Raw genomic sequence first — 110,213 nt, 5'->3', positions numbered from 1 at the left:
TTCGGCGGTGCCCTCGAGCAGCGCGCCGATCTCGGCGGTGACGAACCGGCGGTGGCCCACCTGCTGCTCCGCCTTGTGCAGCGAGGTCTGCTCGCGGATCGCGTGGTCCGCGTCGTCGGTGACGTTGACCGCGCCCAGCACCGAGGCGACCGACAGGTCGCGCAGCGACAGGTGCAGGATGACCTGCCCGTCGGGGCGGTTCGGGTGGTCGGCCAGGTCCAGCCAGTACGAGGAGTCGGTGGTGGCGATCGAGACCGTGTCGGCGGTCAGCACCTGACCGAGCGTCGCCGCCCTGAACTCGACGTCCGGGTACTCGGCGGCGAGCTCCGCGGCGAACACCTTGGCCCGCTCCGGGAAGGCGTCCTGCAGCAGGACGGTCTCCAGCCCGTCGTGCACCTGGGTGAGGAAGTGCACCACCTGGTTGTTGATGGTGCCGCAGCCGACCAGGCCGACCGTGCGGACCTCGCGGTCCGCGTTCAGCAGCCCGGAGGCGAGCGCCGCACCGGCCGCGGTGCGGACCGCGGAGATCTGGCTGCCCTCCATCAGAGCGAGCGGGTAGCCGGACTCCAGGTCGTTCAGGATGCACAGCGAACTGGCGCGCTGCATACCCCGCTTGACGTTCTCCGGGAAGGACGAGATCCACTTCAGGCCCATCACCGGGGCCGGTCCTCCGAGGTAGGCGGGCAGCGCGATGATCCGCGAGTCGGAGCGGTGCAGCGGGCGCAGGAAGGTGGAGAACGGGAGGTCGGACTTGCCCTGGCTGTGCAGCACGTAGGCGTTGCGCACCAGGTCGATGACGGTGGAGTCGAGGTCCGCGAGCGCGGCCCGGACGTCCTCCCGGCCGAGGATCCTCATGCCTGGCCCCTTTCTTGGTCGGTCGGCGGCAGGTACTGCCGGAGGTAGGACTCCACCCACTGGTCGTCGTAGATGGTGTCGAGGTAGCGGTCGCCGCCGTCCGGGAGCACGGCGACGCAGGTGCTGCCGGGTTCGATCCAGGACTCGGCCTGCATCAGGGCGGCGATCACCGCGCCGGACGAGCCGCCGGCCAGGATCGACTCCTCGGCGAGCAGGCGGCGGCAGCCGCGGATGCACTCGGAGTCGGTCACCTTGACCACCCGGTCGGCGAGGCCGGGGCGGAGCAGCTGGGGGACGACCGCCGCGCCGTGGCCGGGGATGGTGCGCCTGTGCGAGGACTCCCAGGGCTCCGGCGGGCCGAAGATCACACTGCCCACGGCGTCCACCGCGACCACCCGGGTGGGCAGTCCCTGGTCCTGGATGAACTCGGCGCAGCCGCGCAGCGTGCCGGTGGTGCCGGCCGCCAGGAACAGGTAGTCGGGGGCCTCGGGGAGGGCCTCGAAGATCTCCCGCATGGTGGTGCGGTGAGCGCGCGAGTTGTCCTCGTTGGCGTACTGGTTGGGCCACCAGGAGTCGGGGACGGTGTCCAGCAGGTGCTTGACCCGGGCGATCCGGGCGGGCAGGAACTCGCCGGTGGCGGGGTCGCGGTGCTCGACCACCTCCACCCGGGCGCCGTAGGCCCGCATGATGGCGAGGTTCTGCGGGGTGGTGCGCGGGTCGACCACGATGATCAGGCCGAGCCGGTAGAAGTTGCAGAGCTGGGCGAGCGCGATGCCCAGGTTCCCGGAGGAGGACTCCACCACGGTGGAGACCCCGGGCACGATCCGGCCGGTGGCGATGGCCTGTTCGACCATCGACTTGGCGGCGCGGTCCTTGATGGAGCCGCCGGGGTTGAACCGCTCGCACTTGGCGTACACCTGGAAGCGGTCGGTGGCGAAGAGTCGGTCCAGCGCCACCAGCGGCGTGCCGCCGATCGTGGAGACGATGTCGGGGTCCGACGGACGGTGCGGGCGGACCCGCAGTTCGGCGCCGTCGGGGACGAGCACGGTCATTCCGGCACCTTTCGGCTGATCTGGAGCCGAAGCTCACTGACGTACTGCTCACCGTCGGCGTCGGGCAGCCAGGACTCCTCGGGGGCCGGCAGCGGTTCGCTGACGGTCACCCTGGCGTCGGGGTCCGACTGCACCGCCCGGCGGACGAGGTTGGCGAAGGAGAGCACCAGCGTCGGGCTGGTGAAGTCGACCAGGGAGGGCTTCGTCTCCTCGGGAAACTTGACGAAGGCCCGGTCGGGCAGCGCGTTGTCGGCGACCCAGCGGCGCACCGTCAGGTAGTCGCGCATCCGGTCGGCCTTGGGCGCGAGGGCCACGCCGGTGGCGGGCAGCCGCCAGGTCTCCCGGAACAGCACCAGGTCGTCGAGGGTGACCCGGGGGGCGTGCGGGCGGTCCAGGCCGATCTTGAACGCGTCGCAGGCGATGATCGAGATCAGTACCGCGAGCAGTTCGGAGAGCGTCCGGGTGCGGCCGTCGGTGGTGGTCGCGGTGATCGTGCCGTCGTGCTCGGTGAGGGTGATGGCCACGGCGGGTTCGATCCGCTCGCGCTGGTCGAAGGGGGCGCGGGTGAAGCCGATCAGCCGGTCGCCCGCGCCGATCGGGGCGGGCACCATGCGGCCGCTGTTGCGCTTCCAGCCGACCGGCAGCAGCGGCACCAGCCGCTCGCCGCCGATCGCCCGGTTGACCTTGTCGCGCAGCGAGCCGGTGTCGGCCGTCCAGTCCAGGAACGGCAGGTCGAGGGTGGCCAGGCAGGCGTGCAACTCGCCGAGCACCACCAGGTGTTGGCCGCCGTTGACGGCGTCCACCGAGCGGGCGACGACCTGCAGGTCGGGGCTGTGCACGGCGAGGTGCGGGGAGCGGACCTCGCCGGTGGCGAACACCTTTTTCGCCGAGTCGATGATCTGGTCGACACTCAGGTCGACCCGGGTGGCGCCGTCCGGCACCTCGCCGATGACCTCGCGCCACTTCAGCGCCAGCTCCCGGACGGCCTGCTGGACGGGGTGGTTGTGCTCGCCCCAGAACAGCGCCAGGGTCTGCGGCCAGACGTCGGCCAGCGTGACGGCGGTGCCGGGGCGCTGCCGTGCGGCGGCCTTGCGGACCAGCGCGACCACCTCGGTCTCGACCAGTTCGGCGAGCCGGTTGCCGAACCAGTCGGCGGCGTCGGCGACCAGGGCGAGCGGGCGGGCGATGCCGTCCAGGAAGTCCCGGCCGAGCTCCATCCGGCAGTCCCGCAGGGTGTCCTGGTAGACCAGGGTGCGGCCGGCGTACGCCTTGCCCTCCTCGCGGGAGGCGGCCTGGCCGGTGGTCTCCACGAAGTACGCGTCCAGCGCGTCCAGTGCCTCGACCAGCTGCTCGGCGCTCCCGGCCCGGTCGATCTCGCCCTTGTGGCGGGCGAGTTCGGCGAGCACCGCGTCGTAGCGGACGAACATCTCGGGGTCGCCGATCGCCGAGACGCGGCGGCGCAGCACCTCCTCGGCGCGGACGTCGACCGGGATGTTGGCGTCCCAGCCGAGCACCCGCTGCCGCAGCAGCCGGTTCAGCACCTTGTCGACGGCTCCGCGGGCGCCCGCGGCGTCCCAGCCGTGGTCGGCGATCAGCAGGTCGGTGATCTGCTCGGCGTTGCGGTCGCCGTCGGCGAGCCGCAGCACCTGCGCGTCCTCGGGGCGCAGCCGGACGGTCTTGCGGTTGGCGAGCACCAGCTGCTCGCCGTCGAGGTGGACGTCGGGGCGCAGCATCGGCGGGAACCACCAGCGGGCGCCGGGCTGTTCGGCCATCCAGTCGGCGATCGCGGCGACCGTCCAGCGTTCCAGCGAGGTGCGGGCGGCGGCGACCAGGGCGGGGCCGTGGTCGATGCCGATGGCTTCCTGGGTGCGGCCGACGCCGATCCAGGCGCCGGGGCCGAAGAAGCCGATGGTCTCGGCCTTGGCGCAGTAGCGCAGCCAGTACATGGCGAGGGTGCGTTCGCGCTGGCGGCGCTTGGTCTCCTTGCCGCCGGGGGCGGCGAGCGAGTCGAGGATGCGGAAGACGGTGCGGTTCTGCCAGGCGATGGCCAGGCGGAGCTTGGGGTCGGTGGCGAGGGCGGCGAGGCGGGCGGCCTCGGCGTCCACGTCGGCGCGGTAGGCGGTGTCGAACTCCTCGGCGGTGCCCTCGCCGGCGGCGAGCCGGGCGGCGGCGGCCGGGGCGGAGGTGCCGCCGATCAGGTCGAGGCCGGAGACCGGGAAGCCGGCGTTGCGGAGCAGTCCGACGCCCCAGACCTGCCAGTCGGAGCCGGCCAGCGGGTGGAGCGGGGCGAAGTCCGCCCAGTCCACGGCGCGGGCGGCCTCGACGGCGGGGGCGGTCATCCCGACACCTCCGCCAGCTCGCTTGCTGCGGCGGGGGTTTCGGTGAGCGCGGCGGCGAGCCGGGCGATGCCTTCGGCGATCTTCTTGCGCGGCACGTTGCTGAAGCACAGCCGGATGCCGTCGTTGTGCTCGCCGTCGATGGAGAAGTGGCCGCCGGGGACGAAGGAGATGCCGTGCGCGGCGGCGGCCTGCGCGTAGCGGGTGGCGTCGGCGCCGTCGCGGTGGCGCAGCCAGAGGTAGAAGCCGCCGCCGGGGCGCTGCCAGGTCCACGGGCTGTCGGTGCCGAGTTCGGCGTCGAGCGCGTCGGCCATCTGGGTGCAGCGTTCGCGGTAGCTGTCCCGGTAGCGGTCGATCAGCTCGGTCCAGCCGTTGCGGGAGTAATAGGCGGCCAGCGTGCCCTGGGCGAGCGCGGACGGGGAGAGCGAGATGATCTCGGCGACCCGGGCGAGGTCGTGGCGCAGGTGCTCGGGGGCGGCGATCCAGCCGGAGCGCAGGCCGGGGGCGAAGATCTTGGAGAAGGTGCCGAGGTAGACCACCTGCTGCGGGTCGAGGGCCTGGAACAGCGTGGTGGTGGTGCCGTCGAAGCCGAGCAGGCCGTACGGATTGTCCTCGATCAGCAGCAGGTCGAGTTCGCGGCAGGCGGTGAGGATGGCGGCGCGGCGCGGGACGGAGAGGGTGGCGCCGGTCGGGTTCTGGAAGGTCGGGTTGACGTACAGCAGCCGGACGGTGCGGCCGGCCTCGCGCAACTCCCTGACGGTGCTGCGCAGTTGCTGCGGGCAGAGGCCTTCGGAGTCCTCGCCTGCGGCGTGCAGTTCGAGGCCGGCGGTGCGGAAGGCGGCGGTGGCGCCGGGGTAGGCGGGGGTCTGCACCAGGATGGTCTCGCCGGGGGCGCCGAGGGCGAGGGCGACGGCGGTGAGGCCCATCTGGGAGCCGCTGGTCGGGATCAGGTTCTCGGCGCCGGCGTGGCCGTCCTCACGGGCCATCAGGTCGGAGACGGCGGGCACGAGGGCCTTGGCGACGTGCGGGGTGGTGTACTGCAGGGCGAGCTTGCCGCCGAGCCGGACGAGCCGGGCGAGCTGCTGGGAGATGTCCCCCAGCGGGAGCACGTCCAGGTCGGGCAGTCCGCCGGCCAGGGAGATGACGTCCCCGCCCCGTTCGAACAGCCGGGGCATTTCTGCCGCGGGTCTGGTGTCGGTCCACATGGCTGTCGGTCCTCAGACTCGGGCCGGGGCGGCGTCGGCGGCCCAGGCCTGCACGTAGCGGAACAGTCCGGCCGGGGAGGCCAGCGCCGGGTCGGCGAGGGCGTCGGGGTCGACCTCGATGCCGAACTCCTCCTCGACGGCCATCACCAGGGCGATGGTGTGCAGCGAGTCCACGCCCAGGTCGACGAGCGGGGTCTCGGAGTCGGTGACCTGCACGGAGCAGATCCGCTCGACGAGCTGGTCAAACTGCGACTGGTTCATGGCTGCCCCTCGGGGATGCGGTGACGGACTGGTGGATTCGGTACTGCTCTGCCTCGGCCGCTTCGGCGGCAGCCGCGTCGACCAGGCGCTTGGCGGCGGCCCGGTCCGGCTTGCCGTTGGCGGTCAGCGGGACGGTGTCCAGCGCGACGACCCGGTCGGGCATCCGGCTGGGGTCGAGCCGGCCGACCAGCGCGGCCCGGACCTGCTCCGGCGGGAGGGTGCCGTGCACGGCCAGCAGCAGCGGCCCGCCCTCGGTCTCGGGGCGCAGCGCGACGGCGGCGGTGACGCCGGGGAGGCGTTCGGCGGCGTCCTCGATCTCGGTGAGGGCGATCCGCATGCCGCGGCGCTTGATGACGTCGTCGTCGCGGCCGACGAAGTACAGCCGTCCGTCCTCGTCGAGCCGGCCGCGGTCGCCGGTGTGCAGCTCCAGCGTGCCGTCCGGGCGGCGGATGAAACGGTTCTGCGCTTCCAGCGGGATCCGCCAGTAGCCGGCCATCACGGTCGGTCCCCAGACCACGATCTCGCCGGTCTCGCCGGGGCCGAGCACGCTGCCGTCGGCGGCGACGATCCGGACCTTGTCGCCGGGGATCGGCGGGCCGACCGAGTCGGGGTGCTCGGCGTACTCGGCCGGGTCGAGGATGGAGATCCGCTTGCACTCGGTCATGCCGTACATCGAGGCGAACTCGGAGCCGGGGAAGACCTCCAGCAGGTCCGCCATCACGGCCCGGCCGGGGCGGGCGCCGGTGTTGGTGAACAGCCGCACCCTGGTGGGCCGGTGCAGCTTGCTCTGCAGCAGGTGGAGCATCTGGGCCAGCGAGGGCACCAGCGGGACGACGGTGACGCCGGTGCGCTCGATCAGCCGGAGCAGTCCGACGTCCTCGCTGCGGCGGGCCAGCACCAGGGTGCCGCCGACCAGCGCGGACAGCAGGGCCTGGTAGAGGCCGTAGTCGAAGGAGAGCGGCAGCCGGCACAGCACCACGTCGTCCTGCCGGTAGCCCAGGCAGGCGTTGATGGCGTCGAGGGCGGCGAGCATCTGGCGGTGCGGGCAGACCACGCCCTTCGGGCGGCCGGTGGTGCCGGAGGTGTAGATCAGCATCGCCACCTGGTCGTCGTCGAAGTCGGCGCGGAAGCCGTCCTCGGCGGTGGCGAGGACCTGCTGCCAGGCCTCCTCGACCTCGACGGTGCGGGCGGCGCGGGCGCCGGCCGCCGGGCGGCAGATGGCCAGCGCGGCCTCGGAGTCGGCCACGATGTGGTCGATCTGCTGGTCCGTCAGCTCCGGGTGGACCGGGACGAAGATCGCCCCGATCCGCAGGGTGGCCCAGAACAGGGCCAGGAACGAGCGGTCGTTGCCGCCGGTGTACACCACCCGGTCGCCGGCGGTGACGCCCTGGCCGCGCAGCCAGCCGACCGCGCGGTCCACGGCGGTGCCGAGCTGACGGTAGTTCAGGGTGCCGTCGGCGTCGGTGACGGCGGGGTGGTCGGCCCGCTCCGCGAGCGGGTAGTCGAGCAGGTCAGACACCGGCATGGACGGCCACTCCCTCGCTGATCCCGGCGGCGGTGAGCCGCTCCTGCACCCGGGTGACGTCCCGGGCGGTGTTCACGGAGACCACCTCCAGCTGCGGGTGGTGGCGCTTGAGCAGGTTGGCGAGCGTCTTGGCGGGCGGCAGCGAGAACGTCGCCTCCGGGGCCAGTTCGCCCAGCCGGTCCAGGCAGAGGTCCCAGCGGACCGGGCTGACCACCTGCTGGACCAGCCGGCGGCGGATCTCCGCAGGGTCCTCGACGGCCGCGCCGTCCGCGTTCGACAGCAGCAGCTGCGTCGGCGCGGCGAACGGCACCGCCTCGGCGGCGGCCTCGAAGGTCTGCCGGGCCGACTCCATGAACGGGGTGTGGAAGGCGCCGGCCACGCTGAGCCGCTTGACGGTGGCCCCGGCGGGCGGGGCGGCGGCCAGCTGTCCCAGCGCCTCTTCGAGACCGGCCGCGACGATCTGGCCGGGTCCGTTGAAGGTCGCCGGAGTCAGGCCCAACTCCGCTGTCCGTGCCAGGACTTCGTCCTGCTCGCCGCCGATCACGGCGGCCATCGAGGTGGGTGCCTCGGCGCAGGCCGCGGCCATCGCCCGGCCGCGGATCGCGGCCAGCCGCACCGCGTCGGCGGGCTCCAGCACCCCGGCGTACACCGCGGCGGTGAGTTCGCCGACCGAGTGGCCGGCCGCCACCGCCCCGCCCGGCCGGACGGCGCCGGCCAGTACGTGGTGGGCGAGCAGTCCGGCGGCGACCAGCAGCGGCTGGGTGTTCTCGGTGCGGGCGATCTCGGCGGCCGGGGCCTTGGTGCCGAGCTGGACCAGGTCCAGGTCGGCGGCCTCCGACCAGGCCCGCACCCGCTCGGCGGTGGCCGGGTCGCGCAGCCAGGCGGCCAGCATGCCCGGGGTCTGGGAGCCCTGACCCGGCGCAATGAATGCGAACATTTGTTCGAACCTCCTTTCGAGTGGGGCCTGCGCCCGGCGCATGAGCGCCCGGCAGGGTGCCGCGTGCTTACGGGCGGCCGGTGGACTTGCGGAAGCGGCGGATCGCCAGGAACGAGAAGCCGGCGAACCAGGCCAGCAGGTTGAACACCGCGCCGGCCACGCTGGAGTGCTCCCCGTGGAACGAGAAGCCGTCGTTCAGCGGGTACCGGGCCAGCGTCGCCACCCCGTACATCGGGGTGTAGCGGGAGATCTCCAGCATCACGCCGCTGAGCGGGATGAACAGGTTGCCCAGGAAGGCCAGGGCGGTCATGGTCAGGCCCGGCATGTGCATCACCACGTCGGGCTTCAGCGCCAGACCCATGCCGATGCCGAGCGCGGCGAACACCGCGGCCCCGACCCAGGCCACCAGCAGCGAGACCACCCACACGTTGGCGTCGGCCTCGGCCCCCGTCAGCGCCCCCAGCACTCCCACGATGGCGACCGGCACACCGGCCATCAGCACCGAGCAGAGCACCTTGACCAGCAGATAGCCGGGCGGGGTGAGCGGACTCATCGCGATCGTCCGCATCCAGCCGACCGACTTCTCCACCGAGATGGTGGCGGCCGAACTGACCGCGGCGGTGGCCGCGCCGTACACCGCCTGACCGATCATCATCCAGGCGGCGAAGTTGCCGTGCGGCAGGGTGGCGCCACCGGACGGGCCGGTGCGGAACAGGGCCAGGTACAGCACCGCGGGCAGCAGCACCGTGAAGATCGTGGTCTGCCGGTTGAACCGGCGGCGCAGCTCGTAGCGGACGAAGGTCGGGTTGACCCCGTTGAACACCGAGGTGCGGGCGGCGGCGGGCGCCGTGACGGCGGCCATCAGACGTTCTCCTTCTGGGCGTTGGCGGCGCGGTCCGCGTTCGCGGCACTGTCGGCGCGGCCGGCGTTCTCGGTGATGGCCATGAAGGCCTCCTCCAGGCTGCGCGGCGCCACCTCGATGTCCCGCGCCTGCGTCTCACCGACCAGAACCCGCAGCAGCGCGTCCGAGTCGGTGCAGGTGAAGTAGGTGCGCTCGCCGCGGACGGCACTGGAACGCACGCCCGGCGTCCGGGACACCACGCCGGCCTCGTACGGGCTGAGCACCGCCGAGACGGTGCGGCCGCTGGTCGCGGCGCGGATCGAGGAGGCCGAGCCGTCGGCCACCACCGCACCCTTGTTGATCATGACCACCCGGTCGGCGAACTGGTCCGCCTCCTCCATGTAGTGGGTGGCGAACATGACCGTCATGCCGCGCGCCGCGTCCTCCCGGACAGCCGCCCAGAAGTCCCGCCGCGCCACCACGTCCATGCCGGCCGTCGGCTCGTCCAGCACCAGGAAGTCCGGCTTGGACAGCAGCGCCAGCGCGAAACGCAGCCGCTGCTGCTCACCCCCCGAACAGGCCGCCACCCGGCGGGCCCGCAGCTCGGTGATGTTCGCCCGCGCCATGCACCGCTCCGGGTCGGCCCCCGGGTGCAGCGACGCCAGCATGTGCACGGTCGCCTCGACCGTCAGGTCCGGCAGCAGACCGCCGGACTGCAGCACCGCCGCCACCCGCCCCGCCCGCACCGCCTGCTCGGGACTCACCCCGAACAGCCGCACCTCGCCCTCGTCCGGCCGGGTCAGCCCCAGCAGCATGTCGATCGAAGTGGTCTTGCCCGCGCCGTTCGGCCCGAGGAACGCCACCACCTCGCCCCGCCGAATCCGCAGATCCAGCCCGTTGACGGCGGTGAACACCTCGCCCTTGGCGTTGGTGAACCGCTTGACCACACTGGACAGTTCAGCCGCCAGGGGGGACGCCGTCCCCCTCGACGCCGTACGGTTCTGGTAATCGATCATCATCCGAGTCCTCACGATTCGGCGGAGGTTCGCCTCTTGTGAGCACTACTCTCCCGGCCACCCCTATCGCCCCGAACCGACCCGGCTATCGGACCCCTATCCCGGGACCCGCAGCACTCCACACAGCCTCTTGCCACCACCGGTAAGATCGGGAGCATGAGCGGTAGCAAGAAGTATTCGGTCAGCCTGCCCGAGGACCTTGCGGAGAGCATCCGCAGCCAGGTAGGCCCGGGCGGCTTCTCGGCCTACGTCGCCGAGGCACTGGAGCACCGCGTGGCGATGGACAAGCTCCGCGAGATCGTCGCCGGCTTCGAGGCGGACAACGAACCACTCACCCCCGAGGAGATCGACGCCGCCCGCGCGCTGCTGCGCCACGACCGGCCCGCTGCGACCGGCGACGCCGCCGCCTGATGCCCGGCACCCTCCTCCTGGACAGCGAGGGCCTGTCCCGCCTCTACCTGAACGACCGACAGGTCGCCGCCTTCCTCCAAGCCGCCGCCGCGGAGGGTGTGCGGGTCGGCACCACCGCGATGACCGTGATCGAGGCGGACCACGCCCGCGCCCATCCGGCCCGGATCCGCTGGGCCCTCTCCCGCATCGACGTCCACGACGTCACCCGCGAGATCGGCAGCCAGGCGGCGGCGCTGCTTCGCGAACACCGGCTGCACGGCCACAAGTACGCGATCGACGCCGCATTCGCTGTGATCGCGCGCTCGGCACCCGGCCCGGTCACCGTCCTCACCTCGGACCCGGAGGACCTCACCCTGCTCTGCGGCCCCCGCGTCCTGGTCGTCGGGCTCTGAACCTGCGCCCGAAACGGCAGCCGGCCCGGCACGCCGAACGCGGTGCCACGGAGAGCCCGTGACACCGCGTCCGGTCAGGGGCGTCAGACCGGGATGATCTCCACTCCGGTCTCCAGCCCCCGGAAGTCGTCCGCGTTGCGGGTGTAGAGCGGCAGCCCGTGGGCGGCGGCGGTGGCCGCGATCATCAGGTCCATCCGGCGCGGCCGCGGGTTGCGGTTCGCCTTGACAGTGAGCGCGACCAGCGTGCCGAACCGGCGGGCCGCCTCCCGGTCGAACGGCAGTGCCGCGAACTCCGCCTCGGCATCCGCCAACCGCTGCGCGCGGGCCATCATCTCGACCGGATCGCCCGCTACGGCCACCCCTTGGGCGAGCTCCGCGAGCACCACGGTGGAGACGGCGGCCTCCAGCGGCAGCGAACCAGGGTCGATCGAGGGGAGGTCGATCACCACGCAGGTGTCCAGCATCCCCCGCAGTCGGCGGCCGCTCATTCCCGCCCCTGCGGCTCGTCACCGATCCGGTCCTCGTCGCCGAAGAACTCGTCCGCTTCCGCACGCATCCGTTCCGCGTCGATCACCGAGGCACCACGCCACTTGCGCTGAAGCTCGTCGACCGGCACGAAACGGCGACGCGTCCCCAGCGGACGTACCTCGGCGATCTCCGTGCCGTTCCGGGTGATGTGGTAGGTCTCGCCGGCTTCCACATCGTCCAGCACGGCCTTGGACCGGGCGGCGAGTTCTCGCTGCGTGATGGTCTTCATTCCACCAGCGTATTGCACTGCAATACGGCGCGCCACAGGCGCCGCGCCCGGTCAGGACGGCAGCTGCCCCACCGCGTCGACCAACGCGATCTTCCGCACCGCGCTGTTGAACTCGACCGTGCCGTCGTAGCCCTCTCCGGGGCGGCCGAGGACGCGTTCGCCGAGGAAAGCGTGGGTTTTCCGGTCCAGGATGAGCTGGACGATGCCCACCTTGGGGTCGAGCAGGGACACCGCCTCGCCGGTCCGGCCGAGGGCGTCGGTGGCCTCCTCGTGGTAGGAGATGTTCGGGATCTTCGCGGCGGCCCGGAACAGCGCGGCCTTTTGCGGGGCGGGGCAGGGGCCCCCCATGAGAGAGCGCAGGATCGTCCAGACCGCGACCTCGCGGGTCATGTTCTTGGCGTCCGTCACTGTGCGCACGAACGGGTCCGCGTAGAGGATCTCCAGCAACGCGTCGGGGTCGGTCGGCAGTTTGGCCAGCTTGTCGTAGGGAGGGTCCGCGTAGAGGCTGGGGCTTGCCTGCTGGGGTTCCACGACGAAGTCGTGGGAGAGCCCGCCGGACGGGGGTGCCCCGACGGAGCCGTCGGTGAGCCCGCCGGACGGGGGTTTCACGCGGTCGGCTTCGATGACCCCGCCGGACGACCGGACCAGGCCGGGCTTCGATCCGTCGACGGAGAGCCAGCGCTGGACGGTGGTGATGGCGTTCGGGTCGCTGGTGGTGTGGATGGAATCCAGGTACACGAACTGGTCCGGCCGCGGTGCCGGGGTCTTGTCGGCGGCGAGCGCGTCGGCCGCGAGGTTCAGCACCGAGACCGCATGGGCGCTGGATTCGGTCGCACCCGGTCCGGCGATCTGGGTGCTGACCAAGCCCGCGGTGAGCGCCGTCGTCAGGGCCACGGCGACCAGCACTCGGCGCGTGGTCAGCCGTCGGCCCCGTCGTGCCGCGGGCGTTCCGGCGATGGCGTCCTCCAGCTGCCGACGGCCGCGGAGGCGGGCGTGGGTGGTCATCGGTGCGGTGTCGGCTCGGAATTCGGCGAGCCCGGTGATCTCGTCCACAAGAACTCCTCTGTCAGTGGGTGGGTCGGTCGAGTGCGGTGTGCAGCCGTCGGCGGGCGCGGTTGAGCCGGGAGCGGACGGTGCCGTCCGGGATCCGCAGGGCCTCGGCGATCTCCTGGTAGCTCAGTTCGGCCCAGGCGAACAGCAGCAGGACGTCGCGTTCCTTCGCCGTCAGCCGGGCCAGTACGCCGGCGATCTCCTGGGCCTGGGCGCCGGCCGTCACTCTGGCGGCCACCGTGTCGGCGTGGTCGCCGGTGTCGAGCGCGTCGACGCCGCTGCGGGCCAGCGCGCGGTAGCCGGAGCGTTCGGTGCGCTGGTGGCGGTGCAGCAGGTTGGTGGCGATTCCGTACAGCCAGGGCCTGGCGTCGGACCGGTCCCGGTCGTAGCGGCCGCGGATCCGGAACGCCGACAGGAAGGTCTCGGAGGTGAGGTCGTCGGCCACCGAGGCCCCGATCCGCCGGGCCAGGTAGTGGTGCACCGCGACGGCGTGCCGGTCGTATATCTCGCCGAACCGGTCGGGTTCGGCGAGCGACGCCCCGATGACCGCCGCGTCGTCGTCCACTCCTTCCCGCAGGGGCGTGTCCGTGCCGAGTACCGCCGTCACCGGCCCGCCCCCCGCCGGCCGGTCACCATTACCTGGTCGGTGCTGCGCATGGGTTCTCCTTCGCACCGGCTCCTCCGGCGCTTCCACCCTCTATTGCCATCTCGCCGGGGTCCGGTTCGGCGGTTTCGGTGAAAACTTTTCGGACACCGAACACCCTTGGCCGGAGCGGGAGTTCTGCGAGACTGCCGGGCAGCGGCGAGGAACGGGGGCGGGATGACGGAGGGTCGGCTGGTCGGCGGCCGGTACCGGCTGGTGCGGGCGCTCGGCGCGGGCGGGTTCGGCAGCGTGTGGCTGGCGCACGACGAGACGCTGCGGGTGGACGTCGCCGTCAAGGAGGTGCGGCTGCCCCCGACCGGGACGGCCGCCGAGCACGCCGAACTGCTGGAGCGGGCGCAGCGCGAGGCCCGCCACGCGGCCCGGCTGCGCGACCATCCGCACGTGATCGGGGTGCACGACGTGGTGCTGGACTGCGGCGCGCCGTGGACGGTGATGCAGCTGATCGTCGGACGGTCGCTGCACAAGCGGATCGCGGAGGGCGGCCCGCTGCCCGTCCCGGAGGCGGCCCGGGTGGCGTCCGCCGTGCTGGCCGCGCTGGACGCCGCGCACCGCGCCGGGATCGTCCACCGGGACGTCAAACCGGCCAACATCCTGCTGGCGGACGACGGCCGGGTGCTGCTCGCCGACTTCGGGATCGCCGTCCAGCAGGAGCAGACCGCGCTGACCGCCTCCGGCATGTTCGTCGGGTCGGTGGACTACATCGCGCCGGAGCGCGCCCAGGGCGGGCCCGCCGACCCGGCCGGCGACCTGTTCTCGCTGGGCGCGACGCTCTACCAGGCCGTCGAGGGGCGGCTGCCGTTCCGCCGCGACACCCCGGTGGGCACCCTCACCGCCGTCCTGTTCGAGCCGCCCGCACCCTGCGTGCTGGCCGGTCCGCTGGCGCCGCTGATCGACGGGCTGCTGGCGAAGGACCCGGCCGCCCGCCTCACCGGCGCCCGCGCGGCGGCGATGCTCGCCCCGCACTTGGGCGCGCACCCGCCGGCGGCCGCCGCCGCGCCGACCGCCGCCGCCACCGTCCCGAACGCGCTGCCGCCCGCTGCGCCCCGGGCCGCCCGCCGTTCGGTGGCGTCGGTGCTGCCGCCGCTGCTGGTGCTCGCCGCACTCGGTGCGGCGCTGCTGCTGAACGCGTTCTCGTTCCACCCGGACAGTCAACTGCCGCCGTCCGGCGCCGCCTTGATGAAGCTGGCGCACACCCCCCTGTTCGAGGCGCTCAGCCTGAACTCCGACAGCAGCGCCGTGGGGCTGTCCTGGCTGTGGCTGCTGCCGACGGCGATCGCCCTTCTGGCCACCGCCTGGTACCCACCCCGGGTTCCGGCCGCAGTCCGGACCGCCGGGTTCCTGCTGACGCTGGTGCTGCCCGTTCGCCTGGGTGTCGCCGGCCTGTGGGATGCGGACACGCACCTCGAACGCCTCGTGCACGCCCTGCCGCCGGAGGTCGCGTCCCACCTGCACGTCGGCTACGGCCCGGGCTGGTGGCTGCTGCACGTGGCGGCGTTCGCCGCCCCGGTGGTGCTGCTGGCGGGCCAGTTGCTCCACCGGAGGCGGCGCTGACGCGGCGTCAGGGCGCGGAGAGCGGGATGTTCGGGCTCTTGTCGAACGCCTTGATCGGGGTCATGCCGCCGAGGCCGGGAAGGTAGGCGGTGTTCAGGTGGCTGACTTTGACGCAGCTGTCCTCGTTGTCGGCGGTGCTGGCCTCGGCGCCCTTGAGCGCGGCGGACGGGTCCACGGGGGCGGTCGAGCCGCCCTGCCCGCCGCCGGGGTAGCTGGTGCCCGACTTCCAGTCGGTGCCGATCACCAGCTCGATCGAACTGCCGCTGCCGGCCTGGACGGCGCTCTCGGGCATGCCGAGCGCGGCGGCCACCTGCTTGGCCTCGGCCTCCTTCCCGGCCGGGTAGCGGACGGTGCTCTGCTCGGCGGTCAGGTTCGTGCCCGCGGCGGTGTCCTTGGAGAACCCGGCCGCTTGCAGCGCCTGGGCCAGCTCGGTGGCCCGGCGCTGGGCACCGCTGCCGTTCCGCACCGTCACGGCGATGTTCTTGCGGGACGTGCTGTTCGCGGGCGGGGCGGTGGTGGCCTCGGCGGGCGGCGCCGAGGAGGGCGGCGCGCTGCTGGCGCCGTTCGGGTCGGCGCTCAGCGGCTGGTCGTTCTTGATCGACGCGAACAGCTTCTTCGCGTCGGGGTTGACCACCAGCCGGGCGTCGTCCTTGGGGTCCGGATCGGTCTGCATGGTGGTGAAGGTGACCCGGTTCGGCGGCACCTTGTTCAGGTCGTTGGCCAGGCCGACCAGCTTGGTGATCCCGTCGAGTTCCGGGTCGACGGTGAGCGCCTTGGTCGCGGCATCGGCCAGCGACAGCACCTTGCCCGGGTCGGTGAGCGTCCCGGCGTTCTTCAGCTCACGGATCATCGATCCGAGGAAGGCGTGCTGGGCGGCCGCCCGCCCGAGGTCGCCGCCGTCCCCGAACCCGTGCCGGGTGCGGACGAACTGGAGCGCCGCCATGCCCTTCAGGGTGTGCTTGCCCTGGGTCAGTTTGAGGTGCGAGTACGGGTCGTAGACGTTGTCGCTGACGCACACCGGGACACCGCCCACCGCGTCCGACATCTTGATCACACCGACGAAGTCGACCTTGACGAAGTGGTCGATGGGTATGTCGGTGAGCTGGTGCACGGCGGCCACCGTGCAGCCGGGGCCGTACGCCAGCGTCGAGTTGATCCGCTCGCGGTGGGCCTTGGACTTGGTGTTGTTCTTGCTGTCTATGCAGCCCGGCAGGTCGGTCACCAGGTCGCGCGGGATGCTCATCACGGTGGCGTTGGAACGGTCCGCCGAGACGTGCAGCAGCAGTTGGACGTCGGCGTTGGCGCCGGCGCCGCACTCGCTGCCGCCGATGTCGCAGTCCTCCTGGGTGTCGCGCCCGTCGGAGCCGATCACCAGCACGTTGATCGGGGTCCGCCCGAACTCGTCCGGCACCTCGTGCCCGGCGTCCCCGCTCTCACCGGCGTACAGCGGCGCGGACTTGATGTTGCCGTTGTAGCGCATGTACAGGTAGCCGCCCGTGCCGACGGTCAGCACCACCAGCCCGGCGACGCTCCAGGCGACGATCTTCAGCCCGCGCCGCCCGCGCCCCTGCTTGGACGCCCGCCGGCCCCCGGCCCGTCCCCCGTTCCCCGACCGTTGCCGGGGAACCTGTCCCTCTTCCCCCTCCGACACCGGCTCGACGGTTCCGGACTGTCCGCTTACCACATCGCACCCCCGCCGCCCGGCCCCTCCGAGCTTTTCTCCCCCTAATAGATGCACAAGGGGGCGCAGATGTTGCACGCGGGGGTGCAATCTTCCGAACGAGGTGACGAACGTCCCACTCCCGCACGGCCGTTGAACGCCCGTCGGTCAGCCGACACCCACCGGCTCCCGGGCCTCACCGCGGAAAACCTGCCGGGTGTGCCACGCGCGATGCTGCGCCGCAACGGACGCGGTACCTGCCTGCGGGCCGATGACCGGACGGCCCGCCAGGGCGAGGACGTGCTGCCGGCTGGCCTCGCTGCGGCCGACGAAGCGCCGGGAGACCAGGATCCGGTGGTCGTCCCCGAGGCCGAGGACGCCCTTGTCCAGGAGCTTGTGGTGCAGCGAGCACAGGCACAGGCCGTTGTCGACCTCGTCCGGCCCGTCGTGCGACCACCAGCGCACGTGCGCGGCCTCCAGGCCGACCGAGGTGCCGCCGAGCATCCCGTCGTAGCCGCAGAACGCGCACTGGAACTCGTAGGCGGTGAGTATCAGTTCACGCATCCGCCGGTCCCGCTGCCGCCGAGCCGCGGCCTCGGCGCCGGCCACCGCCCCGCTCTCCGCGAGCTCCAGATCGAGCCCGACGGCTTCGCACAGCTCCAGGTGCAGCGACGGCGCGAAGTGGGTGTCCAGCAGCACCCGCACCAGCCGCCCGAGCAGCGACGGCTCCCGGCGCAGCGCGGCCCGCAGCTCCGGCGCGAGCCGGCCGGCGGCCCCGCTGGAGCGGAGCACCCCGATGCCGCTGCCCGGACTCCCCGTTCCCCCGTCGGTCCGCACCTCCCACACCCCGTCGTTGACCAGGTGGTGGAACGGGTAGGCGGGGGTCGTCGGATTCGACGGTCCGTACTCGGCGAGCAGCCTCTTCAGCTCCTCCTCGACCTCGCTGTACCGGAGTTCGCGGTCGGCGTCCCGCTGGTGGCTCCCGAGCGCGTACAGCAGCAGCAACGGCTTGTGCGGAGCCCGCGCGCCGTTGCTCGTCCACCGTCTCAGCTTCGCCACCCGCTCGAGCCAATCCATGCCCGCCAGGGTAGTTCGGAGCGCTGAAGGCCCGTCACCGGGCCGGAATGCCGACGGGCCGGTGCGTGCGGCACCGGCCCGTCAGGTGGTTCGAGGCGTCAGTGGCGCCTGGCGTGACGCTTCCGGCTCAGCAGGACGAGCGCCGCGCCCGCACCCACCAGCAAGGCGCCGAGGAGCACGATCCGGCCCGTGCCGGAGCTGCCGGTGAAGGCGAGCGATCCCTTCGGAGTGCTGGTCGCGGCGGGGCCTGCGGGCGTCGTTCCGGCCGGCGGCACGGACGCCGTCGGGCTCGGGCTCTCGCTTGGGCTCGCGCTCGGGCTGGGGCTCGAACTCGGGCTCTGCGACCCGGATCCCGACGGCTCGGGACTCGGCGAGGCGGAGTCCGACGGGCTGGGACTCGGCGACGCGGAGCTCGACGGGTTGGGACTCGGCGACGCGGAGCTCGACGGCGTGGCCTCCGGGACGTACACACCGGCGTCGATGGTGTGGTCGACGCCGCCGGGCTCGGACGGTGCGGTGACCTGCGCGTGGCCGAGGCCGGGCCGGCCCTCGGTCGGTGGGATCACGTTGGAGTCGTGGGCCCGGTCGTCGCCGGCCGTCGGGAGGGTGTACCGGAGGTCGGCGGCGGCCGGTTTGCCCGGCACCCCGCTGGTGTCCGCCGTCGAAACGTCGAACTCCACGGTGTAGTCCGCGCCCGGCGTCAGCTGGTAGGCGGCGCCCACCCCGCCGAAGTAGTACTCGCCGTTGGCGTCGGTCTTGGTCGTCGCGACCACCTTGCCCTCGGCGTCGAGCAGGTTGACGGTCACGCCCGGCAGCGATGCCTCCCCGGCGTCCTGGATGCCGTTGTGGTCGCCGTCGAACCAGACCCGGTTGCCGATCTGGACCGGTGCGTTCGCCGCGGTGTACGCGATGTCGCCGAGGCCGCCGGCCTTGCCGAAGCCGTTCTTCTGGACGAACTCGTAGCCGTTTGCGTCCGGCTTGTTGCCGGGGCCGGCGCCGGTGTCGATGTCGTAGTAACCCGTGCCGCTGGTGAAGTAGTTGACGGTCGGGTCCATCTGGGTGCTGATCACCCACTGCTGCTGCGGGATGTAGGCGACGCCGCCGAGCGAGGTCTCCTGGTGGTAGAAGACGGCGAAGTCACCCGCGAAGTACGAGACGACGCCGCTGGGCCGGGGCAGCGGGGGCGTGTTGGTGGCGGCGTGGTTGGGGCAGTTTCCGGTGCCCTCCCACGCGTACCCGCCGGTGGGGACGGCGCAGGCCATGTTGATGTCGCCGCCGGCGTACCCGGATTCGGTCTTGTTGTTGCCGGGCCGCGGGTCGAGCCCGACGGAGGCGACGTCCATGAACCGGTCGCGGAAGCCGAGGATCATCGAGCCGTCGCGGGCGAAGGCCATGCTGGCCAACTCCGGCTCCGGGTAGACCATCCAGCCGCTCAGCAGGTAGCTGTCCCAGTTGTCCAGCCCGGCGTGCCACGGGTTCCAGTAGTGGTCCTGGTCGTACTCGGCCACGCCAGTGCCGACGTAGCTGCGCTCGAAGTCCAGCGCCTGGCTCAGCACCTTGGTGAACCGCTGGCCGTCGTAGCCGTAGACGACGGCCTTCAGGTCGGCGCGCTTCTGGGTGCTCTCGGCGGAACACACGCCGCCGACGTACAGGGTGTTGTCGTGGACGGCGAGGCCGGCCGGGCGCCAGTCGCCGGACGCCGCGCAGCCGGGGTCGGGGATCGCCACCGTGTTCTCGGGCCCGGTGGCCTCCGACCCGGTCGCGTCGAAGCTGACCAGGCTGCGGGTGAGCATGTTCACCGCGTACAGCGTCGAGCCGTCCTCGGACAGGGCCAGGCCGCCGATGCTCTCCTTGCCCGGCGCGTCGACGAACTCGGCGTCCTTGATCATGTTGGTGCCGTGCGCGGTCTCGGTGGAGCCCGGCACCTTCGCGAACAGCGTCGGCGCGCTCCCGCCGTCGGCCGGCACGGCGTAGATCGCGTCGCCGCCCTCCGGCCCGTACGCGGTGAACCGCCGGGCGAACGCCGCCTGGAACAGTCGGCCGCGGTACTTGTCGTACGCCAGCCCCGAGGTCGTCCCCACCTGCTGCTGGGTGTCGAGCACGGTCGGACAGGCCGGTCCGGTCGGGCAGGTACCGCGAACGTCCTTGCCGAACGACACCAGCGCCCGGGTGTCGCTCCCCATCACCCTGTCGGTCTGGACCGGCACGAAGTAGCGGGCGTCCGGCTCCGTGTAGTCCGCCGCGTCCCAGACCCCGGTGATCACCGAGGCGTCCTTGCCGGCCGAGACGTCCACGAACGAGGTGAAGCTGTCGAAGTGGTTCGGCGCGGTCGAGGCGGGCGCCGGCCGCAGGTAGCCGTCGAACGGCGCCGGGACGCTCACATCCACCCGGTACCGCCCACCGCTCAACGCGGCCGACGGGGCCACCACGACCTTCCCGGTGACGTCCGTGGTGCCGGTCACCCGCCGGCCGGCCGGGTCGGTGACGCTGATCTTCATGCCGCGCTGCGGCACGTCCATGGCCGTGTTGATCACGCCGGTACCGAAGAAGTCGCGCAGCACCTGCACCGTCAGCGTCCCGTCGGTGGCCGTCGCACCGGCCTGCCCGGCGCCCGCCACGACCGCACCGGTGGTTCCGCCCACCAGTAACAGGCCGCACAGCCCCACCCGCGCCAGTTTGGTAGTTGGCATCGCGCTCCTCCGCCTCGCCCCACACCGGGCCTTGACCCGGTAACTTGCGCCAGTTTCCCACAAGTTGACGAAAACTCACACAATCGGAACCATTGATTTCGGATAGCCTGACGGAGGTCTGTCGGCCTCCCGCCGCGTGGGGAGCATCGTGGGGAACATCAGGATCGTTCGGGGCCGTACGCGCTGGGTGCTGGTCGCCCTGCTCGCCGTCGCGGTCGCCGCGATCAGCACCTTCGCCCTGCTCGGCACCGGCGACGACCCCACCGGCCCGCGCCCGCCGACCACGGACGAGGCGAACCGGCTGGCGCTCACCCGGTTCCGCAACTACGAGGCCGGCGGCCGCGCGCTGACCATCACCGTGCCCGGCACCGCCGGCCGGCTGACCGTCACCGGATCCGTCGACTTCCGCACCAGGACCGGCTACGGAGTGCTGCACGGAACGGGCCGCGACAGCTCCACCACCGGCCTGATCCAGTGGACGCCCACCACCGTCCGCGTCCTCCCCATGCCCGACGCCCCGGCCACCGCCCCCGCCACACCCCCCACCTTCGGCTGGTCCACCCGCCCGCTCCAGACCTCCGGCAGCTCCCTCGACACCTCACTCGCCATCGCCCTGAACCTGGCCGCCGACCGCCCCGACAACCCCCAGCTCCTCCCCCAGAACGGCGCCACCTGGCTCTCCCGAACCACCCTGAACGGCCACCCCACCGACGTCATCACCGGCCCCAACGCCCGTGGCACCAACACCACTTCGGACACCGTCCGGTACTGGATCGACCCCGACGGCACCATGTACCGCGTCCAGGCCGCCCTCGCCTCCGACCCCCAACCGGTGATCGTCGACTTCGACACCCAGCCCTACGCGCCCGTCCCCGGACTCACCCCCACCCCGTAGCCGCACACGGAACAGAAATCAGATCTGGACCACGTGGACGCCCTGGGCGTCCAGCACCGTCAAGCACCGTCAAGCACCGTCAAGCAGGCCGTGATACCAGCCGGATCACTGGTGAACACCACAGCACTGCCGTGTCGGGTCGCAGTGCGCTGCCGATCCGCTGCCACTTCACCGGATCCGACCTGGTCGCACACTGGTGCAGACTGTCTGGCCCGCGGTGGTGGGGCGCATCGCCAGGACGGCCTGCTCGATGCGGGTGATACCCAGCTGCGCTGCGGCGGGGCGCCCCAGGACGCAGACATTCTCGGCTCGGGTTTCGTGGACTTTGTCGCAAAGGACCCCGCCTTGCAGGGTCACCCCTGTGGCGGACAGAGCGCCGGGGGACGCGGCGTAGAGGTTCACCGAGAGCGAGGCGTCCGGGGCCCGGTCCCGCTGTCGGGTAACTGCCGGGATTCCCGGACGGTCACGGTCGTCACCTGCAGAGTGGAGAACGAGCCGCCGATCGGCTGGCGCCGTGGACCTCAGGCCGAGTACAGCGACAAACGCGCCCGCCCCAGCACGGTGCCGGAAATGGTGAGCAGCGACCGCCCTGACCGCTGCACGACTCCGGTCAGAGTTTCATCGACAGGTCTTGCCAGGAAAGCGAAATGGACCGGTCGTCAGACAACTGGCTACGCGGGAGACACCTCATAGGGCCATCAGGAGTCCCACGGCAAATCGGTCCGATTTCCATCTCGCAGGCCCAGTACGCGGCCGGCTCGCTCGGCAACAGTCATGCCGCGAGTGGTGATCAGGACAGCCCGCCCCGCCGCGGCGACAAGAACCTCGGAAAGTCGCTGGCGGTATGGCGGACTGTGGCGGTGATCCGGTAGCGCCAACCGGCTCGCCTGCCGAAAACGGTCAGTTCATTCGCATTCGCTGCGGACACCCCGGCGAATAGCGGTGCAACAATAGTAAGTCGAGGACAGACTACCCGAATGAGACAATTAGCATCATTTGATTGCCAATCCAGGCAAAAAATCCAATGCTCCGTCATATCGCCTTGGCAAAGCACAATTTGATGCTTCGTCAAACCTTGACGCCGGGCCGTTCGGGCCTCGATACTCTGTGTGACCTTCGCGATCACGGCCCGGTGCCTTCAAGGGAAGGAATGCTGCCAGCGCGCCAGCCACGGGGCCACCGACGACGAAGACTCTTTCCATCTCGACCGCAAAGGGATTCTCCGTGAAGATCCGCAGCAAGATTGCCGCCGGCGCCATCTCCATAGCTGCGCTCGGCCTCGGTCTCATCTCCGCATCGCCCGCATCTGCGTACGCATCCCCCGGCGATTGCTCCAACGCGGGTGCATGCCTCTTCTACAGCCCTGGTTTCTCCGGAGCCTACTTCGGCGACACCAGCGGCACCAGCAAGGGTTACGAGGACTACCCGTACAACTCGACCTACACTTTTGGCGGCGGTGGCTCCGGAAGTGGTCAGTACGTCCGGAACAACGCAGCTTCGGTCTACAACTACAACAGCAGCGACAGCGTGTGGATTTACTACAGCCCCGGCGGCTACGGCGTCAGCCAGCGCTTCTACCCCAAGAGCGGCGGCGATCTGATTTCGGCGCTTCGAAACAACAATGCCTCACAGTGCTTCGACACCTACGGCATCTGCCGCTAACCGCCTTTTAGTCACCTTGTAGCCTGCGGCACCGTACGACAAATAGTACGGTGCCGCAACCTATTGCGAAATAAGGCCTCAGACCATGCTGCATGTAAGACCGACTCAACCGCTCGGTATATCAGTGATAGCCGCAGCAGTGATACTGGTCGGCTCGGCCGCAGGATGCTCAGCGCCCAAGCCCACGGCGGCTCCTACCATGCCGTCGTCGATCAGCGCGACGCCCACAGCGGCCGGCCCCGATGGCCACATCCTTCCGATTGCCAAGTATCTCATCAGTCCCGATGAAGACCGGCGAATCCAGGCTGCTCGTACGGCACTGGTCGGGTCCTGCATGAAGCGATTCGGGTTTGACTATTCACCGCCGCAGATCTCAGAAAAGCCGGATTTGATGACTCGCCGGTACGACCTCACGGACGCTCAGAGCGCGGCCGTTCGGGGCTACCACAGAGAGATGTCCCCGGGTTCAGGCGGGGAGGTACCGTCACCTCAGGGACTCTCGCCAGAAATGCAGTTGGTTCTGGGGAACGGAAAAATGGCTCCGAAAACTTCATCGGCCACCCCGATGCCATCGACCACTGCGGTCAATGGCATGACCGTCCCCGAGGGCGGGTGCTTCGGCGAGGCGGACGATAAGCTCATGGCAGGCGGTGGACTGGTTCAGGACCAGCCGCTTGCGGACGAGATCAACGGGCGTAATTACGAGAAGTCCCTGTCCGACAGTCGAGTCCGGGACGTTTTCCATCGCTGGTCTCAATGCATGGAGAAAAAGGGTTACACCTACGGGACTCCGGTTGACGCGGTGAGCGACAATCGGTGGCGTACGGCATCGGCGAGCGAGGTCGAGATTGCTACCGCCAAAGCCGATGTCGAGTGCAAGCAGCAGACCAACGTGGTCGACGTCTGGTTCACGGTTGAAGCGGAATACCAAACCGCAGATGTTCAGTCAAATTCTCGGCCTCTTCAGCAAGTGAGGAACGCAATCGACGTCGCTGTCGCCAATGCGGCCAAGGTCCCCCTCGTGAAGTAGTGCGATTCTTTCGAGGGCTGACGGCAAGGTCGTGAGCGGCCGGCTGCCCGATAGGTCCCATGACCTGTCGGGGCTGGCCGTCGCATGACGCTGCGGGGGTGCCGGGTTCCACGAGCTCAAGGGTAGTGCGGCGCTCCTCTCCCCGGCGTAGTCGCGGTGGCGGCCGGCGGAAGTAGGTTGGCCCCTGCCGGGCGGTGCTGAACGCCGCTGCCAGGGGGAGCATCCGCGTCTTCTCGAACACCTCGCTGCGGTGCCCAATCCGCGCCGCGCCAACGCCGCAGCCACCCCCTCGCCTACGTCCTCACGCGCGCCGTGTGCGCGGTGCTGGCCGGCGCGAAGTCCCTGCCCGCGATAGCGGAGTGGGCCGCTGATGCCCTGGCCGCCGCGCTCACCGCGCACGGCGGCCCGAGTCGTGAACTCTCCGGCCGAGGCCACCGTGCGGCGGGTCCTCCTGCGCATCGCCGGCGACGCGGCGGTCGGCTCCTGTCTCGCCGCTGCCCGCAATCCCCACCGTCCCGGCATCAGCCCCGGCGGAAGACCCCGCCACCCGCTCGCCATCGACGGCAAGACCGTCCGCGGCGCCTGCCGAACCGACGGAACCCAGGTCCACCTCCGCGAAACCTGAACCGGCCTGACCGCCGCTCAGCGCGAAGTCGCCTCCAAGGCCAACGAGATCACCGTCTTCCGGCCGATGCTTGCCCCACTCGGCCTCCCCCACGCGGTCCAGGCCGTGCAGACCGTGCGCCGCCGCCTCCTCGTCACCATCGGCAGGGTCACCCTGGAACGCGTCTACGCCGTCACCGACCTGACCACCGCAGGCCGGCGCCGCCCAGACCGCACACTGCGTCCGCGAACACTGAGGCATCGAGAACAGGATTCACCACGTCCTCGACACCACTTGCGCCGAGGACACCTCACAGGGTCCGGACCGAAATCGCATCCCGGGCCATGGCAGTACCACGCAATCTCGTCATCGGCGACCTCCGCCTCACCGACTGCGACAACATCGCCACCGGCCGGCGCAAACACTCCCGAGACGCCACCCGACCCGTGACCACCCTCGGCATCACTGCGCGGCTATCACTGATATACCGAGCGGTTGAGTCGGTCTCACTTACGGCATGGCCTGAGGCCATATTCCACAATGGGTCGCGGCACCGTACTATTTGTCGCACGGTGCCGCAGGCCGCAAGATGACTAAATGACGGTCAGCGGCAGGTGCCCGTCCATTCGATGCACTGCGAGGCATTGTTGTTTCGAAGTGCCGAGATCAGATCGCCACCAGTCCTGGGCTTGAAGCGCTGGCTGACGCCGTAGCCGCCGGGGCTGTAGTAGATCGTCAGGATGTCGTCGGCGTAGTTGTAGACCGAAGCTGCGTTGTTCCGGACGTACTGACCATTCCCGGCGCCACCGCCGCCAAAAGTGTGATTCGAATCGTACGTGTAGTCCTCGTAGCCCATGCCGCTGCCGTAGCCGTCGCCGAAGAAGGCTCCGGAGTAACCAGGGCTGTAGTAGAGACATGCGTCGACGGTGGGGTTGCAGTAACCGGCGGACGCAGATGCGGGCGATGCGGAGATGAGACCGAGGCCGAGCGCCGCCATGGAGAGGACACCAGCGGCAATCTTGCGGCGAATCTTCACGAAGAATCCCTTTGTGATCGAGGTGGAAAGAGCCTTCATCGTTGGGTGGCCCTGCGGCTGGCGCGTTGGCCGTATGCCTTCCCTTGACGTCACCGGACCGTGATCGCGAAGGCCACACAGAGTATCGAGCCCGAACAGCCCGGCGTCAAGAACTGCTTGACCGTCAAGGAGTGCTTTACCAGGACGATATGACGGGGCGTTTGATTCTTTAGGCGGATCGGCAATCAATTGATGCCAATTGTCTCGTTCGGGCAGTCTGTCCCCGATCCGCTACACTGCGCCACCACTCGCCGTGGCACCCTTCGGCTGATATCGGCACGTATGCCCCGGCCCGGCGCCAATGGTGCGATCTTCACGGGGTTCCGGAAATCCGCCAATTCCTCCAATCACTGTCCCGCCCGCGGGCATGCGCAATATGCTGCGAGCGCAGCGCAGGCGATGCCCCGGGCGAGCTCGGCACGCACCCACGGGGGGCTGGGCAGCCAAGCGGCAGGACGGCACCCGGGGACTTGTAGCCACCGGCAGTGACTGTCCGGCGCCGCCATCGCGCGTGACATAAAAGCCCCCCCGGCGCAGCCTGGTTCTTGCTCGCAGCCAGGAGCTGGGAGTCAGATTCCACCCAGGCCTTCATCACTCCGATCTCGGTGGCGCGGCAACCTTATTGACGGCCCGTTAGTGCGTCACCTAGCCTTCACCGCGTTAGGCACCAGGCACCAGGCACCCTTGAACCCGTACACGCCGCTCGAATGGGGAAGAACGTGGCTCTGCGTAAGAAGTTGTCGGCCCTGGCGATAGCCGCAGGTATTTCCGCCACAGGTATTGCTACCGTGGTGCCGGCGAATGCCGCATCGATTCCGGGCGGAAGTCAGGGGTTCTGCGGCGCACAGATCTGCCTCTATTACCACTCGAACATTGGCGGCGCCATGTGGGCCGCCAACGATGCGGAGTGGAAGGACCTTTCGGGTCAGACCTTCAACCGCCAGGGCCCTCTCGGCAATGGAGGGGACGGCTACGGTCTGTCCATCCGCAACAATGCCGCTTCGGTCGCGAACGGTGGCTACCAGACCGTCTACGTCTATGTCTACCGGGCAGTTGACGGCTGGGGCCCGTACGACAGCGTTGGCGCCGGCGGCTACGGCAACCTGGTCGCCACCGCGAACAACGAGGCCTCCTACTCGATCTACAACCACTGACCGCTCGCAGTTGGCGATGCCAGATCCACCCCGGTCCGCTCGAAACGAGAGGCGGGCCGGGGATTCCGATGTCGTGCGCCCCTGCCGGAGAAGAACTTGACCTCCACCACTGTTCGTAAGGTCTTGCTGGCAGCAGCGTGCTGCAGTGCTCTTGTTTCGTGCTCCGGTCCGAGCAGCGCCGTACGCAGTGTTCCCGGTCCGCCGGACCCAGTGCCGTCGGCATCCGCGACGGCTCTTCCCGCAGACCTCTCGCAGGTGTACCTGCCTGTCGAGCAATATCTGCTCACCCCCGCGCAGTTGGCCCAGCTGGACTATGCGATCGGCCTCCTGACACAGGACTGCATGAAGCGGTTTCAATTCAGCCTCGACATACCGGCGGAACTCACCCATCAGCGAACTGGAAGCCAGATTCCCAGGCGGTACGGCCCGTCGGATCTGTCGGAGGCCCAGCAGTACGGCTACCACAGCAGGCCCGACGAGGATCGGGATCTGGCCAAGGTTCCCCCGCCGGAAGATCTTCCTGCTGCCGAGCAGTTCGTTCTGACCGGCAACACGAACACTGCCGCCAACAGTGCGCCCACATTGTCCGGCGGTCTCGATATTCCGCCGGGCGGGTGCCGCGGCGCGGCAGTACGAGAGATCGGCGGCGGTGCCGGATCCTATGCGGGCTCCGAACTCGCTCAGCAGATAGGCGACACGAGCTTCATGCGAGCGAAATCGGACGATCGAGTCACCGCGGTGAACTCTGCCTGGTCGGCCTGCATGAAGACGCATGGCTACGCCTATCAAACCCCGATGGATGCCTTCAGCGATTCCCAATGGAAGGGGTCGCAGATGGCGAGTCAGCTGGAATTGTCCGTGGCCACAGCCGATGTCACATGCAAGCAGCAGACCAACCTCATCGGCGTCTGGTACAGCGTTGAGAGCGCATTCCAACAGCAGCAGATCCAGAAGCACGCCGAACAGCTCGCCCAGGACCAGTCCCGCATGCAACAGGAACTCGGGCGGACGGCTGATGTCCTACGGACCGCGAACAAGCCCGGCACAACAGGCTGACGACGTGCCGCACACTCCGGATCGCGCATTCTCCCGATGTTCGGCGAATACGCGACCTACTGCCCCGACGTCCGGGTGGGCTGCCGCAAGCACTCCAGGAGCCCACCCGGACGGCGAACGTCGTCGGGACAGGTCAGCAGGCCACCGACGTACTCATGACCACCCGGATTTACGCGAGCGGGCTACCGTTCCACTGAGGAGTTTCGTCGTCATTCGCGCAGGCCACTGGGCCTGGCATGGCGAGTCGTTAGGGTGGTATCGCAGCTCATTGCCTTGACCACGGCCGATTGTCGTTCGTCGCTCGATCGCGGGTCGCCTTCCTGGATCCCCTGCACGTTGCGTGCTCGCGCCCCTATCCCGCGAGCAGAGTCATCGCGTCGGCGGGCTCGTGAAGAGAGGGCATGGTCCAGAACCTGATGGTGTGACTACTGGAGCGCCGAGGCGGGTTGAACGAGCGTGCCGAGCGGCCGCGCGAGAACCGCCCCACCACGGTCTCCGCCCCGTAGCCGCCTCAGGCGTTCTGCTCCGCCTCCGGGCCGATCGGCCTGGTCAGGTAGTACTCCCGCACCCGCTCGGTGAGCACCAGACGCAGGGTCGGCTGCAGCACCGGGGCCTCGGGAATCGCGTCCCACTTCATGTAGGGCCACCACCGTCCATGGGCGGCAAGGAGCAGCCGCTCGCCCCGGGCGGTCTCGCCGCGCACCGCGTACCAGCCGGCCATCCAGAGGCACGCGGCGAAGCGGTCCGGCGTCTCACCGGTGCTCTCGACCAGTGCGTGGGCGCGGTCGAAGGCATTCGCACTGAACAGGTCCTGCCAGAGCAATTGCCGCTCCGCCACCGCCAGTTCGGCAAATCCCTTCGCCAGCATGCGCTCCGTCGCCCCGTCCAGCGGCCTGGCCGGACCGCCCCACTCGCAGTGGCAGGGCAGCAGCTCCTCGACCGGGCGCCCGGGCAACTCCTCGGCCACCCACGCCAGATCCTCGGTCAGATTCCGACCGGCCGGGAGCCTCTCCACCAGCGCCGCCAGCCGCGGCCCGGCCGGCCGCCCGGCGTACAGCTGGGCCGCCAGCAAGGCCTCGCGGAACGGCATGTCCTGATCGTACAACTCCCCTCCGAGCGGCCCGTCCCGGACGATCAGCTGCTCGGCCAACTCCGCTGCCTCGGCGAACCGGTCGCGCCAGCAGAGAATCTGAACCGCGGCGGCAGCGGACTCCCACCCCTCGTCCCGCGGACCGTCCACTCGCCGCGCCATCTCCAGCAGTTCGGGCAACACCGCCTCGAACCGGCCCCGACGGGCCAGCGAGATCAACTCCTCGGCGGCGTTCATCCGTCCCCTCCCCTCCCCGCCCCTGAGCCACCTCGGAAACGCTCGAGGCCAGGTGGGAGAGTATTCGACCTGGCCTCGAATCCGGAGGGCCGCCAGGGGATCGAACCCTGAACCTACGGATTAAAAGATCAAGCCCGATCGTGCCCCGCACAGCTGTCATCGCTCATTACGTGCTACTTCTGCAGGCTGGCAGGTTGTGGCGTGCCGCTTGATCCGCCGGTGAAGTAGCTCTGACGCGCGGTCCGCTCACGCATAGCTCACGCACTCGCAGCGGGCCCAGACTCCTGAAGCCACCGATGCCGCGGCCGGGCGAAGGGTCTGACGCGTTCCCTCCACTGTTCCGGTCCGAGCTCGGGATCAGACCTGGACCACATGGACGTCCTGGGCGTCCAACGCCTTCAGGTAAGCCGTGAGGTCGGTCGGGTCACTGGTGAAAACAACAGCGCTGCCATGTCGGGCCGCAGTCAGCGCGACCAAGGCATCCACGGCGTCCGGACGCTTCTTCGGAGGCAGCTCGGCCACAGCAAGCGCGCTACCGATGCGCTGCCACTCCGCCAGATCCGGCCCGGTCGCACACATGATGCAGACCGTCTGTCCAGCAGTAGTGGGACGCATCGCCAGGGCCGAGCTCCGCGCCTGCGGCACCGTACAGTCCTTGAGGGCCGCGGCCATGGCGTGCACAGTGGCAGGACTGGGCCGCCATACCTGGGCCAGTACCGGCCCGAGCACGACCGCGCGATGCGGCGTCTCCTTGAGGCCGGCGTGCAGCCGTACCGCCTTGGGCTTTCGATCAGCGAGCGCGATCAGCATGCCGGTGTCATAGACCGGCACCCGCGTGGTCACGCGGCGTTGCCCGGACGGGCCACAGGAGCATCCGCACCATAGATAAGTTCCATGGCCTCCGCGACCTCCCGGCGCTCCTCCTCCGTAAGGTCTTCATCAGCGACGTCAGGCAGCGGAGGCAGTTCGGCGGCCTCTGCCTCCGCTGCGGCAATCACCGCGTCGATCCGCGCGAACTGCGCCTCAGCGGCTTCCGCCTCGGCCATTTGCCGGGTAGCGGCGTTGACGAGATAAGCCGAAACATCCAGACCCGCGCGCTCGGCATGCTCCCGAATGCGCTCGGCATGATCGCTGTCGAGACTGATGCTGATCCTGGTCTTGGCCATGTCGTTAGTTTATTACGCGTATTACGACGCGCCAAGCGCTTTCCGCTCAACGATCGCCACCGGGGCCCACCCCCTCCGGTCCAGGCTCCGGGACGAGGGGCCCGCTCGTCGCCGGCACCCACCCCGGCGATGTCAGTCGCCGGCCAGACCGTGGGCGCGCCGGTAGTCCTTGATCAGCCCGCTGGCCAGCCGCCCGCGCTGGAGGCTGGCCAGGACGAGATCCGGCACGAGCTCCACCCCAACTCTGGTGGCAGTCTCCGGGATGCCGTCAACCGGATCGAGGATGCCGTCGCCCCGCCTTCAGATCCGGACAGCCGGTTAGCACCCGCTTGACCACCACCGCCCCGCTCGGCTCCGGCCGGCGGGGCGGTTCGTCGTGTCCGGCGTCAGCCCTTCAGGGCGTCGGCAAGCGCCTTCGCCTGATCCGGCGACAGCCGTTGCGAAACCCGCAGCACTGCCGTCTCCCGCACCACGAAGTCGTACTCGACGAGGGCGGGCATGGACTTCGTGACCTTCTCCAGGTAGGCGGCGCGAGCGGTCGCGTCGGCCGCCGACGCGAACACTTCGATGCTGCCGCCGTGGATCACCGCGTCCTCGTCCTGGCCCTCGACGTCCTCGGCCTTGATGCGCGAGTCGTTGAACGCGACCTTCGACGTGTACTGGCCGGGCCTTCCGAGCAGGTGGTTCGGGTCGGTGTCGGCGGTGTATGCCTTCACCTGCTTGATGGTGGGCGCGTGGGCGGTGAGCGCCGCCAGGGCGGCCGCCGCGTCGAGCTGCTGCTTTGCCGGTGCCGGTGCCGACGCAACAGGAGTGGATGCGGCTGGCGCCGCGGTGTTGCTGGAGTCGGTGCTGCTGCTGCAGCCGGTCACGATGAGGGCGATGCCGGCGGTGGCGGCGGTGGCGGCGGCGAGGACGGTGCGGCGCATGGTCTCCCCTGGGGTGGTGGCGTACGGAGGGACGGTACCGGCCGGGGAGGAAGCGTGTACTTGATGTGCTCATCTCGTGACACTGCCCTGCCCATTCCGCAGGGGCCCCACTACGCTGCCCGCATGACGATCGAGGCAGTGGTGTTCGACATCGGCGAGACCCTGACCAGCGACACCCGGTACTGGGCTGACTGGGCCCGCTGGCTGGACGTTCCAACGCACACCATGTCCGCGCTCGTCGGCCACGTCCTCGCGCGGGGCCTCGACAACGCCGAGGCGATCCGAATCCTGAGGCCGGGCTGCGACGTTGGCGCCGAGTGGCGGGCCCGCCAGATCGCCGGGCAGGGCGACCACCTCGAGGAGAACGACCTCTATCCCGACGTCCGGCCGGCGCTCCAGCAGTTGCGCGACGCCGGGGTTTGGGTGGGAATCGCTGGCAACCAGAACGCCCAGGTGACCGACCTGCTGCGAGGGCTCGGCCTTCCGGCCGATGCGATCGCCACCAGCGGCGAGTGGGGCGTCGCGAAGCCGAGCAGCGCGTTCTTCGACCGGGTCGCCGGGTGGGCCCCGGCCCCGCGACACGAGATCGTCTACGTCGGCGACCACCCTGCGAACGATGTCACCGCCGCCCGCGCTGCCAGCCTGCGGGCCGCACACCTGCGACGCGGCCCGATCGGCCTGACCACGCCAGCGCCGGATGCCGACTGGACCGTGGATTCGCTGACCGAGCTCGCCGACCTGATCATCCGTCAACGCCACTGAACCGCCCCAACAGTGGCGTTGGGGAGGTTCGCACCCGAGATCGTGACAGCGCGGGTACCGTGCCCAGAATGCCCGCCGCCACCGCCACCCACCTCGGGTACCGCGTAGCCGCTGCCCGCGCCGCCATCGGCCTGACCCGCCGCGAGACCTACGAGGCCTCCGGTGTCTCGGTCAGCATGATCCGCGCAGTCGAGGGCGGTACCCGCACACCGAGCGACACCGTGCTCGAAGCCCTGGCCCGGGCCCTGCACACCACCCCGGAGTATCTGGCCGACGGTCCAGGCCGTACGGACTCCCGAGTACACCAGGCCATCCCCGCACTCCAGGCCGCGATCACCACCTATGACCTGCCGGAGGACGGCCCGGTGCGGCCGCTGCGCGACCTCGCCGCCGCCGTAGAGGAGATGACCACGGCCCGGGTCAACTCCCAGTACAGCCACGTTGCCGAGCGGGTCCCAACCCTGCTGGAGGAGCTGTTCCGTGCCGTCGACCAGGCCGACGGCGCCGCTCGCCGCCGAGCCGCCCACCTGCTCGCGCTGGCCATCCGGTCCGCCGACGCCGCGGCCTACAAGTACGGATACCGCGACCTGTCCGGCAGACTCATCGAGCTGATGCGCTGGGCTGTCGCCATCGCCGAGGACCCGGCGCTCACAGCCGTCGTGGCCTACGTCCGTACCGAGGTCTTCTTCGCCGCCAACCGGCTGGCTTCAGGCCTACGCGCACTCCAGCGGGCCGCAGACCGAATGCCGCCACCCACCACGGTGCCACTGGCTGCCGCGGCCGCCGCCCTCCACATGCGGGCCGCCGTCGTGGCAGGCCGGGCTGGCAGCGCCGACGATGCGCGCGTGCACCTGGCAGAAGCCGAGCGGCTCGCTCGTGGCGTCCCGGAGCGACTGTACGACGGGACTGCGGTAGGCCCGGATTCCGTGCGCATCCACCAGCTGGCAGTCGCCGTCGAACTCGCCGACCCTGCCGATCTCGGCCTGGCGGTGGCGGAGGCCGGCCGTTGGGCGCCGTCTCGGGACCTGCCGGCGGAGCGTCGGTCGCACTACTACATCGACCTTGGACGCGCTCAGATAGCGCTGGGTCGCCCCCAGCACGCCCGCGAGTCCCTCCTGGTGGCCCGTCGGATCGCCCCGCAGCATGTCCGTGAACATGGCCAGGTGCGTACGGAGCTGGCCACTTTGGTCCGGCTCAGTCGAGGCCGTGACGATGAGCTGCTGGCTATGGCCAGGTGGGCAAGGGCCGTCTGACGAGTGACACAGGTTGTGTCACTTCGGGCCCATCCGGCCGGGGATCGTAGAGGACGTGACAGCAACCCCCCTGCCCAACCAGGGCATTAGCCCTGCCCGCCTCCATGGCGAGGCCTGCATCGTCTGCGGCTCGGCTGAGCCCCCACTCCACCCCAACGGCATCCTCACCCTGCCAGGAGAATGCGAGGGTGTCGTCCACGACCACGAGACGGTCGTATGTACCTCGCATCTGGAAGAGGCGCACCGTGAGTAGCCTGCAACGGGACATCACCGAGTGCCCGCCTGCTACCCATGACGACTGACGCGACATTCGCGGATCGCATCCGCCGGGCCGTCGCGCACCCGGTAGTCGTACGCATCCACCTCGACACGGACGACTACTGCTCGGCCGAGTGCAGCTTCGGAGCGCACCACGCGTGCCCGGGCGGACTGCGGGTCGGCCTGGTCAGTGGCGAGATCGTGCGGCTGCACTGCCAGTGCATCGCGCAGGAGTGCGCATGCTGGCTGCGCCGGTCATCCGTAGAACAGGCGCCAGGTTTGGATCTGGAGCGCTCGGGCAAGGGCTGACAGGTCATCCACCGTGGGCGGCGTAACAGCGCGCTCCCACAGACCGACCGTCTGCCGATCCCTGCCGATCACCTCGGCCAGCCGCTCCTGGCTGAGCCCACGCTGGTGTCGGAAGTGGCGGATCCGCTCGGCGACTTCACGACGTTCGCGCGGCTGGTGGGCGTCAGGGAGAGGCTGTGGCACCTCTTGACGCTCACGCGCCGATGCTCGAACGTCTGTACACCAAACCCACCGCTAGATCGAGCACCTGATCGAAATGATGGCTGACTGGCTGCCACCCCGATGCCGTCCAAGACGCCCCGCTCCACCAGCGCGAACTACCACCATCACATGGACTCCCAGACCCTTCGGGCCAGCAAGGAGCCAGCAGAAGACCAAGACACTCTCACCCTCGCTTAACGTGAAAGCCCCTCATCGACCAAATCTGGCTGGTGAGGGGCTTTCATGTTGCGGTGGGCCGCCAGGGGCTCGAACCCTGAACCTACGGATTAAAAGATCAACGTCGTTCGTGCTCCGGCGGGTTGGAGCAGGTCATTTCCTGCTATGTCGGCAGCGTGTCGGCGTGTGCGATGACAGCCCATCCGGCACCGGACGGCCGCTGCCACGCAGTCCGCTCACGCGTCGCTCACGCAGGAACATCCCCGGCGGTGCTGGAGACGCGGGAGGCCGTGGGGTGTCGATGCCGAGGCCAACCAACGGGGCGGGGGCGGCAGTCCGGGCCGGCCCGCCTCCGGGGCGGGCGACGCGAATCAGGCCGATCACAGCTTCGGCCTGGGCGCGGTCGTTGTGGATGCCACCAGCCGAGGCCGTCGCAGACCGGGGGGTCTTGCTGGTCGACCCTCCGCACGAGGGGCCGGGCGGGAGGTACCTGTGCGCGGCGTGCCTGCGACGGTGCTCCGGTGGGTGCGGGGACCGTTGTCCGGAGTGCGCCGTGCGCCGGCGGTCGGGCGTCGGGAGCACTCAGTGCTCCGGGGTCGGGTACAGGCTGGCCAGGGGGTTCTCATAAGTCCCGGCGGGCATGCAGTCGGGGGCGGGGCTCTGCATCAGACCGGCCCGCAGTTCGCGGGAACTGTGCTCCGGGTCGGTCTTGGCCAGCGGCAGGTAGATGAAGAGCCGCAGGTCGGTCGGGATGGCGCTGGGGCGGATGGTGAGAACCTGCCGGGCGCCGTCCGAACCGGCTTCCCCCCGCATGTCCCAGCCGAAGGCCGACAGCGGGTCCTGGTTCGCCTTGGCCACGGTCTCCGGCGAGTAGGAGGGCATCGTAGGGTCGGGGGCGTGGCAGCCGGGCTCGCCGGCGTAGACGCGGCTGCGGACGCCGACCCGGTCCAGATCGTGCTGCAACTGGGTCGCGTCAATCGGCTTGTAGCCGTCCAGGATGGTGAGTTTGACGAGGTCGTCGCTGCTGCCCTGCAACGTGTACGCCACGGTGGTGACGCTGCCCAGCCCCTCGCTTCCCGGCGCGGCCACACTCGGGAAAGGCGCGGCGCGGTGGCCGGGCACCACGGCGAGCGCGGCCCCCGCCACGGCAGCGGCCACTCCCAGCGGGAGCACCACCCGCAGCATCAGGGTCCGTCGCTTGGTCGCGGGCCGGGGATTCTCGATGATGGCGCCCATCAAATGTTCCTTCAGTAGGAGCTGGCGGCGGCGAGGAAGTTCCGGATCGCCCGCGGCCGGCAGCAGCCGGGCCAGTTCCTCCCGCTCAGCCTGCTGGGACTGGTGCTGGGGGGTGGCGCTCATCGGATCGTCTCCTTGGTCGACCGGACCGCGAAGGCGCGGTCACCTGTTACCTGTCCGCGCTTGTCCGTGCGTTGCAGATTGTTCGCGGAGCGCTTCGCCTCCAGTTCCTTCGCGGTGAGGTTCCGCAGCCGGCTGCGAGCGCGGGAGAGCCGGGAGCGGATCGTCCCGATCGGCTTGCCCAGTGCCTCGGCGACGGCCGCGTGGTCAAGCCCCTCCCACACGCACAGCGCGAACACCTCCCGGTCGGCCGGGCACAACTGCTCCAGCGCGGCCTTCGCCGCGGCGATCTCCTCGGCGTCGGCCATGCGGCTGGTCAGCTCGACGGCGAAGTCGGGGGCGACTTCGCGCGGCGGAAGCGCGGCGAGTACCTTCCGATGACGGCGGGCGGCCCGGCGGGTGTTGCGGATGACGTTGGTGGCGATGCCCAGCAGCCAGGGCCGCAGGCTCTCTCCCTCGGGTTCGACCCTGGTGCGAAGGCGCCACGCCTCCAGAAAGGTCAGCGAGACCACGTCCTCGGCAACGTCCAAGTTCCCCGTCATCCGAACGGCGTGCCGGTACACCGCGCGGGCGTGGTCCTCGAAGACCTGCCCGAACGCCCTCGCATCCCCAGCCCGTATTTGAGCGCGTATCGATTTCTCCACGCCCGTACCTGTCCCGCCGCGTCCGGCCGTTGCCGTGACCCGCGCCACACGAACACCCCGGCCTCGGCGATGCCTTGTCGCCCCTCGCCCAGGGGCCGCACGTACGAGATGGTAATCCCGCCGCGCCAGCCGTCCGCAGAGACAATCGGCGGCAGCGGGTCGGGCCGACTCATGACTCGGTCAAAAGCTGTCGGCCTTGGCGGAGGCGCGGACACCCGGGGTTCGGCCGGCACCGTCCGGCCACCGAGCGGGCGCTCCGGCCCGCACACCGCGTCGGTGACCGGGCTCCCGGCCATCCGCAGCGTCCGTCCCACCGTGAGGAGTTGGCTGCCGGAGCGGACGACGTCGCCGATCAGGGCGGTGCGCGGAACGGTGATGGCGATGCCCTCGATCTGCCGGTGGGAGCCGTACGGCTTTGGCAGACGACGCACAAACCCGGCGGGCAGGCCAGTGGCGGCCGACAGGGCGACGACCAACGGGATGCCGCCCAACTCGATGCCCGCCAGGACCTGGGCGCCGGCGGGCATGAGCTCGGCGGGCGCCCTGTCGGTGTCGCGCAGCGCCGCCGGGTCGGAGGCGAGGCGCACGCCATGTGGCACCTCATGGCCTTCTGCGGCCCGCGCCGCGGTGAAGCCTGCGGCCTCTGCTGGTCAGAGACCGTCTCGACTCCCTTCCCTCGCCGTCAGCACCCAGCTTGTTCAGGGCGGTTGGGAGGCCGAGGAGTCCATCCGCAGTGCGCTCACGCAGATGCCCCGAGAACGCAGCAGCACCCCGACCACTCGAATTGGTCGGGGTGCTGCACTGCAGGTCGGAGGCGGTACTACCGCCACGTTCCAAGTGGGCCGCCAGGGGCTCGAACCCTGAACCTACGGATTAAAAGTCCGCAGCTCTGCCAATTGAGCTAGCGGCCCGGTGGCAGGCGTGGGCCTCGTGGGACAGCACCTGCCGGGGTGATCCTACCTGGTGCCCGGCGGGAGTTGGCCAGCGGATTACCGGGCGGGTCGGCGGCGGGGCGGGGCGGGGCCGACGGGCGGTCAGGTGGTGGACAGGTGGGCGGCGCGGACCTTGCGGAGCCAGCTCTCGGCGGGGCGTTCGTCGGGTGTGGTGGGAAGTACGCCGGGGCGGTCGAAGCGGGCTTCGGCGTCGGCGAGCAGGGCGGTGGCGTCCTCGGGGCGCTGCGCGTACTGCTCGCCGAGGGCGCGGACCCGGTCCGGGTCGGGGAGGCGGATCTCCAGGTGGCCGGTCTCGTGCAGGGTGACGCCCTGGCGGACCAGGCGGACCAGGTGCCGGGCGTGCTTGGCGGCGCGGGCGGCGCCCGCCGGGTCGGCGCGGTCGCGGGCGGCGAGTTTGCGGAACTGCTGCCGGGCGTAGCCGAGGTAAGCAGAGCGCACCGCCGGGCCGCTCAGGAAGGTCTCCCGGAGGCCGATCAGTTCCTCGCCGAGCGGCGTCCGGACTTCGTACAACTCTTCGGGTAGCCAGACCAGTTCGGTGGCGGTGGGGTTGCCGGAGAGGGCGAGCCGGCACCATTTGGCCGCCTCGTGCAGGGTGCGGTCCGGGGCGGTGGTGACGTGCGACTCGGCGGGCCGGTGCAGGCCGTGGAAGGCGACGGTGGGCGCGGCGAACAGGCCGAGCCGGTCGAGGTCGGAGCCGGCGTGGGCCAGGCCGTAGGCGGTGGAGCCGACGATGCCGGAGAGCAGGACGTGCACGGGAGATCACCTCAACAAGAGCCGTCCCGGCAGTCTCGCCCCGAACGACCCGTACGCGCGAGCGATTTCCGACACGGCCGAGGGCGCTCCGCCCAGCAACGCCCCGTACGCGCGAGCGATTTCCGACACGGCCGAGGGTGCTCCGCCCAGCAACGCCCCGTGCCGATACTGGGCGCATGGCGAACGGCGAGATCCCGGCGGCGAAGCTCCGGGCCTGGTGGGCGCACCGGCAGTGGCTGGACGGCGGACTGCACCAAGGGGCGTCCCCAGCGCAGGTGCTGGCGGCGACGGGGTGGGCCCGTTCGGTGGGCGGTGCGGCGCCGTACCTGGGGCTGTTCGCGCGGGCGGGGCTGGGCCGGGCGGCGGTGGACGCGGCGCTCGCGGCCGCGGAGGTGCAGGAGTTGCCCGCGGCCCGGGGCTGTACGTACGTGCTGCCGGCGGAGGACTTCGCGCTGGGGCTGGCGGCGGGCGCGGGCGTCGCGGAGTCGGAGATCGCGGCGGCGGTGCGCCATCTCGGGGTGACCAGGGACGAGGTCGAGCAGCTCTGCCTAACGGTGTCCGAACTGCTGTCCGACACCGAGCCGTTGGGCCCACAGCAGATCCGCACCCTGGCCGGCCCGGCGGCCCGCCCGCTGGGCGAGACGGGCCGCAAGCGCGGCGTGTCGACCACGCTGCCGCTGGCGCTGGGCCTGTTGCAGTCGCGCGGGATGATCCGCCGGGTGCCGGTCAACGGGCGCCTGGACCAACAGCGGTACGGCTATCTGCGCTGGGACCAGGCGGTGCACGGCGAGGCCGCCGACCTGGCCCGGCGCTACTTCTCCTGGGCGGCGCCCGCCTCGGTGCGGCACTTCCGCTGGTTCTCCGGCTTCAACGCCGCCACCGCGAAGGCCGCACTGGCCCCGCTGCACCTGGTCGAGCTTCCCGGCTCCGAAATGCTGCTGATGCCGGCTGAACTCGCCGACGAGTTCCACGAGTTCACCGTCCCGGAGCAGCCCGCGTACGCCCTGGTGGCAAGCATCGACGGCCTACACCTGCTGCACCGCGACCTGCCGCGGCTGATCGACGAACGGGACGCCAACCGCCACGCCCCGGCGTCCCGGACGGGGCGGAGCTTCGGCAGCGAGGCCGACCCGTCGACCCACCTGGTGGTGGACCGCGGCCGGATCGTCGGCTTCTGGGAGTACGACCCCGAACAGCGGGAGCTGGTGCACCAGTTGTTCGTGCCGATGGACGCCGCGCTGCGCGCCACCATCGACGCCGTCGAGACCTTCGTCCGCGAGGAGTTGGGCGACGCGCGGAGCTTCGGCCTGGACTCGCCGAAGAGCCGCGCCCCGAAGCTCGCCGCGCTGCGCACCGCCAGCCGCTATGCCACGCCCGGGAGTTCGAGCGGCAGGTAGCCGAACCCGGCGGCGCCCGGCCGGGCCCGGCGCAGGCCGTCCAGCAGCACCGGCGGCGGGGAGGCGTACAGCGTGGAGTAGTGGTGCTGGCCGAGCGCCGGGTCGTTGGCCCAGGCGGGGCGCTCGGTGGCGGGGGTGGTGGCGAAGTGCCCGTCCGCGCCGTTCCGGTTGCCCCGGCCGTCCAGCCGGACCCACCACGAACTGCCGGGCAGCAGAACGCCGTTGAGGCCGTGCAGCACCTCCAGCCGCTGATAGGCGAGCCCGGCAGGGATGCCGTTGGCGCGCAGCAGCGCGGCCAGCAGGTGGGCCTTGCCGTGGCAGATCGCGTTGCCGGCGGCCAGCACGTCCGAGGCCCGGTAGGCGGCCGACCAGTGGCCGACGTCGGCCGAGTGGTCGATCCGGTCGCGGACGAAGCCGAACACCGCCTCGGCGGTCGCCACCGGGTCGTCCTGCCGCAGCGCGGCGGCACGCTCCAGCACGGCGGGGTGCCGGTGGTCGACCACCTCGTCGGCGGCCAGGTACGCGTCGAGGGCGGGGTGTTCGGCCCGGAGCAGGCCGTGCGGGGAGACGGAAGGGTCCATGGCAGTGATGCTGCGTCGCCGACTCGCCGCCGGGCAAAGGGATTTCACCCCATGGACTACCGTCTGCGGCATGGTCTCCGTGAACGAAGGGACGGGCGGCATGGCACAGCACGAGGTACTGGTGGTCACTGGCGGCGGGCGCGGCATCGGCGCGGCCACCGCCCTGCTGGCGGGCGAACGCGGCTACCGGGTGTGCGTCAACTACCGCGCCGACCAGGCCTCGGCGGAGGGCGTGGTGGAGCGGATCCGCGCCGCCGGCGGCACGGCCGTCGCGGTGCGGGCGGACGTCAGCACCACCGCCGAGGTGGAGCGGCTGTTCGACACCGCGGAGCGCGAACTCGGGCCGCTCACCGCGCTGGTGAACAACGCGGGCACGCTGGAGAAGCAGTGCCGGCTGGACGAGCTCGACGAGGACCGGCTGAACCGGATCTGGGCGGCCAACATCACCGGCCCGTTCCTGTGCGCGGCGGCGGCGGTACGCCGGATGTCCACCCGGTACGGCGGCCGGGGCGGGGCGATCGTCAACGTCGGCTCTGCGGCGTCCCGGCTGGGGTCGCCCGGCGAGTACGTGGACTACGCGGCGTCCAAGGGCGCGCTGGACTCGATGACCACGGGCCTGTCGCTGGAGGTCGCGGCCGAGGGCATCCGGGTGAACACCGTCCGCCCGGGCCTGATCTACACCGACATCCACGCGCTGGGCGGCGAGCCCGGCCGGGTCGACCGGGTCGGCCCCAACCTGCCGATGGGACGCGGCGGTCGGCCCGAGGAGGTCGCCGAGGCGATCCTGTACCTGCTCTCCCCCGGCGCCTCCTACATCACCGGCTCCTTCCTGGACGCGGCCGGCGGTCGCTGACCCGCCATCGGCCCGTATGAACATCACGCATTGCGGCGATACCGGTTCGGTCAACGCCCCGGCGTGTCACCGCCCACCGCCCCTACGGTGGGCGGCATGACCGAGACCGAAATCGCCGCCGCGCCGTTCCTCGACATCCCCGACGTGCTCAACCTCCGCGACGCCGGTGCGGGGGTGTACCGCCCCGGGCTGCTCTACCGTTCGGCGAGCCTCAACCGGCTCACCGACGAGGGCGCCGCCCGCCTCGCGGAACTCGGCATCCGGACGGTCGTCGATCTGCGCAGCGCCGCCGAGCTCGAGATCTGGCCGGACCGCCCGATCGGCGAGGACGTCCAGTACCTGCACCTGCCGCTGCTCCCGGACCCGGCCACCACCGACCTGGCCTGGCCCGAGGACCAGGCCGCGCTCTACCCGTTCATGGCCGAGACCGGCGGCGTCGCGGTCGCCGCCGCCGTCCGCGCACTGGCCACCGGCGGCCCGGTGCTGGTCCACTGCGCCGTCGGCAAGGACCGCACCGGCCTGACCATCGCCGTCCTGCAGACCCTGGCCGGCCTGCCCGAGGGCGCCGTCATCGCCGACTTCCTCCGCTCCAACGTCGGCCTCGGCCTCGACAACGGCCCCGTCCCCTACCTGGACACCGCCGGCGCGGAACGCCTCTCCCGACCCATCGAGGCCGCCCACCTGACCGCCGCACTGGCCCGCGCCCAGGAGCTCCACGGCACCCTCGAGAACTACGTCCTCAACCACGGGGCGTCCGACGCCGACCTCGCCGCGCTGCGCGCCCTGCGCCCGGAGTGAGCTGACCCGCGGTCCGCCGTCCCGTTCCCTCCCGGCGGCCCGACTCGTTGGTCGCGTTACGGTGGGCGGTGCGCGCGTCGGTCACGAGCTGCAGCGCACGCCCACCAGGTACGTCCAGCAGGTACGTCCACCAGCCGTCCGAAGGAGTCCGTCCCATGGCCCGCTTCCCCGCCACCGCCGCCGTCGCCGCCGCCGGTCTGATCGGCGGCTACGCCACCGCCCGGTTCAGCGGCCGGCGCGAGCTGGGCGGCGCCGTCCTGGCCGTCGCCGGGACGGCGGCCGCCGTGCGCTGGCAGCGCCGCGCGGGCACGCCCGTCGCGGTCGGCCTGACCACGCTGTACGTGGCGGCGTTCGGCGGCTCGCACCCGCTGGCGAAGAAGATCGGCGCCTGGCCGTCCGTCCTCGCCGTCACGGGCGTGGTCGCGGCCGCCTCGGCGATCGCCACCCGCGACTGACCCCCGCAGGCACCGAACCACGCCACGCAGGCCGGTCCGCCGCCACCTCGGCGCTGGCCACCGACGAGTAGGCACCGGACAGCGAACCACGCCGCGAAGGCCGGTCCGCCCCTCGGCGTCGGCCACCGGCGCACAACCGCAGGTCAGGCACCGAACCACGCCACGCAGGCCGGTCCGCCGCCACCCCAGAGCTGGCCACCGACGAGTGAGCACAGGCCGGACGGCGAACCGCGCCGCGAAGGCCGCTCCGCCCCTCGGCGTCGGCCACCGGCAAACAACCGCAGGTCAGGCACCGAACCACGCCACGCAGGCCGGTCCGCCGCCACCCCAGAGCTGGCCACCGACGAGTAGGCACAGGCCGGACGCCGAACCACGCCGCGAAAGCCGGCCCGCCCCTCGGCGTCGGCCACCGGCAAACAACCGCAGGTCAGGCACCGAACCACGCCGCGAAAGCCGGTCCGCCGCTCGGCGTCGGCCACCGGCGAACAACCGCAGGTCAGACGCCGAGCCGCGCCGCGCAGGCCGGTCCGCCGCCACCTCGGCGCTGGCCACCGACGAGCACAGGCCGGACGGCGAACCACGCCGCGAAAGCCAGCCCGCCCCTCGGCGTCGGCCACCGGCGAACAACCGCAGGTCAGGCACCGAACCACGCCACGCAGGCCGGCTCGCCGCCACCTCGGCGCTGGCCACCGGCGAGTAGGCACAGGCCGGGCACCGAACCACGCCGCGAAAGCCGGTCCGCCCCTCGGCGTCGGCCACCGGCGAACAACCGCAGGTCAGGCGCCGAACCGCGCCTCGAAGGCCGCCCGGTTCGCGGAGGGGACGCTGCGGTCCCAGACCGCGAACACCACCCGGTCGAAGGCCGCGCCCCACGCGTCCAGGGCCTGCCCGAACGCGTCCGCGACCTCGGCCGGGTCGTTGCGGAACACCCCGCAGCCCCAGGCGCCGAGCACCAGTTCGCGCGCCCCGTGCCGGGCGGCCGCCGCCAGCACCCGGGTGGCCCGCTCGGCCAGCACCGGCCCGAGGTCGAGCGCCTTGCCGGGCGAACGCAGCGCCAGCTGGCCCGCGTTGGGTGCCGGCGAGGTCAGGAAGCCGAGCCGGTGCGGCCGGGCCAGCAGCTCCCCGCGCCCGTCCCGGATCACCGGCACGCCCGGCGACCAGATCACCCGGTGGCTGTAGTGCAGGTCGCTGGAGGCGCGGTGCGCCTCGTAGTAGTCGGGGGCCTCCAGCAGGCAGCGGTACAGCAGTGCCGTCCGGCAGACGTCCTCCTCCTGGGCCTTGGCGCCCCGCAGGTACCCGCCGCCGGGGTTGCGCGCGGACGCGAAGTTCAGCACCGCGACGCTTCGCCCGCCGTCCGCGACCAGCCGCTCGGCGGCCTGCATACTGCCCTCGCCCGTCACCTCGGCGGCCCCGCGCAGCGGCCCCGGCCCGGCCCCGAACTCGGCCTCCGGCGGATAGGACACCGTCCCCGCCCGGGCCTCGGCCAGCTCCTCGGCGATCCGCACGGCCGTGCCGTCCGCGCACCGGTACTCGCCCCGGTCGGCGATCTCCTCGTTCTGCGTGGCGAGTGCCCGCTGCCTACTACTCATGCCGGGCACGCTAGCTCGCCGACTCCCGGCCCCACCAACGGATTTCCGCCCGCCCGGGAACGCGGACGGGCCCGCCCCACCGAAGTGGAGCGGGCCCGGCCAGTGCTCAATGCAGAGCGTCAGTTCTTCCAACGCGGCTTGCGGTCGCCGCCGTTGAAGCCACCGCGGTCGTCACGGTTGAAGCCACCGCGCTCACGGTCGCCACCGAAGGAACGGCCGCCACGGTCATCGCGGTTGAAGCCACCCTGCGGACGGTCGCCGCCGAAGGAACGGCCACCACGGTCGTCACGGTTGAAGCCACCCTGCGGACGGCCGCCACGGTCGCCGCCGAACGAACGGCCGCCACGGTCATCGCGGTTGAAGCCGCCACGCTCACGGTCGCCACCGAAGGAACGGCCGCCACGGTCGTCACGGTTGAAGCCACCGCGCTCACGGTCGCCACCGAAGGAACGGCCACCGCGGTCATCGCGGTTGAAGCCACCCTGCGGACGGCCGCCACGGTCGCCGCCGAACGAACGGCCACCGCGGTCGTCACGGTTGAAGCCGCCACGCTCACGGTCGCCACCGAACGAACGGCCACCACGGTCATCGCGGTTGAAGCCGCCACGCTCACGGTCGCCACCGAACGAACGGCCACCACGGTCGTCACGGTTGAAGCCGCCACGCTCACGGCCACCACGGTCGTCGCGGTCGCGGTTGTAGGCGGGGCGCTCGCTGCGGGCCTCGCGGTAGGACGTGGTGCGCTCCTCGGCCACCGGCTCGGCCGCGGCGGCCGGCTGCTCGGCGGTCTCGGTGCCGGCCTCGGCGGTCGCCTCGTCCGTCTCGACCTCGTCCTCGATGCCCAGCTCGGCACGCTCGCGGGCGGCACGGGCGGCCAGGCGGTCGGCCTCCTCGCGCAGCTCGTTGGCGCGGCGCTGGAGGCGCTCCAGCTCACGGGTGAGCTCGGCGACCTCGCGCTCGGCGGCGCCGGCGATGCCGGACGCGCTCTCGGCCTGGACCTCGACCAGCGAACGGGCGCCGGTGATCTTGGCGACCTCGGCGTCGAAGGCGTGGTCGAGGATGTGGCGCGAGGCGTCCACGCCCGCGTCCTCCATCAGGCGGAACACGCCGCGGCGCTGGTGCGGCAGCACCAGGGTGACGACGGTGCCGGAGCGGCCGGCCCGGGCGGTGCGGCCGGAGCGGTGCAGGTAGTCCTTGTGGTCACCCGCCGGGTCGACGTTCAGCACCAGGTCGATGCCGTCGACGTGGATGCCACGGGCGGCGACGTCGGTGGCGACGACCACGTTGAGGTAGCCGTCCTTGAAGTCGCCGAGGACGCGGGTACGGGCGCCCTGGGTCATGCCGCCGTGCAGCGCGTCGGCCTTCACGCCGGACTCCACCAGCTGCTGGGCGACCCGGTCCGCGCCCATCTGGGTGCGGACGAAGATGATGGTGCGGCCCTTGCGGGCGGCGATCGCGCTGGTGATCGGCGCCTTGTCCTTGGGCTTCACGACCAGGATGTGGTGGGTCATGGTGGTGACCGCGCCGGCCGACGGGTCGACCTCGTGGGTGACCGGGTTCTTCAGGTAACGCTTGACCAGGGTGTCGATCTCGTTCTCCAGGGTGGCGGAGAACAGCAGGCGCTGGCCGCCGGCCGGCACCAGGTCGAGGATCTCGGTGACCTCGGGCAGGAAGCCCATGTCGGCCATCTGGTCGGCCTCGTCGAGGACGGCGATCTCGACCTCGTCCATCTTCGCGGAGCCGCGGTTGATCAGGTCGCGCAGGCGGCCGGGGGTGGCGACCAGCACGTCCACGCCGCGCTCCAGCGCGTAGATCTGGTTGGACATCGAGGTACCGCCGCAGACCACCTTCAGGCGCAGGCCGAGCACCGAGCCGAACGGCTCCAGGGCGTCGGCGACCTGCATGGCCAGCTCGCGGGTCGGGACCAGGATCAGACCGCGCGGGTGCTTCGCCTTGGTGCGCTCGCCGCCCGCCAGGCGGGTCAGCAGCGGCAGGCCGAAGCTCAGGGTCTTGCCGGAGCCGGTGCGGCCGCGGCCGAGGACGTCCTTGCCGGCCAGCGCGTCCGGGATGGTCGCGGCCTGGATCGGGAACGGGGTGGTGACGCCGCGCTTGGCGAGCGCCCGGACGACCTCGTCGTGCAGACCGAGGTCACCGAAGGTGATGGTCGGCTCGGCGTCGGTGGCGTCGGCCTCGGCCGCGTCGGTGTCGGCCTCCGCGGCCTCGCCGGCGTCGGTCAGCTCGGCGAGCTCCGCGTCGAGCGTGTCGGTGTCGAGAGAGTCGGTGTCGGCGGCGTCGGAGCCGTTCGCGGGCATGGCGAAGCGGGCGTCGTCAACGAGAGACATGCAAAACCTTCCGGAAGTGGCACGCGCCAAAGTCCGGGGGTCTGTTGGAAATACCGCCTCTATGCGGTCAGCCACGGATCGCCGGAACGCGCCAAGGGCGCTCAAAGGTGTGAGGAGCGCCAGCCAAATAGGATCAAACGAACGATCTACCACCATAGGGGAGCCTACGGATCAGAGGCAAATCCCCTGGCCAGCGCCCCGGAAGCAAGGCTCCGCCGCCGCTTCGGGGCCCGGCGGCGGCCCGCCCGTCTCGCTCAGTGCCCGCCCGTCGCGCTCAGTGGCCGGACGGCGACTCACTGGGCTCCGCCGGCGTCCCGCTGGGCGTCGGCGAGGGCTTGGCCGAATGCGAGGGCTCCGGCGGGCTGGGCTGCGGCGGCGTCGGCGTGGACGCGCTGCCGCCACCGGTCGGGGTCGGCGCGGGCGTTCCCGGCGTCGCGGGTGTGCCGGTCGGGCCGGGAGTGCCGACGTTCGTCCCGGGCACCGGCACCGGAGCGCCCTGCAACCCGACCGCCGGCGGCGTCGGCCCCGGAACGTGCGCCCCCGGGGACGGCGCCACGCCGGGTGACGCGCCGTCAGCACTCGGCGCACCGCCACGCTCCCCGCGCTGCCCGCCCTGGTGCCCACCGGCCCCCACGCCGGCCTTGAGCGTGGTGGCCGTCCCCGGGCCGGTCGGCTTCACCCGGTCCGGCCCGGCGGGCGGCTGCCCGCCCACCGACATGCAGCCGCTCAGTCCGAACACGGCGACCGCCGCCATCGCCGCCCCCGCCACCACCCGTCGCCGCGCCGACCGAACCGCCATCACCGAGCCACCTCCCGCACGACCCGCCCGGGCCGCCAATCGTTCTCGGGTGCCCAACGCGCGTCCGCCCCACCGGGACACGGGCAACCGCCGACCATCAGCCCCGCGCCACCCCCCGCGGGCGCACCGGCGCGGATCATCTGGCGTCCCGTCAACGGACCTCCGACAATGGACGGGTGGAGATGACCAGGGACGAGTTCGAAGCGCTGGTGTCCGACGCGCTGGACCAGATTCCGCCGCAGCTGGCCGCGATGATGGACAACGTGGCGGTCTTCGTCGAGGACGAACCCGACCCCGCCACCCCCGAACTGCTCGGCCTCTACGAGGGCATCCCGCTCACCGAACGCGGCGAGTGGTACGCCGGCGTCCTCCCCGACCGGATCCTGATCTACATGGGCCCGACCCTCCGTCACTGCGACTCCCGCGACCAGGCCGTCGAGGAGGTCCGCATCACCGTCATCCACGAAGTCGCCCACCACTTCGGCTTCGACGACGACGAACTCCACGACCTCGGCTGGTCCTGAAACCCCCGCCGCGCCCACCCCCGGAAACCGTTTTGGCGTTCCAGCCCGGCATCCCATATGCTTCTCGACGTCCCCGAACGCCGGATAAACCGGCCGGAAGGGCCGCAAGCCCTCATCGTCTAGTGGCCCAGGACGCCGCCCTTTCAAGGCGGTAGCACGGGTTCGAATCCCGTTGGGGGTACGCAGTACCGCAGTAAGGTCCTGTGCGGAGCAATCCGCATGAGGTCCCGTGGAGCAGTTGGTTAGCTCGCCACCCTGTCAAGGTGGAGGTCGCGGGTTCAAGTCCCGTCGGGATCGCTCGTCTCGCAAGAGGCGTGCAGTTGCAGTACGGCCAGGTAGCTCAGTTGGTACGAGCGTCCGCCTGAAAAGCGGAAGGTCGCCGGTTCGACCCCGGCCCTGGCCACATCGCCTGACCAGGCACGATGCCCTCGAAGCAGATCGCTTCGGGGGCATTTTGGCGTTGCTTGACGCCAACGGCACAGCGGACGGTCACACCCCGAGAGCAATAGCGCTGAATTCAAGGCTGAGCAGCGCTACTATGCATGCATGGCTACCGTGCAGATCAGGAACCTGAACGACGAGGCCTACGCGATACTGCGTCGGCGCGCAGACGAGTCGGGACGATCGCTGCAGGAGTACCTCCGGCTACGACTCGAGGAGGAGGCTGCGCAACCCACCGTCGAGGAGGTGTTGACCACCGCCCGCGAGAACCTGTCGAGCAGTGTCTCGATGGCCGACATCCTCGCCGCACAGCGGGAGGGCCGGGGCGAGTGATCGTCGTCGACAACTCGGTGCTCGTAGCCGCGCTTGTTGATCGGGGCTCTGTCGGGAAGGCCTGCGCGAGCCGGATTTCGGGAGAACGCCTCGCCGCCCCAGCGCTGATCGACATTGAGGCCACGAGTGCCGTCCGGGGGCTGCTGCTCGGCCGAAAGATCGAGTTCGCCGACGCGGATCGCGCACTTCGGCTGTTGCCCTCACTGCCGATTCAGCGAGCCCAGCACACGGAGCTCCTGCCACGGATCTGGGAACTCCGAGGGAACTTCACCGCATATGACGCCGCGTATGTAGCCCTTGCCGAGCATCTGGGCGTACCTCTGGTCACTGGCGACGCCAAGCTGCAGCGAGGTTCCGGGGCACGGTGCGTCATCGAAGTAATCAACTGACGGACGGGCATCAGCCCTGCAGGGCCCGGTCGTCGAGCCGGCGCAGCAGGCCGGGTAGGTGCCGGTACCGGTCGCGGAGCGCGGCCAGCCGCTGCCGGAACTCAAGGCTGCGCCCGGTGTGGTCACAGGCGTCGCGGAGCTCGACCAGGAGGGCCACGGCGGTGTCGTAGCGGGCCGTCTGTTTACGGGCGACGTGGTTCTCGACCTCGTGCCAGATCGCTTCCTCGTCGGCGGCCAGGGCGGTGAGCTTCTTTGCCCGTGCCTCGACTCGAATCCGCTCGGCGCGCTGCCGACGCTCGGTGGCCAGCGCATGCGCGGCGTCCAGCAGTTCGGCGGCAGTGCGCTGCCCCGGCACCGTCGCGACGGGCAGCTCGCCGCGCAGCCGGCGTACGAGTTCGGTTCCCAACTGAGGCTCATCACCCAGCGCGAGGCGCAACAGCAGATCGTTCTTCTCCTTCTCGGGAAGCGCGGCGATCAGCGGCGCCAGCTCCTTCTTCCCGGGCCTCTTCCGAGATGCGGGGGCGGGCGGGCTGGCCTGGGCGGCGACCGCCAGCAGGTCGGCGTCGACGCGCAGGAAGTCCGCGAGCGCTCGCTGCGGTGCGGTGAGCCGGTCGAGCCCAACCGGGACCGGGGGCTCGACCTCGTCCTGGTAAGCCTCCTCGTCGTCGTCCTGGAGCGCCCAGGCGCCGATGCCGGACAGCCACGCGAGGTACAGGGCGCGGTGGTCCCCGGAGAGCAGCTCGGCCCGAACCCCGGCGATGGCGCCGAGCGAGTCCTCGGCACCCTCGTTCCAGTCTCCGCTCTCGTCCTCACTGCGCAGGTCGAGGATGAGGTGGGTCTCGGTCGTCCACGCCTCGAAACACTCGTCGAAGCAGTACGGCTCCACCGCTCGCTGCGTGAGCTGTCCCTTGGGCAGGCGCAGGATCACCTGGTGGGTTCCCCAGTTGGTCACGTAGAGGTGAGCGTCGTAGTACTGCTCCACCATCCGCCTGGGGTCGCCTCGGAAGTTGCCCCACTGGTAGTCGTTGATGAAGCTGGTCGCGGTGATCCGGGCCCGGGTCGACAGCGATCGCAGTTCTTCCTGCTCCGCGCGGGTCAGCGGGCGGTCGATCGCCAGGAACTCGTAGTACTGGTACTCACTCATTGCCGCGACCCTAGCGGGTCCCCTGATCCCCGATGATGAAATCCGCCAAGCCGAGGCAGGCATGCACCCACAGTCAGCTGCCACGCCGGCCGACCGGGACCGACCCGTGCACTTCTCGGCTGAACCTGGCGCGGAGATGAAAGACCCGGCCGACGGCAAACTCGCCAACTAGGCTGGAGCATCGGCTGACTCACCCGGAAGGGCACCGCGCATGAACCCCGAGCACTTCGCGCTCCTTGAAGAGGCCCGCAGGAGCCTGCCTGACGGGTTCAAGGTCGAACTTTCCGGCGACACCATCGTCATGACGGTCAGCCCCTCGGGTATTCACCAACGGAATCTCTTGGTGGTGCGCCGCCAGTTCGACGCGCACGCCCCGGCGGGACTACTGCCCAGCGAGAACACGGACCTCGTCTCGCCCAATGTCGGCAAGAGCCGCAATCCCGACCTGACGTACCTGCCGGACGATGCACTCACGACCAGGGACAACCAGGTTCCTGCCGAGGTTGCTGCGATTGCCGTCGAACTGGTCTCACCGTCCAACCCGGAGAACGACTGGGTGGGGAAGGTACGGGACTACCCGCTCATGAGAATCCCTCTCTACCTCGTGATCGACGCAAGGGAGAAGGCGGTCACGCTCTTCAGCCGACCCGACAGCACGAAGTACCACCGCCGCGAGGACATCGCGTTCGGCGAGACCATCCATATCCCGGAGCCGTTCGACTTCGAGCTGATCACGACCGGCCTGCTCCCCTACTGAGCACGCCCAGCACGTGCGAAGCGACGCCGGTTGACGCCAACGCTGACGCCAATCGGCCCGAACGACGGTGTCCGAAGGCGGCCTTCTACGGACAGCAGGATCTCCCGAACTGGGGCATCTCGATGCCCCGGCCTGGCCTGAAAAGCGGAAGGTCGCCGGTTCGACCCCGGCCCTGGCCACCGCCAGAAAGCCCCCGAGCGCATCGCGCTCGGGGGCTTTTTCGTGCCTCAGGCGTCCGCGGGGATCGGAAGGGAGCCGGACAGGGCCTGGCGGGCGAACTCGACGACGTGGGGGCGCAGGTCGGGGTGGGTGGTGCCGAGGATGAGGCGGGTCATCTGGGGGACGGCGGTGGGCCAGGCGGCGAGGCCGATCAGGCTCAGTAGGCAGGCGGCGACCTGGGGGGAGGCTTCGGCGCCGAAGGTGGCGGCGAGGGCGGCGACCTTCTGTTCGTAGTGGGTGGCGCGAGTTCGCGCCCACACCCCGAGGAGACCCCCATGGCCGACACCGCCGCCGCCGCCACCACCCACCCCGCCCCGTCGGTGCACGTCCGCGCGCTGATCACCTGGATGGCCGTCTTCCCGTCGATCACGGTCGTCCAGCTGCTGCTCGGCCCGTCGCTGAACGACCTGGCGGTGCCGCTGCGGGTGCTGGCGATCACCGCCCTGGTGGTTCCCGCCGTGGTCTACCTGTTCGTCCCGGGGCTGCTGAAGGCCCGGGTGGCGCTGCTGCGGCGGCGGGCCCGCTGATCACCGGCCGCGCTGCTGCGGCGGCGGGCCCGCTGATCAGCGGCGGAGCGCCTTGCGGGTGTTGCGGACCCGGCGGTGCGCGCGCTGGACGCCGGACAGGGTGTGCAGCCGGCCCGCCACGGTGAGGCGGTACTTGAGGCGCAGCACGGGTGGGAGCGCGGCGAGGTGTTCGGGGCCGATGGCGCTGAGCAGCCGGGTGATGTGCCGGTGGTAGGCGTGCCGGTAGTCGCGGTCGCCGTCGGGGACGGTCCAGAAGAACATCGGGATCTCCTCGACCAGGGTGTTGTGGTCGTAGGCCCGCAGGTCCTCGCGGAAGGCGGGTTCGGGGCGGTCCAGCAGCCAGCCGCGGACGAGTTCGATGGAGCGCACCCGGTCGGCCAGGCCGCGCGGGTCGGTGCGGCGCTGGGTGATGGAGCGGTCGCCGTCCTCGCGGATCCGCCAGTGGTAGACCGGCTCGGACAGCACGTCGACGCTGGTCGCCAGGAAGTGGTGCGGGACGCTGACGGGGGCGTCCTCGTACAGCATGCCCTCGGGGTACTCGAGGCCGGCCGCGGCGTAGAAGGTGCGGCGGTAGACCTTGTTCCAGGCGGTGCGGTCGGTGACCAGGGCGGGCAGTTCGCGGACGTGGGTGCGCAGCCGGGTCTCGGCGAACGGGCGGCGGTGCGCGTGCGAGGGTTCGAGTCCGGTGCTGCGCAGCCGCAGCGCGTTGCCGGCGGCGAAGTCGGAGCCGGTCTCGTCCAGGGTGCCGATCATCAGCCGGTAGGCGTGGGTGGGCAGGGTGTCGTCGCTGTCGACGAAGGCCAGGTACTCGGTGCCGGCGGTGAGGTGGCGCACGCCGGTGTTGCGGGCCGCGCCGAGGCCCAGGTTGGGCTGGCGGACCAGCCGGAAGCGCGGGTCGCGGGCGGTGTACTGCTCGGCGAGGTCGGCGCTGGTGTCGGTGGAGCCGTCGTCCACCAGGACGCATTCGAAGTCGGCGAAGCTCTGGTCGGCGATCGAGTCCAGGCAGTCGACGAGGTACCGCTCGACGTTGTACACGGGGACGACGACGGAGAGTCGGGGAGCCATCGGCAGCGCGGCCTTTCGGGCGGGGCGCGCCCGAGTGGTGCTGGCGGACGGGCGCCGGGCGAGGACGCGGGGAGCGTATCGGCGCGGAACTGCCTTGTAGCTAACGGAAGATGACGCCGAGACGGCGGGCCTGGAAGCTCCGGTTCGCGGGGCGTGCGCGCGACGGCGCACGGCAACCCGCCGAACGAGCGCCGCTGCCCACCCCCGTGGGGCAACGGCGCCCGAGCATCAGGATGCCGATCCTGCCGATCCCGCCCACGCTGTGTCAACTATCGTGGATTCAAGAGTGACGAAGGGGCGCCCGCGGCGACCTGCCCGCACGCTTTCCGCACCAATTCCCCAACGATCGTTCAGAACAGGGTTATCGGGGGGATACGCCCGGGGGTACGAACCCTCTATGATCCGGCACATGCCCACGGACTCCTCCCGCGCCGAAGCACTGGACTTCGCCAGCCGTTTCCGGCGTCTGATAGCGGTGATCTACCCCAAGGACCTCGGCCGGCCCTGGCGGGACTCCGAGATCGCCGAAGGCACCGGGCTGAGCGGCACGTACATCGGCAACCTGCGCAAGGGCACCCAGAAGCCGAGCCTGGAGAACGCCGTCCGGATCGCCAAGTTCTTCGGCGTCCCGCTGGACTACTTCTCCGACTCGGAGACCGCCAGCGCGGTCGAGCGCGACCTGCGCAAGATCGAGGCGCTGCGCGACGCCCGGGTGGAGCGGATCGCCATGCGCGCGGCCGGCCTGCCGCCGGAGATGCAGGACGCCGCACTCACTATTGTGGAGCAGTTGCGGCGGGCCGTCGGCCTGCCCACCGGCCAGTCGGACGAGGCCGGACCGACGACGTGACGGAGCGTCAGCAGGTGCCGCTGGGACACTGGCGGCGCCCGGAGGGGGTCGACGTGCGTGGTGTGGGGAGCGGACTCGGGAGGACCCGCCGCCGGATGCGGGCGGTGGCGCGCGAACTGCGTCTGCCGCCGCTGAGCACCGTCGAGGAACTGTGCGGAGTGGTCTCCGCGCACCTGGACCGGCCGATCCGGATCGCGCCGCGCCGGATGCGGGTCGGCGAGCCGTCCGGTTTCGTGGAACGGCTGTCCACCGAGGACGTGATCCACGTCGAGCAGGAGACCTCCGGGCTGCACCGCGCGCACATCGTCTGCCACGAACTGGCGCACCTGCTGTGCGGGCACCTGAGCGAGCCGCCGTCGCCGGACGAGGACCCGGCGCTGGTCGAACTGCCCACCATCGACCCGGAGATGCTCCGGCTGGTGCTCGGCCGCTCGCACTACGACGACGCCGCCGAAGAGGAGGCGGAGGTGCTCGGCGCCGAGCTGATGCGCGTCCTGGTGCTCGCCCCGGGGGCCGGCACCACCTCGCAGCTCGCCCCCGCGCTGGAGCACCGCAAGGGACAGCATGTCTGAACTTCCCTACAACCTGGCCTACTTGAGCATCGGCTGTGCCGCCTGGGTGGTGGCCGGGCTGAAGCTGCGGGCCTGGCGGCGCGAGCCGTCCTTCGGCCTGCTGGTGGTCGCCCTGGCGGTCGCCTCGCCGTCCACCTCCTTCCTGCTGGCCTCCCCGCTGCTGTACCGGGCGATCGACCACGTCACCGGCGTCGGCAACCTGGCCACCCTGCTGGTCTACCTGGGCATCATCGGCTTCTCCGCCGCCGCCGTGGTCCTCGCGCTGGTCTGGTCGCCGCCCGAGGAGCGCTCCGGCACCGAGGTGTGGGCGCCGCTGGACGACCGGCTGCGGCGGCGGGTGCGCCGCCGCACCGCCGTGTTCGCCGCGCTGGTACCGGTGCTGGTGGCGCTGTTCCTGATCGGCGGCCCGTACCGGCCCGAGACGCCGCTCACCTTCGACACCACCTTCGCCCCGCGCGCCGCCACCGCCCTGTTCCTGACGCTCTACCAGGGCCTGTACGCCTTCTCGCTGATCGACATCGGCCGGGTCTGCCTCGGCCACGCCGCCCGGCTCCCCGCCGGCTGGCTGCGCCGCGGCATCCGGTTCATCGCCGCCGGCGCGCTCACCGCCTGCGGCTACGTGGTGTGCAAGCTCGCCGCGATCGCCCTCGCGTACGCCGGCGTCAATGACGTCGAGTGGCTGAGCACCGCGCTCGGCCCGCTGTTCGCCGCGCTCGGCGCGGTCGGCATCACCCTCGGCTTCGCCGGCCCGGCCGGCGCCGCCTGGACCCAGCGCCGCCGCGACTTCCGGGCGCTGCGCCCGCTCTGGGACCTGGTCTACCGGGCCGACCGCCGACTCGCCCTGGAGGGCCCGTCGCCCGCCTGGCGCGAACGCGCCGCACTGCGCGACCTGGAGTGGCGCACCACCCGGCGTGGCCTGGAGATCCGCGACGGCCAGCTGACGCTCCGCCCGTGGATCGACCCGGCGGCGGTCCGCGGCGCCGAGCGGTTCGCCGCCGAGGCCGCGCTCGGCACCGACGAGCGGGACGCGCTGGTGGTCGCCGCCGCGCTGCGCTCCGCGGTCGGCGCGCTGGCCGCCGGGGCGGTGCCGCGCCCGCGCGAGGAGCAGCCGGTGCTGCCCGGCCTGGACGCCGACCCGGCCGAGGAGCGCGCGCACCTGGTGCTGGTCGCCTCGTTCCTGCAATCCCCGCTGCTGGAACGGGCGTTGGCCGAGCAGGCACGGTGACGGAACCGCCCCGGGACGCGTTCGCCGCGCTGGTGCTGCGGCGGGCCCCGCAGCGTGCCCGGGTCGGCCTGACGCTCGGCTTCGTGCGCACCTTCGCCGTCCCCGAGATCGCCGAAGTGCTGTCCGCCACCGGCAAGTTGACGTCAGCGCCGAAGGCCCGGGCGAAGGCCACCGGCGCCATGATGTTCGCGCTGATCGGCCACGGGGTGAACAGCGGCCCTGGCCGGGGGATCGTCGCCGAGCTCGCCGCGATGCACCGACTGCCTGGCGTGGACGCCGAGTTGATGCGCTACGTGCTGGCCTGTTTCACCGTCTGCCCGGTGGAGTTCACCGCCCGGAACGGCGGCGTGACGCCCGCCGAGCGGGAGGCCGCGTTCGCCTTCCAGGCCGAGCTGGCCGCCGCCCTGGAGCTGCCCGCACTGCCCGGCCCCGGCCTGGACGGGACCGCCGCCTGGATGCGCGAGTTCGAGGCCGCCCGGTTCGCGCCCAGCCCGGCCGGCCGGGCCCTCTGGCAGGCCGTCTCCGGCCTGTTCGCGGCCCGCCTGCCCGGCCCACTGGCCCGGCACGCCCCGGCCTTCGCCACCGCCCTGCTGGACGCCCCGCTGCGGGCCGCCTTCGACGTCCCCCGCCCCGCCTGGCCACTGCGCGCGGCCGCCGCCACCGCCTTCCGGCTGGCGCGCTGAACTACCGCGAGCCGTGCACCCGGCGGTGGCTCCAGACCATCAGGGCGAGCAGGATCAGGCCCGACAGCATCAGGCTCAGCCCGGTCGCCCAGCCCGCCAGCGGCAGGCTCGGCACCAGCACCGCGACGACGCCGGTGCCGATCAGCCCGAGCCCGGCCAGCACCGACCCGGCGATCCGCCAGCGCGAGGCGACGCTGGCCTCGACGCCCGCCATCGCCCGCGCCCGGACCGGCTCGACGTACCGGGACAGCGCCGGGACCGCCCGGGCCAGCAGGATCAGCCCGGCCAGCAGGAGCAGCGTGCCCGGGCCGGGCAGCACCAGCAGCACCAGGCCGACCGAGATCAGGGTGACCCCGGCCGTCCCGAGGGCCACCCTGGCCACCGGGTGGACGGTGCCAGGGTCCGCTTCGAATGCCGGCCGCTGCTGTTCGCTCATCACTCCACGGTAACCGGACCGGCGAGTGAACCGGCGGGAGGGCTCAGGGCCTGGTCAGTGCCTCGATGCTGTGCCCGTCCGGGTCCTTCACGTACACGCCGCGGCCGCCGTTCCAGTGGTTGACCCGGCCGGGCTGCTGGGAGAACGGGTCGGCGAAGTAGGTCAGGCCCTGGGCCTCGATCCGGGCGAAGATCGCGTCGAACTCGTCCTCGGAGACCAGGAACGCGTAGTGCTGCGGGGTGACCGGGCCCTCGACGGTCATCACGTCGAGCGTCACCCGGTTTCCCAACTGCACGGCGAGGAAAGGCCCGTTGAGTTCGGCCTCGGGCAGACCGAGCAGGCCGGTCAGGAAGTCGGCGGTGGCCCGCCGGTCGCGGGCGGCCACGATGGTGTGGTTGAGCTCTATGGGCATGGTTGCACGGCCTCTCGTTCCGGAGCGGGGTGATCTCACGCACCTCGACGGTAGGACTTCAAGCGTGCTTCAGGTCAATAGCGGTTGACCAGCGGCGTCCCCCTGGCGCCCGGGCCGGGGGGACGCCGGCCGGGTCACATGCCGTTCTTGCGGATCGCGGTGTAGCCGGACAGCTTCGACATCGCCACCTCGTGCGAGATGCAGCCGTTGCTGCCGGAGTCCTCCAGGATGATCGCCTTGGTGTGCGCGGCGTCCGCCCAGCCGCCGAACAGCACCACGTGCTGGTTCTTGTCGCCGCTCTCGTGGTGGATCACCAGCGCGTCGCCGGGCATCAGGTCGCTCTTGTTGATGTGGTGCGCGATGCCCGCGCTCTCGCTGATCAGCGGGCCGGTCGAGGTGCCACCACCCGCGGTGGACAGGCCCCAGGCCGCCGAGACGAAGCCGGAGCAGTCGACCCGGTAGCCGTTGGTGACGGCGCCCTGGCTGTAGCCGAGCTTGCGCTCGACCCGCTCCATCGCCCGCTCGACCATCGCCTTGCGCTCGTCGGAGACCCCGTCCAGGTGCGGCTGGTCCACCACGCCGACGCCCCCGCCGTTGCGCGGGTGCCACTTGTGGGTGGGCGACCAGTCGTCCCAGCCCCGGCCGTTGATCATCGTGGTCTTCCAGTCGCCGCTGGACCGGTCCTTGATCTTCGGGCCGTCGTGCAGGCCGCCCGGACGGGTGGAGATCCCCGAACCGTCGTTGCCGCTGGTGTCCCCGCCGCCGGTGTTCGGCGACTTCGGCTGCGGCGCGTGGCTCCCGCCACCACCGCCACCGCCCGTGCCGCCACCGCCGCCACCGCCGTGGCCGCCCGCGCCGTCGCCACCGGTGTTCGGCGACTTCGGCTGGTCCGGGTGGCTCCCGCCGCCACCGCTGCCGCCACCGCCGTTGCCGACGCCGGCGATGCCGGTGCTCGGCGACTTCGGCTGCGGCGTGCCCTCGCCGTGCGGCTTGTTGAGGATGTCGGCGATGCCCTGCTCGACCTGGTGGTACCGGTCGATCGTCTTCTTGAGCTTCGCCGCGTCCTCGCCGAGCTCCTTGGTGAGCTTCTCCTTGGTCTGCATCAGCGCGTCGGCCTTCTGGCTGATGTCGTCGACGTCCCGCTTCACCTCGGAGAGCACCGCGCCAGCCCCGACGACTCCCGCCATGAAACCGGAGAACACGTCGGTGGCGGCCGCCTTCGCGACCGTGGCCTTGATGTGCCCGATCTGCTGGGTCATCTCCGCCATGCGCTGGTTCAGCTGCTGGAAGTCCTGCATGATCTTCAGCATTTCGTCCGGCCGGAAGCCGAACTGATTCCCCGTCATCGCACACGCCCCCCTGCCACGGCGACGGCCCCCCTGGCCGCGCGCCCCAAAACTGGTCCAAGTCTCTCGCAGCGGACCGCAAGGGGCCCGGCCGGGGGTGGTCAACCCCAGGCCGGGCCCGATGCGGTGAGCCCGCGTCAGTCGACGCCGTTGCGGCGGTACGGCTGGTAGGCCGAGCCGCCGTGGAAGTACGGGTAGGGGATCTCCCGGGAGACCATGCCCGCGTCGCCGCTGTCCTCGATGCCGATGTAGCGGGTGTGGGCAGCGTCCACCCAGCCGCCGAACAGCACCGTGTGATCGTTGGAGATCATCGCGTCGCCGGGCTGCAGATCGGCCTTCCCGATGTGGTGCGACACGTTGCCCTGCATCAGACCGATGGTGTTCAGACCCGGGCCGGGCAGGCCCCAGGCGCAGGACACCAGGCCCGAGCAGTCCACCCGGTAGCCGTTGGTGACGGCGCCCTGGCTGTAGCCGAGCTTGTGCTCGGCGCGTTCCAGCGCGCGCTCCACCATGGCCCGGCGTTCCGCCGACAGCCCGTCCAGATTGGGCCTGGCCTTCACGCCGAGGCCTTCGCCGTTCTTCCGGTGCTTCTTGTGGGACCAGGAGTCCCAGCCGCTGCCGTTGATGATCTTGGTGTTCCAGTCACCGGTCGAGCGGTCCTTGAGCTTCGGCCCGTCGTGCTTCCCACCGGGCCCGCCGGACGGCGTGCCGGTGCCGCCGCCACCGCCGCTGTCGTTGCCGGTCCTCGGCGACTTCGGCTGCGGCGCGCGGCTCCCGCCGCCACCACCACCGCCACCACCGCCGCCGTGGCCGACGCCGTCGGTGCCGGTGTGCGGGGACTTCGGCTGCTCGGCGTGACCGCCGCCACCACCACCGCCACCGCTGTTGCCGCCACCCCCGCCGGGGCCCACACCGGCGATGCCGGTGTGCGGCGACTTCGGCGGCTGGATCTCGCCCTTGGGCTTGTTCATCTCCTCGGCGATCTTCTTCTCGACCGCCGCGTACCGGGCGATGAGCTTCTTGATCTTCGCCGCGTCCTGGCCCAGCTCCTGGGTGAGCTTCTTCTTGGTCTCCATCAGCGCGTCGGCCTTCTGGCTGATGTCGTCGACATCCCGCTTCACCTCGGCGAGCACCGCACCCGCGCCGACGATCCCCAGGATGCCGCCGGAGAACACATCGGTGGCCGCCGCCTTCGCGACCGTCGCCCGGATGTGCCCGACCTGCTGGGTCATCTCCGCCATGCGCTGGTTGAGCTGCTCGAAGTCGCGCTGGATCCGCAGCAGCTCCTCCGGCCGGAAGCCGAACATGTTCCCCGTCATCGAAGGACGTCCCCTCGCTCTCCGTCCGCGGCCGGGCCCCGGACGATCTCCACCGTCCGGATCCGGATCACAGCACGCTGGCGAGGCGCTTCACCGAGTCGCCGAGCTGGTTGAGCTCGTCCGCGACCCCGTTCAGCTCCCGTACCCGGCCCTGGGCGTGCGCGGTGAACGCGTCCGCCGCGGCACCGTGCCAGGACATGTGCGACAGCAGCGAGTTGACGTCCCCACCCAGCTGCTCGACCTGCTTGGCCATCTCGGCCAGCTCCTGCGCGATCTTGTTCAGCTCGGCGTCGGCGTCCCCGAACATCTTGCCGAGCGCCCAGTGCGCGATCTCGGCCGGCGCCATGACGATGTCCTTGCCGACCTTGGCCACGTCGCCGACCAGGTGGCCGACGTCGCTGAACACCTCACCTACGTCGCCAAAAAAGCCCATCAGAAACTCCCCCTGTTCCCCGTCAAACCGTTGCCCCCAGGCTAGTCAGTACTGCCTTCGAGCGAAACGGGCGGGTGCCCGTCAATACCTGCGGTTGACCTCCGGGCGGGTGTTCGCGGTCCGCCACCCGCGCCTGTGACACTGGAAGCGCTCGAAAAACCGAGGTGCGCCCCGGCCCCGACTTTTGCAACCTAGAGGGATGCCCGCAGTGAGTTCTCCCGTAGCCCCGCAGCCCGCCCCCACGCTCGCGGAGCTGGCCGCCCGGTTGCCCGGCCTGATGCTGCGCGACATGCAGCGCCTCGGCCGCCGCCTGGAGGGCACCCGCAAGGTCCGGTCGAGCGAGGCCCGCGACAAGATCCTGGCCGAGCTGGCCGCCGACTTCGACCGCTCCGAACTGCGGGTGTCCGACCGCCGGGCGGCGGTCCCGGAAATCCGCTACCCGCAGGAACTGCCGGTCGCGCAGAAGAAGGACGAGATCCTGGCCGCCGTCCGCGACCACCAGGTGGTGATCGTGGCGGGCGAGACCGGCTCCGGAAAGACCACCCAGATCCCGAAGATCTGCCTGGAGCTCGGCCGCGGCATCCAGGGCCTGATCGGCCACACCCAGCCCCGCCGGATCGCCGCCCGCACGGTCGCCGAGCGCGTCGCCGAGGAGCTGAACACCCCGCTCGGCGAGGCCGTCGGCTGGAAGGTCCGGTTCACCGACCAGGCCGGCCAGGACACCCTGGTGAAGCTGATGACGGACGGCATCCTGCTGGCCGAGATCCAGACCGACCGGGACCTGCGCCAGTACGACACCCTGATCATCGACGAGGCGCACGAGCGCAGCCTGAACATCGACTTCCTGCTCGGCTACCTCAAGCAGCTGCTCCCCCGCCGCCCCGACCTCAAGGTGATCATCACCTCGGCCACCATCGACCCGGAACGCTTCGCCGAACACTTCGACGACGCCCCGATCATCGAGGTCTCCGGCCGCACCTACCCCGTCGAGGTCCGATATCGGCCGCTCCTGGACGACGACGTCGAGGAAGAGGAGCTCGACCGCGACCGCGACCAGATCCAGGGGATCTGCGACGCGGTCGAGGAGCTCCAGGCCGAAGGCCCGGGCGACATCCTGGTGTTCCTCTCCGGCGAGCGCGAGATCCGCGACACCGCCGACGCGCTGACCAAGCTGAAACTGAAGTTCACCGAGATCCTCCCGCTGTACGCCCGGCTCTCCTCCGCCGAACAGCACCGGGTCTTCCAACGGTCCACGCAGCGCCGGGTGGTGCTCGCCACCAACGTCGCCGAGACCTCGCTGACCGTCCCCGGCATCAAGTACGTGATCGACCCGGGCACCGCCCGGATCTCCCGCTACAGCCACCGCACCAAGGTCCAGCGCCTGCCCATCGAGGCGATCAGCCAGGCCAGCGCCAACCAGCGCAAGGGCCGCTGCGGCCGCACCTCGGACGGCATCTGCATCCGCCTGTACTCGGAGGAGGACTTCCTCTCCCGCCCCGAGTTCACCGACGCGGAGATCCTCCGCACCAACCTGGCCTCCGTCATCCTGCAGATGACCGCGGCGAACCTCGGCGACATCGCCGCTTTCCCGTTCCTCGACCCGCCGGACTCCCGCAACATCAAGGACGGCGTCAACCTGCTGCACGAGCTGGGTGCGCTGGACCCGGCCGAGAAGGACCACCGCAAGCGCCTCACCCCGCTCGGCCGCAAGCTCGCGCAGCTCCCGGTCGACCCGAGGATGGCCCGCATGGTGCTGGAGGCCGACCGTCTCGGCTGCGTCCGCGACGTGATGGTGATCGCCTCCGCACTGTCCATCCAGGACCCGCGCGAACGCCCCGCCGAGAAGCGCCAGGCCGCCGACGAACGGCACCGCCGCTTCCACTCGGAGACCTCCGACTTCCTCTCCTACCTGGCGATGTGGCGCTACGTCAGGGAGCAGCAGAAGGAGCTGTCCTCCTCCGCGTTCCGCCGGATGTGCAAGTCCGAGTTCCTCAACTACCTGCGGATACGGGAGTGGCAGGACGTCTACGTCCAGCTGCGCACCATCGCCAAGCAGCTCGGCGTCACCATCGAGGAGCCCCATGAGGACGCCGAGCCGGACGCGGACCGGATCCACCAGGCGCTGCTCTCCGGCCTGCTGTCCCACCTCGGCCTGTTCGACGTGGAGAAGCGCGAGTACGCGGGCGCCCGGGGCGCCCGGTTCGCGGTGTTCCCCGGTTCGGGGCTGTTCAAGAAGCCGCCGCGCTGGGTGATGTCCGCCGAGCTGGTGGAGACCTCCCGGCTGTGGGCCCGGATCAACGCGAAGATCGAGCCGGAGTGGGTGGAGCCGCTCGCCCCGCACCTGATCAAGCGCAGCTACAGCGAGCCGCACTGGGAGAAGAAGGCCGGCGCGGTGCTGGCCTACGAGAAGGTCACCCTGTACGGCCTGCCGATCGTCGCCCAGCGCAAGATCAACTACGGCCGGGTCGAGCCCGAGCTGTGCCGCGAACTGTTCATCCGCTCCGCCCTGGTGGAGGGTGACTGGGAGACCCACCACAAGTTCTTCGCGGAGAACCGCCGGCTGCTCGACGAGGTCGAGGAGCTGGAGAACCGGGCCCGCCGCCGGGACATCATGGTCGACGACCAGACCCTGTTCGACTTCTACGACGCCCGCCTGCCCGAGGACATCGTCTCCGCCCGGCACTTCGACGCCTGGTGGAAGAAGACCCGCCGCGATCAGCCCGACCTGCTGGGCTTCGAGAAGTCGATGCTGATCAACGACTCCGCGGACGGCGTCACCGAGGCCGACTACCCGGACGTCTGGCAGCAGGGCAAGCTGCGCTTCCCGCTGACCTACCAGTTCGAGCCGGGCAGCGACGCGGACGGTGTGACGGTGCACATCCCGCTCGCAGTGCTCAACCAGGTGGTCGCGGACGGCTTCGACTGGCAGATCCCGGGCCTGCGCGAGGAGCTCGTCACCGCCTGGATCCGCTCGCTGCCGAAGGCGATCCGCCGCAACTTCGTGCCCGCCCCGGACTACGCCCGGGCCGCCATGCGCGAGCTGACCGACCGCCAGGAGCCGTTGCTGCCCACCCTGGAGCGGGTGCTGCACCGGATGTCGGGCCTGCCGGTCCCGCCGGAGGCCTGGGACGAGGAGCGGATCCCCGACCACCTGAAGGTCACCTTCCGGGTGGTGGACGGCAAGCGGAAGCTCGCCGAGTCCAAGGACCTGGAGGAGCTGCGCCAGGGCCTGCGCCCGAAGCTGTCGGCGACGCTGTCCAGCGCGGCGTCCGGCCGCGGCATCGAGCGCACCGGCCTGACCGCCTGGCCCACCGACCTGCCGGTCCTGCAGCGCACCTTCGAGCAGCGCTCGCGCGGCCACGCGCTGCGCGCCTACCCGGCGCTGGTGGACGAGGGTTCGAGCGTCGGCATCAAGCTGTTCGACACCCCCGAGGCCCAGCAGCGCGCCATGTGGGAGGGCACCCGCCGGCTGCTGATGCTGCAGATCAACTCGCCCGCCAAGTCGATCCAGGGCCGCCTGGGCAATCAGGCGAAGCTGGCGCTGTCGTACAACCCGCACGGCTCGATCCCGGCGCTGTTCGAGGACATCGTGGCGGCCGCCACCGACCGCCTGATGACCCTGTCGGGCGGCGTGGCCTGGGAGTTGGATGCGTTCACGACGCTGTACGACAAGGTCCGGGCGGACCTGTACGAGCTGTCGGCGGACACCACGCTGAAGACCGCGGCGGCGCTGATCGGCTTCCACAAGGCGTCGAACCGGCTGAAGTCGGTCTCCAGCCCGGTGCTGCTGTCCGCGGTGAACGACGTCCGCCTGCACCTGGCCTCGCTGGTGCACCCGGGCTTCGTCACCGACACCGGCTGGCAGCGCCTGGGCGACCTGAAGCGCTATCTGATCGCCGTGGACCGCCGCCTGGAGGCGCTGCCCGACCATCCGCAGCGCGACCTGCAGAACCTGCTGAAGGTGCAGGCGGTGCAGCAGGCGTACGGCGAGCTGCTGGCGAAGGTGCCGGCCGGCCGGGAGCCGTCGGCGGAGATCCGGTCGGTCCGCTGGATGATCGAGGAGCTGCGGGTGAGCTTCTTCGCGCAGGGGCTGGGCACGCCGACGCCGGTGTCGGAGAAGCGCATCCTGAAGGCGATGGAGGCCGCCGCGGCAACCCTCTGAGGCCGGCCCGGAGCCGGTTCGACCTGGGGGGCAGAGATGCGTTACGATCTGTCTTGTTCGCAAGCGAGAGCAAGCGGACAAGGATCAGATCACTGGTCCCGTGGAGCAGTTGGTTAGCTCGCCACCCTGTCAAGGTGGAGGTCGCGGGTTCAAGTCCCGTCGGGATCGCAGGAGCGCAGGGCCCGGAACTTCGAGTTCCGGGCCCTATCGCTTTTTCCGGGCGCGCACAAGATAACGGTGCTGTGATCACCGTCACTGACACCCTTTCAGGAAGCGACTTCCAGGGCATCCCCGCAAAGGCCCCAGATTTAATATGTAAAATTGTACTGTCATTACCGGGAATTCCCCCCACCCCCACCAGCCCCACAGGAATCCCGCATTCCGGCCCCGAACCCACCGAGAACTGCCGGAACATGCCGAAGGGCCGCTCCCCCGACCCGGCGGAGTCGGAGAGGCGGCCCTTGAGACCTGCCGAGCGCGGTTCCCGACCCGGCGGAGTCGGGAGTGGGCGCCCGGGGGAAATGCCTGAGATCAGACCTCGGTGCGCTGGGCCGGAATACCGGCCAGCAGGGCACGCACCTCCGCCTCGCGGTAACGGCGGTGGCCGCCGAGGGTCCGAATCGACGTGAGCTTGCCGGCCTTGGCCCAGCGGGTCACCGTCTTGGGGTCCACGCGGAACATGGTGGCGACCTCTGCCGGCGTCAGCAGGGGCTCGGCGTCAGGGGTACGAGCGGTCATGAGCGGCCTCCTCGGGAGAACCGAACCAGGGCGGTTCTATCCTTCAAATTCTGCACCTTGACCCGTGATGCCCGAAATGGCACGGACGGGCCGAGTCGGTTATAGGACGAACGGCTTGTCCTGGTGTCTACAACTACACCATCCGTCCAGCCCTATCGGCCAAACCGTCAAAATTGACCCTCACGGGTTCAAGGGCGACGGATGGCCATGGACCACCCCATAGCGGACAGTTACGCACCGGTGACGTCCGGTCACGGTGCGCACGCCCGAGAGGGCTTGGGTTGGTTGTCCCATTTTGGCACATAGGTCTGAGTTGGCGTCAACGGTGAGTAGTGTCACGTTTCTCGGCTATTGACCCGATCTGGGACCATCGTCCCAAAAACCCGCCCAATGGTATGGACCATCCTCTCCCCTCGCACCTCCATTCGACCAGGGGCAATTTCTGACGCCTCCTCAGCCCCTCTGAGCTTCCCCCGTCACCGGGCCGATCAAGCTCAGGAGGCCTGCCTCAGTGCCAGCACCCGCCGCCAGCGCGCCGACAGGGCCTCGTAGCAGCGCTGTGCCGCCACGGTGTCGCCGGTCCGCAGGGCGGCCAGGCCGTCCGCGAGTTCGCCCACCGAGTGCTCCTCGGCGAGCGCCCGCGGGCCGAGCAGCTGCACCAGGCCGCCGTAGTCGAGCTCCACCAGCGAGCGCGGGTGGAACTCCTCCAGCCAGCGGCCGATCTCCTCCGCCCCCTCCGCGAGCGCCGCACCGGCCGCGCTGCCCGGCACCTCGGCCGTGGGGACGGCGGTACGCAGCGCCCGGTAGGCCCGGGCCACCCGGCGGCGGGCCTGCACCATCGGCGTCAGGTAGAACAGCGCGGCGGGCTCCGGCCGTTCGCCGTCCCCGGCGGAGCCGTACTCGCCGGCCGGCAGGTGGTGGCGGTCCTCCTCGCCGAACGCCAGGAACCAGTGCAGCGGCACCTCCCAGCGGCTGGCGCGGATCCACGGCCGGGCGTCGGGGTGGTCCTGCTGCCACTGCGCCCGCTCGGCCTCCGCGGCGGCCCGCAGCGGCGACGGCAGCACGGTGTCCACCAGGTGCGCGGGCAGCGTGCGGCGCAGCTCCTGCAGGGCCAGCCAGCCGCGCAGCCGGGTCGTCCACGGGCAGATGTAGGTGACGCCGTCCGCGAGCCGGACGTAGGCCTGCCCGTCCTCCTGGTCGGGCAGCGGACGGGGCGTCAGGGCGGCCAGCGCGGCCAGGGCGGCGCGCTGTTCGGCGAGCGCGGCGCCGGTCACCGGCCGGCCCGGCCCGTCCGCGTCGGGGCCGTGTGCGGCCGCGTAGGCCTGCCAGCGGCCGCGGTCCGGTTCGGGGTAGGCGGCCAACGGCTCGTAGACCCGCAACTGGGCGGTGTACGGCGGGAGCACGGAGGTGCGCGGGGCGGTCACGCTCCGCATGGTCGCATGCGCCTCAGGGACGCGTCAGGGTGTCGCCGAGAAGGCTTCGATCGTTATTGCTCGGGGCCCGTCCCGGGGCAGATTCGAAGGCGGCCCCGGAGCTAGGCTTCGACCAGACGCCCGCACCACCGTCGCGGGCCATCATTGCTGGAGTCACCACCGTGACCGACGTACACACCACGCACCCCGCACCAGGCGTGCTGGGCCGAGTCTTCGGCACCGGCCAGGAGGGCGACGGGCACGAGCAGGTCGTGCTCTGCCACGACCGTTCCACCGGTCTCAAGGCGATCATCGCCATCCACTCGACCGCCCTCGGCCCGGCGCTCGGCGGCACCCGGTTCTTCCCGTACGCGAGCGAGGAGGAGGCGTTGACCGACGCCCTGAACCTCTCCCGCGGAATGAGCTACAAGAACGCCCTCGCCGGGCTCGACCTCGGCGGCGGCAAGGCCGTGATCATCGGCGACCCGAACCAGGACAAGAACGAGGCGATGCTGCGCGCCTACGGGCGCTTCGTGCAGACCCTGCGCGGCCGCTACATCACCGCCTGCGACGTGGGCACGTACGTCCAGGACATGGACGTGATCGCCCGGGAGACCGAGTTCGTCACCGGCCGCTCGCCCGAGCACGGCGGCGCCGGCGACTCCTCCGTCCTCACCTCCTTCGGCGTCTTCCAGGGCATGCGGGCCTCCGCCCAGGCCCGCTGGGGCCAGCCGACCCTGCGCGGCAAGCGGGTCGGCGTGGCGGGTGTCGGCAAGGTCGGCCACTACCTGGTCGGCCACCTGGTCGCGGACGGCGCCACCGTGGTCGTCACCGATGTCTCCGAGGCCGCCGTGAACCGGGTCCGGGCCGCCCACCCCGAGGTCGAGGTGGTGGCCGACACCGCCGCCCTGCTCGCCTCGGACCTGGACGTGTACGCCCCGTGCGCGCTCGGCGGCGCGCTCACCGACGAGACGGTGGGGGCGCTCGGCGCGGCCGGCACCTCGATCGTCTGCGGCGCGGCCAACAACCAGCTCGCCCACGCGGGTGTGGAGAAGGACCTCGCCGACCGCGGCATCCTGTACGCGCCCGACTACCTGGTGAACTCCGGTGGCGTGATCCAGGTCGCCGACGAGATCGACGGTTTCAACTTCGACCGGGCGAAGAACAAGGCGACGAAGATCTTCGACACCACGCTGGAGATCTTCACCCGGGCCGCCGCCGACGGCATCCCGCCGGCGGCGGCCGCCGACCGGCTCGCCGAGAAGCGGATGCGGGAGATCAGCGCGCTGCGCTCGGTCCTGCTGCCGGCCGCCCGCCGGAGCTGACCCGCCACGCTTCGTGATGCGCGGGGCCGGCGCCGCCCGGCCCCGCGCATCACGATGTGGAACCGGATTCTCAGTTAGTCCCCCGAACGGGCGATACCGCGCCTCCTTCGGGGGATAATCTCTGCAGGAACGACGGGACCGGCATCGCGCCGGACAGCCTGCCAAAGCCCCGAAATTCCCCTCTGACCTGGGCGGACCTGGTTCGAGGGAGCTTGGGTGCGCGCCACGTCACACCGGCGACGTACCGTCCGGCGGCGGAAGCAGGTACCGTTAATGCTCCAAGGGACGGTTTCCCACTTCGGGCAGGCCGGACCTGATCATCAACACGTGTCAGACTCGGGGCCGTGAGCCCCACCGTTGAGGGGGTCGACCCATGGGGCGCGGCCGGGCCAAGGCCAAGCAGACGAAGGTCGCCCGCGAGCTGAAGTACAACAGCGGCGGGTTCGACGCTAACCGTCTGTCTCACGAGCTGGGTGTATCTCCGTCCACCGCGATCGAGCCTGAGCCGATCGAGGACGACGACGAGGACGACCCCTACGCGGCGTACGCGGACATGTACGACGACGAGGACGACGACGACGAGGACACCCCTCCGACTCGTCGCCGCGCGTAACGTTCTTCGACCGGACCGGTCCGGGCACTCCCTGCGGGTGCCGGGCCGGTTTTCGGCGTACCTGTTCGCGACAGCCGGTGTTCGTGGCGTGAGCCGGTGGTTCACGCTCATGAGAAGGGCCCCGCCGTGGCGGGGCCCTTCAGCGTGCCAGGATCAGAACGCCTCGTAGGCGTTGTACAGCGCCGCGCCGCCGTCGTGCTCCGCGTCGCGCTCGACCACGTCGCCGAGCAGCCACGCCTCGACGCCGCGGTCCTCCAGCACCGACATGACCACGTCGACCGACTCCGGCGGGACGACGGCGACCATGCCGACGCCCATGTTGAGGGTCTTCTCGATCTCCAGGGTCTGCATCTGGCCGACCTTGGCGACGGTCTGGAACACCGGCAGCGGGCTCCAGGTGCCGCGGTCCAGGCGGGCGTGCAGGTGGTCCGGGATGACCCGGGCCAGGTTGGCGGCCAGGCCGCCACCGGTGACGTGCGAGAAGGCATGGATCTCGGTGGCGCGGGTGAGCGCCAGGCAGTCCAGGGTGTAGATCCGGGTCGGCTCCAGCAGCTCCTCGCCGAGGGTGCGGCCGAACTCCTCGACCTGGCGGTCGAGCTTCCAGCCGGCCTGGTTCAGCAGCACGTGCCGGACCAGCGAGTAGCCGTTGGAGTGCAGGCCGGAGGCGGCCATCGCGATGACCACGTCACCGGCCCGGACCCGGTCCGCGCCGAGCAGCGCGTCGGCCTCGACCACGCCGGTGCCGGCGCCGGCCACGTCGTACTCGTCGGGGCCGAGCAGGCCCGGGTGCTCGGCGGTCTCGCCGCCGATCAGCGAGCAGCCGGCCAGCGTGCAGCCCTCGGCGATGCCCTTGACGATGGCGGCGACCCGCTCCGGGACGACCTTGCCGACGCAGATGTAGTCGGTCATGAACAGCGGCTCGGCGCCGCACACCACGAGGTCGTCGACGACCATGCCGACCAGGTCGTGGCCGATGGTGTCGTGCTTGTCCATGGCCTGGGCGATGGCCACCTTGGTGCCCACGCCGTCGGTGGCGGAGGCCAGCAGCGGGCGCTCGTAGCGCTTGAAGGCGGAGGCGTCGAACAGTCCGGCGAAGCCGCCCAGGCCGCCCAGGACCTCGGGACGGTTGGTCTTCTTCACCCACTGCTTCATCAGCTCGACGGCACGGTCGCCGCCCTCGATGTCGACACCCGCGGCGGCGTAGGTCGCCCCGGTCTCGTTGCTGGTCACCTGGTGTGGCCCTTTCGAAGTGGTGGTGCTGCCTCCCCCGGCCGGAGCCGGGACGGGGTGCCCCCGGCCCGGAGGCCGGGGGCGGTGCGCCTGGTTACGGGCGTCGCAGCGCGTCCGCCGCGCCGGCGCCGCCCAGCAGCGACTGCACGCCGTCGAGGTCGCTGGTCTGCTTGCCGCCGCGGACGGGCTGCTGCTGCTGCTTGGCCTGGCCGCCGGCGATCTCCGCCTCCAGCAGCAGCTTGCCGAGCAGCGCCGGGTCCGGCAGCTCCATCGGGTACTCGCCGTCGAAGCAGGCCCGGCAGAGGTTGTCCTTGGGCTGCTTGGTGGCCTCGATCATCCCCTCGATGGAGATGTAGGCCAGCGAGTCGGCGCCCAGCGAGCGGCCGATCTCGTCGACCGACAGGCCGTTGGCGATCAGCTCGGCGCGGGTGGCGAAGTCGATGCCGAAGAAGCACGGCCACTTCACCGGCGGCGAGGAGATCCGGATGTGGACCTCGGCCGCACCGGCCTCGCGGAGCATCCGCACCAGCGCGCGCTGGGTGTTGCCGCGGACGATCGAGTCGTCCACGACCACCAGGCGCTTGCCCCGGATGACTTCCTTGAGCGGGTTGAGCTTCAGCCGGATGCCCAGCTGGCGGATGGTCTGGTTGGGCTGGATGAAGGTGCGGCCCACGTAGGCGTTCTTCACCAGGCCGGAGCCGAACGGGATCCCGCTGGCCTCGGCGTAGCCGATCGCGGCGGGGGTGCCGGATTCGGGAGTCGCTATCACCAGGTCGGCGTCGGCGGGGGCCTCGGCGGCCAGCTTGCGGCCCATCTCCACCCGGGAGAGGTGCACGTTGCGGCCGGCGATCGAGGTGTCCGGGCGGGCCAGGTACACGTACTCGAAGACGCAGCCCTTGGGCTTGGCCTCGGCGAAGCGCGAGGAGCGCATGCCGTTCTCGTCGATGGCGATCAGCTCGCCGGGCTCCACCTCGCGGATGAAGCTGGCGCCGACGATGTCGAGGGCCGAGGTCTCGGAGGCGACCACCCAGCCGCGCTCGATCCGGCCGAGCACCAGCGGGCGGATGCCCTGCGGGTCACGGGCGGCGTAGAGCGTGTGCTCGTCCATGAAGACCAGCGAGAACGCGCCCTTGACGCCCGGCAGCACCTGCTGCGCGGCTTCCTCGATGGTCAGCTCGGCGTGGCCTGCCAGCAGAGCGGTCAGCAGGTCGGTGTCGTTGGTCGCCGCGGTCCGCCCGGAGCGGGAGACGTGCTCCTCGCCGGGCAGTTCGGCGACCTTCGCCGCGAGTTCGGCGGTGTTGACCAGGTTTCCGTTGTGACCGAGGGCCAGCGAACCGTTGGCGGTCGCCCGGAAGGTCGGCTGGGCGTTCTCCCAGACCGAGGACCCGGTGGTCGAGTAGCGGGCATGTCCGACGGCGATATGCCCGTGCAGCGACCCCAGGGAGGTCTCGTCGAAGACCTGGGAGACAAGTCCCATGTCCTTGAAGACGAGAATCTGGGAGCCGTTGCTCACCGCAATGCCCGCGGATTCCTGTCCGCGGTGCTGCAGGGCATAGAGGCCGAAGTACGTGAGCTTGGCGACCTCCTCGCCGGGAGCCCAGACACCGAAGACGCCACAAGCGTCCTGGGGGCCTTTCTCACCGGGAAGAAGATCGTGGTTGAGTCGTCCGTCACCACGTGGCACGTCTCCGAGTCTAGGGCAGTCGGCGGGAACGCCCTGATGGCAGCCTCGCGGTACGCGCGTAGACCCCGCCCCTTACCAGTTTTCGACACGGACGGTGACCGGCTTCACGCCCTTGTCATCAAGCCTTCGCAGGCCCGGACGACCGGCGTTGTGAGCCTGCTCACCCGGCGGGCAGCAGCAGCCGCCAGGAGTCCGGACGGACCGTCCAGGTGCGGTGGCGGACCGGGCCGACCGGGCAGCCGTCGGCCTCGTAGCCGAAGCCGCGCCCGGCCACCGTGAGCCGGCCGGCCCGGTGGCGCTGCGGGCTGCCGTCCAGCTCGAGGGCGAGTTCCATGGCGCCGTCGGCCATGGCGACCCGGAGGTGGCGCACCCGCTGGTGGACGTCGGCCAGCAGCCGGCCGTCGGCCTCGATGCGCAATTCCTCGGATCCGGAGGGGCTCGCCTGCTCGGCCGCAGCAAGTTTCGCCCATAGCGAACGCCAGCCACCCGTTCGGCCCTGCCTGGGGCCGGTGAAACGGACCTCCGAGAGCACCACTCCGCCACCGTCGTCGAGCAGCAGTCCGAGCCGCCGCGCACTGCCCGCCAGCACCGTCCGGGCGGCCGCGACCGGCTCGGCCGGCACCCCCAGCAGACGGGCCGTCGCGGTGGCCACCGGACCCCCGACCGGCACCAGTCCGACCGGGTCGGCGTCCAGCTCCCGTTGCCGGTGCAGCGCCTGCAACACCCGCTGCAGCGCCTGGTCCGAGCCGATCACCACGGCCCGCCTCCTGCCCCGGTGCTGAAGCACCCGGTCCAGCTCGGACGGGCTCTCCGGCAGGGTGACCTTCACGTCGGCCCCGCCGCACAGCACATCCTTGGCGATCCGCACCGATTCGCCGTCCGCCTGCCTGGCCGAAGGGTCCAGCACCACCAGGAGCGGCCCGGCCCCCTCGGCGTCCGGGGGGCGGGATACGGGCGTGGACAGCGACGACACGACCGGTCCTTCCTCAGGTAATCTCTCGGTGCAAGAGCCCCTTGCGCCATTGCGCCAGGGGCTTCGTCCATCTCGGGGCAGACTGCGGTCTTCGCAGGATGCCCCAACCGGAAGGGGTGTACGCCTGTGCCGGCACTCGTGCTCGTTGGTGCCCAGTGGGGAGACGAGGGCAAGGGGAAGGCCACCGACCTGCTCGGAGGCTCCGTCGACTACGTCGTCCGCTACCAGGGCGGCAACAACGCCGGTCACACGGTGGTCATCGGCGACCAGAAGTACGCCCTCCACCTGCTGCCTTCCGGCATCCTCAGCCCGAACGTGGTGCCGGTGATCGGCAACGGCGTGGTCATCGACCCGGGCGTGCTGCTCTCCGAGCTGCAGGGCCTGAACGACCGCGGCATCGACACCTCCAAGCTGCTGATCTCGGGCAACGCCCACCTGATCACCCCGTACCACCGGACGCTGGACAAGGTCACCGAGCGCTTCCTCGGCAAGCGCCGGATCGGCACCACCGGCCGCGGCATCGGCCCGTCCTACGCGGACAAGATCAACCGCGTGGGCATCCGGGTCCAGGACCTGTTCGACGAGTCGATCCTGCGCCAGAAGATCGAAGCGGCGCTGCACGACAAGAACCAGCTCCTGGTCAAGCTCTACAACCGCCGCGCGATCCCGGCCGACCTGGTGCTCGAGGAGTACCTGGGCTACGCCGACAAGATCAAGCCGTACCTGGCGGACACCACCTACGTCCTGGACGAGGCGCTGAAGGCCAACAAGGTCGTGCTGCTCGAAGGCGGCCAGGGCACCCTGCTCGACGTGGACCACGGCACGTACCCGTTCGTCACCTCGTCGAACCCGACCTCGGGCGGCGCCTGCACCGGCTCCGGCATCGGTCCCACCAAGATCGACCGGGTGATCGGCATCCTGAAGGCCTACACCACCCGCGTCGGCTCGGGCCCGTTCCCGACCGAGCTGCTGGACGCGGACGGCGAGGCGCTGCGGCGGATCGGCGGCGAGCGCGGTGTCACCACCGGCCGCGACCGGCGCTGCGGCTGGTTCGACGCGGTGGTCGCCCGCTACGCGACCCGGGTCAACGGCCTGACCGACTTCTTCCTGACCAAGCTGGACGTGCTGACCGGCTGGGAGCAGATCCCGGTCTGCGTCGCGTACGAGATCGACGGCCGCCGGGTCGAGGAACTCCCGTACAACCAGACCGACTTCCACCACGCGAAGCCGATCTACGAGAACCTGCCCGGCTGGAGCGAGGACATCTCGAAGGCGCAGACCTTCTCCGACCTGCCGAAGAACGCGCAGGCGTACGTGAAGGCGCTGGAGGAGATGTCGGGCGCGCCGATCTCGGCGATCGGTGTCGGCCCCGGCCGGACCGAGACCATCCAGATCAACTCCTTCCTGTAGTCCTGGTTCGAGAGGCCCGGCACCCCTGTCGCGGGGGTGCCGGGCCTTTTGCGCGCCCGCCCGTGTTTGCACTAATACAGATATCGCTTGCGCCTAGTGCAAAGCTGCCCCTACGGTGTGCCGCATGACCGCGAAGCTGCCCGCACCCGTCCTCCTGACCGGCCGCCACATCCGGCTGGAGCCGCTGACCCGCGCCCACGTGCCGGACCTGTTCGCCGCCGGCGGCGGGGACGAGGAGGTGTGGCGCTGGGTGCCGACACCGCTGCCGCGCACGCTGGAGGAGATGGCGCGGGTGATCGACACCCGGCTGGCCGACGTGCACTGCGAGCCGTACGCGGTCATCTCGCTCACCGACGGGCGGGCGATCGGCGTGAGCTGCTACTACGACGCGAGCGCGGCCGAGGAGCAGGTGGAGATCGGCGGCACCTGGTACGCGCGCTCCGCGTGGCGGACGGCGGTGAACACCGAGGCGAAGCTGCTGCTGCTCACGCACGCCTTCGAGGACCTCGGCATGGGCCGGGTCAGCTGGCGCACCGACATCCGCAACGAGCGCTCGCAGAACGCGATCCGGCGGCTCGGCGCCTCCTACGAGGGCACGTTCCGGCGCAACAAGCAGCGCGTGGACGGCAGTTGGCGGGACACCGTGTTCTTCTCGATGCTGGCCGACGAGTGGCCGGCCGCGAAGGCCCGGCTGACCGAGCGGCTGGCCGCCGGGTAATGCCGCGTCAGTAGATGGCGGCGGAGACGATCGCGGCGACCGCCAGGTTGGTGGAGGCGGTCACCCAGACCGCCGGGTGCGGCTCCTCGTCGACCAGCAGCTCGCCGAGCCTGCCGGGCGTGACCAGGTCGAGCACCCAGAACGAGACCGCCATCAGCAGCAGGCCGAACAGGCCGAAGACGGCGGCGGCGGCCAGGCCCTTGCCGAACTCCTGGTAGGTGGAGATCACGGCGGTGAAGACGATCGCGCCGACCGACAGCAGCGCGGAGCTGAGCACCACGGCGGCGTTGCGGTTGCGCTCTATCCAGATCTGCCGGCGCAGCTCACCGGGCGTCAGCACGTCCACCAGGAAGACGCCGAGCAGCAGCAGGACCAGGCCGACGCCGCCGTACGCCGCCGCGTACCCCAGCTGATGAAGGATGTCGCTCATCCGGTTCCGCCCCCTGCTGTCCGCCTGCCGACCCCGTGCCGAGGACCGGCACAACATAGCGCACGGGGCCGGCGGCGCCGCCGGGGCGTGACTCAGTCGTTGTGCTCGACCAGGCGGTCCAGGCAGACCGCGACGGCGATCATCAGCGGGATGTCGGTGCCGTCCTCGATCTCCACGCCGTACGCGTCACGGACGCTGAACCACTTGCGGGAGACCTCGCCGATCCGGTGCCCGTCGTTCTTGACGGTGTACTCCTTGTCGATCAGGTCGCCGTGGATCTCCCACTCGCCGCCGTTCTCCAGCTCCACGTGGTACTTGTCGTGGAACGGGGTGAACAGCTTCTTGCGGACGGTGGCGACCACGTCCCCGTCGGCGTTCTCGATCTTCATCGCGTCGCGGACGGTCAGCACCTTCTCCCGGATGGTGGCGACCGTGTTGCCCTCGGCGTCCTGCAGCTCGAAGGTGTCGCGGACGCGCATCACCTTGCCGTCCACCAGGAAGCACTTCTCGCCGTGCTCGTCCTCGACCCAGTAGTCGTCGCCGAACGCGAACAGGCGCTCCTTGACCACGAACTTCCGACCCATGACCCGACTCCTCGTCTGCTTGCCGGCCCGCCGTCGGGCGGCCCTCGACATGCTGCCAGTCAGTGGCTACGTGAGGTCCCACAACAGGCGGTAGTACGCGAGGCGTTGTTCGTCGGGTTCGACGCCGTAGGCCTCCAGCAGGGGACGTTCCCAGCCGGGGCCGTAGTTCCAGACCGTGCTCCAGGACGCCACCGCGAGGTCGGCCCAGCGGTCGGCCACGCCGAGGGTGCCCAGGTCGACGTGGCCGGTGGGGCGGCCGTCGTCGCCGACGAGGGTGTTGGGGGCGCAGGCGTCGCCGTGGCAGACCACCTCGGCGTCCGGCGGCGGCGGGTCGGCGAGGATCGCCAACGCCCGCTCCACGGTGCCGTAGTGGCGCAGGTCCGGGTGCCAGTCGGCCGGGTCGCGGCGCAGGGTGACGGCCTGGTCGATCCGGTCACGGAGGGACCACCGGTAGGGGCAGTCGGCCACCGGCAGCGCCTCGTGGAAGGCGCGCAGGCCCTCGCCGATCGCGCGGACGGCGATCGCCGGCCGCTTCTTCAGCTCCGGGTCGACGGCCGAGCGGCCGGGCAGGCCGGCCGTCAGCAGCCAGCGGCCGGTGTCGTCGCCGCCGACGTCCAGCACCTCGGGGACGGCGGTGAACGCGCGGGCCCAGCGCAGCCGTTCGGCCTCCGCGCCGAGGTCCGCGCCGCTACCGGCCGGCGCCCACTTCGCGAACCGCCGCCCCGGGCCGTCGCCCAGCCGGAACGTCAGCCCGCCGAGCCCGTTGCGCCACACCGCCACCGGCGGTACGCCACCGGCCAGTTCGGCGACGGCGGGCGGGACGGCGACGTCTTCCTCGGGTGCGCAGGCGCTCATCCGGCCAGTGTCGCGCACCGGCCGACCGCCGGTCCCCCGGTTTTCCGCCGCCCGGTCCGATCAAGGACGCGGACGCGCAACGATCCACCGCTCCCCCTCCCCGTGCCGGGCCCGGGACGCTAGCTTCTGCTCGCATGGAAATCGGCGAACTGATCGCGAGTGGCCGCACCGCGGACGTCTGGGCACTGAACGACGGGCGGGTCCTGCGCCGCTACCGGGACGGACTGACCGCCGACGGCGAGGCCGAGATGATGGCGCACCTCGCCGAACACGGCTACCCCGTGCCCGCGGTGTGGGCCGCCGAACGGCCCGAGGACCTGATCATGGAACGCCTCGGCGGCCCCACCATGCTGGACTCGCTCCTCGCCGGGACGATCAGCCCGGGCGCGGCAGGCGAACTGCTCGCCGAACTGCTGCGCCGGCTGCACCAGATCCCGCCGCGCGCCGCCGCCCGGCCCGGCGACCGGGTGCTCCACCTCGACCTGCACCCCGACAACGTCCTGCTCACCCCGCACGGCCCGGTGGTCATCGACTGGTCCACCGCCGCCGAGGGCGAACCGGGCCTGGACGACGCGATGAGCGCCGTCATCCTCGCCCAGGCCCTCCACGACCGGCCCGACACGGCCCGCACCCTCCTGGTCCCGCTGCTCCGCGGCCTGCCCCCGATCGCCGAGCGCCACCTCGCCGAGGCCCGCGCCCTCCGCGCCGCCAACCCGACCCTGAGCGCCGCGGAGATCGCCGTGCTCGATGCCGCTGTCGCCCTCATCTCCGCTTGCGCAAAGGGGAGTTGAGCACCCCGTCGAACGGCTTCCCGACGGTTCGAGCCCGGTGTATAAGTCGTATGGACTGCACACCGCAGGCACACAACGGGGGGTCCCGCCGCATGCCGAGAAACGTGTTCAGACGCGCCACCGCCGCCCTGCTCGGCGCCGCCGCCATCGCCCTGACGGCTCCCGCCACCACCGCCGCCGCCATACCACCGCCCCATCTGCCGAGCGGCGCCAAGCTCCTGCCGGGGCAGTACCTGACGGGGGGCTACGAGCCGGCCATCGGCGCCATCCTGGAGATGCAGACCGACGGCAACCTCGTCCTCTACCTGGAGAAGTCCGTCGGCGGGCACGGCGCGGCGATCTGGAGCAGCGGCACCTGGGGGCACCCGGGCGCGTACGCGTACATGCAGCCGGACGGCAACTTCGTCGTCTACCGCCAGGGCGGCAGCCAACCGTCCGACGCCCTGTGGAGCAGCGAGACCTGGGGCAACCCGGGCGCGATCGTGATGCTGTGGGAGGGCAGCCTGTCGATCCCCACCGCGAGCGGCCCCTTCTGGCGGACCGACACCGGGCCGGGTCCGGCCGTCTTCAACTTCCCGCACGGCGATCCGAAGGCGGCCATCACCTCGACCCAGGGCCTCGACCCCGGCCACTGGATCCAGTCGGACACCGTCCGGCTGGTCAACCAGCCCGACGGCAACCTGGTCCTCTACCGCCGGCAGGACGGCACCCCGATCTGGTCCAGCGGGACCTGGGGCCGCCCGAAGTCGAGCCTGCTCCTCTCGCAATCGCCGGTGTGGTCCGCGCTGGGCCTCTACCGCGTCGACAACGGCACCCGGGCCTGGTCCGTCCCGGTCAAGGGCACGAACGGCGACTACGGGATCGTCCAGAACGACGGCAACTTCGTGCTCTACGCCGACGGCGGCACCGCCGTGTGGTCCACCGGCACCTGGGGCAGGGCCTGACGAGCGCCCCTTCGAACCACCGGCCCGGCAGCCACGGAGCCGTCCGGGACGACGGCCACTTCGTGACCCACGGCAACGTCACCTCGCCGTGGAGCACCGGCACTTGAGCAACAACTGACCCTCGCGCCACGGCCGTCACGACCGCGGTGTACAAGTAGTGGGCCCACACACCGTGGGCCCACGAATGAGGGGGAGTTCCACCCGATGCGGAAGAACGTGTTCAGACGTACCACCGCGGCCCTGGTCGGCGCCGCCGCCATCGCCCTGATGGCGCCCGCCACCGGCGCCTCGGCGGCGACCGACGTCGCCGACCTGCGCAGCGGCGACAAGCTGCTGTCGGGTCAGAGCATGAAGAGCGGCGAGTCCGTCCTGGTCATGCAGACCGACGGCAACCTGGTGCTCTACTTGGAGAGCTCCACCGGTACCCGCGTGTCGACGGCGATGTGGAGCACCGGGACCTACGGCAACCCGGGCGCGTACGCGTACATGCAGGAGGACGGCAACCTGGTCGTCTACCGCCAGGGCAGCACCTCCGGCTCCGACGCCCTGTGGAGCAGCAGGACGTGGAGCAACCCGGGCGGTCACATGACGCTCAACTGGGGTGACATCACGGTGTGGCCGGCGCGCGGCGGCAACGCGCCGTGGGACAGCCGTACCGGGCTCGCGCCCGCAGCCGGTTTCGGGGGCGCCACCCCGGAGGCCTCCATCACCAGTGGCCGGAACGTCGAAGCCGGCCAGTGGATCCAGTCGAACTCGGTCTGGCTGGTCAACCAGGCCGACGGCAACCTGGTGCTCTACCGCAAGCGGGACGGCGCCGCGATCTGGGCCAGCAACACCGCGAACCGCTCGCAGTCGAGCCTGGTCGTCAGCAACTCGCAGAACGACCCCGCGCTGCGGATGCGGGACAGCAGCGGCCAGACCACCTGGTCCGCCACGCCCAAGGGCACGTCCGACGTCTACGGAACCGTCCAGGACGACGCCAACTTCGTGCTGTACAGCAACGGTTCGGCCCTGTGGTCCACCGGCACCTGGGGCAAGGGCTGACCCTCCCCGCCCCGGGGTGACCGGCGCGCGACGTACATGAGCTGTGGGCCCACCCACCGGTGGGCCCACCACACGCGGAAGAACGTTCTCCGCCGCACCACCGCGCCCCTGCCCGGCGCCGGCCACCCCGCCCCGGCCACGTAGATCATCCGAGTCGAACTCGGTCCAACTAGTTGTGCTCCACCGCAAGCGGGACCGCGCCGGACTGTGGTCCACCGGCACCTGGGGCAAGGGCTAACCGCCCGCTGACGGCGGCGGGGAACCGGTGAGACCCCGTCGTCCGAACCTCCCGGCGTCGGCTACGGGCGAGCCACCTTGATGCGCGGATGCCCCGAGGCCTCGACCAACTGCCCGATGTCTCCCGGGTCGTCGGTCAGGATCGGCGCATCGAGATGCTCGACAGCGGCCAGCACAACGCTCGCATCGACGACGTCCCAGCTGCCCGCCCGCCGGCAGAGCTCGGCCGCCGCCTTGGCCCGTTCCTCCGTCAGCGCCAGGACTTCACAGCCGCGCAACACCCGGTGCAGGACCGCCGAGGACGGCCGCACGTTCCACACCTGCGCCAGCACCCCGGCCGGCACCAGCGGCCGGACCCGCGCGGAGAGAAACGTCTCGTGCTGGGCCACGAAAGCCCGGTCGTTCTTCTCCGCGGCGATCAACGCCCCGGAGTCGTAGACAACAGCGCTCACGCGGTCTGCCGTTCCGGCCCCGCGGCCCAGCCCATGATCTCGTCGACCCGCTCCGAAGCAGCCCGGCGTTCCTCGGCCGTGAAGGCCCCGTACTCGTGCTGGTACTCGGCCATGGCGGCCAGGCCGTCGAGCCGACGCTCCTCGTTGGCGAAGTAGTCCACCAGGGCGTGCGAAACCACGGTGGAGATCTGCTCCTGACGTTGCGCGGCGAGGGCCCGGAGTCTCGCCCCGAGCTCCTCTTCGAGGCTGATGCTCAGCTTGGCCTTCTCGCTCATATTCCAACCGTAATACGCACCCGTCCGCCGGTCCACCGGATTCACCCGGAATGCCGACCCCGGATCGTGGGGTTGGATGTGGCCATGGCTTCTCGTGCACGTGTACGCGCCCCCGAGCTGGTCGGCGCCGGTGGATGGCTCAACACAGGTGGCAAGGATCTGTCGCTGGCGGACTTCCGCGGCAAGATCGTGATCGCGGACTTCTGGACCTTCTGCTGCATCAACTGTCTCCATGTCCTCGACGAACTCCGGGAGTTGGAGGAGAAGCACCGCGACACGGTGGTGATCGTCGGGGTGCATTCGCCGAAGTTCGTGCATGAGGCGGACCACCGGGCGGTGGTGGACGCGGTGGCGCGGTACGAGGTGCACCATCCGGTGCTGGACGATCCGGAGCTGGTGACGTGGAAGCAGTACGCGGTGCGGGCCTGGCCGACGCTGGTGGTGATCGACCCGGAGGGGTACGTCGTCGCGCAGCACGCGGGTGAGGGGCATGCGCACGCGATCGCCCGGCTGGTCGAGGAGTTGGAGGCGGAGCACGCCGCGAAGGGCACGCTGCGGCGCGGCGACGGGCCGTACGTGGCGCCCGAGCCGCAGGCGGGTGACCTGCGGTTTCCGGGGAAGGCGGTGCGGCTGCCGAACGGGCACTACCTGGTCGCGGACTCCGGCCACCACGCGCTGGTGGAGCTCGCCGAGGACGGCGAGTGGGTGGTGCGGCGGATCGGCGACGGGGTGCGCGGACTGGTGGACGGCGCCGCGCCGCGGTTCAGCGAGCCGCAGGGCCTGGCGCTGGTCCCGGAGGGTCTCGGTCTCGGCTACGACGTGGTGGTGGCGGACACCGTCAACCACGCGCTGCGCGGCGTGCGGCTCGCCGACGGCTCGGTGACCACCCTGGCCGGCACCGGCAAGCAGTGGTGGCAGGGCTCGCCGACCTCCGGCGAGGCCACCGCCGTCGACCTGTCCTCGCCGTGGGACGTCGCGTTCTTCGACGGCCGGGTGTGGATCGCGATGGCCGGCGTGCACCAGCTGTGGTCGTTCGACCCGGTGGCGGGGACGGTCGCGGTCGCGGCCGGCACCACCAACGAGGGCCTGATCGACGGCCCCGCCGAGCAGTCCTGGTTCGCCCAGCCGTCCGGCCTGGCGGTCTCCGCGGACGGCGAGCGGCTGTGGGTCGCCGACTCGGAGACCTCCGCGCTGCGCTGGGTCGCCCGCGGCACGCACGAGGTGCACACCGCCGTCGGCACCGGCCTGTTCGACTTCGGCCACCGTGACGGGGCGGCCGAACAGGCCCTGTTCCAGCACCCGTTGGGCGTCACGGTGCTCCCGGACGGCTCGGTCGCGGTCAGCGACACGTACAACCACGCGCTGCGCCGCTACGACCCGGCGAGCGGTGAGGTCTCCACGCTGGCCACCGATCTGCGGGAGCCGTCCGGCGCGGTGGTGGTGGACGGCGACATCGTGGTGGTGGAGTCCGCCCGACACCGGCTGACCAGGCTGCGGCTGCCCGAGGAGGCCGTCCGGGTGGAGGCCGTCGCGCACCGCACGCAGCGCGCCGCCACCGAGGTCGCGCCGGGCACGCTCCGGCTGGACGTGGTGTTCTCCGCGCCCACCGGCCAGAAGCTGGACGAGCGCTACGGCCCGTCCACCCGGCTGCTGGTCAGCTCCACCCCGCCCGGGCTGCTCACCGCCGGCGCGGGCGCCGACAGCGCGCTCTCCCGCGAGCTGGTGCTCGCCGAGGGCGTGACGGAGGGCGTGCTGCACGTCTCCGCGATGGCCGCGTCCTGCGACGACGACCCGTCGATCGAGTACCCGGCCTGCCACGTCCACCAGCAGGACTGGGGCGTGCCGGTGAAGGTGGTGCCGGGCGGCGCGACGCGGCTGCCGCTGGTCCTTGCCGGGATGGACTGACGCGACATCAGGGTGCGGGCACCGCCCGCACCCTGGGCACGGCTCAGCCCTCGAGGAACGCCTTGATGGCCCCCGCCAGGTAGTGCGGGTCCTCCGCGCCGCACAGCTCGCGCGCGGAGTGCATGGACAGCGCCGCGATGCCGCAGTCGACCGTCGTGATGCCGAGGCGGGCGGCGGTGATCGGGCCGATGGTGGTGCCGCAGGGCATCGCGTTGTTGGAGACGAAGGTCTGCCACGGGACGCCGGCCTTCTCGCAGGCGGCGGCGAACACGGCCCGGCCGACGCCGTCGGTGGCGTACCGGTTGTTGACGTTGACCTTGAGGATGGGGCCGCCGTTGGGCAGCGGGTGGTGGCCGGGCTCGTGGCGCTCGCTGTAGTTGGGGTGGACGGCGTGCCCCATGTCGGAGGACAGACAGATGGTGCCGGCCAGCGCGCGGGCGCGGTCCTCGGCGGTGCCGCCGCGGGCGTAGCAGGAGCGCTCCAGCACGTTGCCGAGCAGCGGGCTCTGCGCACCGGTGTCGGACTCGCTGCCGGTCTCCTCGTGGTCGAACGCGGCGAGCACCGGGATGCAGGCCAGGTCGGCGCCGGACGCGGCGACGGCGGCGAGCGCGGCGGTGGCGGCGTGCACGGAGAGCTGGTTGTCGAGGCGCGGGCCGGCCAGCAGTTCGCGGTCGCGGCCGAGGTAGGACGGCGGCTGGACGTCGTGGGCCATCAGGTCCCAGCCGGTGATGTCGGCGGCGTCGAGGCCGGCCTTCTCGGCGACGTACTCGAGCAGCGCGCCCTCGGTGGTGTCGCCGAGTCCCCAGATCGGCGTCAGGTGGCGCTGGCGGTCGAGCTTGAGGCCGTCGTTGACGCCGCGGTCGAGGTGGATGGCGAGCTGCGGGACGCGCAGCAGCGGCTCGTCGAGGTGGACCAGGCGGGTGGTGCCGTCGCGCAGGACGAGCCGGCCGGAGAGGCCGAGGTCGCGGTCGAGCCAGGTGTTGAGGGGGACGCCGCCGTAGATCTCGACGGCGATCTGCCGCCAGCCGGCCGAGCCGGTGTCGGGGATGGGCTTGACCCGCAGGTTCGGCGAGTCGGTGTGGGTGCCGACCACCCGGTAGGGGGTGGCGGGGCCGGCCCCTTCGGGCACGTACCAGGCGATGAGGGCGCCGCCGCGCACCAGGTAGCGGCCGCCGCTGTCGCCGTCCCACGCGTCCGTCTCACGGACCTCGCGGAAGCCGACCCGCTCCAGCCGCTCGACCGCGCTCTGCACCGCGTGGTACGGGGAGGGGGAGGCGGCGAGGAAGGCGATCAGGTCGTCCGTGTGCTTCCGGTCGAAGTGGGCCGTGCGGGCGGCGGTCGACATGTTGCTCCTGGGTTGAGGGCGGGCCGGGCCTGATGGGGGTTAACAGGCCCGCCCCCTGAGCATATGCCCGTACACGGACAGGACCGTGTGAAGTCCGCAACGGTGACACAACAGTGAGCATGGCGCGACACAACACCGCGGGGCCCGGTGGTGAACCGGGCCCCGCGGCGTGAGGGTGGGTCAGGCGGTCGGGTGAGCGGCCGGCCGACGCTCGATCAGAACGCCTCTTCGGCGAGGTCCATCAGCTCGTTGTCGATGGCCTCGGCGATCTGGCGCTGCGCGGCGGTGGTCGGCAGCACGGTGCGGGCGAAGTGCTTCGCCGCGGCGATCTTGCCCTGGTAGAAGGGGACGTCCTTCTCGGAAGCGCCGGCCTCCAGCTTGGCGAGCGCGACGGCGGCCTGACGCAGCAGCAGCCAGCCGACCACGACGTCGCCGGAGACCATCAGCAGGCGGGTGGTGTTCTGGCCCACCTTGTACATGTTCTTGACGTCCTGCTCGACGGCCGTCAGGTCGGCGATCAGCTTGCCGACGATGGCCTCCAGGTCGCCGGCGGACTTGGCGAGCAGGTCGCGCTCGGCGGCCAGGCCGGCGCCGCCCTCGTTCGAGGCGAGGAACTTCTGGATCTGCTCGTTGACCGCGGTCAGCGCCTGGCCGCCGTCCTTGACGATCTTCCGGAAGAAGAAGTCCTGGCCCTGGATGGCGGTGGTGCCCTCGTACAGGGTGTCGATCTTGGCGTCCCGGATGTACTGCTCGATCGGGTACTCCTGCAGGTAGCCGGAGCCACCGAAGGTCTGCAGGGACTGGGCGAGCTGCTCGTAGGACTTCTCCGAGCCGTAGCCCTTGACGATCGGCAGCAGCAGGTCGTTCAGGCGCTCGGCGGCGGCGTCGTGCTCGCCGCGCAGGCGGGCGGCCAGCATGTCGTCCTGCACCGAGGCGGTGAAGAGGACCAGGGCGCGCATGCCCTCGGCGTACGCCTTCTGGGTGAGCAGCGAGCGGCGCACGTCCGGGTGGTTGGTGATGGTGACGCGCGGCGCGGTCTTGTCCATGAACTGCGAGATGTCGGCGCCCTGCACGCGCTCCTTGGCGTACTCCAGCGCGTTCAGGTAGCCGGTGGACAGGGTGGCGATGGCCTTCGTGCCGACCATCATCCGGGCGAACTCGATGATCTTGAACATCTGGCGGATGCCGTCGACGGTCTCGCCGAGCAGCCAGCCCTTGGCCGGGTGCTTGGCGCCGAAGGTCATCTCGCAGGTGTTGGACGCCTTGAGGCCCATCTTGTGCTCGACGTTGGTCGCGTAGGCACCGTTGCGCTCGCCGAGCTCGCCGGTCTCCCAGTCGAAGTCGTACTTCGGCACGATGTACAGGCCGAGGCCCTTGGTGCCCGGCTTGCCGCCCTCGGGGCGGGCCAGCACCAGGTGGATGATGTTCTCGGACATGTCGTGCTCGCCCGAGGTGATGAAGCGCTTGACGCCCTCGATGTGCCAGGAGCCGTCCTCCTGCTTGATCGCCTTGGTGCGGCCGGCGCCCACGTCGGAGCCCGCGTCGGGCTCGGTCAGCACCATGGTGGCGCCCCACAGGCGCTCGACCATGCGCTGGGCGACCTTCTGCTGCTCCTCGGTGCCCTCGTCGTAGACGACGCCGGCGAAGGCCGGGCCGGAGGAGTACATCCAGATCGCGGGGTTGGAGCCGAGGACCTGCTCCGCGTACGCCCAGACCAGGGAGCTCGGGGTGACCTGGCCGCCGATGCCCTCCGGGATGCCCAGGCGCCACCACTCGGCGTCCATGAAGGCCTGGTAGCTCTTCTTGAAGGTCTCGGGGATCGGAGCGGTGTTGGTCTCCGGGTCGAACACCGGCGGGTTGCGGTCGGTGTCGGTGAAGGAGGCGGCGAGGTCGTTCTCGGCCAGCCGGGAGATCTCGCTGAGGATGTTCTTCGCGGTGTCGACGTCCATGTCGGCGAACGGACCGGTGCCGTACACCTGGTCGCGGCCGAACACCTCGAAGAGGTTGAACTCCACGTCCCGCAGGTTGGACTTGTAGTGACCCATGACCGTATCTCCGGTTCGTCTTCCACGGGCGAGCCGCTTACGGCGCACCGCTTACCCACCAGTACGCCCCATGATGCTACCCAGCGGTAACTTGTTCAACCCCTCCACCGTGAAGCACCTATGAACGTGGTCACGTCCCACAATGCGGCCCACCACCGGATTGTGCGGATCACCCGCCCCCAAGCGGGGCCCGGCCCGATAGCCTTGCCCCGTGTACGGCTACGAGCAGAACGCCTACCAGGACCCCTACCAGCAGCAGATGCAGCAGGGGATGTCCGGCATGCCGGGCGCCGGATACGGCGACCCGCAGGCCGCCCAGCAGTCGCTCTACCCCGAGCCCTCGCCGCCCTCGCTGGCGGACGCAGTGCGCGCCTTCACCACGGGGGCGATGCCGGTGGAGGACTTCCAGGCCATCTTCATCACCTCGAAGGTGTACTGCCCGCGCGGCGACCGCCCCGGCTTCCTGGCGCTGCACAACACCCCGACGCCGGTGATCCCGATGTTCAGCTCGCTCAAGGAGCTGAAGCGGTACGCCGGCAAGGACTCCAAGTACTTCTCGGTGACCGGCGCCGAGGTGCTCGACCTGCTGCCCACCGGCTACGGCTTCGCCCTGGACATGGAGGGCGAGCACCGGATGGTGTTCGACGCCCGCGCGGTCGAGCAGATGGTCGACTTCACCATGCGCCGGATGTACGGCTGACCCCTCCTCCCGCCCCTCTCCGGGCCGGAATAGGGCCACATAGTTCAACGTTCAACCTTGCGAGTGGTTGAGAGTTGAACTACTGTGGTGGACGTAGGCCACAGACCCGCCGAAGGAGGCCGACATGCCCGCCGTGACCGTCGAGAACCCGCTGACCCTGCCGCGCGTGACCACGCCCGACCCGCTGCACAGCACCGCCCGGCCGGTCCTCACCGTGGCAACCGCCCCCGAGGGCTACGAGGGCGAGGGCTTCCCCGTCCGCCGCGCCTTCGCCAAGATCAACACCAAGTTCCTCGACCCGTTCATCATGATGGACCAGATGGGCGAGGTGGACTACGCGGCCGGTGAGCCGAAGGGAACCCCCTGGCACCCGCACCGCGGCTTCGAGACGGTCACCTACATCATCGACGGAACGTTCATCCACCGGGACTCGCACGGCGGCGGCGGCACCATCACCGACGGCGACACCCAGTGGATGACCGCCGGCTCCGGTCTCCTGCACATCGAGACCCCGCCGGAGTCCCTGGTGAAGTCCGGCGGCCTCTTCCACGGCCTCCAGCTCTGGGTGAACCTGCCCGCCTCGGACAAGATGATCACCCCGAAGTACCAGGACATCCGCGGCGGCAGCGTCAAGCTGCTCAGCACCGAGGACGGCGGCGCGCTCCTGCGCGTCATCGCCGGTGAGCTGGACGGCCACACCGGCCCGGGCACCACCTTCACCCCGATCACCATGATCCACGCCTCGATCAGCCCCGGTGCCCAGATCACCCTGCCCTGGCGCGCCGACTTCAACGCCCTCGCCTACGGCCTCGCCGGCAACGGCTCGGCCGGCACCGAGCACCGCCCCTTCCACCGGGGCCAGGCCGTCGTCTTCGGCGACGGCGACTCGATCACCCTGCGCGCCGACGAGAAGCAGGACTCCCGCGACAACAACTTCGAGGTCGTCCTCCTCGGCGGCCTGCCGATCCGCGAGCCCGTCGCCCACTACGGCCCGTTCGTGATGAACAGCCACCGCGAACTCCAGCAGGCCATGGAGGACTTCCAGGCCGGCCGCCTCGGCACCATCCCCGCCGACGAGAACTGACAACTCCTCACCCCTGAAGCACCCACAAGCCCGAAAACCCGCGTGCCCCGTCCTCGGACGGGGCACGCGGGTTTTCCGCGTCTTCGGGCTCAACCTTTCGCCGGGCTCGCGCATTGAGGACGGGTGAGAGACGCGAGCCAGGAGGGGTGGATGCGCGGACACGACGAGTTGGCGTTCGAGGAGTACGCGGCGGCGAGGGGAAGACAGCTGTACCGGACGGCGTACCTGCTGTGCGGGAACCGGCACCGGGCCGAGGACCTGGTGCAGGCGACGCTCGCAAAGCTGTTCGCGCACTGGCGGCGGGCGTCCCGGATGGAGAACCTCGACGCCTACGCCCGCACCGTACTGACCCGCACCTTTCTCGCGGAGCAGCGCAAGTGGTCGGTGGCCCGCCGGCTCGGGGCGCTCGCGGGGTCGCCCGAGGTGTCCCCGCACGCGGACTCCGACCTGCGGGTGACACTGCTGAACGCGCTGGCCGAACTCCCTGCGCGGGCCCGGGCGATGGTCGTCCTGCGCTACTGGGAGGACCTGAGCGTGGAGACCGTGGCCGACCTCCTCGGTTGCAGCACCGGCACCGTCAAGAGCCAGTGCTCGCGTGCGCTGGCCCGGCTCCGCGAACAGCTCGGCGAACCGAGCCCGTACACACCCGCATGAGCGCCCCCGTGGATTCGGATCGAGACCGTGAAGGAGTGCACCACCATGCATGACCAGGCGCCGGAGGCGCTCTTCGTCAAAGAGGCGATGGACCGGGTCACGGACGACCTGGCCGAGCCGATCGGGTTGACCGCCCGGGCGGTGCGGGACGGACGCCGGCGGCGGCTGCGGTCGCGGCTGGCGATCGGCGGGGCGGCCGCGTGCACGGCGGCCCTGGCGGTGACGGGGCTGGCGGCCGTCCTGCCCGGCACCGGGAACGGCACGGGTCCCGTCGGCGCCCAGGTGGGGGGCGCGCCGCCGCGGGTCTTCCCGACCGCCACGCTCACCCCCACCGTCGCCCCCACCGCGCCGCCGACCCCGCAGAGCGAGGCCGAACGGCTCCGGATCGAGGCGTACCGGCAGGCGACGGCGGGGGTGCTGCAGGACCTGCTGCCGCCGGAGATCGGGCAGATCCGGCTGGTGTCCGACGACGTGTCGGGCTACCTGGCGACGTCCTCGCACGGCGAGCACTTCATCCGGTTCTCCGTGGCTCCCGCCCAGGCCGGCTCGGGGCAGAGGCTCTGCCTGCCGGCCGGCCTGGAGACGAAGGGGACGTGCCTGGTGATGGAGCTGTCGGACGGTACGCCGGTCACCCTGCGGGTGATGCCCGAGGGCGACGGCACGGTGACGGCCACCTCCGCGACCTTCCACTTCGGCAACAGCGATGTGTCCATCTTCATCAACCCCGATGACCGCGCCAGTAGTTCGGCACCGGTGACGGACAAGCAGCTCGCGCATTTCGTCGCCGAACCCCGGGTCCTGGACCTGATCCGACAGGCCGACCAGCACCCCGTACAGGCACCGCAGATCTCCCACAACGAAGGAGAGAACCAGTGAAGCGACGCACCGCCCTGACCACCCTTCTGCTGACCGGCACCCTGCTCGCGACCGCCGCGCCGGCCGGCGCACAGGACACCGGCGCCGACCACCCGAGGGCGCGGGCCTGGGTCTCGAACGACTTCCCGGCCGGCAACGCCAACCTCCAGGAGGCGGCCCGGACCGACGGCCGCACCGCGTGGGCGGTCGGCTTCCGGATGTTCGGCGAGGGCAAGGGCAGGTCCACCGAGCCGGTGGCCTTCACCCGCAGCGGCGCCGACGCGGCCTGGCGCGAACTCCCCCTCCCCGACGGCCTGAACGCCCGCACCGTCGGTGACGACGGCACCGGCGCTACCTGGGTGACCGGCCTCAAGACCACCCCCGAGGGCGGCATCCCGACCGGCCGCTACCAGGACGGACGCTGGCAGGTGCAGAACGCGCCCGCCCCCGAGCACACCTTCGCGGCCGGGTTCGGCGGCGTCGCGGCGGCCGGCGGCCCGAACGACGCGTGGGGCGTCGGCTACTACCAGCCGGACGACCACCTGACCTTCCTCGGCCTGATCGAGCACTGGAACGGAACGTCCTGGGAGCGGGTGGCGGCCCCCGAACTCGACACCGACTACTGGACGCTCAACGCGGTGACCGCCACCGGCCCCTCCGACGTCTGGGCCGCCGGCACCATCGGCACCCCCGAAGGCTGGCCGCGTCCCCTGCTGCTGCACTACGACGGCCGCGGCTGGCAGCGGGTCTCCTCCCCCGACCTGGACTCCCGCTACGGCGAACTCACCCAGCTGGTCGCGGTGGGCCCGCACAACATCTGGGCGTCCGGCACCGAGGAGGGCCCGGACCGCAACCCCCGGACCCTCGTCGCCCACTACGACGGCACCGGCTGGACCCACCAGGACACCGGCATCGGCGCCGGCCACCTGCACGGCCTCACCCGAACCCGGGCCGGCGTGGCCGTGGTCGGCGAGACCTCCCGCAACGGTGTCTACCAGCCGATCGGCGCCCAGCTGACGCCCAGCGGCTGGCAGCCGCTCGACCTCCCGCAGAGCACCACCGCCGGCGGCCGCATGCCCCGCAGCATCATGGACACCGGGGGCCGGCTGACCGTCGTCGGCGACGACGTCCCCGGCAAGGACGCGAACGGCGAACGGCTGCCGTCGGTGCCCTTCTCCGTAACCCGCTGACCCGCTGAACCGCTGACCCGCTGAACCGTCACCGGCACGAAACCGCCGTCCCGCCGATGGGCAACTGCCCCGGCGGGACGGCGTGTTGGGTCTGTCCGGAAAGCTGTGCCGGCAGGTCAGGCGAGAGCGAGGCTGATCTGGTCGCCGAAGACCACCCAGTGCTGGCCCTTGTCGTTGACGTCGCACGGCTTGGTGGAGATGTTCGGGGTTCCCCAGGCGTTGGCGAGGCAGTAGCCGGGGGCGAGGGTGAGCGAGATCTGCTGGCCCGCGATGGTCCAGTACTGGCCCGGGTCGCCCGAGGCGCACGGCTTGGTGGAGATGTCCGGGGCGCCCCACTTGTTGGCGAGACAGTAGGCGCGCGCATTGGTGAGGGAGATCTGTTCGCCCGTGACGGTCCAGTGCTGGCCCTGGTCGTTGCCGTCGCACGGCTTGGTGCCGACGTTCGGGGTGTTCCACGCGTTGGCGAGGCAGTAGGTGCCGGGGGTGCGCGTGGTCGCGTGGCTGGTGTCGGCCGCTCCGGCGCCGCCGGTCGGCAGGAGGGAGGCGGCCAGCCCCATCGTGGCAATGGCGAGCGTCTTGCGGAAAGCGAGGGCCATGAGGCGTTTCCGTTCTGTGCGCAAGGCCGCACGATTCCCCTGCGGCCATGAGGTGCTTTCTCGGCCCGGTCCCGAGCGCAGGGCAATTCCTAGCACCGGGCGACCACGAACCAGCGGCAGTGCGCGCCGCATTCATCCGAATGGGCAGCACCGGAGCAGTCCGGCGAATTCACTGCCCACGGGGCGCGATTCGTAGGCTGGGCCCCGCAAGGACACCGCGAGAGAGGGAGGAACGGCAATGGCGACGATCCATCAGACCACCATGAACCCGGGCAAGTTGGACCTGCTGGCCGACTGGCTGCCGAAGCAGGACTGGTACCGCCCCGGCGGTGGCACGCTGGAACGGGCCGGCGGATTCCGGCTGGACGACCCGGCGGGCGAGGTCGGCATCGAGTTGATGGTGGTGACGGACGGTCAGGCCTCCTACCTGGTGCCGATGGCCTACCGGGGCGCACCGCTGGACGGGGCGCCCGAGGGCGCGCTGATCGGGACCGCCGAACACGGCGTACTCGGCACCCGCTGGTTCTACGACGGCGAGCAGGACCCGGTGGTCCGCGCCCAGTTGACCGAACTGCTGCACGGACGGGCGGTACCGCAGAAGCAGAGCGAGAGCGACGCGGTGGACGACACGGTGACGGTGGCGGCCGTCGACGGCGAGGTGGCGGTGACGCTGCGCCGGGAACTGCGGCCCACCGGAGAGCCCGCGCCGGGCGAGGTGGTCGCCGGATACACCGCGCCGGACGGGTCGGCGGCCCGCGCGGTGTACCTGACGGCCGGTCGCTGACCCGGGTCTGTCCGGTCGGTCTCGGCGCGCCCGGCGAGACCGACCGGACGGGCCCCGGACGTCAGAGCCGGGCGTAGAGCGCGGCCGCGTCGTCGTGGGCCTTGCCGCGGGGCCAGCGGACGCAGTCGGCGTCGGTGCGCTCCGCGGTGCGGACCTGGGCGATCAGTTCGGCGGGGCCGGCCTCGGCGAGCAGTCGGACGGCGTCGGCCCAACTGCCCAGCCCCAGGCGCTCGGTGAAGCGGGCGGCGCCGTCCGACAGGGCGGCCACCCCGTGCAGGTCGGCGCGGCCGACCACGCCGGTCTCGGCGTGCTGGGCGGCCTGCGGGGTGGCGGCGGCGATCCACGGCCCGTGGCCGCTGTTGCGCGCGGCGCGGACGGCGATCGCGTACCGCAGGTAGAGCTCGGCGCGTTCGGCGGTGCCGGGAACGGTCGACCAGACCTGGCGGCGCAGTTCCTCGCCGCCGTGGAAGCGCTGGTTGTCGCCGATCACCCGGGGCGGGCCGGCCTTGGGGTGCAGCACCAGCAGGGAGTCGCCGAGCGCCAGGTACTCCAGCGCGTCGCCGCGCAGCCGGGCGGCGACCACCATCGCGGCGGGCGTGTTGGGGTTGGCCAGGTCGCAGCTGTCGCCGTGCAGGGCGGCGGTGTCGGCGATGGCGTCGGACAGGCAGTCGGCGATGTCCCGGTCGGGGTGGCCGGTGAGCCGGGCGACCAGGTGCGCGCCGAGGCGGCGCACGTACCAGGGGATGCCGTGGCCGCAGCCGGAGTCCAGGGTGTCCGGGGCGCTGGAGCCGTCCAGCAGCACCAGAACCTCCGGGGTGGCCACCACGAAGTCCTCGCAGGCCCGGTCCGGGCGGCGCGCGTCGACTGCCAGCTGTACCCGCATGCTTCTCAGTCTGCGTCGGCCACCCGTCGTTCGAACAGGGGCTGTTCGACCCTTCCGTTCGGCCTCCCGCACGGCGATTCGGACATAATTGGGTGAAATATGGCAACTCGCCGAGGCTTCGCGACAGGAGAGTCCCATGGTCTGGCAGTTCTTCGTACTGGTGATCGCCTCGTTCGGCTTCCCGACCCTCGCCCTGCTGTTCATGATGGGCGGCCTGCAGTACCGCGACGAGCGGCAGCCCCACCACCTCGGCAGGGCGCACCGGGACTGACCGACCCCGGTGTCGGCCGACAGCGGCCCCGGTCGGCATGGGAGGGTGTGCTGCAGCACACCCCACTCCCGTCCAGGAGGTCCCGAAATGAGCAGCGACACCGCCCCGGCAGCCGAGCCCGCGCCGGAGGCCACCACCGACGCCACCGCCGACACCGCCGCCGAGGCACCCGTCCAGGACGACCAGAAGGCCAAGTTCCTGGCCGCGCTGCAGCGCAAGGGCGGCAACAGCCGGGGCGCCGGCGGCGGCCCCGGCGGCGACTCGAAGATCCACGGCACCACCGGCGCGGCCGGCGGCAAGCGCACCTTCCGCCGCAAGAGCGGCGGCTGAGCGCCCCTCGGACCCCAGTAGGAACGGCCGGCCCCGCACCCGGGGCCGGCCGTTCGGCGTCTCATCCGGCAGATCAGTCGGTGTGTTCGTCCGGAAAGTACGGCGTCTCGCGGAGGAACAGCGCCCCGCAGGTGTGGCAGTTGTGGTCGGGGTCGAGGGTCCAGCGGGTGGCGTCCTGGACGGGGGCGGCGGTGTCGAGCGTCTTGCCGCACAGGGCGGTGACGTCCGCGTTGCGGACGATGTGCCAGCTGACCACGGAGTCCGTGGCGCCGCCGGTGCCGGTCTCGGCGCGCATCTGATGCATCATGATCACCATCGTCCGCCGACCGGACATACCCGGCAATTCGCGCGACCGGTCAGGGCTGCGCCGGGGGCTCCGAGAACACCTCGCGGACCTCGATCGGCATGTTCATCGGCTTGCCGTCGTGGCCCGGCGCGGCAGACAGCGCGGCGGCGATCTCCAGCACCCGGGCGTCGCTCGCGCAGTCGACGATCCACCAGCCGAACAGGAACTCCTTGTCCGCCGGGAACGGCCCCTCGGCGACGGACGGCCCGCCGTCGCCGGCCCGGACGATCCGCGCGGTGTCGGGCATCGCCAGGCCCTGGGCCTCGACGAGTTCGCCGCTGGCGGTGAGCTCGGCGACCGAGCGGCGCATGAAGGCGATGTGGGCGGCGGTCGCCGCCGGGTCCCAGGAGGGGATCGGCGGAACGTCGGTGTCCGACTGGCTGAAGTGCATCTGCAGCATGTGCGTCACGGCGGACGGCTCCTCTCGGTGCGGGCGGTCTCGTCCCATCGTTCCGGAGACGGAGCCGCAGCCCGGTTCTCGACATTGCGTCCCAGGGAGCGCCCGAGCCGCTGACCGGCGGGTTTCGGGCGAAGAGGGTGAGGAGGGTGGGGAGAACGTCCGGTGGGCCGTCAGGAAGCGGTGCGCAGCAGCGGGGCGCTGAGGATCTTGTCGAAGCTGACGGTGGCGCCGCGCTGCGGGTGGGTGCGGAGCTGGACGTGGTCCGCGAGGGCGTGGATGAGGAACAGGCCGCGGCCGGACTCGGCGGTCAGGTCGGGCAGCACGCCGGGGTCGGTGGCCGGCAGGGCGGGGCGCAGCGCGGGCAGCACGTGGGTGTCGTAGGGGGCGGCGGGCCGGTCGGCGGCGGGGCTGCGGGTGGCCAGTACCCGGGCGGGGACGGAGGCGCGGCCCCGGCGGGTGCGGCAGCGCGGCGCGGGGCGGTCGGCGGGCCGTTCGGTGGACGAGCGTTCGGTGGACGAGCGTTCGGCGGCGGGACGGCGGCGCGGGCCCGGGCGGGAGGCGGTGGGTGCGACCGGGGACTGGCCGGTGTTGGCGACCTCGATCCGCAGGCGGTCGCCGCTGAGCGCGGCGGTGACCTGGAAGGTGTCCCCGAAGTGGCCGGGCCCGGCGTGTTCGACCGCGTTGGCGCAGGCCTCGGTGAGGGCGAGGCCGAGGTCGAAGGCGTCCTGCGGGTCGACTCCGGCGGAGTCCATGGCGCCGAGCAGGATGCGGCGGGCGAGCGGCACGCTGGCCGGGTCGCGCTTGAGGTGCAGAGTCCACCAGATGTCCACGGGAGATCCCTCCTGGCTGCGGCTCCACATACAACTAGCTATCTCCTCGACGGCGCGCGGCGAACCGTCCGCACTCGCCGGTACCGCCCGTTCGGCGGATGGACTGCCCCTGCCGGGTGTGCCGATCGGCGCGTGGGCGGGTGCGTGCGCCGGTCGGGTTCGCGCCATTCCCGGCGGGTTCCGGGGCCTGCCCCGGGAGCGGCTGTAGGCGGTGAGATGATGGCTCGGCCATGACTGACCCGACCGCCGCCGCCCGCCGGGGCTCCGCCCTGCCCGCGGCACGGGTCTCAACGGCTGCCTGGGATCTGCGGGTGCTGCGCGCGGTGCCGTTCGCGCTGGTGTGCACGCTGGTGGCGGCCTTCGGGCACGCCCGGGCGGGCGGTGCGGTGGCGCCGGACACGCTGGCGGCGGGTTTCGCCGCGGTGTGCGCGGCGGCGGCGCTGCTCGGCGGGCGGGAGCGCTCGCTGGGGGCGATCGCGGCGGCGCTGGGCGCCGGACAACTGGGTCTGCACCTGCTGTTCCACCGGTTCGGCGACGGTCTGGGCGGCGGCATGGCGATGCCGCACGCGTCGATGGCCGGAAACGGCGGGCCCGACGCCCTGGTGTCCGTGGCGGGCCGGCTGCTGTGCAACGACACCCCCGGCGACGGCCTGACGGTCGTCCCGGCGACCACCACGGCGGACCAGGTGGTGAGCGCCGCGGGCCTGGACCCGCAGGCGTACGCGACGGCGATGCCGCACGCGGCGGGCTGGCTGGGGCTGACGCCCGGCATGGTGCTGGCCCACCTGGCGGCGGCGGTGGTCGCGGGCTGGTGGCTGCGGCGCGGCGAGGCCGCGCTGTGGCGGCTGGTGCGGACGGTGGCGCTGACCGCCCGCGAGTGGGCGGCGCCGCTGCGGACGGCGGTGGCGCTGCTGGTGGCGCTGCTGGTGGACGGGCCGCGCCCGGTGCGGGCGCGGCGGAGTGGACGGCCGGAGGACTGGCGGCTGCCGGTGGCGGCGGCACTGCGGCACTGCGTGCTGCGCAGGGGACCACCCGCGGTGGCGTTCGCGCGCTGAGCCGGGCCAGGAGGCCGGGGTTCGGGCGCGCATCGCTGCCTGCCGCCGTGCCCGCTTCGTGAGCGGGGCGGTCGGGTCCCCTCTTCCCGTTGTCCCCACGTGGCCCGCGCGTTGTCGCGTGGCCTCTTCCTCCCCAGGAGTCCCCTGATGCGTTCGCTTTCCGCCCGTACCGCCCGTCGTTCCGTCGGCGCGCTCGTGGTGGCGGCCGGTGCTCTGCTGGCGTCCGCCGTTCCCGCCTCCGCGCACGTGTCCGTCCAGCCGGGCAGCGCCCAGCAGGGCGGGTACACGGCCGTGGCGTTCCGGGTGCCGAACGAGAGCGACACCGCTTCCACCGTGAAGCTGGAGATCAACCTGCCGCTGGACCACCCGATGGCGTCGGTGCGCACCCAGCCGCTGCCGGGGTGGACGGCCAGCCTGGAGAAGTCGAAGCTCGACAAGCCGCTGGACTCGCACGGCCAGCAGATCACCGAGGCCGTCTCCAAGATCACCTGGACCGCCGACGCGGGCACCAAGATCGCCCCCGGGCAGTACCAGGAGTTCAACGTCTCGCTGGGCGCGCTGCCCACCGACACCGACAAGCTGACCTTCAAGGCGCTCCAGACCTACGACAACGGCGACGTGGTCCGCTGGATCGAGGACAGCAAGGACGGGCAGCCGGAGCCGGCCAAGCCCGCCCCCGTGCTCAGCCTGACCAAGGCCGCCGCGGCCGGCGACCACCACTCGACGGACACCACCACGAAGCAGGACGCCGCCCCCGCCGCGAAGTCCTCCGACTCCACCGCCCGCACCCTGGGCGTGGTCGGCATCGTGGTCGGCGTGATCGGCGCGGCGCTCGGCGTGGCCGGGCTGCGCCGCCGCTCCGCGAACTGACCCCGCCGGGCGGGGCCGCACCCCGCGGCCCCGCCCGGTCCTCACCCTTCCGCACCGCCTCTTGTCCGCCTTCCCGCACCGCTCTCCCGCACCGCTCTCCCGCACCGCCTACCTGCACGGCCCACCTGCACGGAACGGAAAGTCCCTTGGCACCCCTCCGCAGCACCCGCCCCCGGCTTCTGACGGCCACCGCCCTCGTCCTCGGCGCCTCGCTCGCGCTGTCCGCCTGTTCCTCGTCCTCCTCGGGCGGCGGGGAGGGCAACGGGGTGGCGAAGGTCAGCAAGCAGGCCTCGACCAGCCAGTACCAGGGCACCGCGCTCAGCAAGCACTTCGACAAGCCCGACCTGGTGCTGAACGACACCTCCGGGCAGCCGTACGACCTGAAGGCGCGCACCGCCGGGCGAACCGTGCTGCTGTTCTTCGGCTACACCAGCTGCCCGGACGTCTGCCCGACCACCATGGGCGACATCGGGGTGGCGATGTCCAAGCTGACGCCGGAGGAGCGGCAGAAGATCGACATCGTGTTCGTCTCCACCGACCCGCAGCGCGACACCCCGCAGGTGCTGCGGACCTGGCTGGACTCGATGGGCAAGGACTTCATCGGGCTGACCGGCGACCTGGCGCAGGTGAAGGCCGCCGCCAAGCCGCTCGGCATCATGGTCGAGGACCCGGTGGTCGCCGCGAACGGCTCGGTGACCTCCACGCACGGCGCGCAGGTGCTGGCGTTCCTGCCGACCGACGACAAGGCACACCTGCTGTACATGGCCGGCACCTCGGTGGACACCTACCGGCACGACCTGGAGCTGCTCGCCAAGGGGGTGGCGGTGTGAGCCGCGCGTTCCGCCGCACCGCGCTGATCGGGGCCGGCCTGGCGACCGCCCTGGCCGCGGGCACCGTGGTGGTGGCCTGCCAGTCCTCGGGCTCCGACGGCGCCTCCGCCGCGCCGCCGCAGCTGTCGGTGGCCGACCCGTACATACCGCTGCCGGCCACCCCCGGCGGGATGGGCGCGGGCTACCTGACGGTGCGCAACGACGGCGGTGCGGACCGGCTGGTGAAGGTGACCAGCCCGAGCGCCGGATCGGTGACCATGCACCGCTCCACCGAGAAGACCATGGAGGAGGTCGGCGAGCTGACGGTGCCCGCGCACGGCACCCTGGACCTGGCCCGCGGCGGCACCCACCTGATGATCATGGACTGGGCGAAGCAGCCGGCCCTCGGCGACGAACTGGAACTGGACCTGGAGTTCGCCAAGGCGGGCACCGTCGTGGTCAAGATTCCGGTGAAGCCACTGACGTACCGTCCGGGAAGTTAGGGTCCCGGCGATGGCAGCAGACGGCACGGTGACGAGAAGAGGCGCACAGGTGATCACGGCGGCGAAACGGCGGCGGCTGGGCGCCCTGCTGGCGGTGCTGGTGGCGGCACTCGCCCTGGTGCTCGGCGGGGCGACGGCGGCGTCCGCGCACGCCACCCTGGAGAGCACCGACCCGGCGCAGGGCTCGGTGGTCCCGACCGCGCCCGCCGCGGTCACGCTGCGCTTCAGCGAAGGCGTGTCGCTGTCCGCGGACTCGGTGCGGGTGCTCGACCCGAAGGGCACCGCCGTCGACGACGGCAAGCCCGACCATGTGGACGGCAAGGCCGCCACCGCCCGGGTGACGCTCCGCCAGGGGCTCGGCAACGGCACCTACACGGTGGCGTGGCGGGCCGTCTCGGAGGACTCCCACCCGATCGGCGGTGCGTTCACTTTCTCCATCGGCGCGGCCTCCGACACCACCGTGAACGCCGCCGCCGTCCAGGGCGCCAAGGCCGACGGCGCGGTGGGCTTCGCCTACGGCACCGCCCGCACCGTCGCCTACGGCGCGTTCGCACTGCTGGCCGGCGCCGCCGCGTTCGTGATCCTGATCTGGCCCGCCGGCGCGGCCGTGCGCGGCGTGCAGCGGCTGCTGATGAGCGGCTGGGTCGCGCTGCTGCTGTCCACCGTCGCCGTGCTGATGCTGCGCGGCCCCTACGAACGCGGCACCGGCCTCGGCCAGGCCTTCGACCTGTCGCTGGTCCGCGCCACCCTGGACGAGCGGATCGGCACCGCACTCGCCGCCCGCCTGCTGCTGCTCGCCGCCGCCGGTGTCTTCCTCTCGCTGCTGGTCGGCCAACTCGGCCTCCAGCCGAAGCCGCCGGCGCCCGCGCCCGCGCCGGGATCCCTGCCGGACTCCACGCCGGGCTCCGTAACGGGCTCCGTAACGGGCTCCGCGCCGGGCTCCGCGCCGGGCTCCGCGCCGAACGAGGACGATGACGCGGAGGAGGCGGAGCTGCGCCAGCTGGAGCGGGCCGCCTCCGAGCGCCCGCAACGCGACACCCGGCTCGCGCTGGGACTGGCCGGGCTCGCCCTGGCCATCGCGCTGTCGGCGACCTGGGTCGGCGCCGACCACTCCTCGGTCGGCATCCAGGTCCCGCTGGCCCTGCCGCTCGCCTCGCTGCACCTGCTCGCCATGGCCGGCTGGCTCGGCGGCCTCGCCGTACTCGTCACCGGTCTGCGCCACGGCCTGCCCGCCACCGCCGTCGAACGCTTCTCCAAGCTGGCGTTCTGGCTGGTCGCGGTACTGGCCGGCACCGGCGTCTACCAGTCCTGGCGCGGCCTGGGCAGCTGGGGCGCGCTGGTGGACACCGAGTACGGGCGGCTGCTGCTGCTCAAGGTCGGCTGCGTGGCGTCGATGCTCGGCGTCGCCTGGATCTCGCGTTCCTGGACGGCGCGGCTGCGCGGTGCGGACGAGAGGGCTGCGGCGTCGGGTGCCGCCGGCGGCGAGACCGCGCCCGCGGAGGCTGTCTCCGCGCAGATCGTGTCCGATGTGATCACAAGTGATCAGGGCCCCGAGTTCATCCCTGCGGAGACTATCTCCGCGCAGACCATCTCGGGCGTGACCGAAGTTGATTCGGGCGCGATCACAAGCGATCAGGCGCCCGAGTTCATCCCTGCAGAGACTATCTCCGCGCAGACCATCTCGACCCACGCAGCCCCGGACACGACCGACGCAGCCCCGAACACGACCGACGCAGCCCCGAACACGACCGCCGGAACCCCCACCCCCGGAGAGACGCAGGCCGCCACCGACGACACCGACGCCGAGCGCGCCGCGCAGCTCGCCCGCCAGCAGGCGGTGCTGGCGAAGGCGCACCGGCGGCGTGCGGCCGAGGGTTCGCCGGTGCGGGCGGGGCTGCGGCGCAGTGTGGTGGTCGAGACGAGCGTCGCCGCCCTGGTTCTGGTGGTCACCACGATGCTTACCAACTCGCCGCCCGGGCGGGTCGCGCAGGCGATTGCCGCGCAGCCCGGGGCGGGTGGGGGCGCTCCGGTGGCGGGGGCGTCCGCGGTGCCCGGCAAGACGCAGGAGTTGAAGCTGCCGTACGACACCGGCGGCCGCACTCCGAACGCCAAGGGCACGGCCACCATCACCGTCAACCCGGTCGGGACGGGGCCGAATGCGGTCACGCTCAAGCTGACCGACGGCGCGGGAAAGCCGGTCGAGGTTCCCGAGTTGCAGTTGGCGTTCACGCTTCCCGACCGTGACCTCGGTCCGCTGCCCGTCACGCTCCAGGCCGAGGGCACGGGTGCGTGGAGCGGGACCGCGCAGTTGCCGCTGGCCGGGCAGTGGGTGGTTTCGGTGACCGTCCGGTCGTCCGACATCGACCAGGTGACGGCCACCCAGCAGCTGAAGGTGGGCCAGTGACGGAGATAGCGGGACTCTCCCGGCGGGCCGTGCTCGGTGGGACCGGGGCGGGGTTGGCCGTGGGCGCCGTCGGCGGGGCGTGGGGCGGGCGGGCGTCGGCGCGGGAGAAGAAGACGCTGCCGGGGAGCGCCCGGGTGGCGTTCCACGGCCCCAGGCAGGGCGGCATCGTGGAGCCCGGGCAGGCCCGGGTGGAGTGGGTGGCGTTCGACCTGGCGGCCGGGGCCGGGCGGGACCGGGTGGCGGGCCTGCTGCGGGACTGGTCGGCGGCCGCGGCCCGGATGGCCGTCGGCGAGCCGGGCTGGGACGGCGGAAGCGGGATCGCGCTGGACGCGGGCCCGAACGCGCTGACCGTCACTTTCGGCTTCGGCGCGAGCCTGTTCGACAAGCTGGGCCTGGCCGACCGTCGCCCACCCGCGCTGGCCGCGCTGCCCGCGTTCCCCGGCGACGCGCTCGACCCGGCACGCTCCGACGGCGACCTGTGGGTGCAGATCGGCGCGGACGACGCGCTGGTCGCGGTGCACGCGCTGCGGGTGCTGCGCCGGCTGGCCACGGGGGTGGCCGTGCCGCGCTGGCAGATGTCGGGCTTCGGCCGCACGCCGGGTGCGACCGCGCGCCCGATGACCGGCCGCAACCTGATGGGCCAGGTCGACGGCACCAACAACCCGCGCCCGCAGGACGCCGACTTCGCCGCGAAGGTGTTCGCCACCGGCCCCGACTGGATGGCCGGCGGCAGCTACGTGGTGCTGCGCCGGATCCGGATGCTGCTGGACGACTGGGAGTCGCTGCCGACGGACCGTCAGGAACGCCTGGTGGGACGCCGCAAGAGCGACGGCGCCCCGCTGTCGGGCGGCCCGGACGCCGGCGAGCGCACCCCCGTCGACCTGGCGGCGACCGCCCCGGACAGCACCCTGGCGATCGCCCCGGACGCGCACGTCCGGGTGGCGGCGCCCGACTCCAACGGCGGGGCGGCGATGCTGCGCCGCGGGTTCTCGTTCCACGACGGTCTGCTGGCCGACGGCTCGCCCGACGCGGGTCTGCTGTTCGCCGCGTTCCAGGCCGATCCGGCGCGCGGCTTCGTCCCGGTGCAGCAGCGGCTGGCGCGCGGCGACGGCCTGTCGCGGTTCCTGCGGCACGAGGCGGGCGCGCTGTTCGCGGTGCCGCCGGGCGCGCCGGAGGGCGGGTACGTGGGGCAGCCGCTGCTGGAGGGCTGACCGCGCACCGTCGCACGGCCGTTCGGCCCGGCTGCCCGGCCGTCGGACGGCGGCACGGCGGGGCCGCGGAAGTGGCTAAGGTGGCAGACCGAGCCCTGTGGGCCCGTGGAAGCTCGCATCTCGCAGTTCGCATCACGCTGTTCGTTCGGAGGCGGTCATGTCGGCGACCCGTTACACCTATCTCGGGCCCGCGGGCACCTTCACGGAGGCCGCGCTGCGCACCCTGCCGGAGGCGGGGACGCGGGAGCTGACGCCGGTGGCGTCGGTGGCGGCGGCACTGGACGCGGTGCGGGCGGGCGAGGCCGCGGGCGCCATGGTGGCGATCGAGAACTCGGTGGACGGCGCGGTCACCACCACCAGCGACGAGCTGATCAACGGCAGCGCGCTGATGATCTACCGCGAGGTGCTGCTGCCGATCTCGTTCGGTCTGCTGGTCCGCCCGGGCACCGCGCTGGCCGACGTGAAGACCGTCACCGGGCACCCGGTGGCGCAGCCGCAGGTGCGGCACTGGCTGGCGGCGAACCTGCCGGACGCGCAGTGGGAGTCGGCGGCGTCGAACGCCGAGGGTGCCCGGCTGGTGCAGGACGGCCGGTACGACGCGGCGGTGGCGGGGGCGTTCGCCGCGGAGCTGTACGGGCTGCGGGTGCTGTCGGACGAGATCCAGGACGCGGCGGCGCCGACCACCCGGTTCGTGCTGGTGGGCCGGCCGGGGCGGGTGTCCTCGGCGACCGGCTGGGACAAGACGTCGATGGTGGTCTGGCTGCCGGAGGACCACCCGGGTGCGCTGCTGGAGCTGCTGCAGGAGTTCGCGGTGCGCGGGATCAACCTGATGCGGATCGAGTCCCGGCCGACCGGTGAGGGCATGGGCAGCTACTGCTTCCTGATCGACTGCGAGGGGCACCTGAGCGAGCGGCGGGTCAGCGAGGCGCTGATGGGTCTGAAGCGGATGTGCCCGCAGGTGCGTTTTCTCGGCTCGTACCCGCGCGCCGACCGGGGCACCGCTACCCCGCTCCGGCGGGGCACCTCGGACCTGGATTTCGCGAACGCCGCGGACTGGCTGTCCCGCTGCCTGGACGGCCGCGGCGAACTCTGACGCCCGACGGGCGGACTCCGACGCCCAACGGGCGGACTCCGACGCCCGACGGGCGGACTCCGATGCCCAACACCACGCCGCACCGCAAGAACGCGATTTCGGCCGGGGCGGGGCTGCACCGGGCCCCGTTCCGTTCATTTTCGACACGCCCGAACGTCACCTGCCCGGCCGACGGGTGTTCACCGACGGTGCTCCGGGGGCCGTCGGTGCGGGGTGCGGGGCGGGGTGGTTCATCCACAGGGCGGTGGCCGGCATCCACAGGGGCGGTTGTCCCCAGCTGCTGTGAAGTTATCCACAGGACGGGCCGGAGTCGACAAACCGGTAAAGACACCCCCAGGCCCGGTCAGATCATCAGCTAGGGGCATAGGGAGGACTAATCGGACCAGAGTCACCCCTGCGCCGACAAATCACCTGTGCGAGCGAGCGAATTCCCTCACTCGGGAAGCCGTATCGAGGTTTGAAACCTGGAAATGCTGGTTCGATGGCCCACGGACCATGGGTTTTCCCCTGTCCACAGGCTCAGGCGCACACCTGTGGATAACCGGACCTCGAAAGAGTTGTCCACCGAGGTTATCCACAGTTGGCGGGAGTTATCCCCAGCCCCCGGAGCGCTTGCCCACACCCCCCGCGCCGATGGCCGGGCACAGGATGCCAGATTTCCGGACAGAGTGCGACATACCCGCCCAAGCCCTGCGATGGCCGGAACCGGACCACCGGCCACCGGTAGGCTTGATCCGTGATCGACCTTCGCCTGCTCCGTGACGACCCGGACCGCGTACGTACCTCGCAGCGCTCCCGCGGAGAGGACGTCGACCTGGTCGACGCCCTGCTCTCCGCCGACGAACGCCGCCGCGCCGCCGGCACCCGATTCGACGAACTGCGCAGCGAGCAGAAGCAGCTGGGCAAGCAGGTCGCCGCCGCCAAGGGCGAGGAGAAGGCCGCCCTGCTGGCCCGCACCAAGGAGCTGGCCGCCGAGGTGAAGGCCGCCGACGCCGCGCAGAGCGAGGCGAAGGACGAGGCCGAGCGGCTGCAGCGCTCGCTGGCGAACCTGATCGACCCGGCCGCTCCGGTCGGTGGCGAGGAGGACTTCGTCACCCTGGAGGAGATCGGCACCCCCCGCGACTTCGCCGCCGAGGGCTTCGAGCCCCGCGACCACGTCGAACTCGGCCAGCTGCTCGGCGCGATCGACACCGAGCGCGGCGCGAAGGTGGCCGGTGCCCGCTCGTACTACCTGACCGGTCCGGGCGCGCTGCTCGAACTGGCCCTGGTCAACATGGCGATGGCGCAGGCCTCCGCGGCCGGCTTCACCCCGATGATCACCCCGGCGCTGGTCCGCCCCGCCGCGATGGACGGCACCGGCTTCCTCGGCCAGGCCGCCGAGAACGTCTACTACCTCGAGGACGACGACCGGTACCTGGTCGGCACCAGTGAAGTCCCGCTGGCCGCCTACCACATGGACGAGATCCTGGACGGCGACAAGCTGCCGCTGCGCTACGCCGGCTTCTCGTCCTGCTTCCGCCGCGAGGCCGGCACCTACGGCAAGGACACCCGCGGCATCATCCGGGTCCACCAGTTCGAGAAGGTGGAGATGTTCGTCTTCACCACCCCCGAGGACGCCGAGGCCGAGCACCGCCGCCTGCTCCAGTGGGAGAAGGACTTCCTGAACGCGCTGGAGCTGCCCTACCGGGTGATCGACGTCGCCTCCGGCGACCTCGGCGCGTCCGCCGCCCGCAAGTTCGACATCGAGGCGTGGATCCCCACCCAGGGCAAGTACCGCGAGGTCACCTCGACCTCCAACACCACCGAGTACCAGGCCCGCCGGCTCTCCATCCGGATGCGCGACAAGGACGGCGTCCGTCCGCTCGCCACCCTCAACGGCACCCTGGTCGCCGTCCCCCGGGTGATCGTCGCGCTGCTGGAGAACCACCAGCAGGCCGACGGCTCGGTGGTGCTGCCCGAGGCACTGCGGCCGTTCCTCGGCGGGAAGGCCGTCCTGGAGCCCGCGGCCAAGTAACCGCCTGCCCGTCCCGTCCGTCCCGTCGTCCCGGAGCACCTGGAGCACTTCGCGCATGAGCACCGACGCCCTGCCCTACCGGCTGGTCGCCACCGATCTCGACGGGACGCTGCTCACCGGCGCCGAGAACGTCTCCGCCCGCACCCGTGAGGCGCTGGGCGCCGTGACGGCGCTCGGGGCGCAGCACATCATCGTGACGGGCCGCTCGGCGGGCTGGACGAAGCCGGTGCTGGACGAGATCGGGTACACCGGGATAGCGGTCTGCGGGCAGGGCGCGCAGGTCTACGACGCGGGTGCGCACAAGCTGCTCACCTCGGTCACGCTGGACCGGCAGCTGGCGGCGCTGGCGCTGGCCAAGATCGAGGCCGAGGTGGGTCCGCTGGCGGTCGCCGCCAATCAGGACGGGCTGGACGGCGAGGTGGTGGCGGGGCCGGGTTACCGGCTGCGGATCGCCACCGGGTTGCCGGTGCGGCAGGTCGCGCCGGAGGAGTTGCTGGCCGCGCCGGTGAGCAAGCTGTACATCCAGCACCCGGAGTTGACGGACGATCAACTCGCCGAGGCGGCATGGTCGGTGGCGGGTCAGTTGGTGGGTGTGGTGATGGCGGGCGACGGCATCGTCGAGCTGCTTCCGCTGGGTCTGACGAAGGCGACCGGTCTGTCGCTGGCCGCGCGGCGGCTGGGTGTCACGGCGGCCGAGACCATCGCGTTCGGTGACATGCCCAATGACATACCGATGTTCCGGTGGGCCGCGCACGGGGTGGCGATGGGCAACGCGCACGAGCAGTTGCTGGCGGTGGCCGACGAGGTGACCGTCTCCAACGACGAGGACGGCGTCGCCGTGGTGCTGGACCGGGTGTTCGGCCTCAACGGCTGACGCCTCAGGAACGGCGAGAGCGCCACCGGCCGGGTGCCGGTGGCGCTTTCGTGTGCCGCGGGTCCGCCGGTCAGCCGTAGCTGACGTTGGCGCAGGGGTCGTCGTCGGCGGAGCGGGCGTCGTTGGTGACGCTGGTCGGCAGCGGGCCGGGGGCGGGAGTGTTGCCGCCGCCCTGGGCGCCGTCGCCGCCGGCGCTCGCGGCGTAGTCCTTGCCGAGGGTCACCGTGATGCCCGCGCCGGAGCCGGCTTCGACGGTGGCGCCGGGGAACTGCGAGGCGACGGCCTGCGCGTTGGCCTTCTGGCTCGCGCTGCCGTACTGGACCACGGTGGTGGCGTGGTTCTGGCTGGTGGCGTTGCCGGTGCTGGTGACGGTGAAGTTCGCGGCCTTCAGGGCGGTCGCGGCCTTGTTGCCGAGGCCCGAGGCGCCGCTGCCGTTGAGGACGGCGACCTTGATGCCGGCGCCGTTGGCGGGCGGGGCGGCCGGGGCGCTGGTGGACGGGGCAGCGGACTCGCTCGGGGCGGGGCTCTCGCCGGCGCCGGCGTCCTGGCCGTCGAGGGTGCGGTCGGCCTTGAGGGCGGCCCACAGCTGGTCGACCTCGGGGTGGTTGAGGCCGATCTTCTCCCCCTGGTAGTGCCAGGGGGTGGTGATGAACTTGATGTCGTGCAGGTCGATGTCCTTGAGGGACATCCCCAGGTCGAGCAGTTTGTCGACGCCGGCCAGGTCGGGGTCGACGGTGAGCGACTTGGTGGCGGCGTCGGCCAGCGGCAGCAGGTTGGTCGGGCTCATGCCCTTGGTCTTGACCGACTTGATGAGCTGGGACAGGAAGGCCTGCTGGCGTTTCATCCGGCCGACGTCGGAGTTGTCGCCGATGCCGTGGCGCAGGCGGACGTAGTCGAGGGCGGCCTGGCCCTCGACCTTCTGTATGCCCTTGGGGTAGATCTCCTTGCCGCCCTTCTTGGGCAGGTTGGGGTTGAGGTCGTAGTCGTGGATGGCGTTGGGCAGGCAGACCTCGACGCCGCCGACGGCCTTGGTCATCGCGGCGAAGCCCTCGAAGTTGACCACCATGGTGTGGTCGACGCGCAGGCCGGTCAGGGCTTCGACGGTGTTCTGGGTGCAGGCCGGGTTGCCCTGCTCGGTGCCGCCGACCGAGAAGGCGCCGTTGAACCTGACGTTGGTCTGCGGCTTGGTCCAGTTCTTGTTCGGCAGCAGGCACTTGGGGATGTCGACCACGGCATCGCGGGGGAACGAGACGCCGACGGCGTGCTTGTGGTCCGCGTAGACGTGCAGCAGGATCGTGGTGTCGGAGCGGGCGCCGCCCTCCTGACCGCCACCGAGGTCCTTGTTGGCGCCGTCGCGCGAGTCGGAGCCGATCAGCAGGATGTTCATCGGCCGGCGGCCCTGGGAGTCGGGCTCGGCGGCCGCGGGGCGGTCCTTGGCGATGCCCTCGCGGTCGAAGGCGGAGATGTTGCCGTTCAGGCGCCAGTAGAAGTAGCCGCCGGTGCCGACCACGACGAGGCTGGTGCCGACCAGCGACCAGATGATGATCTTCTTGGTGCGGCGGGGCTTGCGGCGCCCCTGGGCGGCCGCCGCCCGGCGGGAGCCGGCCCGGCCGCCGTGGCCGGAGCCGCCCGCCGATTCGGTCTCGGGCTCGGGCTCGGCGGCGGGGGCGGCGCGGCGGCCGGAGCGCGGCGGGGTGGCGGCGGAGCCGCGGCCCTGGGCTCGGCGGGACGCGGCGCGGCCGCCGGCGGCCGGCGCGTCGTCGTGGCTCGCCGCGCGGCGGCGCGGGACTCCGGTGGACGGCGCGTCGTCGCGACGGGGCGCGTCCTGCTGGTAGGTGCCACCTTGCGGCGGATCGTTCTCCCACCAGCCGGCATCCGCGTCGGACGCCCCCGCCCTCTGGCCTGCCATACGTACACCCTTCACCGGAGGCGGCCGTCGGGCGCCTCAGCAACCAGTCCGTCCGCTGGGCCGACGGATGAAGCTAGAGAGCGGAGCATATAAAGGGATCATTTCGAAAGTCACGGCCTGGGTCTCCACTCCGAGCACTCGAACGACGTGTCCACACCAGGGGTTCCCGTTCTCCCGTGTGAGACAGGTGACTTCAGCGTCTCGACAGCCCCGGCGCGGCCGCCCATGCAGGGACGCGTCTCACATGACACGTGACAGCGTCGCTGGCCTGGTCGCTCTCATGTATCTGGCGCTGAGCCTGGCGGGCTTGCCGGCCGCCACAGGTGAGAGCACGGGTGATGGGCGGCCTCGTTCAGCCGGACGGCCAGGACGATTTTCGTCCGTCGGAAGCCTCGGCGGCAGGTGGAAAGTCCACCCGCCGCCGAGAGACAGAGGTGTCCACGCGGAATCCGCGCGGACACCCAGCGAGACTGTGCCGATGACAGGCCGTTCAACGTTCCCTGAGTCGAGAGTCGACGTGTGGCCGCAGCGTGGCAGCGAAGGCCGAGGAGAGCCCGATCACACCGAGTGCCGTAGCGACGATCGTGGGCCAGGGCATGGAGACCTCGATGTTCTGCGGCCATAGCTGACTCCCAGCCACCAGCCAGCCGCCGAGAATGCCGATGAGCATCGCCAGGCCGACTATGACCGCAGCCTGAGCTGCGAGGATCCGCCGCTGGATGGCGCCGGCGAAACCAACGACGCGCAGGAGAAGCATGCGGGGGCGGATCTCCTGTGCGGAGCTTCCCACTGCCGTCATCGCCGACAGCAGAGCGATGGCTGCGCCGATCGCGAGGGTGACTGACCATCGTGCTGGAAGCAGTGGCTGGTACCCCCGTTCGACGTGGATGTCGGACGTGGGGATGCCCAGAGGTTCGACAGCGCGCCCGAGTCGATTCTCAAGGTCTGCCGTTGCACTGGTCTCCAGAGTCGCCCGGTAACCGACTGTGAAGGTGCTGAACCCCTTCGCCCGGGTCCCGGCGCTGGTCAGAAGTGCCTTTGTCTGGGCCAGTGTGACCTGATCGACCGGGTCGGCCTGGACTGCGGCGGCGGGCACCGGTGCGGGTGGAGCGCTGCCGGGATCGGCCGGTGGCACGCTCAGCGTCACCTCGGTACTCCCGTTCAGTCGGCCGGGGGCCAACACGAGGACGTTTTCCTCGGTGAGGGCCTTCCACTCACGTGGGGTCGGCGCCCTACCGGTGAGGTCACGAAACTGCTCCGCGGTGTCCACCACCCGAACATCGCCGAGTTGGCCGTTGCCGATCCGGACGAGAACCGGTGGGACCGAAAGGCGGTTTCCCTCAGCAGCAGGATGCACTTCGGCCGGTACGGCGGCCTGCAGGGTCTCCACCGGCGTCGCGTCGCCGACAACCCCGCGGATGGCCGACAGGATGGCCGCCGAGGGTTCCGTGTTGCGCAGGGGGAGTTCGACCTGGTTGACGTGGCGCGAGCCGACGTGTGTCCTGCGGTCCTGCTCAGTCTGGGAGCCGACGAAGGAGGCGGTACTGACCGCCAGGACCACGGCCAGCGCGCTGGAGGCGATAGCCGCGACCGGCCGGCGGCGTTCCCGTGCCAGGTCGCGCAGAGCGAATCGGCCCGCCAGTGGGAGCCTGGTCGAGAGTCGGCCCAGGGTGTGCAGGACATCCGGCACCGCTGCCAGGGTGGCCAGCACAATGAGCATGGCTCCGATCGGTCCGACGACCCCGGTGCCCTGGGTCGCGGAGAACAGAACGGCGAGAACTCCGACTGCGCCGGCGACGGCCACGATCGTGTGGCGGCGTGACCGGCCTCCGGGGCGGGGCGCACGGGTGAGGCGTTCTTTCACCGACGAGGTCCTGGCGGACCTGGTGGGCAGCCAGATTCCCGCGACGCCGCTGGTGATTGCACCGAACGTGAGAATCGCCAAAGCAGTGAGCGGGATGGAGAACGAGCTCAGATCCCGCTGAACCGCCTCCCGTACCAGCGGCCTTGCCGCTTGCCCCAACACCACTCCGCCCACGACACCTGTGGCGGTGCCGATGGTCACGGCCACGGCTCCGCCCGAACGCGCGAGACGCACCACCCGGTCCCCGCTGAAGCCGATGGCTGACAGCATGGCCAGCTGGCGCTTCAGGCGCCGCATACGGATGCTGAACGCCGCGGCAGCACTGAACAGGACGATCGCCAGTCCAGGCACGGCCAGCAGCCCTGGTTGTGCCTCAAGCAGGGTCTTGGAGGACGATGCGGCGCTCCGCGTGGTCACCTGCCAGTGCTGTGCCCGCGCTGTGGCCGTAATTATCGCCTCGGTCGCCGAGGAGGATTTCACCAGCCAGCTTGTCGAGAGACCAAGCAGACCGGTGTGGACATGGTCGTCCCACTGGGCGAACAAGCCCGGGCCCCCGGCCGCGAATTTCGCCTGATAGCCGGTCGGGTCCTCAACGGTGCCGACTATTCTTGCGGGTTTCGCCGATTCCGGGGCCCAGGGATAGCGAATGGTGTCACCCAGCGACAGGTGGCTTTCCGAGGCCAGTGCGCGGGAAACAGCGATCTCATCGGCCGAACTCGGCAGCCGCCCTGACACGGTGCGCATCAGGCCGGACGTCATCGAATTCGACCAGTCGGTCTCGCGGTAGGGAATTTTCCGGGTAATTCCGGAGATCACCACCGGAAGCGAGGTGAACGACTGAACCCGAAGCATCTCACCAGGGGCCACCGGGGCGGGAAGCGCCGAAGCAAGATCGGGCTGATTCTTCCCAGTGACCGCCGGCACCACCGACAGATTGGCCTGACCGAGCTGCGACTGAGCTTTCTGTGGGCCGGACAGGTTGAGCATCCCGATGACCTGCATGGCCACTGTCGACAGCAGAACCGGGACGGTGAAAAGTGCGATCAGGGAGAACCGACGCCAGCCGCGGCCGATGACGAGGCGCCAGGCCAGCCAGAATGTCGTCTCGCGCTCCTTCTTCATGCGGACTGCCCGGATGTGAACGAGCTTCCGGCGGTGATTTCCACGATCCGCCCGTCCTGCATCCTGACGACACGATCCGCATACTCGGCATTGGCCGGATTGTGAGTGGACACGATTGCCGTCACCCCTGAATCACACAGATCGCGCAGAGTCTTCATGACCTGAGCGCCGGTGGCAGAATCCAGTGCACCGGTCGGCTCGTCCGCGAGCATCAGGCGGCGCTCACCCACCACGGCACGCGCGATCGCTGCGCGCTGCTGCTGTCCACCCGACACCTCGTCGGGAAATCGCGGCCCGAGCCCCGACAGGCCGACCCGTACGAGCGCCTCATCGGCCCGACGGCGAGCCTCGGCACGAGTCACCCCCGAGCCCTCCAACGGCAGCGCGACGTTTTCCTGCAGGGTGAGTTCGGGAAGAAGGTTGAGTTCCTGGAACACGAATCCGATGGAGATCATCCGCAGGCGCGCCAGACGCGCCTCCGACAACCCGGCGAGGTCTTCTCCCAACACCTCCAGCCGGCCCGCCGAAGCCCGATCCAGACCGCCGATCAGGTTGAGCAGAGTGGTTTTCCCGGATCCACTCGTACCCATCAGGACAATGAACTCGCCGTCGGCGACCTCAAGGTCTACGTCATTTACCGCGTGGACGTCTCCGCCGCTTGAGGCGTATGTCCGACGGACACCTGAAAGGATGACACTTGCCAATTGATTTCCCATTCCGCCCCTGTGCAGAGCGGGCCGCCCCGTCGACGCGGCCCGCCGGACCCATCAGGCCTGGATCAGCAGGCCCACTGGTCGGTGTAGACCTGCACGGAGCTCGCCTCGTCGTTGTTGTACCAGCCGACGTAGGTGTTGCGCGAGGACGAGTTCATGCACTCGCTGCCGCCACTGAGGTTCGCCCCCCAGAACCACTTGGCGTCGTGTTGACCGTTGTTGATCCACGAGGACGTGGAGTCGTTGAACCCGGCGTCCCCGAGGTTGTAGCTCTGGTCGGAGGTGTTGTAGTACGCGTCGCGCTGCCACAGGCCACCCCAGAAGTCGCTGTCAGCGAAGAGACAGACGCT

At 71.2% G+C, this 110,213-nt stretch carries 110 protein-coding genes and 5 tRNA genes (2 of these 115 only partly in view); 54 read left to right on the top strand and 61 right to left on the bottom strand.

The window, feature by feature from the left end:
• From sbnB to ACIHEI_RS08910, 9 genes are all read right to left on the bottom strand, one after another.
• Nucleotides 1–855 carry the 5' portion of a 2,3-diaminopropionate biosynthesis protein SbnB gene (sbnB, locus tag ACIHEI_RS08950; protein ID WP_396606152.1) on the bottom strand. The gene continues 174 nt to the left of window position 1, outside the view, so the window shows 855 of its 1,029 coding nt (coding positions 1–855); it begins with the start codon at nt 853–855; its stop codon lies off the left edge, out of view.
• Nucleotides 852–1,907 carry a 2,3-diaminopropionate biosynthesis protein SbnA gene (gene sbnA, locus ACIHEI_RS08945; protein WP_387866945.1) on the bottom strand — a complete coding sequence of 352 codons (1,056 nt, stop codon included), beginning with the start codon at nt 1,905–1,907 and terminating at the stop codon, nt 852–854. Before sbnA ends, sbnB begins: the two co-directional genes overlap by 4 nt.
• Nucleotides 1,904–4,246 (bottom strand): lantibiotic dehydratase, encoded by a 2,343-nt coding sequence (locus tag ACIHEI_RS08940; protein ID WP_396606151.1) that lies wholly within the window; start codon nt 4,244–4,246, stop codon nt 1,904–1,906. Before ACIHEI_RS08940 ends, sbnA begins: the two co-directional genes overlap by 4 nt.
• Nucleotides 4,243–5,448, bottom strand: a complete 1,206-nt coding sequence (locus ACIHEI_RS08935; RefSeq protein ID WP_396606150.1) for a PLP-dependent aminotransferase family protein — start codon at nt 5,446–5,448, stop codon at nt 4,243–4,245. The genes ACIHEI_RS08940 and ACIHEI_RS08935 overlap by 4 nt, the downstream gene beginning before the upstream one ends.
• A gap of 12 nt (nt 5,449–5,460) precedes the next feature.
• On the bottom strand, nt 5,461–5,709 hold the full coding sequence (locus tag ACIHEI_RS08930) for an acyl carrier protein (RefSeq protein WP_035864761.1): 249 nt from the start codon (nt 5,707–5,709) through the stop codon (nt 5,461–5,463).
• Nucleotides 5,690–7,234: a class I adenylate-forming enzyme family protein gene (locus ACIHEI_RS08925; protein WP_396606149.1), complete on the bottom strand. Its 1,545-nt coding sequence runs from the start codon at nt 7,232–7,234 to the stop codon at nt 5,690–5,692. The genes ACIHEI_RS08930 and ACIHEI_RS08925 overlap by 20 nt, the downstream gene beginning before the upstream one ends.
• Nucleotides 7,221–8,171, bottom strand: coding sequence for an ACP S-malonyltransferase (locus tag ACIHEI_RS08920; RefSeq protein ID WP_396606148.1), 951 nt, complete (start codon nt 8,169–8,171; stop codon nt 7,221–7,223). The genes ACIHEI_RS08925 and ACIHEI_RS08920 overlap by 14 nt, the downstream gene beginning before the upstream one ends.
• 67 nt (nt 8,172–8,238) lie before the next feature.
• Complete coding sequence (locus ACIHEI_RS08915) at nt 8,239–9,033, bottom strand: ABC transporter permease (RefSeq protein WP_387640515.1); 795 nt, start codon at nt 9,031–9,033, stop codon at nt 8,239–8,241.
• A complete protein-coding gene (locus ACIHEI_RS08910) occupies nt 9,033–9,959 on the bottom strand; it encodes an ABC transporter ATP-binding protein (protein ID WP_387640734.1) in 927 nt (308 codons plus the stop codon). The genes ACIHEI_RS08915 and ACIHEI_RS08910 overlap by 1 nt, the downstream gene beginning before the upstream one ends.
• A gap of 225 nt (nt 9,960–10,184) precedes the next feature.
• Between ACIHEI_RS08910 and ACIHEI_RS08905 the strand changes: the two genes are divergently transcribed.
• Both ACIHEI_RS08905 and ACIHEI_RS08900 read left to right on the top strand, forming a co-directional pair.
• On the top strand, nt 10,185–10,439 hold the full coding sequence (locus ACIHEI_RS08905) for a hypothetical protein (protein WP_387866957.1): 255 nt from the start codon (nt 10,185–10,187) through the stop codon (nt 10,437–10,439).
• Complete coding sequence (locus ACIHEI_RS08900) at nt 10,439–10,831, top strand: DNA-binding protein (RefSeq protein ID WP_387640509.1); 393 nt, start codon at nt 10,439–10,441, stop codon at nt 10,829–10,831. The genes ACIHEI_RS08905 and ACIHEI_RS08900 overlap by 1 nt, the downstream gene beginning before the upstream one ends.
• A gap of 83 nt (nt 10,832–10,914) precedes the next feature.
• Here the strand turns inward: ACIHEI_RS08900 and ACIHEI_RS08895 are convergent, their stop codons facing one another.
• The 4 genes from ACIHEI_RS08895 to ACIHEI_RS08880 are packed head-to-tail and all read right to left on the bottom strand — an operon-like array spanning nt 10,915 to nt 13,245.
• Nucleotides 10,915–11,319: a type II toxin-antitoxin system VapC family toxin gene (locus ACIHEI_RS08895; RefSeq protein WP_387640506.1), complete on the bottom strand. Its 405-nt coding sequence runs from the start codon at nt 11,317–11,319 to the stop codon at nt 10,915–10,917.
• The gene (locus ACIHEI_RS08890) at nt 11,316–11,588 is read right to left on the bottom strand and encodes a type II toxin-antitoxin system Phd/YefM family antitoxin (protein WP_387640504.1); all 273 of its coding nucleotides are present in this window, start codon (nt 11,586–11,588) and stop codon (nt 11,316–11,318) included. Before ACIHEI_RS08890 ends, ACIHEI_RS08895 begins: the two co-directional genes overlap by 4 nt.
• A 51-nt stretch (nt 11,589–11,639) precedes the next feature.
• Complete coding sequence (locus tag ACIHEI_RS08885) at nt 11,640–12,641, bottom strand: CU044_5270 family protein (protein ID WP_396606147.1); 1,002 nt, start codon at nt 12,639–12,641, stop codon at nt 11,640–11,642.
• Nucleotides 12,642–12,654: 13 nt separating this feature from the next.
• Nucleotides 12,655–13,245, bottom strand: coding sequence for an RNA polymerase sigma factor (locus tag ACIHEI_RS08880; protein WP_396606146.1), 591 nt, complete (start codon nt 13,243–13,245; stop codon nt 12,655–12,657).
• Between the two features lie 213 nt (nt 13,246–13,458).
• Here ACIHEI_RS08880 and ACIHEI_RS08875 point away from each other — a divergent pair, with 213 nt between their 5' ends.
• Nucleotides 13,459–14,853, top strand: a complete 1,395-nt coding sequence (locus tag ACIHEI_RS08875) for a serine/threonine-protein kinase (protein WP_396606145.1) — start codon at nt 13,459–13,461, stop codon at nt 14,851–14,853.
• Nucleotides 14,854–14,860: 7 nt separating this feature from the next.
• Here ACIHEI_RS08875 and ACIHEI_RS08870 read toward each other — a convergent pair whose 3' ends face one another.
• The 3 genes from ACIHEI_RS08870 to ACIHEI_RS08860 form a co-directional block, all read right to left on the bottom strand.
• Nucleotides 14,861–16,504, bottom strand: a complete 1,644-nt coding sequence (locus ACIHEI_RS08870; RefSeq protein WP_396606144.1) for an LCP family protein — start codon at nt 16,502–16,504, stop codon at nt 14,861–14,863.
• Nucleotides 16,505–16,681: 177 nt separating this feature from the next.
• Nucleotides 16,682–17,590 (bottom strand): phosphorothioated DNA-binding restriction endonuclease, encoded by a 909-nt coding sequence (locus ACIHEI_RS08865; protein WP_392955158.1) that lies wholly within the window; start codon nt 17,588–17,590, stop codon nt 16,682–16,684.
• Between the two features lie 98 nt (nt 17,591–17,688).
• Nucleotides 17,689–20,280 (bottom strand): SdrD B-like domain-containing protein, encoded by a 2,592-nt coding sequence (locus tag ACIHEI_RS08860; protein ID WP_396606143.1) that lies wholly within the window; start codon nt 20,278–20,280, stop codon nt 17,689–17,691.
• A gap of 223 nt (nt 20,281–20,503) precedes the next feature.
• On the opposite strand from ACIHEI_RS08860, the gene ACIHEI_RS08855 reads away from it, so the two are divergent.
• From ACIHEI_RS08855 to ACIHEI_RS08845, 3 genes are all read left to right on the top strand, one after another.
• A complete protein-coding gene (locus ACIHEI_RS08855) occupies nt 20,504–21,175 on the top strand; it encodes a hypothetical protein (protein WP_396606198.1) in 672 nt (223 codons plus the stop codon).
• Nucleotides 21,176–22,399: 1,224 nt separating this feature from the next.
• Nucleotides 22,400–22,837, top strand: a complete 438-nt coding sequence (locus ACIHEI_RS08850; protein WP_396606142.1) for a hypothetical protein — start codon at nt 22,400–22,402, stop codon at nt 22,835–22,837.
• Nucleotides 22,838–23,036: 199 nt separating this feature from the next.
• Nucleotides 23,037–23,867 carry a hypothetical protein gene (locus tag ACIHEI_RS08845; RefSeq protein ID WP_396606141.1) on the top strand — a complete coding sequence of 277 codons (831 nt, stop codon included), beginning with the start codon at nt 23,037–23,039 and terminating at the stop codon, nt 23,865–23,867.
• 388 nt (nt 23,868–24,255) lie between these two features.
• Here ACIHEI_RS08845 and ACIHEI_RS08840 read toward each other — a convergent pair whose 3' ends face one another.
• Nucleotides 24,256–24,732, bottom strand: coding sequence for a hypothetical protein (locus tag ACIHEI_RS08840; protein ID WP_396606140.1), 477 nt, complete (start codon nt 24,730–24,732; stop codon nt 24,256–24,258).
• Between the two features lie 343 nt (nt 24,733–25,075).
• Nucleotides 25,076–25,507 carry a hypothetical protein gene (locus tag ACIHEI_RS08835; RefSeq protein WP_396606139.1) on the bottom strand — a complete coding sequence of 144 codons (432 nt, stop codon included), beginning with the start codon at nt 25,505–25,507 and terminating at the stop codon, nt 25,076–25,078.
• A gap of 746 nt (nt 25,508–26,253) precedes the next feature.
• On the opposite strand from ACIHEI_RS08835, the gene ACIHEI_RS08830 reads away from it, so the two are divergent.
• Nucleotides 26,254–26,700: a peptidase inhibitor family I36 protein gene (locus ACIHEI_RS08830; protein WP_396606138.1), complete on the top strand. Its 447-nt coding sequence runs from the start codon at nt 26,254–26,256 to the stop codon at nt 26,698–26,700.
• Nucleotides 26,701–26,955: 255 nt separating this feature from the next.
• Entirely contained in the window at nt 26,956–27,756 is an 801-nt protein-coding gene (locus tag ACIHEI_RS08825) for a hypothetical protein (RefSeq protein WP_396606137.1), read from the top strand.
• Nucleotides 27,757–28,267: 511 nt separating this feature from the next.
• Here ACIHEI_RS08825 and ACIHEI_RS08820 read toward each other — a convergent pair.
• The 4 genes from ACIHEI_RS08820 to ACIHEI_RS08805 all read right to left on the bottom strand — a co-directional run bounded on the left by ACIHEI_RS08820 (nt 28,268) and on the right by ACIHEI_RS08805 (nt 31,175).
• A complete protein-coding gene (locus tag ACIHEI_RS08820) occupies nt 28,268–29,083 on the bottom strand; it encodes a hypothetical protein (protein WP_396606136.1) in 816 nt (271 codons plus the stop codon).
• A gap of 357 nt (nt 29,084–29,440) precedes the next feature.
• Nucleotides 29,441–29,926: a hypothetical protein gene (locus tag ACIHEI_RS08815; protein WP_396606135.1), complete on the bottom strand. Its 486-nt coding sequence runs from the start codon at nt 29,924–29,926 to the stop codon at nt 29,441–29,443.
• Nucleotides 29,923–30,249, bottom strand: a complete 327-nt coding sequence (locus ACIHEI_RS08810) for a ribbon-helix-helix protein, CopG family (RefSeq protein ID WP_387640482.1) — start codon at nt 30,247–30,249, stop codon at nt 29,923–29,925. The genes ACIHEI_RS08815 and ACIHEI_RS08810 overlap by 4 nt, the downstream gene beginning before the upstream one ends.
• Before the next feature lie 386 nt (nt 30,250–30,635).
• The gene (locus ACIHEI_RS08805; protein ID WP_396606134.1) at nt 30,636–31,175 is read right to left on the bottom strand and encodes a hypothetical protein; all 540 of its coding nucleotides are present in this window, start codon (nt 31,173–31,175) and stop codon (nt 30,636–30,638) included.
• Between the two features lie 123 nt (nt 31,176–31,298).
• On the opposite strand from ACIHEI_RS08805, the gene ACIHEI_RS08800 reads away from it, so the two are divergent.
• The 3 genes from ACIHEI_RS08800 to ACIHEI_RS08790 all read left to right on the top strand — a co-directional run bounded on the left by ACIHEI_RS08800 (nt 31,299) and on the right by ACIHEI_RS08790 (nt 33,757).
• Entirely contained in the window at nt 31,299–31,937 is a 639-nt protein-coding gene (locus tag ACIHEI_RS08800) for an HAD family hydrolase (RefSeq protein ID WP_396606133.1), read from the top strand.
• A gap of 68 nt (nt 31,938–32,005) precedes the next feature.
• Nucleotides 32,006–33,190 (top strand): helix-turn-helix domain-containing protein, encoded by a 1,185-nt coding sequence (locus tag ACIHEI_RS08795; protein WP_396606132.1) that lies wholly within the window; start codon nt 32,006–32,008, stop codon nt 33,188–33,190.
• Between the two features lie 291 nt (nt 33,191–33,481).
• The gene (locus ACIHEI_RS08790) at nt 33,482–33,757 is read left to right on the top strand and encodes a hypothetical protein (RefSeq protein WP_387867054.1); all 276 of its coding nucleotides are present in this window, start codon (nt 33,482–33,484) and stop codon (nt 33,755–33,757) included.
• On the opposite strand, the gene ACIHEI_RS08785 is transcribed toward ACIHEI_RS08790, so the two are convergent.
• The 6 genes from ACIHEI_RS08785 to ACIHEI_RS08760 all read right to left on the bottom strand — a co-directional run bounded on the left by ACIHEI_RS08785 (nt 33,704) and on the right by ACIHEI_RS08760 (nt 37,841).
• The gene (locus tag ACIHEI_RS08785) at nt 33,704–33,940 is read right to left on the bottom strand and encodes a helix-turn-helix domain-containing protein (protein WP_396606131.1); all 237 of its coding nucleotides are present in this window, start codon (nt 33,938–33,940) and stop codon (nt 33,704–33,706) included. The genes ACIHEI_RS08790 and ACIHEI_RS08785 overlap by 54 nt on opposite strands.
• 777 nt (nt 33,941–34,717) lie before the next feature.
• Complete coding sequence (locus ACIHEI_RS08780; protein ID WP_396606130.1) at nt 34,718–35,494, bottom strand: hypothetical protein; 777 nt, start codon at nt 35,492–35,494, stop codon at nt 34,718–34,720.
• The gene (locus ACIHEI_RS08775) at nt 35,491–36,033 is read right to left on the bottom strand and encodes an RNA polymerase sigma factor (RefSeq protein WP_396606129.1); all 543 of its coding nucleotides are present in this window, start codon (nt 36,031–36,033) and stop codon (nt 35,491–35,493) included. The genes ACIHEI_RS08780 and ACIHEI_RS08775 overlap by 4 nt, the downstream gene beginning before the upstream one ends.
• The gene (locus tag ACIHEI_RS08770) at nt 36,030–36,722 is read right to left on the bottom strand and encodes a hypothetical protein (RefSeq protein ID WP_396606128.1); all 693 of its coding nucleotides are present in this window, start codon (nt 36,720–36,722) and stop codon (nt 36,030–36,032) included. The genes ACIHEI_RS08775 and ACIHEI_RS08770 overlap by 4 nt, the downstream gene beginning before the upstream one ends.
• Nucleotides 36,723–36,973: 251 nt before the next feature.
• Nucleotides 36,974–37,046 (bottom strand) — tRNA-Lys (locus ACIHEI_RS08765).
• A gap of 123 nt (nt 37,047–37,169) precedes the next feature.
• Nucleotides 37,170–37,841 (bottom strand): DNA polymerase beta superfamily protein, encoded by a 672-nt coding sequence (locus ACIHEI_RS08760; RefSeq protein ID WP_396606127.1) that lies wholly within the window; start codon nt 37,839–37,841, stop codon nt 37,170–37,172.
• Nucleotides 37,842–38,017: 176 nt separating this feature from the next.
• Here ACIHEI_RS08760 and ACIHEI_RS08755 point away from each other — a divergent pair, with 176 nt between their 5' ends.
• A complete protein-coding gene (locus ACIHEI_RS08755; RefSeq protein WP_396606126.1) occupies nt 38,018–39,238 on the top strand; it encodes a DNA glycosylase AlkZ-like family protein in 1,221 nt (406 codons plus the stop codon).
• Here the strand turns inward: ACIHEI_RS08755 and ACIHEI_RS08750 are convergent.
• Nucleotides 39,205–39,819, bottom strand: a complete 615-nt coding sequence (locus ACIHEI_RS08750; protein WP_396606125.1) for a transglutaminase domain-containing protein — start codon at nt 39,817–39,819, stop codon at nt 39,205–39,207. The genes ACIHEI_RS08755 and ACIHEI_RS08750 overlap by 34 nt on opposite strands.
• Before the next feature lie 70 nt (nt 39,820–39,889).
• Here ACIHEI_RS08750 and ACIHEI_RS08745 point away from each other — a divergent pair, with 70 nt between their 5' ends.
• The 3 genes from ACIHEI_RS08745 to ACIHEI_RS08735 all read left to right on the top strand — a co-directional run bounded on the left by ACIHEI_RS08745 (nt 39,890) and on the right by ACIHEI_RS08735 (nt 41,925).
• Entirely contained in the window at nt 39,890–40,672 is a 783-nt protein-coding gene (locus tag ACIHEI_RS08745) for an SDR family oxidoreductase (RefSeq protein WP_396606124.1), read from the top strand.
• Between the two features lie 96 nt (nt 40,673–40,768).
• The gene (locus tag ACIHEI_RS08740; RefSeq protein WP_392955135.1) at nt 40,769–41,470 is read left to right on the top strand and encodes a tyrosine-protein phosphatase; all 702 of its coding nucleotides are present in this window, start codon (nt 40,769–40,771) and stop codon (nt 41,468–41,470) included.
• A 155-nt stretch (nt 41,471–41,625) separates the two neighbouring features.
• Nucleotides 41,626–41,925, top strand: coding sequence for a hypothetical protein (locus ACIHEI_RS08735; RefSeq protein ID WP_387640457.1), 300 nt, complete (start codon nt 41,626–41,628; stop codon nt 41,923–41,925).
• 776 nt (nt 41,926–42,701) lie between these two features.
• On the opposite strand, the gene ACIHEI_RS08730 is transcribed toward ACIHEI_RS08735, so the two are convergent.
• The 3 genes from ACIHEI_RS08730 to ACIHEI_RS08720 all read right to left on the bottom strand — a co-directional run bounded on the left by ACIHEI_RS08730 (nt 42,702) and on the right by ACIHEI_RS08720 (nt 46,655).
• On the bottom strand, nt 42,702–43,514 hold the full coding sequence (locus tag ACIHEI_RS08730) for a TIGR02452 family protein (protein WP_387640455.1): 813 nt from the start codon (nt 43,512–43,514) through the stop codon (nt 42,702–42,704).
• 119 nt (nt 43,515–43,633) lie between these two features.
• Nucleotides 43,634–45,856, bottom strand: a complete 2,223-nt coding sequence (locus ACIHEI_RS08725) for a DEAD/DEAH box helicase (protein ID WP_396606123.1) — start codon at nt 45,854–45,856, stop codon at nt 43,634–43,636.
• Between the two features lie 274 nt (nt 45,857–46,130).
• Nucleotides 46,131–46,655, bottom strand: coding sequence for a hypothetical protein (locus ACIHEI_RS08720; RefSeq protein WP_396606122.1), 525 nt, complete (start codon nt 46,653–46,655; stop codon nt 46,131–46,133).
• A 182-nt stretch (nt 46,656–46,837) separates the two neighbouring features.
• Here ACIHEI_RS08720 and ACIHEI_RS08715 point away from each other — a divergent pair, with 182 nt between their 5' ends.
• The 6 genes from ACIHEI_RS08715 (at nt 46,838) to ACIHEI_RS08690 (ending at nt 48,342) form a co-directional block, all read left to right on the top strand.
• Nucleotides 46,838–47,179: a metallopeptidase family protein gene (locus tag ACIHEI_RS08715; RefSeq protein WP_387640729.1), complete on the top strand. Its 342-nt coding sequence runs from the start codon at nt 46,838–46,840 to the stop codon at nt 47,177–47,179.
• Between the two features lie 108 nt (nt 47,180–47,287).
• Nucleotides 47,288–47,360 (top strand) — tRNA-Glu (locus ACIHEI_RS08710).
• A 42-nt stretch (nt 47,361–47,402) separates the two neighbouring features.
• Nucleotides 47,403–47,476, top strand: a tRNA-Asp gene (locus ACIHEI_RS08705).
• A gap of 32 nt (nt 47,477–47,508) precedes the next feature.
• Nucleotides 47,509–47,582 (top strand) — tRNA-Phe (locus tag ACIHEI_RS08700).
• Nucleotides 47,583–47,725: 143 nt separating this feature from the next.
• On the top strand, nt 47,726–47,953 hold the full coding sequence (locus ACIHEI_RS08695; RefSeq protein WP_195911043.1) for a FitA-like ribbon-helix-helix domain-containing protein: 228 nt from the start codon (nt 47,726–47,728) through the stop codon (nt 47,951–47,953).
• Nucleotides 47,950–48,342, top strand: a complete 393-nt coding sequence (locus ACIHEI_RS08690; protein WP_396606121.1) for a type II toxin-antitoxin system VapC family toxin — start codon at nt 47,950–47,952, stop codon at nt 48,340–48,342. The genes ACIHEI_RS08695 and ACIHEI_RS08690 overlap by 4 nt, the downstream gene beginning before the upstream one ends.
• Before the next feature lie 10 nt (nt 48,343–48,352).
• Here ACIHEI_RS08690 and ACIHEI_RS08685 read toward each other — a convergent pair whose 3' ends face one another.
• A complete protein-coding gene (locus tag ACIHEI_RS08685) occupies nt 48,353–49,486 on the bottom strand; it encodes a hypothetical protein (RefSeq protein ID WP_396606120.1) in 1,134 nt (377 codons plus the stop codon).
• Between the two features lie 211 nt (nt 49,487–49,697).
• Here ACIHEI_RS08685 and ACIHEI_RS08680 point away from each other — a divergent pair, with 211 nt between their 5' ends.
• On the top strand, nt 49,698–50,243 hold the full coding sequence (locus ACIHEI_RS08680; protein ID WP_396606119.1) for a Uma2 family endonuclease: 546 nt from the start codon (nt 49,698–49,700) through the stop codon (nt 50,241–50,243).
• A gap of 227 nt (nt 50,244–50,470) precedes the next feature.
• Here ACIHEI_RS08680 and ACIHEI_RS08675 read toward each other — a convergent pair whose 3' ends face one another.
• Nucleotides 50,471–50,722 (bottom strand): hypothetical protein, encoded by a 252-nt coding sequence (locus ACIHEI_RS08675; protein WP_396606118.1) that lies wholly within the window; start codon nt 50,720–50,722, stop codon nt 50,471–50,473.
• Nucleotides 50,723–50,737: 15 nt separating this feature from the next.
• Here ACIHEI_RS08675 and ACIHEI_RS08670 point away from each other — a divergent pair, with 15 nt between their 5' ends.
• Entirely contained in the window at nt 50,738–50,989 is a 252-nt protein-coding gene (locus tag ACIHEI_RS08670; RefSeq protein WP_396606117.1) for a hypothetical protein, read from the top strand.
• Nucleotides 50,990–51,025: 36 nt separating this feature from the next.
• On the opposite strand, the gene ACIHEI_RS08665 is transcribed toward ACIHEI_RS08670, so the two are convergent.
• Nucleotides 51,026–52,054 (bottom strand): glycosyltransferase family 2 protein, encoded by a 1,029-nt coding sequence (locus ACIHEI_RS08665; RefSeq protein ID WP_396606116.1) that lies wholly within the window; start codon nt 52,052–52,054, stop codon nt 51,026–51,028.
• A gap of 409 nt (nt 52,055–52,463) precedes the next feature.
• Here ACIHEI_RS08665 and ACIHEI_RS08660 point away from each other — a divergent pair, with 409 nt between their 5' ends.
• From ACIHEI_RS08660 to ACIHEI_RS08645, 4 genes are all read left to right on the top strand, one after another.
• Nucleotides 52,464–52,901, top strand: coding sequence for a helix-turn-helix domain-containing protein (locus ACIHEI_RS08660; protein WP_387640429.1), 438 nt, complete (start codon nt 52,464–52,466; stop codon nt 52,899–52,901).
• Between the two features lie 95 nt (nt 52,902–52,996).
• The gene (locus ACIHEI_RS08655; protein ID WP_396606115.1) at nt 52,997–53,473 is read left to right on the top strand and encodes a hypothetical protein; all 477 of its coding nucleotides are present in this window, start codon (nt 52,997–52,999) and stop codon (nt 53,471–53,473) included.
• The gene (locus ACIHEI_RS08650) at nt 53,466–54,698 is read left to right on the top strand and encodes an MAB_1171c family putative transporter (RefSeq protein ID WP_387640424.1); all 1,233 of its coding nucleotides are present in this window, start codon (nt 53,466–53,468) and stop codon (nt 54,696–54,698) included. Before ACIHEI_RS08655 ends, ACIHEI_RS08650 begins: the two co-directional genes overlap by 8 nt.
• Nucleotides 54,695–55,381 carry an oxygenase MpaB family protein gene (locus tag ACIHEI_RS08645; RefSeq protein WP_396606114.1) on the top strand — a complete coding sequence of 229 codons (687 nt, stop codon included), beginning with the start codon at nt 54,695–54,697 and terminating at the stop codon, nt 55,379–55,381. The genes ACIHEI_RS08650 and ACIHEI_RS08645 overlap by 4 nt, the downstream gene beginning before the upstream one ends.
• A gap of 1 nt (nt 55,382) precedes the next feature.
• On the opposite strand, the gene ACIHEI_RS08640 is transcribed toward ACIHEI_RS08645, so the two are convergent.
• The 5 genes from ACIHEI_RS08640 to ACIHEI_RS08620 form a co-directional block, all read right to left on the bottom strand.
• Nucleotides 55,383–55,817, bottom strand: a complete 435-nt coding sequence (locus tag ACIHEI_RS08640; RefSeq protein WP_396606113.1) for a PGPGW domain-containing protein — start codon at nt 55,815–55,817, stop codon at nt 55,383–55,385.
• Between the two features lie 43 nt (nt 55,818–55,860).
• The gene (locus ACIHEI_RS08635; RefSeq protein ID WP_396606112.1) at nt 55,861–56,229 is read right to left on the bottom strand and encodes a VOC family protein; all 369 of its coding nucleotides are present in this window, start codon (nt 56,227–56,229) and stop codon (nt 55,861–55,863) included.
• A gap of 134 nt (nt 56,230–56,363) precedes the next feature.
• Nucleotides 56,364–57,575, bottom strand: coding sequence for a hypothetical protein (locus ACIHEI_RS08630; RefSeq protein WP_396606111.1), 1,212 nt, complete (start codon nt 57,573–57,575; stop codon nt 56,364–56,366).
• A gap of 137 nt (nt 57,576–57,712) precedes the next feature.
• Nucleotides 57,713–58,894 carry a hypothetical protein gene (locus ACIHEI_RS08625; protein WP_396606110.1) on the bottom strand — a complete coding sequence of 394 codons (1,182 nt, stop codon included), beginning with the start codon at nt 58,892–58,894 and terminating at the stop codon, nt 57,713–57,715.
• Between the two features lie 67 nt (nt 58,895–58,961).
• Complete coding sequence (locus ACIHEI_RS08620; RefSeq protein ID WP_387640409.1) at nt 58,962–59,327, bottom strand: hypothetical protein; 366 nt, start codon at nt 59,325–59,327, stop codon at nt 58,962–58,964.
• 199 nt (nt 59,328–59,526) lie between these two features.
• On the opposite strand from ACIHEI_RS08620, the gene hrpA reads away from it, so the two are divergent.
• Both hrpA and ACIHEI_RS08610 read left to right on the top strand, forming a co-directional pair.
• Complete coding sequence (gene hrpA / locus ACIHEI_RS08615; protein ID WP_396606109.1) at nt 59,527–63,489, top strand: ATP-dependent RNA helicase HrpA; 3,963 nt, start codon at nt 59,527–59,529, stop codon at nt 63,487–63,489.
• A 94-nt stretch (nt 63,490–63,583) separates the two neighbouring features.
• A tRNA-Asp gene (locus tag ACIHEI_RS08610) sits at nt 63,584–63,657 on the top strand.
• Between the two features lie 363 nt (nt 63,658–64,020).
• On the opposite strand, the gene bldC is transcribed toward ACIHEI_RS08610, so the two are convergent.
• Together bldC and ACIHEI_RS08600 are read right to left on the bottom strand one after the other, a co-directional pair.
• Nucleotides 64,021–64,227, bottom strand: a complete 207-nt coding sequence (gene bldC / locus ACIHEI_RS08605; RefSeq protein WP_030459248.1) for a developmental transcriptional regulator BldC — start codon at nt 64,225–64,227, stop codon at nt 64,021–64,023.
• A gap of 494 nt (nt 64,228–64,721) precedes the next feature.
• Nucleotides 64,722–65,651, bottom strand: a complete 930-nt coding sequence (locus ACIHEI_RS08600) for a hypothetical protein (RefSeq protein ID WP_392953274.1) — start codon at nt 65,649–65,651, stop codon at nt 64,722–64,724.
• A 170-nt stretch (nt 65,652–65,821) separates the two neighbouring features.
• Here ACIHEI_RS08600 and ACIHEI_RS08595 point away from each other — a divergent pair, with 170 nt between their 5' ends.
• Nucleotides 65,822–66,964: a Glu/Leu/Phe/Val dehydrogenase dimerization domain-containing protein gene (locus tag ACIHEI_RS08595; RefSeq protein WP_392953272.1), complete on the top strand. Its 1,143-nt coding sequence runs from the start codon at nt 65,822–65,824 to the stop codon at nt 66,962–66,964.
• A gap of 373 nt (nt 66,965–67,337) precedes the next feature.
• Nucleotides 67,338–67,577 carry a DUF3073 domain-containing protein gene (locus tag ACIHEI_RS08590; RefSeq protein WP_387640400.1) on the top strand — a complete coding sequence of 80 codons (240 nt, stop codon included), beginning with the start codon at nt 67,338–67,340 and terminating at the stop codon, nt 67,575–67,577.
• Between the two features lie 153 nt (nt 67,578–67,730).
• Here the strand turns inward: ACIHEI_RS08590 and purM are convergent, their stop codons facing one another.
• From purM to ACIHEI_RS08575, 3 genes are all read right to left on the bottom strand, one after another.
• A complete protein-coding gene (gene purM / locus ACIHEI_RS08585) occupies nt 67,731–68,807 on the bottom strand; it encodes a phosphoribosylformylglycinamidine cyclo-ligase (protein WP_396606108.1) in 1,077 nt (358 codons plus the stop codon).
• 94 nt (nt 68,808–68,901) lie between these two features.
• Nucleotides 68,902–70,491 (bottom strand): amidophosphoribosyltransferase, encoded by a 1,590-nt coding sequence (purF, locus tag ACIHEI_RS08580; RefSeq protein ID WP_396606107.1) that lies wholly within the window; start codon nt 70,489–70,491, stop codon nt 68,902–68,904.
• 160 nt (nt 70,492–70,651) lie between these two features.
• The gene (locus ACIHEI_RS08575) at nt 70,652–71,464 is read right to left on the bottom strand and encodes a diacylglycerol kinase (RefSeq protein WP_396606106.1); all 813 of its coding nucleotides are present in this window, start codon (nt 71,462–71,464) and stop codon (nt 70,652–70,654) included.
• 126 nt (nt 71,465–71,590) lie between these two features.
• Here ACIHEI_RS08575 and ACIHEI_RS08570 point away from each other — a divergent pair, with 126 nt between their 5' ends.
• Together ACIHEI_RS08570 and ACIHEI_RS08565 are read left to right on the top strand one after the other, a co-directional pair.
• On the top strand, nt 71,591–72,874 hold the full coding sequence (locus tag ACIHEI_RS08570; protein ID WP_387640389.1) for an adenylosuccinate synthase: 1,284 nt from the start codon (nt 71,591–71,593) through the stop codon (nt 72,872–72,874).
• Between the two features lie 124 nt (nt 72,875–72,998).
• Nucleotides 72,999–73,592 carry a GNAT family N-acetyltransferase gene (locus tag ACIHEI_RS08565; RefSeq protein WP_396606105.1) on the top strand — a complete coding sequence of 198 codons (594 nt, stop codon included), beginning with the start codon at nt 72,999–73,001 and terminating at the stop codon, nt 73,590–73,592.
• 7 nt (nt 73,593–73,599) lie between these two features.
• On the opposite strand, the gene ACIHEI_RS08560 is transcribed toward ACIHEI_RS08565, so the two are convergent.
• From ACIHEI_RS08560 to ACIHEI_RS08550, 3 genes are all read right to left on the bottom strand, one after another.
• On the bottom strand, nt 73,600–74,022 hold the full coding sequence (locus ACIHEI_RS08560; RefSeq protein WP_392953259.1) for a DUF350 domain-containing protein: 423 nt from the start codon (nt 74,020–74,022) through the stop codon (nt 73,600–73,602).
• Between the two features lie 92 nt (nt 74,023–74,114).
• Nucleotides 74,115–74,606 (bottom strand): LURP-one-related/scramblase family protein, encoded by a 492-nt coding sequence (locus ACIHEI_RS08555; protein ID WP_396606104.1) that lies wholly within the window; start codon nt 74,604–74,606, stop codon nt 74,115–74,117.
• 66 nt (nt 74,607–74,672) lie between these two features.
• Nucleotides 74,673–75,461 carry an aminoglycoside 3'-phosphotransferase gene (locus ACIHEI_RS08550; protein ID WP_396606103.1) on the bottom strand — a complete coding sequence of 263 codons (789 nt, stop codon included), beginning with the start codon at nt 75,459–75,461 and terminating at the stop codon, nt 74,673–74,675.
• A 134-nt stretch (nt 75,462–75,595) separates the two neighbouring features.
• On the opposite strand from ACIHEI_RS08550, the gene ACIHEI_RS08545 reads away from it, so the two are divergent.
• From ACIHEI_RS08545 to ACIHEI_RS08535, 3 genes are all read left to right on the top strand, one after another.
• Nucleotides 75,596–76,252, top strand: a complete 657-nt coding sequence (locus ACIHEI_RS08545) for a phosphotransferase (RefSeq protein ID WP_387640377.1) — start codon at nt 75,596–75,598, stop codon at nt 76,250–76,252.
• Between the two features lie 104 nt (nt 76,253–76,356).
• Nucleotides 76,357–77,196 carry a hypothetical protein gene (locus tag ACIHEI_RS08540; protein WP_396606102.1) on the top strand — a complete coding sequence of 280 codons (840 nt, stop codon included), beginning with the start codon at nt 76,357–76,359 and terminating at the stop codon, nt 77,194–77,196.
• Between the two features lie 204 nt (nt 77,197–77,400).
• Entirely contained in the window at nt 77,401–78,240 is an 840-nt protein-coding gene (locus tag ACIHEI_RS08535; protein ID WP_396606101.1) for a hypothetical protein, read from the top strand.
• A 299-nt stretch (nt 78,241–78,539) separates the two neighbouring features.
• Here ACIHEI_RS08535 and ACIHEI_RS08530 read toward each other — a convergent pair whose 3' ends face one another.
• Together ACIHEI_RS08530 and ACIHEI_RS08525 are read right to left on the bottom strand one after the other, a co-directional pair.
• Nucleotides 78,540–78,929 carry a twitching motility protein PilT gene (locus ACIHEI_RS08530; RefSeq protein ID WP_396606100.1) on the bottom strand — a complete coding sequence of 130 codons (390 nt, stop codon included), beginning with the start codon at nt 78,927–78,929 and terminating at the stop codon, nt 78,540–78,542.
• Nucleotides 78,926–79,204 carry a hypothetical protein gene (locus ACIHEI_RS08525; protein ID WP_387860120.1) on the bottom strand — a complete coding sequence of 93 codons (279 nt, stop codon included), beginning with the start codon at nt 79,202–79,204 and terminating at the stop codon, nt 78,926–78,928. The genes ACIHEI_RS08530 and ACIHEI_RS08525 overlap by 4 nt, the downstream gene beginning before the upstream one ends.
• Before the next feature lie 84 nt (nt 79,205–79,288).
• On the opposite strand from ACIHEI_RS08525, the gene ACIHEI_RS08520 reads away from it, so the two are divergent.
• Nucleotides 79,289–81,109 (top strand): NHL domain-containing thioredoxin family protein, encoded by a 1,821-nt coding sequence (locus tag ACIHEI_RS08520; RefSeq protein WP_396606099.1) that lies wholly within the window; start codon nt 79,289–79,291, stop codon nt 81,107–81,109.
• A 43-nt stretch (nt 81,110–81,152) separates the two neighbouring features.
• Here ACIHEI_RS08520 and ACIHEI_RS08515 read toward each other — a convergent pair whose 3' ends face one another.
• Together ACIHEI_RS08515 and ACIHEI_RS08510 are read right to left on the bottom strand one after the other, a co-directional pair.
• The gene (locus ACIHEI_RS08515) at nt 81,153–82,454 is read right to left on the bottom strand and encodes a M18 family aminopeptidase (protein ID WP_396606098.1); all 1,302 of its coding nucleotides are present in this window, start codon (nt 82,452–82,454) and stop codon (nt 81,153–81,155) included.
• A gap of 215 nt (nt 82,455–82,669) precedes the next feature.
• Nucleotides 82,670–84,499 carry an acyl-CoA dehydrogenase gene (locus ACIHEI_RS08510; RefSeq protein WP_396606097.1) on the bottom strand — a complete coding sequence of 610 codons (1,830 nt, stop codon included), beginning with the start codon at nt 84,497–84,499 and terminating at the stop codon, nt 82,670–82,672.
• Between the two features lie 211 nt (nt 84,500–84,710).
• On the opposite strand from ACIHEI_RS08510, the gene ACIHEI_RS08505 reads away from it, so the two are divergent.
• The 5 genes from ACIHEI_RS08505 to ACIHEI_RS08485 all read left to right on the top strand — a co-directional run bounded on the left by ACIHEI_RS08505 (nt 84,711) and on the right by ACIHEI_RS08485 (nt 88,982).
• Nucleotides 84,711–85,199 carry an SseB family protein gene (locus ACIHEI_RS08505; protein WP_387640359.1) on the top strand — a complete coding sequence of 163 codons (489 nt, stop codon included), beginning with the start codon at nt 84,711–84,713 and terminating at the stop codon, nt 85,197–85,199.
• 124 nt (nt 85,200–85,323) lie between these two features.
• Complete coding sequence (locus ACIHEI_RS08500) at nt 85,324–86,283, top strand: pirin family protein (RefSeq protein WP_392953238.1); 960 nt, start codon at nt 85,324–85,326, stop codon at nt 86,281–86,283.
• A gap of 150 nt (nt 86,284–86,433) precedes the next feature.
• Nucleotides 86,434–86,937, top strand: a complete 504-nt coding sequence (locus ACIHEI_RS08495; protein ID WP_396606096.1) for a SigE family RNA polymerase sigma factor — start codon at nt 86,434–86,436, stop codon at nt 86,935–86,937.
• 45 nt (nt 86,938–86,982) lie between these two features.
• The gene (locus ACIHEI_RS08490; protein ID WP_396606095.1) at nt 86,983–87,813 is read left to right on the top strand and encodes a hypothetical protein; all 831 of its coding nucleotides are present in this window, start codon (nt 86,983–86,985) and stop codon (nt 87,811–87,813) included.
• On the top strand, nt 87,810–88,982 hold the full coding sequence (locus ACIHEI_RS08485; protein WP_396606094.1) for a hypothetical protein: 1,173 nt from the start codon (nt 87,810–87,812) through the stop codon (nt 88,980–88,982). The genes ACIHEI_RS08490 and ACIHEI_RS08485 overlap by 4 nt, the downstream gene beginning before the upstream one ends.
• A gap of 116 nt (nt 88,983–89,098) precedes the next feature.
• Here ACIHEI_RS08485 and ACIHEI_RS08480 read toward each other — a convergent pair whose 3' ends face one another.
• Nucleotides 89,099–89,578, bottom strand: coding sequence for a ricin-type beta-trefoil lectin domain protein (locus ACIHEI_RS08480; RefSeq protein WP_396606093.1), 480 nt, complete (start codon nt 89,576–89,578; stop codon nt 89,099–89,101).
• A 238-nt stretch (nt 89,579–89,816) separates the two neighbouring features.
• Here ACIHEI_RS08480 and ACIHEI_RS08475 point away from each other — a divergent pair, with 238 nt between their 5' ends.
• The gene (locus ACIHEI_RS08475) at nt 89,817–90,362 is read left to right on the top strand and encodes a 1,4-alpha-glucan branching protein (RefSeq protein ID WP_396606092.1); all 546 of its coding nucleotides are present in this window, start codon (nt 89,817–89,819) and stop codon (nt 90,360–90,362) included.
• Between the two features lie 61 nt (nt 90,363–90,423).
• Here ACIHEI_RS08475 and ACIHEI_RS08470 read toward each other — a convergent pair whose 3' ends face one another.
• Nucleotides 90,424–91,245, bottom strand: coding sequence for an integrase (locus tag ACIHEI_RS08470; RefSeq protein WP_387640347.1), 822 nt, complete (start codon nt 91,243–91,245; stop codon nt 90,424–90,426).
• A 136-nt stretch (nt 91,246–91,381) separates the two neighbouring features.
• Between ACIHEI_RS08470 and ACIHEI_RS08465 the strand changes: the two genes are divergently transcribed.
• Both ACIHEI_RS08465 and ACIHEI_RS08460 read left to right on the top strand, forming a co-directional pair.
• Nucleotides 91,382–91,516, top strand: a complete 135-nt coding sequence (locus ACIHEI_RS08465; protein WP_387640344.1) for a hypothetical protein — start codon at nt 91,382–91,384, stop codon at nt 91,514–91,516.
• Between the two features lie 87 nt (nt 91,517–91,603).
• A complete protein-coding gene (locus tag ACIHEI_RS08460) occupies nt 91,604–91,846 on the top strand; it encodes a DUF5302 domain-containing protein (protein ID WP_387640342.1) in 243 nt (80 codons plus the stop codon).
• 73 nt (nt 91,847–91,919) lie between these two features.
• On the opposite strand, the gene ACIHEI_RS08455 is transcribed toward ACIHEI_RS08460, so the two are convergent.
• From ACIHEI_RS08455 to ACIHEI_RS08445, 3 genes are all read right to left on the bottom strand, one after another.
• Nucleotides 91,920–92,153, bottom strand: a complete 234-nt coding sequence (locus ACIHEI_RS08455; protein ID WP_392953230.1) for a hypothetical protein — start codon at nt 92,151–92,153, stop codon at nt 91,920–91,922.
• A gap of 49 nt (nt 92,154–92,202) precedes the next feature.
• On the bottom strand, nt 92,203–92,592 hold the full coding sequence (locus ACIHEI_RS08450; RefSeq protein ID WP_387640727.1) for a YciI family protein: 390 nt from the start codon (nt 92,590–92,592) through the stop codon (nt 92,203–92,205).
• A gap of 170 nt (nt 92,593–92,762) precedes the next feature.
• On the bottom strand, nt 92,763–93,422 hold the full coding sequence (locus tag ACIHEI_RS08445; protein ID WP_392953227.1) for an ATP-binding protein: 660 nt from the start codon (nt 93,420–93,422) through the stop codon (nt 92,763–92,765).
• A gap of 230 nt (nt 93,423–93,652) precedes the next feature.
• On the opposite strand from ACIHEI_RS08445, the gene ACIHEI_RS08440 reads away from it, so the two are divergent.
• The 9 genes from ACIHEI_RS08440 (at nt 93,653) to ACIHEI_RS08400 (ending at nt 104,255) form a co-directional block, all read left to right on the top strand.
• The gene (locus ACIHEI_RS08440; protein WP_396606091.1) at nt 93,653–94,477 is read left to right on the top strand and encodes a hypothetical protein; all 825 of its coding nucleotides are present in this window, start codon (nt 93,653–93,655) and stop codon (nt 94,475–94,477) included.
• Between the two features lie 147 nt (nt 94,478–94,624).
• Nucleotides 94,625–95,347, top strand: a complete 723-nt coding sequence (locus ACIHEI_RS08435) for a YcnI family protein (protein ID WP_392953221.1) — start codon at nt 94,625–94,627, stop codon at nt 95,345–95,347.
• A 146-nt stretch (nt 95,348–95,493) separates the two neighbouring features.
• Entirely contained in the window at nt 95,494–96,177 is a 684-nt protein-coding gene (locus tag ACIHEI_RS08430) for an SCO family protein (RefSeq protein ID WP_396606090.1), read from the top strand.
• A complete protein-coding gene (locus ACIHEI_RS08425) occupies nt 96,174–96,659 on the top strand; it encodes a copper chaperone PCu(A)C (RefSeq protein WP_387640327.1) in 486 nt (161 codons plus the stop codon). The genes ACIHEI_RS08430 and ACIHEI_RS08425 overlap by 4 nt, the downstream gene beginning before the upstream one ends.
• A 10-nt stretch (nt 96,660–96,669) precedes the next feature.
• Entirely contained in the window at nt 96,670–99,063 is a 2,394-nt protein-coding gene (locus ACIHEI_RS08420) for a FixH family protein (protein WP_396606089.1), read from the top strand.
• Between the two features lie 5 nt (nt 99,064–99,068).
• The gene (gene efeB / locus ACIHEI_RS08415; protein ID WP_396606197.1) at nt 99,069–100,274 is read left to right on the top strand and encodes an iron uptake transporter deferrochelatase/peroxidase subunit; all 1,206 of its coding nucleotides are present in this window, start codon (nt 99,069–99,071) and stop codon (nt 100,272–100,274) included.
• A 157-nt stretch (nt 100,275–100,431) separates the two neighbouring features.
• Nucleotides 100,432–101,367, top strand: a complete 936-nt coding sequence (pheA, locus tag ACIHEI_RS08410; protein ID WP_392953213.1) for a prephenate dehydratase — start codon at nt 100,432–100,434, stop codon at nt 101,365–101,367.
• 736 nt (nt 101,368–102,103) lie between these two features.
• Nucleotides 102,104–103,381: a serine--tRNA ligase gene (gene serS / locus ACIHEI_RS08405; RefSeq protein ID WP_396606088.1), complete on the top strand. Its 1,278-nt coding sequence runs from the start codon at nt 102,104–102,106 to the stop codon at nt 103,379–103,381.
• Nucleotides 103,382–103,436: 55 nt separating this feature from the next.
• Nucleotides 103,437–104,255, top strand: coding sequence for an HAD family hydrolase (locus tag ACIHEI_RS08400; protein ID WP_392953208.1), 819 nt, complete (start codon nt 103,437–103,439; stop codon nt 104,253–104,255).
• A gap of 70 nt (nt 104,256–104,325) precedes the next feature.
• On the opposite strand, the gene ACIHEI_RS08395 is transcribed toward ACIHEI_RS08400, so the two are convergent.
• The 4 genes from ACIHEI_RS08395 to ACIHEI_RS08380 all read right to left on the bottom strand — a co-directional run.
• Complete coding sequence (locus ACIHEI_RS08395) at nt 104,326–106,164, bottom strand: LCP family protein (RefSeq protein WP_396606087.1); 1,839 nt, start codon at nt 106,162–106,164, stop codon at nt 104,326–104,328.
• A gap of 490 nt (nt 106,165–106,654) precedes the next feature.
• Nucleotides 106,655–109,150 carry a hypothetical protein gene (locus ACIHEI_RS08390; protein ID WP_396606086.1) on the bottom strand — a complete coding sequence of 832 codons (2,496 nt, stop codon included), beginning with the start codon at nt 109,148–109,150 and terminating at the stop codon, nt 106,655–106,657.
• On the bottom strand, nt 109,147–109,866 hold the full coding sequence (locus ACIHEI_RS08385) for an ABC transporter ATP-binding protein (protein WP_396606085.1): 720 nt from the start codon (nt 109,864–109,866) through the stop codon (nt 109,147–109,149). The genes ACIHEI_RS08390 and ACIHEI_RS08385 overlap by 4 nt, the downstream gene beginning before the upstream one ends.
• 62 nt (nt 109,867–109,928) lie before the next feature.
• A protein-coding gene (locus ACIHEI_RS08380) for a peptidase inhibitor family I36 protein (protein ID WP_396606084.1) crosses the window boundary here: on the bottom strand, nt 109,929–110,213 show its 3' portion. It continues 90 nt past the right edge of the window; the window shows 285 of its 375 coding nt (coding positions 91–375); its start codon lies off the right edge, out of view — the gene reads right to left on this strand; its stop codon occupies nt 109,929–109,931.

The organism is Kitasatospora sp. NPDC051984 (assembly GCF_044593455.1).
GTDB lineage: Bacteria > Actinomycetota > Actinomycetes > Streptomycetales > Streptomycetaceae > Kitasatospora.
The sequence above is the reverse complement of the archived record's forward strand: the minus strand, read 5'-3'. Positions and strand labels throughout refer to the sequence as shown.

Coding starts and splice junctions, on each gene's coding strand:
- sbnA (WP_387866945.1), bottom strand. CDS start 1,907: ATGACCGTGCTCGTCCCCGACGGCGCCGAACTGCGGGTCCGCCCGCAC.
- ACIHEI_RS08940 (WP_396606151.1), bottom strand. CDS start 4,246: ATGACCGCCCCCGCCGTCGAGGCCGCCCGCGCCGTGGACTGGGCGGAC.
- ACIHEI_RS08935 (WP_396606150.1), bottom strand. CDS start 5,448: ATGTGGACCGACACCAGACCCGCGGCAGAAATGCCCCGGCTGTTCGAA.
- ACIHEI_RS08930 (WP_035864761.1), bottom strand. CDS start 5,709: ATGAACCAGTCGCAGTTTGACCAGCTCGTCGAGCGGATCTGCTCCGTG.
- ACIHEI_RS08925 (WP_396606149.1), bottom strand. CDS start 7,234: ATGCCGGTGTCTGACCTGCTCGACTACCCGCTCGCGGAGCGGGCCGAC.
- ACIHEI_RS08920 (WP_396606148.1), bottom strand. CDS start 8,171: ATGTTCGCATTCATTGCGCCGGGTCAGGGCTCCCAGACCCCGGGCATG.
- ACIHEI_RS08915 (WP_387640515.1), bottom strand. CDS start 9,033: ATGGCCGCCGTCACGGCGCCCGCCGCCGCCCGCACCTCGGTGTTCAAC.
- ACIHEI_RS08905 (WP_387866957.1), top strand. CDS start 10,185: ATGAGCGGTAGCAAGAAGTATTCGGTCAGCCTGCCCGAGGACCTTGCG.
- ACIHEI_RS08900 (WP_387640509.1), top strand. CDS start 10,439: ATGCCCGGCACCCTCCTCCTGGACAGCGAGGGCCTGTCCCGCCTCTAC.
- ACIHEI_RS08895 (WP_387640506.1), bottom strand. CDS start 11,319: ATGAGCGGCCGCCGACTGCGGGGGATGCTGGACACCTGCGTGGTGATC.
- ACIHEI_RS08890 (WP_387640504.1), bottom strand. CDS start 11,588: ATGAAGACCATCACGCAGCGAGAACTCGCCGCCCGGTCCAAGGCCGTG.
- ACIHEI_RS08875 (WP_396606145.1), top strand. CDS start 13,459: ATGACGGAGGGTCGGCTGGTCGGCGGCCGGTACCGGCTGGTGCGGGCG.
- ACIHEI_RS08865 (WP_392955158.1), bottom strand. CDS start 17,590: ATGGATTGGCTCGAGCGGGTGGCGAAGCTGAGACGGTGGACGAGCAAC.
- ACIHEI_RS08860 (WP_396606143.1), bottom strand. CDS start 20,280: ATGCCAACTACCAAACTGGCGCGGGTGGGGCTGTGCGGCCTGTTACTG.
- ACIHEI_RS08845 (WP_396606141.1), top strand. CDS start 23,037: ATGCCGTCGTCGATCAGCGCGACGCCCACAGCGGCCGGCCCCGATGGC.
- ACIHEI_RS08840 (WP_396606140.1), bottom strand. CDS start 24,732: ATGCCTCAGTGTTCGCGGACGCAGTGTGCGGTCTGGGCGGCGCCGGCC.
- ACIHEI_RS08830 (WP_396606138.1), top strand. CDS start 26,254: ATGGGGAAGAACGTGGCTCTGCGTAAGAAGTTGTCGGCCCTGGCGATA.
- ACIHEI_RS08820 (WP_396606136.1), bottom strand. CDS start 29,083: ATGAACGCCGCCGAGGAGTTGATCTCGCTGGCCCGTCGGGGCCGGTTC.
- ACIHEI_RS08810 (WP_387640482.1), bottom strand. CDS start 30,249: ATGGCCAAGACCAGGATCAGCATCAGTCTCGACAGCGATCATGCCGAG.
- ACIHEI_RS08805 (WP_396606134.1), bottom strand. CDS start 31,175: ATGCGCCGCACCGTCCTCGCCGCCGCCACCGCCGCCACCGCCGGCATC.
- ACIHEI_RS08800 (WP_396606133.1), top strand. CDS start 31,299: ATGACGATCGAGGCAGTGGTGTTCGACATCGGCGAGACCCTGACCAGC.
- ACIHEI_RS08795 (WP_396606132.1), top strand. CDS start 32,006: ATGCCCGCCGCCACCGCCACCCACCTCGGGTACCGCGTAGCCGCTGCC.
- ACIHEI_RS08790 (WP_387867054.1), top strand. CDS start 33,482: ATGACGACTGACGCGACATTCGCGGATCGCATCCGCCGGGCCGTCGCG.
- ACIHEI_RS08780 (WP_396606130.1), bottom strand. CDS start 35,494: ATGAGCGCCACCCCCCAGCACCAGTCCCAGCAGGCTGAGCGGGAGGAA.
- ACIHEI_RS08775 (WP_396606129.1), bottom strand. CDS start 36,033: ATGACGGGGAACTTGGACGTTGCCGAGGACGTGGTCTCGCTGACCTTT.
- ACIHEI_RS08755 (WP_396606126.1), top strand. CDS start 38,018: ATGGCGAACGGCGAGATCCCGGCGGCGAAGCTCCGGGCCTGGTGGGCG.
- ACIHEI_RS08750 (WP_396606125.1), bottom strand. CDS start 39,819: ATGGACCCTTCCGTCTCCCCGCACGGCCTGCTCCGGGCCGAACACCCC.
- ACIHEI_RS08745 (WP_396606124.1), top strand. CDS start 39,890: ATGGTCTCCGTGAACGAAGGGACGGGCGGCATGGCACAGCACGAGGTA.
- ACIHEI_RS08740 (WP_392955135.1), top strand. CDS start 40,769: ATGACCGAGACCGAAATCGCCGCCGCGCCGTTCCTCGACATCCCCGAC.
- ACIHEI_RS08735 (WP_387640457.1), top strand. CDS start 41,626: ATGGCCCGCTTCCCCGCCACCGCCGCCGTCGCCGCCGCCGGTCTGATC.
- ACIHEI_RS08730 (WP_387640455.1), bottom strand. CDS start 43,514: ATGAGTAGTAGGCAGCGGGCACTCGCCACGCAGAACGAGGAGATCGCC.
- ACIHEI_RS08725 (WP_396606123.1), bottom strand. CDS start 45,856: ATGTCTCTCGTTGACGACGCCCGCTTCGCCATGCCCGCGAACGGCTCC.
- ACIHEI_RS08720 (WP_396606122.1), bottom strand. CDS start 46,655: ATGGCGGTTCGGTCGGCGCGGCGACGGGTGGTGGCGGGGGCGGCGATG.
- ACIHEI_RS08715 (WP_387640729.1), top strand. CDS start 46,838: ATGACCAGGGACGAGTTCGAAGCGCTGGTGTCCGACGCGCTGGACCAG.
- ACIHEI_RS08695 (WP_195911043.1), top strand. CDS start 47,726: ATGGCTACCGTGCAGATCAGGAACCTGAACGACGAGGCCTACGCGATA.
- ACIHEI_RS08685 (WP_396606120.1), bottom strand. CDS start 49,486: ATGAGTGAGTACCAGTACTACGAGTTCCTGGCGATCGACCGCCCGCTG.
- ACIHEI_RS08680 (WP_396606119.1), top strand. CDS start 49,698: ATGAACCCCGAGCACTTCGCGCTCCTTGAAGAGGCCCGCAGGAGCCTG.
- ACIHEI_RS08670 (WP_396606117.1), top strand. CDS start 50,738: ATGGCCGACACCGCCGCCGCCGCCACCACCCACCCCGCCCCGTCGGTG.
- ACIHEI_RS08665 (WP_396606116.1), bottom strand. CDS start 52,054: ATGGCTCCCCGACTCTCCGTCGTCGTCCCCGTGTACAACGTCGAGCGG.
- ACIHEI_RS08660 (WP_387640429.1), top strand. CDS start 52,464: ATGCCCACGGACTCCTCCCGCGCCGAAGCACTGGACTTCGCCAGCCGT.
- ACIHEI_RS08655 (WP_396606115.1), top strand. CDS start 52,997: ATGCGGGCGGTGGCGCGCGAACTGCGTCTGCCGCCGCTGAGCACCGTC.
- ACIHEI_RS08650 (WP_387640424.1), top strand. CDS start 53,466: ATGTCTGAACTTCCCTACAACCTGGCCTACTTGAGCATCGGCTGTGCC.
- ACIHEI_RS08640 (WP_396606113.1), bottom strand. CDS start 55,817: ATGAGCGAACAGCAGCGGCCGGCATTCGAAGCGGACCCTGGCACCGTC.
- ACIHEI_RS08635 (WP_396606112.1), bottom strand. CDS start 56,229: ATGCCCATAGAGCTCAACCACACCATCGTGGCCGCCCGCGACCGGCGG.
- ACIHEI_RS08630 (WP_396606111.1), bottom strand. CDS start 57,575: ATGACGGGGAATCAGTTCGGCTTCCGGCCGGACGAAATGCTGAAGATC.
- ACIHEI_RS08625 (WP_396606110.1), bottom strand. CDS start 58,894: ATGACGGGGAACATGTTCGGCTTCCGGCCGGAGGAGCTGCTGCGGATC.
- ACIHEI_RS08620 (WP_387640409.1), bottom strand. CDS start 59,327: ATGGGCTTTTTTGGCGACGTAGGTGAGGTGTTCAGCGACGTCGGCCAC.
- hrpA (WP_396606109.1), top strand. CDS start 59,527: ATGCCCGCAGTGAGTTCTCCCGTAGCCCCGCAGCCCGCCCCCACGCTC.
- bldC (WP_030459248.1), bottom strand. CDS start 64,227: ATGACCGCTCGTACCCCTGACGCCGAGCCCCTGCTGACGCCGGCAGAG.
- ACIHEI_RS08590 (WP_387640400.1), top strand. CDS start 67,338: ATGGGGCGCGGCCGGGCCAAGGCCAAGCAGACGAAGGTCGCCCGCGAG.
- ACIHEI_RS08565 (WP_396606105.1), top strand. CDS start 72,999: ATGACCGCGAAGCTGCCCGCACCCGTCCTCCTGACCGGCCGCCACATC.
- ACIHEI_RS08560 (WP_392953259.1), bottom strand. CDS start 74,022: ATGAGCGACATCCTTCATCAGCTGGGGTACGCGGCGGCGTACGGCGGC.
- ACIHEI_RS08555 (WP_396606104.1), bottom strand. CDS start 74,606: ATGGGTCGGAAGTTCGTGGTCAAGGAGCGCCTGTTCGCGTTCGGCGAC.
- ACIHEI_RS08550 (WP_396606103.1), bottom strand. CDS start 75,461: ATGAGCGCCTGCGCACCCGAGGAAGACGTCGCCGTCCCGCCCGCCGTC.
- ACIHEI_RS08545 (WP_387640377.1), top strand. CDS start 75,596: ATGGAAATCGGCGAACTGATCGCGAGTGGCCGCACCGCGGACGTCTGG.
- ACIHEI_RS08535 (WP_396606101.1), top strand. CDS start 77,401: ATGCGGAAGAACGTGTTCAGACGTACCACCGCGGCCCTGGTCGGCGCC.
- ACIHEI_RS08525 (WP_387860120.1), bottom strand. CDS start 79,204: ATGAGCGAGAAGGCCAAGCTGAGCATCAGCCTCGAAGAGGAGCTCGGG.
- ACIHEI_RS08520 (WP_396606099.1), top strand. CDS start 79,289: ATGGCTTCTCGTGCACGTGTACGCGCCCCCGAGCTGGTCGGCGCCGGT.
- ACIHEI_RS08515 (WP_396606098.1), bottom strand. CDS start 82,454: ATGTCGACCGCCGCCCGCACGGCCCACTTCGACCGGAAGCACACGGAC.
- ACIHEI_RS08510 (WP_396606097.1), bottom strand. CDS start 84,499: ATGGGTCACTACAAGTCCAACCTGCGGGACGTGGAGTTCAACCTCTTC.
- ACIHEI_RS08500 (WP_392953238.1), top strand. CDS start 85,324: ATGCCCGCCGTGACCGTCGAGAACCCGCTGACCCTGCCGCGCGTGACC.
- ACIHEI_RS08495 (WP_396606096.1), top strand. CDS start 86,434: ATGCGCGGACACGACGAGTTGGCGTTCGAGGAGTACGCGGCGGCGAGG.
- ACIHEI_RS08490 (WP_396606095.1), top strand. CDS start 86,983: ATGCATGACCAGGCGCCGGAGGCGCTCTTCGTCAAAGAGGCGATGGAC.
- ACIHEI_RS08480 (WP_396606093.1), bottom strand. CDS start 89,578: ATGGCCCTCGCTTTCCGCAAGACGCTCGCCATTGCCACGATGGGGCTG.
- ACIHEI_RS08475 (WP_396606092.1), top strand. CDS start 89,817: ATGGCGACGATCCATCAGACCACCATGAACCCGGGCAAGTTGGACCTG.
- ACIHEI_RS08470 (WP_387640347.1), bottom strand. CDS start 91,245: ATGCGGGTACAGCTGGCAGTCGACGCGCGCCGCCCGGACCGGGCCTGC.
- ACIHEI_RS08465 (WP_387640344.1), top strand. CDS start 91,382: ATGGTCTGGCAGTTCTTCGTACTGGTGATCGCCTCGTTCGGCTTCCCG.
- ACIHEI_RS08460 (WP_387640342.1), top strand. CDS start 91,604: ATGAGCAGCGACACCGCCCCGGCAGCCGAGCCCGCGCCGGAGGCCACC.
- ACIHEI_RS08455 (WP_392953230.1), bottom strand. CDS start 92,153: ATGATGCATCAGATGCGCGCCGAGACCGGCACCGGCGGCGCCACGGAC.
- ACIHEI_RS08450 (WP_387640727.1), bottom strand. CDS start 92,592: ATGCTGCAGATGCACTTCAGCCAGTCGGACACCGACGTTCCGCCGATC.
- ACIHEI_RS08440 (WP_396606091.1), top strand. CDS start 93,653: ATGACTGACCCGACCGCCGCCGCCCGCCGGGGCTCCGCCCTGCCCGCG.
- ACIHEI_RS08435 (WP_392953221.1), top strand. CDS start 94,625: ATGCGTTCGCTTTCCGCCCGTACCGCCCGTCGTTCCGTCGGCGCGCTC.
- ACIHEI_RS08420 (WP_396606089.1), top strand. CDS start 96,670: ATGGCAGCAGACGGCACGGTGACGAGAAGAGGCGCACAGGTGATCACG.
- pheA (WP_392953213.1), top strand. CDS start 100,432: ATGTCGGCGACCCGTTACACCTATCTCGGGCCCGCGGGCACCTTCACG.
- ACIHEI_RS08400 (WP_392953208.1), top strand. CDS start 103,437: ATGAGCACCGACGCCCTGCCCTACCGGCTGGTCGCCACCGATCTCGAC.
- ACIHEI_RS08395 (WP_396606087.1), bottom strand. CDS start 106,164: ATGGCAGGCCAGAGGGCGGGGGCGTCCGACGCGGATGCCGGCTGGTGG.
- ACIHEI_RS08390 (WP_396606086.1), bottom strand. CDS start 109,150: ATGAAGAAGGAGCGCGAGACGACATTCTGGCTGGCCTGGCGCCTCGTC.
- ACIHEI_RS08385 (WP_396606085.1), bottom strand. CDS start 109,866: ATGGGAAATCAATTGGCAAGTGTCATCCTTTCAGGTGTCCGTCGGACA.